Source organism: Corynebacterium minutissimum (genome assembly GCF_000805675.1).
GTDB classification, from domain to species: Bacteria; Actinomycetota; Actinomycetes; order Mycobacteriales; family Mycobacteriaceae; genus Corynebacterium; species Corynebacterium minutissimum.
Window position 1 is genome coordinate 1 of record NZ_JSEF01000002.1, and the last position, 115,343, is coordinate 115,343.

Consider the following 115,343-nt stretch of genomic DNA (forward strand, 5'->3'; position numbering starts at 1 on the left):
ATCTTGCGGTGCCTAATCCACTCCGGACAACTACAGGACAAAATCAACGCACTCTAAAACCGGAAGGGCCGTTAAAACACTGCCTCGGGGTAGGCGGGGTTAGCTAACTGCCCCCGTGGTGGCCTCTACCAAAGCCACCACTTATACTGTCCGCACATTCCATGCAACGCATCACATGGACTTCGCCGCCGTGGCCCCACTTACATGCCCCGTTCATCACTGAGAAAAGGGAATCGGACTCTTGATTTTTGCCGTGCTCCGCACCCGCCGCGAGGGCGACCGCCCGCCGGTCAGCCTGGCTTTTACGCCCACCACCCCTACTACTTAAGGAAACTCAATGACGAACGCTAACCACCCAGTACCCGAGTCCACTGACATCAACGCCGCGCTTATCGACGCCTCCGCGGCCCAAGCCCACTCCTGGCTCGCCTCCACCGCCGATGAGCAGGACCCCGCCACGGAACAGCTTGCGGACCTCCTCCGCAACCCCGATGGCGTGGCCTTCACCATGGACTTCGTGGATCGCGTCATGCGGCCGGAAGATGACAAGGTAGCCGCCCACGCCCTGAAATCTGTGACCGCCAGCTATGATGCCTCCTTCCTCGGCCTCATCAACGGCTCTTTGGTCGGCCTCGGCGGCTTCTTCGGCCCCATCCTTCCTAACCTCGTGATGCCGCTGGCCCGCATACGTATGCGCCAGATGGTGGGCCACCTGGTGCTCGATGCCGAGGGCGAAGCCCTCAACAAGACCCTGGACAAGGCCGCAGAATCCGGCGAGCAGCTCAACCTCAACCTGCTTGGTGAGGCCGTGCTCGGCGATAAGGAAGCGCGCTCCCGCGCTGACCGCACCTTGAAGCTCATCCAGAACCCGCGCGTGACCTACGTGTCCGTCAAGGCCTCCTCCATGGTGGCCCAGCTCAACCCGTGGGATATCGAAGGTTCTCTCGTCCGCCTCAAGGAGCGTCTGCGCCCGCTGTATGAAGCCGCGGTCAAGCGCCCGGACAAGGTCTTCATCAACCTGGATATGGAGGAGTACCACGACCTCCACCTCACCGTGCGCCTGTTTACCGAGCTGCTCAGCGAGCCGGAGTTCACCAACCTTGAGGCCGGCATCGTGCTGCAGGCTTACCTGCCCGATACTTTCGACGCCTTGGCCCACCTCGCGGAGTTCGCCAAGAATCGTGTGGCTGAAGGCGGTGCGCACATCAAGATTCGCATCGTCAAGGGCGCCAACCTTTCCATGGAGCACGTGCAGGGAGAAATCCACGGCTGGCCGTCCGCTCCCTACGCCACCAAGGAAGAGGTGGACGCCAACTACTACCGCCTACTCGACTACATTCTGCGCCCGGAATTCGCCGAGTCCGTGCGCATCGGTGTGGCTACCCACAACCTCTACACCGCCGCTTTTGCCCACGAACTGGGCAAGAAGCGCGGCGTGCTGTCCATGATGGATTCCGAGATGCTCCAGGGCATGTCCCCGGCCCAGCAGGCAGCCGTGCGCAAGGCCTTTGACGGCCGCCAGATCCTCTACACCCCGGTGGTGCATATGGAGGACTTCGACGTCGCCGTGTCCTACCTCGTGCGCCGCTTGGAGGAAAACGCTGCCCCGCAGAACTTCCTCTACGCCCTCTTTGCCCCAGAGGAGCAGGCGCTCAAGGACCAGGAGGCAGTCTTCCGCCAGGCCGTCGAGCAGCGCTGGGACACCTTTGCTGGCCCACGTCGCACGCAAAACCGCCTGCAGGAGGCCGAACACGCAGCCGGACGCCAAGCGCCGCGCACCGGCCGCTTCGCCAACGAGCCGGACACTGACCCGGCCCTGGAAGCCAACCGCGAGTGGGCCATCCAGGCTCTCAACACCGACCCCGGCGCCCATGGGGTAGATGAGGTGACGGATACCGGGGTCGTCGACAAGCACGTGCTCCGCGCCGCCGAACTGGGTGCCGAATGGGGTGCCCGCCCCGCTGAGGACCGCGCCCGCGCGCTGGAGGCTGTGGCTGATGTGCTGGCCAACCGCCGCGGCGAGTTCATCTCCGTCGCTGCTTATGAGGCCAACAAGACCGTCACGCAGACCGACCCGGAGATTTCCGAGGCCATCGACTTCTGCACCTACTACGCCCAGTCCGCCCGCCTGCTGGAGAACTACGCCGCCGAGTTCACCCCGCACCGCGTGACCGTGGTGACCCCGCCGTGGAACTTCCCGGTAGCCATCCCCACCGGTGGTATCGCGGCGGCCCTGGCGGCGGGTTCCGCCGTCATCATCAAGCCCGCGCCGCAGGTGGTGCACTGTGCGAAGCTCGTCGTCGACGCCTTCCGCACCGCACTGGAAGCCCAGGGCCTGGACCCGGACCTGGTCCAGCTCGTCTTTACCGATGAGGGCGAAGCCGGCCGCGCGCTCATTTCCCACGCCGACGTCGACGCCGTCATCCTCACGGGTGCGTCCGATACCGGCCAGCTCTTCCGCTCCTGGAAGCCGGAGATGAACATCATGGCGGAGACCTCCGGTAAGAACGCTCTCATCATTACCCCATCTGCCGACCCAGACCTGGCCATTCAGGATCTCTACCTGTCCGCCTTTGGCCACTCCGGCCAAAAGTGCTCGGCGTCTTCCCTGGTCATCTTCGTCGGCGCAGCGGGCGATTCCCAGCGCCTGCGCTCGCAGCTTGTCGACGCCGTCGAGACCCTCATCCCCGGCCCCGGCCACGAAATCACCACCACGATGAACGGCCTGGCCGAAGCGCCCGGCGAGAAGCTCCTGCGTGGCCTTACCCAGCTGGAGCCGGGCGAGTCGTGGCTGATTAAGCCTCAGAAGCTCAACGAAGAGGGCACGCTGTGGTCGCCGGGTATCCGCGATAACGTGCGCCCGGGCTCCTGGTTCCACGTCAACGAGTGCTTCGGCCCGGTCCTCGGCATTATGTATGCGGAGACTTTGGACAAGGCCATCGAGTGGCAGAACTCCACCGGCTACGGCCTCACCGGCGGTATCCACACCTTGGATAACGACGAGATTGACTACTGGCTCGAGCGCGTCGAGGTGGGCAACGCCTACGTCAACCGCGGCATTACCGGCGCGATTGTCCAGCGCCAGTCCTTCGGCGGCTGGAAGCAGTCCGTCATGGGCCCGGGTGCCAAGGCCGGTGGCCCGAACTACGTCGCACAGTTCGGTACCTGGGCCGATGGCGCGCTGCGCCCCTTCGACGTCGACATCACCCAGCCGGTGGTGTCCCAGCTGCGTGCCTTCGCTGGCCTGTCCCTTTCTGATGAGGACACCGCCTGGCTGTGGCGCGCTGCCGAGCTCGACGAGCTGGCCTGGCAGCAGGAGTTCGGTCGCGACCATGACCGCGCTGGCCTGGTCTGCGAGGCCAACGTCTTCCGCTACCGCCCGCTGCTAAGCCCCCTCCAGGTGCGCATTTCTGAGGACGCCCAGCTTCGCGACGTCGCCCGCCTCACCCTCGCCGCTACCCGCACCAACTCCCCGGTCCGCTTCAGCGCCGCCCCGGAGAAGGCTGCGGAGCTGCGTGAACTCGGCTTTGGCGTCGATGGCGTAGCACTCGAGGCTTTTATCCGCGAGGTCTCCAGTCTCGAGTCCGGCCGTGTGCGCTCGGTAGGCTCCGTGGAAGAAGGCGTCTTTGAGGCCGCAGTACAGTCCAACTCCGTGGTGCTGGACCAGCCTGTGCTTGCCGACGGCCGCCGCGAGCTCCTCCCCTTCCTCCTCGAGCAGGCCGTATCGGTGACCATGCACCGCTTCGGCATCATCCGCGAGGTGGGCAGCATCCGCGCATAGTTAATTTCCTGCGCTCATATGAGAAGATGTAGCGCATGAGTCAAAACACCGGTGATGCCACCGCTTCGGACGCCCAGCACAATGAGGCCTCCGACGCGGTGGCGAAGCCCATCAATGAAGAAGCCACCCTTCACCCCTCAGAAACCGACGACAAGTCCCGTGTCCTCGGCCGCGATGCCATTTCCCTGGCGAAGATCTGCCTGATCTTCATCATCGTGGTCGCAGGCGTGGGCCTGGCCGGCTACCTGCTGAAATTCATCTGGGTGGGCCTCCTGCCCGTGATCCTTGCCATCCTGGTCTGCACGGTACTTTTCCCGGTGGCCGCCTGGCTGCGGGGCAAGAAATTCCCCCGCGCCCTAGCCGCCATCACCACCCTGCTCGGCTTCCTGGCCATCATCGGCGGTGTCTTCGCCGCGATGGCACCGGTCGTGTCCACGCAAGGCGCGGCGCTGGTCAATCAGGCCGAGGACGGCCTGAACAAGCTCGTCGTCATGGCGAAGGATCTCCCCTTCGAGATTGATGCGGCGAAGGTGCAGGAAGTGCTTGATGACGCCATGGCGTTCATCAAGGGCCAAGCCTCCCAGATCGCTACCGGCGTCATTTCTGGCGTCTCCATGGCCAGCTCCATCGTCATGGCCTTGGCCATCATGCTGTTCGTGTCCTTCTTCATCCTCAAGGACGGCGATAAATTCCTGCCGTGGCTGCGCACCTACACCGGCTACTCCGCCGGCTGGCACGCCACTGAGCTGCTGACCCGCGTGTGGAATACGCTGTCCGGTTTCATCCAGGCCCAGGCTGCCGTGGCGGCTGTCGACGGCCTCCTCATCGGCCTCGGCCTCTGGGCCATGCAGGTCCCGCTGGCCCTGGTTATCGGCGTGGTGACCTTCTTCGCCAGCTTCATCCCCGTCATCGGCGCGGTCACGGCAGGCGCCTTGGCCGTCATCATCGCTCTGGTTTCCGACGGCCTCACCAAGGCCCTGCTCGCCCTGCTGCTCATCATCGTGGTCCAGCAGGTGGAGGGCAACGTCCTCCAGCCGATGCTCCAGTCCAAGGCCATGGGCCTGCATGCTGCAATGGTGTTGCTCTCCGTCACGGTCGGCTCCGCCCTCGCCGGCATCATCGGCGCCTTCCTGGCCGTACCGGTCGCCGCCACCATCGCCGTCGTCTTCCGCTACCACCAGGAGATGGCCAGCCTTCGCGCCGGCGAGATCGCAGCCAAGAACATCAAGATCTCCACCACCGAAGGCCACGACACCGTCATGAAGCTCTTCGAGCACCTTGAGGCCAGCGGCGCCCGCTAGCCACACAACCGGCGCATGGCTCGAGCTTTCTCGGCCGTGCAACTGCCCTAGTTGCCAAACTTCTCCCCCGCCACCCGCGGCGGGAGCAATGGTTTTGGCAACTAGGGCACTTTCCATATGTAGGGCCTAGTCTGCGGTCACCGTGCCGAAGGCCTCCGCTAGTTCTTCCGCCGCGCGGTCAAGCACCGAGGCCCACGTGCCATAGGACTCCTCGTTGGCGGTGTCCGAGACCTGCTTGAGCAACGTGCACGGCACACCAAACTTCCGGCACACCGCCGCGATGGCATAGCCCTCCATGTCGCACAGCTCGGAATCCTGGGCAAGGCGCGTGCGGGTTGGGGTATCGGAGATAAAGGAATCACCCGTCGCCAGCGACGCCGTGGGCAACTTACCGGAGGTCTCGAGCTCGATGACCTCCGGAAGGAGATAGCGGGAAACGTCGCTGAGCACGTCCAAGTGGAAGTCGTGCTTTCTCACGTGGGAGATCTCGAAGACGCCGGAGAGGTCGTCGACAAGCGCGCCCGCAGTACCAATGTTGATGACACGCTCCGGCAGCACCTCAGCCGAGGCCAGCGCGTTCGTCAGCTCAATCGCGGCGGGCAACGTGCCGATCCCCGTGATGAGCAGCGGCGCGCCGTCCGGAACGTGGGAAGCTTCAGCGTCAACGGCGGCAACAAACAAGACATTCTCCATGCCTGCGAGACTACCCGGTGACCCGAGGAATGTTCTCCGCGGCTCTGGTCTGGGGTCCACGGCCACTTGTAGGGTCTGGAACCACACCGAGACCTCAGAAAGGAGAACACCATGTTCACACCACGAGCTTTCGCCGGAGCAGCACTACTCTGCCTCCCCCTTATCGCCTGCAGCAGCCCCGAAGAAGTCCAGGCCAGCCCCGTCGCCGAAGTCTGCGGCGTAGGAAACGCCCAAGCGGCTGTCAACGCCAACATCGCGCAGGTTCCGCAGTGGAATGGCCACAACTGGAAGGTTGTCGATAGCTCCCACTTCGACCCGTGCGCGGAGCTGAGCTGGCAGACCATTTCCATCGAGGGCGGCACTGCCTCCTCGCCGCACCACATCATGCTCTTCCACAAGGGCCAGTACCTCGGCACCGCGACCGCTGGGCCCTATGGCTTCTTCCCCAGCATCGAGCAGGTCAACGGTAACGAGATTTCCGTGACCTACCACTGGCCGCAAGCAGGCGACGCCAATGCGGCGCCGACGGGCAAGACGCATGCCGGCTTCCGCTGGGACGACGCCCAGCAGAAAGTCATCATGAACGGCGATGTTCCCCCGAAGGCCTAGATAAGATAGAGCCAGTCGTGCGCCCCACAGGAGGCGCACAATGCGAGGAAGGAACAATCAATGTTGAGGCGTAGCTGTGCACTTATGGGCGCTGCCCTTCTCTGCCTCCCGCTCGCCTCCTGCTCCGGCGACGCGGCGCAGGATAATTCGCCAGCGTTCGATACCGTCCACAACAGCGCGACGGACAACGCTCCGGATGACTCGGAGAGCACTGATGACCCTGTGTCGGAACCACCGGCCGCGGGCGCCTCGCCAACGCTTCCTGCTGAATCCCCGGCAGAAGAAAAGGACGCGGAATCCTGCGAGACTATCGACGCCCACGCGGCCTATGAGTCAGGAATCGGCACCATTCCTCCGTGGCAGGACAACAACTGGACGCTGGTGGATTTTGCACAGTTCGATCCTTGTGCGGAGCTGAGCTGGCAAATCATCACCATCGAGCGCGGAACGGCCTCTTCGCCGTACCACATTATGCTCTTCCACAAGGGCGACTACCTGGGCACCGCGACCGCCGAGCCCTACGGTTTCTTCCCCACCGTCGAGCAGGTCAGCGGCGCTGAGATTGCCGTGACCTACCACTGGCCGCGCGAGGGCGAAGCCAATGCGGAACACACCGGAACTACGGAGGCCGGCTTCCGCTGGGACGATGCCGAGCAGAAGGTCATCATGAGCGGCGACGTCCCGCCGGGAAGCTAAGCGCGGCGGTTCGGCCGCCGCAACGCAACCTTTAACGCAGCCGCTGGCCCACAAAGCCAGCGGCCAACGTGTTTCCGCTGGAGGCGTCGATGAGCAAGAAGTTGCCCACCGCGCCACGCGCGGCGTAGTCCTCAACCGGCAGCTCCGCCTGAGTTTGGACGGTGATGTAGGCGATGTCGTTCAGGGAGGCCTTTTCCGGCGACTCGTCGTCGGCCACGCCGTCGAGGTCGAGGACGCGATCCACCGACGCGATACGGGCCTTGACCAGGTCCGTGCCGTAGCGCAGCTTGAGCATTTGGCCTGGTGTGAGGTCCTTGTCGGTGAGCACGACCGCAGTCGCGGCAAACTCGCGGACCGCCTCGGGGCGCTGCGAGCCGGCGAGGAGATCACCGCGGGCAAGATCGATGTCATCAGCCAACAACAGCACGACAGAATCCCCTGCCGTGGCCTGCTCGCCCTCCGCGAGCGGGCCATCAGCGGTATCGATACCCGTTACGGTGGTGGAACGCCCGCCTGGCGTCGTCACGGTATCCCCCACCGCGACGTGACCGGCCTTCACGCGGCCGGCATAGCCGCGGTAATCGGAAGCATGCTCACGGATGACATACTGAATCGGGAACCGGAAGTCCAAGTCATCGGCGCGCCCGGTTGCCACGGGGACGGTCTCCAAAACATCCAGGACGGTTGGCCCGGAGTACCAGTCCATATTCGTGGAGCGCTCCACGACGTTGTCGCCCTTAAGCGCGGAAATCGGGATAGCCACCGAATCGCTAAGCCCCAGGCGCGCGGCGATCTCGTGGAATTCCGACTCGATGGCGCGGAAGGTGTCCTCGTCATAGTCCACCAAATCAATCTTGTTCACGCCCAGCACCACGTGGCGCACGCCCAAGAGCGCTGCGACGTTGAGGTGGCGGCGGGTTTGCTCGACGACGCCATGGCGGGCGTCGATAAGCAGCACCACCACCTGGGACGTCGACATGCCGGTGACCGTATTGCGCGTGTACTGCACATGTCCCGGGGTATCGGCGAGGATGAAGGTGCGCTTATCGGTGGCGAAGTAGCGGTAGGCCACATCGATGGTAATACCCTGCTCGCGCTCGGCGCGGAGGCCGTCGACAAGCAGCGAGAGGTCCATACCGTCAAAACCGCGGTCGGCGGAGGAACGCTCCATGGACTCCACCTGGTCCGCGAGCACGGACTTGGTGTCATAGAGCAGGCGGCCGACGAAGGTGGACTTGCCGTCATCGACGGAACCGGCGGTACACAGGCGCAGGGTGTCGCGCTGCTTGAGCGCGCTAACATTGGGCGCGAGAGTCATTAGAAGTAGCCTTCCTTCTTGCGGTCCTCCATGGCGGACTCAGAGAGTTTGTCGTCGGCGCGGGTCGCGCCCCGCTCGGAGAGGGTAGACACAGAAATCTCGGCGAGGATCTCATCCGTCGTGGAAGCCGTGGAATCCACCGCGCCGGTGCAGGACATGTCACCTACGGTGCGGTAGCGCACAGTACGGGTCTCCAGCGGCTCGTCTTCGCGGGGCCCGCCCCACTCTCCCGGAGTCAGCCACATGCCGTTGCGGTTGAAAACTTCGCGCTGGTGGGAATAGTAGATGGACGGCAGCTCCAGGTTACGGGCGCCGATGTATTCCCAAATGTCAGACTCGGTCCAGTTGGAGATGGGAAAGACGCGCACGTTTTCGCCGGCCATTTTGCCGCCGTTGTAGAGGTCCCACAGCTCCGGGCGCTGGCGGCGCGGGTCCCAGCCGCCGAAGGAATCGCGGATGGAGAAGATGCGTTCCTTGGCGCGGGCGCGTTCCTCGTCGCGGCGCGCACCGCCCAGGACGGCGTCGTAGCCGCGCTCGGCAATAGTCTCCACCAGCGGCACGGACTGCAGCGGGTTGCGGGTGCCGTCGGGGCGCTCCTGGAGCTCGCCGCGGTCAATCCAGTCCTGGACCAACGCCACGTGCAGGCGTGCGCCGGATTCCTCGACGAGGCGGTCGCGGAACTCAATGACCTCGGGGAAGTTGTGGCCGGTATCGACGTGGATGAGCTCAAACGGCACGGTTGCGGGAGCAAAGGCGCGGCGAGCAAGCTCAAAGACAACGACGGAGTCTTTGCCGCCGGAAAAGAGCAGGCCTACCTTGTCGAATTGCCCGGCGACTTCGCGCAGGATGTGGAGGGATTCGTTCTCTAAGTCTTTAAGGTGTGGTGAAAGAGTCATTAGTCGTGCAACCCGCATTCTGTCTTGCCGTCAGCGAATACGCGCCCGGAGCGCGCGTCCTCACCCTCGGCCACTGGGAACGTCAGCGGCGCGCAGCCGATGGAACGGTAGCCCTGAAGGGTGAGCGGATGGATGATGAGGTCGTGGTCCTTGATGTACTTGTCGGTCTGGTCAAGATCCCACGTAATGATCGGGGAAATCTTCAGACGGCCGGTGCGGTCCAGACTCAGCGCCGGCGCGGTGGCGCGGTGCTCGGAATCGGCGCGGCGTAGGCCGGTGACCCACCCGACGTACGGGTCCATCGCCATGTTGAGCGGTTCCACCTTGCGCATGCGGTTATACGCCGCCACATCACGCGCATACAGGCGCGGACCGTAAATCTTGTCCTGCTCCTCGGGGCTCAGAATCGGCAGGACCCGCACCAAGGGAAGGTCCGCATAGCGCTTGGCGACGTCCCCCGCCACCCCCAACGTCTCCTCAAAGTGCCACCCAGTATCGATGAAGAGCAGGTCGGCGTCGAGGTGGGCGCGGTGAGCGAGCTCTGCGAGGACGGTGTTTTCCATAGACATCGTCACTGCAAGCCGGCCCGGCGCGTGCTCGGCGGCCCATTCGGTGATGGTCTCGGCGGAGGCGTCGTAAAGCTTGTCGGCCCAGGCGTCGACGAGTTCTTGGTTGCGCTGTGCCACTGAGGGGTCGAGCGGTGCGGTGTCTCGTGTGCCCTCGGGGCTGATGCTGGGGTCGCGGTAGTCGCCGCGGTCCAGCAGGTTGGTCGGTTCGGTCATGGCATCACACTTTAGGGGTGATGGGTGCGGCGCGCAGCCCTACCCGGGGGGCTTAGTGCCGTGAGCTTGGGCACTGGGGAGAATAAAAATTGGCCGTAGTGAACCGAGCGGACTAGATTTACAGACTAGACAGTCTATTTGTTTCGAACTGAAGGGGTTCTCATGCAGCGTGTTGCCATTGTCGGCGATAGCCCGGCGGCGCTCTCCACCGCGGAACGGCTCATTGCGGCCGGTTTGTGTGTGGACCTCTTCTGCGAACGCCCCGCCCCCTTCGGTTTGCTGCGCCGCTTCGCAGGGCTTTCCGGTGCTGAATCCGCTCCTGCTCCGTGCCCGAAGGGAACAACGCCGAGACTGCGACTCATCGGCAACGTCCGCGTGGGCACTGGCCCTGACGCCGATATTAGCCCCACGGACCTCAACCAGCTCTCCGCGTCTGGCGACCGCCACCTCGTTTTGCTAGAGCTCATGGCACGTGGCGTGGCCATCACGACGTGGGAAGGCCTATGCCGCCCCACTGCCGACATCGAGGATTGGGCTACCGTCGCGGCCCGCGCCCAGCGCGCCCCGGTCTGCTTCTAACGCGCGAGCTAGACGCTCGCGCGGGGAAACGGATAAACTTGCGCGGTCAATGCTCTTCAGCGGCCCAGCGCAGAAACCGCGCGGCCGCCCACACGTATGAAACGCTGGCACATGGAACTCGTTCGCATCCTTTTATCCCGCTCCAAGCCCTATACCGGCTACGTCATCGCGGTCCTGCTCCTCCAAGCGCTATCCACCGCGGCGACGCTCTACCTGCCGTCACTCAACGCCCGCATCATCGACGAAGGCGTCGCCAAGGTCGACATCGACTTCATCTGGCGCACCGGCGGCATCATGCTAGGCGTGGCCTTCGTCCAGGTCACCGCCGCCATCGCCGCAATCTGGTTCGGCTCCCGCACCTCGATGGGCCTAGGTCGCGACCTGCGCTCCGACATCTTCCGCCGCGTCACCCGCTACTCCGCAGAAGACATGAGCCACTTCGGCACCGCTACCCTCATCACACGCGGCACCAATGACGTTCAGCAAATCCAGATGGTCTACATGATGATCCTCAACTTCATGGTCACGGCCCCCATCATGTCCATCGGCGGCATCATCATGGCCATCCGCGAAGATGCCGGCATGTCCTGGCTCGTCGTCGTGTCCGTCGTCGTACTGCTCGCCGCCCTCTCAGCGATCATCGTGCGCCTCATGCCGCTCTTCCGCGCCTGGCAGGACAAGCTCGACACCATGAACGGCACCCTGCGCGAGCAAATCGCCGGCATCCGCGTCGTCCGCGCTTTTACCCGCGAGGAGCACGAGTCCGAACGTTTCCGCGAGGCCAACCGCGACCTCACCAACCTCTCGCTCAAGGTGGGCCAGCTGTTCATCCTCATGTTCCCCATCATCACGGTCATCCTCAACGTCGCCACGGGCGCAGTCTTGTGGTTCGGCGGCCACCGCGTCGACGAGGGCCTGGTGGAGGTCGGCTCGCTGACCGCCTTCCTCCAGTACCTGCTCCAAATCCTCGCCGCCGTCATGATGGGCACCTTCATGGCCATGATTTTGCCGCGTTCCATCATCTGCGCGCGCCGCATCACCGACGTCCTCGACCACGCCCCCTCCATCGACGAACCCACCAACCCCGTCACCCCGGCCCGTTCCGAGGGCGTCGTCGAGCTACGCAACGTCACCTTCCAATACGCCGGCGCCGAGGAGCCTGTGCTTCGCGACGTCTCCTTCACCGCCACCCCCGGCACCACCACCGCGCTCATCGGTGCAACCGGCTCCGGCAAAACCACCGCGCTTTCCCTCATCCCGCGCCTCTACCTCCCCACCGAGGGCCACGTGCTTCTCGACGGGACGGATGTCGCCGAGATGAAGCGGGGGGACGTCGTCAAGCGTGTGGGTTTGGTACCGCAGAAACCGTACCTGTTTAGCGGCTCCGTGGCCTCCAACCTGCGCCTCGGCGCCCCGGACGCCAGCGATGAGGATCTGTGGGCCGCGCTGCGCACCGCACAGGCGGACTTTGTCGAGGACCTCGACATGCACATCGCGCAGGGCGGCACCAATGTGTCCGGTGGTCAGCGCCAACGACTGTCCATTGCCCGCATGCTCGTTGCGCGGCCACTGGTGTACCTGTTTGACGATTCTTTCTCCGCCCTCGATGTGGTCACCGACGCCGCCGTGCGCGACGCTATGCGCGAGTACACCGCCGAGGCGACGACGATTATCGTGGCGCAGCGCGTGAGCTCGATTGTGGACGCGGACCAGATTCTGGTCATGGATGCTGGGCGCATCGTCGCGCGCGGCACGAACGAGGAGCTGCTCGAGACCTCCGAGACGTACCGCGAAATCGTAGAATCCCAGAAGACCGCGGAGGTGGCGTAAATGGCTGAACACGACGCACAAACGGCAGAGCTGGAAGAAAAGACAGGCGAGAACGCCCCGCGCAAGGCCAAGAACTTCTGGCCGTCTGCGAAACGGCTTTTTGGCCTGCTTGCACCGTTCAAGGTGCAGCTTTTCGCGATTGCCGCCATGAATATCGTGTGCGTGCTGCTGGCGGTGGCCGCGCCGAAGATCATGGGTATGGCCACCGACGTTATTTTCTCCGGCGTTATTTCGCGCCACATGCCGGCGGGGATCTCGAAGGAGCAGGCCATTGAGGCGCTCCGCGCGGGCGGGCAGGACAAGTTTGCCGACATGGCCTCCGCCATGGACTTAAACCCCGGCTTCGGCATTGATTTCTCCAAGCTCGGCACCATCATCCTCATTGTCATCGCGATGTACGTGGTGTCCTCACTCTTCCAGTGGTGGCAGGGCTTTTTGCTCAACTCCCTGGTGATGAAGGTGGTCTTCGACCTGCGCGGAGATATCGAGTCCAAGCTCAACCGCTTGCCGCTCAATTACTTCGACACGCAATCGCGCGGCGACCTGCTCTCGCGCACAACGAACGACGCCGACAATATCCAGTCCGCCCTCCAACAGGCCATCTCGCAGCTGTTTTATAACCTGCTCATGGTCGTGGGCATTACGGTCATGATGTTCTCCGTGTCCTGGCAGCTGGCCCTCGTGGCGCTGCTCGCGCTGCCGCTGACCGCCGTCGTGATTGCGGTCATTGGTTCTCGCGCGCAGAAGCAGTTCAAGGCCCAGTGGAAAGCGACCGGTGACCTCAACGGCCAGATCGAAGAGGCGTTCTCCGGCCACGACCTCGCCACCGTCTTTGGCCGCATCGATGCCATGACGGAAGACTTTGACAAGCGCAACGAGGAGCTGTTCCGCTCCGCGTCGCTGGCGCAGTTCCTGGCGGGCATGATGATGCCGATCATGCAGTTCATTTCCTACCTGTCCTACGTGGTCATCGCGGTGCTCGGCGCGCTCAAGGTGGCCTCCGGCTCCCTCACGCTGGGCGGGGCGCAGGCCTTTATTCAGTACTCGCGTGAGTTCAACCAGCCGCTGGGCCAGCTCGGTGGCATGATGCAGCAGGTGCAGTCGGGCGTGGCGTCGGCCGAGCGCGTCTTCGAGTTCCTCGACGCCGAGGAGGAGCCCCTCGAAGAGCCCACTTCCCGCCTCGGCGGCCGCGCGAAGGGCCTCGTCGAGTTCGAGGACGTCGATTTCTCCTATGACCCCGATTCCCCGCTCATCCAGGACCTTTCCCTGCGCGTGGAGCCCGGCCAGACGGCGGCCATCGTGGGCCCCACGGGTGCTGGCAAAACCACACTGGTTAACCTCATCATGCGCTTCTACGACATCGATTCGGGCACCATCCGCCTCGATGGCATCGACACCGCGGAGATTTCCCGCCACGAGCTGCGCTCCCAGGTGGGCATGGTGCTCCAAGACGCCATGGTTTTCGAAGGCACGATCATGGACAACATCCGCTACGGCCGCCTCGATGCCACCGACGACGAGGTCATCGCCGCGGCGAAGGCCACCTACGTCGACCGCTTTGTCCATTCCCTCCCCGACGGCTATGACACAAAGATCGACCAGGATGGCGGCGCAATTTCCGCCGGCGAGCGACAGCTCATCACCATCGCGCGCGCCTTCCTGGCCCAGCCGGCGTTGCTCATCCTCGACGAGGCCACCTCGTCTGTCGATACCCGCACCGAGATGCACGTCCAGCAGGCCATGAACGCCCTGCGCCAGGGCCGCACGTCCTTTATCATCGCGCACCGCCTGTCCACGATTCGCGACGCCGACGTCATCATCGTCATGGAAGAAGGCCGCATCGTCGAACAAGGCACCCACGCCGAGCTTCTCGACGCCCACGGCGCCTACTGGCGCCTCCACCAGTCCCAGTTCCGCGAACCCTAACCCCCGCGCGCTAGTCCACGCCCACCGCAATCACCGGCGCGGAGAAACTATCCCCGGTGAGGTTCGCCAGTTCGAGGGTGACGTTGGTGAGGGAGAGGTGGTCCATGAGGGCGTCGGGAAGCGCGGCGTCCGGGACGGGGTGTGGCTGAGGAATGCCGAGCTGGTCGAGGACGTGATTGATATCCCCGGTCAGATCCACGGTGACCGGCACGGTACGCGCGCCTTCAATGGTGGGCGTGGCGGTCAGAGACGTCGCGACGATGCGTACGGACCCCTCCACCGTGGTCTGCGCACCACCGGTGGTGAGTAGTCCATCACCGGCGTTGCCGGGCAGCGTGATGGCGAGATCCCGCGCGTCTAGGCGGTCCCCGGTGAGTTCCAGGACGCGCACCTCGCCGTCGCCGGTCGGTGTCGTGCTGATGGTGGCGCCCACGTTACCCCGCAACGTCACCTCCTTCGCGGTCACCGTGGAGAAATAAGGTTGGTCGGGGGCAACCTGCGCGCTCACGACCTCCACCCCGCCCTTCGCGCTCACCGCGAGGGCCACAACGGCCGCGATCACTGTGCTCCGTGAGCGCGAAGGGCGGTGTTTACGCATCGCTTGGCTCCCAAGCCAAGGTCAGCGCGCCGCCAACAATGCCGAGCAGCGAGCCAACGAGAAAGCCTCCCAAATTAGACGCCGGCAAGGCGATGACCGCCACGATGATGCCCAGCACGCCAAGATACGTCGCGGTGGCAGGTCGACACCACGCGCCGAGGCCAAACATGACGAGAAGCGCGCCGATGAGCAGCGTGGATACGCCCGACACGGTGGAAATCATGACGAGCAGGTCCGAAATCTGGACCGTGAAGTAGGCGGGCATGGCAATGATGATGCCCGAAAGGATGAGCAGCAGCCCCGGGATGAAAGGCCGCTCGGCGCGCCACGCTTTAAACCGCGTCCACGCTGACGGTTTGGGCGCTACGGAGCCGGATTGGTCGGCATCGATTGAATCAGGTTCCACGGCGCTCGTTCCTGGAGCGCCGCTAGCGTCATCAGCAGGCATGGTCACGGCCCCGCTTCACGGATACGCCCACGTTCTTAGCGGACAAGGTCTTCGCGCCGATGGAGGTGGCGCGGACGTCGTCGGCGGTCAGCGAAACCTGCTTAGAGTAGAGGCCCCAGGTGCCGGGGTCGGCGGCGTCGGAAAGCTGGCGGGCGTCGATGCCCACGTTGGCGTCCTGCATGACGAGCGATCCTTCGATGTCGGAGGCACCGACGAGGAGGTCGGTGGCCTCCACGCTGTTATCGCCCTTGGCCTTGAGCGCGAGCGTGGACTCACCGACGGCGGGCAGATCCGTCGTGACGTAGAGGCACAGATCGGAAGCCACGGCGTGCTCCAGCTTGAGGCGCGCAGTGGGGACGTCCTCCTCACCCTTCTTGTCGCTATCGATGAAGAGAGAAAAGCCCTCGCCTTCCAAGTGGCGCATGTTGACGTTAAAGAACGTGCCCGACAGCGCCAGGTTCGCCGTCAGACCGCCCTGCGCCACCGCAAAGCCCGCCACGCCAAACGCCGCGAAGCCCGCTACTAGGCCCGCCGCGGCTTTCGGCACACTGATTCTGCCCACAACGCCTCCTGAAAAGTTGACCCTCAGAATGATAGCTGAATCCCGACTCCCGGAATTGAGCAGTAAGGCTTTAAGGTAGGAAGCAGCATTGAGCCAAGCAATAAAGGAGCGCGCATGTTCGGCTGGGTTGCCATCGCCGCATCGATCCCGGTGTGGCTGTATTTCTTCTACCGAGTCGGTGTGCTCTTCCGTTTCATCCGCTCCGGTGGACCCACGCAGCTCAACCGCACCGACCGCCCCATGTCGCGCCTCGGCCGCGTCCTCGTCGAAGTCTTCGGACATACCCACTTCAAGGGCCGCCCGTTCGTCAACGCCGCGCACTGGCTTGTCATGGTAGGTTTCCTCTTCGGCATTCTGGTGTGGTTTGAGGCCTATATCCAAACCTTCGCGCCCGATAAAGGCTGGCCGTGGCTCAGCGACTGGCCGGTCTATCACTTCATCGAGGAGGTTCTCGGCATCGCAACGGTGCTGGGCATTGGCTTCCTCGCCGCAGTACGCCTCAAGCTCGGCCACACTGAGCGCGGCAGCCGCTTCTACAATTCGCAGGTCTTCCCAGCGCACTTGGTGGAAGCCATCGTGTTTGTCGAGGGCCTCGGCATGCTCCTGGTCAAGGCGTCCTCCATCGCGACGTTTGGCGGTGGGTCGCCGTGGGCTGATTTCTTGACGATTCATGTGGCGGGGATGCTGCCGACGTCGCCAAGCATGGTTCAATTCTTTGCCCTGGTGAAGCTGCTGACGGGTATGGCGTTCATCGCCTGCATCGCCCGCTATTTCCAATGGGGCGTGATGTGGCACCGCTTCATGGCGTTCTTCAACATCTTCTTCCAGCGCAACGCCGACGGCGAGAAGGCGCTGGGCGCTGTTCCCACGCCGGACCTGGAGGACCTCGAGCCGGGGAGCTGGAAAATGCTTCTCGACGCCTCCTCCTGCACCGAATGCGGCCGCTGCCAGGACCTCTGCCCCGCGTGGAATACCGGCAAGCCGCTGAGTCCGAAGAAGGTCATGATGGACCTGCGCCAGGGCGCGCTGGATAATTACAACCCGCATGAGGGGCTCAACGTGCTGGCGATGGCCGGCACGATTGATGATGACGTCCTGTGGTCGTGCACCAACTGTGGCGCCTGCGTGGACCAGTGCCCGGTCGACATCGAGCACATCGACCACATCGCGGACCTGCGCCGCTTCAAGGTTCTGGCGGAGTCTGACTTCCCGTCCGAGCTGACCGGGCTGTTTAAGAACATGGAAACGAAGGGCAACCCGTGGGGCCGCAACGCCTCGGAGCGCCGCGCGTGGATTGATGAAGCGCGCGCCGACGGCATTGAGGTGCCGATTATCGGTGAGGACGCTACGGATTTTTCCGACCTCGAGTACTTGTTCTGGGTCGGCTGCGCCGGTGCCTACGACGACCAAGGCCGCGCCACGACGCGCGCGGTGGTGGACATGTTGCACACCGCCGGCGTGAAGTTCGGCGTGCTGGCCACGGGCGAGACCTGCACGGGTGACCCGGCGCGTCGTGCCGGCAATGAGTTCCTGTTCCAGGTGATGGCGGAGCAGAATGTCGCCACGCTTAACGACGCCTTCCACGGCGTCCCCCAAGGCCAACGCAAGATCATCACCACCTGTCCGCACTGTTTTAATACGATTCGCAACGAATACCCCGACTTCGACGGCCACTTCGACGTGTTGCACCATACGCAGCTGCTCAACCGCTTGGTGCGCGAAAAGCTGCTCGTGCCGGTGCCACGTTCGCCGGAGAATCGCCGCCCCGTCACGTATCACGATCCCTGCTTCCTGGGCCGTCACAACAAGGTTTTCGACCCGCCACGTGAACTCGTGGAAGCGACTGGCGCAACGCTTGCGGAAATGGACCACAACCGTGACGAAGCTTTCTGTTGTGGTGCCGGTGGTGCGCGTATGTTCATGGAAGAAAACCTGGGCCAGCGCGTCAATGAGTTCCGCTCGGAGCAGGCAGTGGCCACCGGTGCTTCTGAGATTGCGACCGGTTGCCCGTTCTGTAACGTCATGCTCACCGGCGGTGTGAAGTCCGTTGCGCCGGAAACCCAGGTCAGCGATGTAGCCCTCATGCTTCGCGACGCCATCGCCCCCACCGGCGACCTCCCCGCCCCGCGCGAGAAGGCTTTCCTCGACACGCCGCGTCGCCTCTCCCCCGCTTCTTCGCGGCCTAACGCCTCGTCGGTGCCGGGCTCCTCCGCACCCGCCGTTGCCGCCGATGAGCCCACCATCCCGGAGCCTCTAGAATCTCCCGCTCCGACGCCTCCAACCCCAGCGGCGACTCCTGCAGCTCCCGCCACCCCGCCGGCTCCAGCTGCGCCACCGGCTCCAGCCACGCCAGCTGCGCCAAGCGCGCCAACAGCTCCGGCTGCCCCAGCCACACCGAGCGCACCTGCTGCACCAGCCACGCCAGCTGCGCCAAGCACACCCGCAGCCCCGAGCGCTCCCACCGCGCCGCCCGTGCCCGCGGCCCCGTCCGCACCGGCTACTCCGAAGCCACCTAGCGCTCCGGCAGCACCAAAGGCACCAACCACACCGTCCGCGCCGGCGGCACCTGCAGCTCCCGCCACGCCGCCGGCTCCAGCCGCCCCAACTGTGCCAAGCGCACCTGCGGTGCCGGAAGCGTCGAAGGTAGCGGAGACGCCGCGTGCACCAGCAGCGCCGACCGCCTCTAGTGCACCGACAGCGCCTAAGGCTCCAGCAACACCCCCTGCGCCAGATGTACCGAGTGCCCCGGCTGCGCCGTCGGTTCCAAGCGCACCCGCAACACCAACAGCGCCGAATGCACCGAAGGTAGAGGAAACACCGCGGGCGCCCGCTATCCCAGTAGCACCTGAAACTCCAAAGGCACCGAACGTGCCGAAGGCGCCGAAGGTGTCCGATGAGCCGGGGGCGTCGGAAAGCGTGGCACAGGCCCCGAAGCCACCGAGCCAGGACTAGGTCTTAAACTAGGCGCGATTGGGACGGCGCAGGTAGTCTCTAGACATGCATTTTGACGTGACGTACGTCCTCGCCGCTGGCGAAAGCAACTACACCGACTCGCTCGTATCCTTCGCGTGGATTATGGCGGTGGCCTTGCTGGCACCGCTGATCTCCCACCTGACGGGCAAAAAGATGCCGGCCGTGGCACTGCTCATCTTCTTCGGCATGATTATCGGGCCCTCGATGCTGGGTTTGGCGCACGAGGATCCGGGTATCGGCATGCTGAAGGAACTGGGCGTCGGCGCGCTGTTCCTGCTGGCAGGTTTCGAGATCGACATTGCCGCGCTGAAATCCAAAGAAGCTGTGACGGGCTTTTCGACGTGGGCCATCTGCATGGTGGCGTGTGGCGTCGGCGCATACTTCCTCATGGACGACATCCCGGGCGCCATCGTGATGGCGATTGCCCTGACATCGACAGCGCTCGGCACGATTACGCCGATGCTGAAGCAGGACAAGCTACTCGGCACGCGCGTGGGCGATTCCGTACTGATTCACGGCGCGATTGGTGAGGTCGCACCGATTACCGCGATGGCGCTGCTTCTGGGCTCGCGATCGACGCTGGCAACGATGCTCATCCTGCTGGCCTTCATTGGTATTGCAGTGGCCGTGGCAATCATGCCGTTTGCCATCACGACGCTTATGCCGTGGTTCAAAGATGCGTTCATCTCAAGCGCGGGCTCGACGAACCAGACCATCATGCGTCTCATCATCCTGATTCTGGCGATTCTCATGGCTGTAACGGCCGTGTTCGAGCTGGACATCGTGCTGGGAGCGTTCGCTGCGGGTATTATCCTCAACCGCATCATCCCGGATGAGTACCACAAAGGCCTTGAAAACCGTCTCGACGTGGTGTTTTATTCCATGCTCATCCCGGTTTTCTTCGTGATCTCCGGCATGGCGATTGACTGGGACGTCATCGTGAGCGAGCCCGTCAAGGTGCTGGGTATCCCGTTGCTTATTTTGGTCACGCGCGGCCTGCCCGTGTTTCTGCGCGAGAACATCCATCAGACCGGCTCCGATGTCGAGACCACCCGCGAGCGCATTCAGGTCGCGCTCTATGCCGCGACGGGTCTGCCGATCATCGTGGCGGTGATGTCGCTGGCGGTGGCGTCGGGAATCGTCGACAACGAAATGGCGTCCATCTTCATCGCCGGTGGCGCGCTGACGGTGGCGATCTTCCCGTTCATCGCCAGCCTGCTGCGCGAAGAGGAGCCGGCTAAGTCGGAGAAATAGCCTGCTAGGATAGGTGCCGTGACTAATCCATTCAGTATGCGGCTTTCCGACGCCGAACGGACCGACGCCGTCAACGACCTCGCCCAGGCCTTGGGTGAAGGCCGTCTGACTATGGATGAGTTTGAAGAGCGTACCGACGCGGTAATGCAAGCCACGACCCGCCGCGAGTTGGCGGATATCTTCATGGATATTCCCACCAAGGCCAGCACGGAGCTCAAGATTTACTCCCGCGGCGAGATGGAGCGCGCGTACCAATCGACGAAGAAGCCGCGTTTGGCCACAGCCATGGTGGGCACGCTGGGGCTATCTTTCGGCGCAATCGTCGCCTTCAACGCACTTCCCGGTGTGGCGGCTGCGATGACGGGAACGGGCCTGCTCTTCCTTATCCCCGCATTATGGATCATGCTCTACGTGGCCAAAGTCGGCCCGGAATCCTGGCACCGCCCCTCACCGCGGCAGATTGAGCGCCAGCGTATGCGAGAGCTCAAGGCGGCGACGGCGGAGGAACGCGCGCAGACGAGGGCGTTGGAGCAGGCGCAGTGGGCGGAGAGGCGTCGGCAAGCAAGTGAAATTACGGGAGATGCGATGAATCTGGCGAAACGTAAGTTAGACGAGTGGAACCAGAAGTAACATATCCCGCATGACTCACAACCGGATTTTTGATCAATCCACCAAACTACAAGACGTTGCCTACGATATTCGCGGCGAGGTTTCCGCGGAGGCTGAGCGCATGGAGCTCGACGGGCACAACATTTTGAAGCTCAACACCGGCAACCCCGCGGTGTTTGGGTTCGATGCGCCGGATGTCATTATGCGCGACATGATTGCGGCGCTGCCGACCTCGCAGGGTTATTCCACGTCGAAGGGTATTATCCCGGCGCGGCGCGCGATTGTGACGCGCTATGAGCTGGAGGACTTCCCACCGTTTGATGTCGATGATGTCTACCTAGGCAATGGTGTTTCAGAGCTCATTTCGATGGTGACGCAGGCGCTGCTTAACGACGGCGACGAGATTCTCATCCCCGCCCCCGACTATCCCCTGTGGACCGCGGCGACATCGCTGGCGGGTGGCACGCCCGTGCACTATCTGTGCGATGAAGAGGATGACTGGAACCCGTCAATTGAGGATATTCGGGCGAAAGTATCTGAAAAGACCAAAGCCATTGTGGTCATTAATCCAAATAACCCGACGGGTGCGGTGTATTCGCGCGAGACGCTGCAGAAGATTGTTGATGTGGCGCGGGAGAATAATCTGCTGATTTTGGCCGATGAGATTTATGACCGGATTCTGTATGACGGCGCGAAGCATATTACGATTGCTTCGCTAGCGCCGGACTTGCTGACGATTACTTTTAATGGTTTGTCCAAGGCGTATCGCGTGGCCGGTTACCGCGCGGGGTGGATGGTGCTGACCGGGCCGAAGTCCCATGCACGTGGGTTTATCGAGGGCATCGACCTTTTGGCGGGCATGCGCCTATGCCCGAACGTGCCAGCGCAGCATGCGATTCAGGTGGCGCTGGGCGGGCGGCAGTCGATTTATGAGCTCACCGCTGAGAATGGTCGTTTGCTCAAGCAACGCAACATTGCGTACGAGAAGCTCAACGAGATTCCTGGTGTGTCCGTGGTGAAGCCGAAGGGGGCGCTGTATTGCTTCCCGCGTCTGGATCCGGAGGTCTACGACATCCACGATGACTCGAAGCTCATGCTCGACATTTTGCGCGCGGAGAAGATCCTCATGGTGCAGGGTACGGGCTTTAACTGGCCTACCCCGGACCATTTCCGCGTGGTGACGCTGCCGTGGGCATCGCAGTTGGAGAATGCGATTGAGCGCCTCGGCAATTTCTTGGTGAGTTACCGCCAGTAGCGCGGACTCGGCTGGCCCTGCGCGACGTGGAGTCTGAGCAGCGCTAGTGGGCGCCGCGGGGCGGGTCTGGTCCAGGCTCGGAGAGGGAAGCTGCGGTGGATTCGGCGGGGCCTGTCGACGAGCGTGGGTAATCACCGCGGCCGGCAGCGGGAGCGGCAGAGCCGGTGCTGTCAGCGACGCCGGCGGAGACCGTGCGGGCGTTGCGGAGGCGCTGGGAGCGAGGCGCGCGGTGCGGATTGACCGGTTCGCGCGGATCGCGAGGCCCTGGCGGCTGCCACTTAATGCGCCCGTTCTCCCGCACAATGCGGCCACGGCCGGGCAGGCCGTTGATGGCGTTGTGGTATTCGCACAGCGGGGTGAGGTTCTCGGGGTTGGTGTCACCGCCGTTGCGCCATTCGGTGATGTGGTGAATCTGGGCGTAGTCCGCACCACATAAGCAATTTTCCCACGCGCAGGTGGGCTGCTCCCCGATGGCCATGGTGCGCTGCTTGTCGGAGGCGAGGCGCTGGGTGCGGTGCAGTTCGACGGGGCCTTTGACGCGGTCGACGAGCATGACGAGGCCCTCCTCGGCGAGCTCACGCTCGATGAGTTCCGCGCCGGTGACTTTCGCACCATTGGACAGCTGGACGACGATGTCCCCAAGATCCGGCGCAGGACCAGGTTGCACCGCGGTGGTTGACGGGTGTGGGGTGACGGTGGAGCCGGGAGATGGCGGGGCAGGGTGAGAGTCAGGGCGCGGGGTGGCGGGGTCCCCGAGGCGGCCGAGGATCCGGGCGTACTCGGGGAGCTCCATAACAGCGAAGGTCTGGGCGACGGGGCGGGCAAGGCGACCCTCGCGAAACGCGGCGATGAAGGAACCCACAGGATCGTCCTCGTCGATGTTGTAGCGCAGGTCCTCAATGACAGAAGGCGGGGCCGTCACCGTGAGCTTCGACATCTCCTTGCCACGGCGGATATTCACGCCCGGCTTCGGCGCGGGCGGAGGGGCGAGCTCGCGGATTCGGGTGCGGGCATGCCGGGCGACGACTTTTTCATCACCACCAATACTGCACAGCTCAATGCGCAAATCCCACGCCTCGCGCTGTTTCAGGCGGCGGGTAAAGCGCTCGATAAGCATGAGCGTAGGCAGGTCGTGGCCATTGGCGCGGGCAGCATCGGCGGCGCGGGCTTGTTTGCGGGAGAAGGTGGTGGGGGAAAAGTAGACGTCGTAAAGCGCGAGCAAGGACTGCGCCACCGACTCCGGACCCCACGCCCGGAGATGGTCAAGGCTGAGGCCCGCCACAGCGGCGACGAGCTCGATGCCCGCCGCCTGGCTGCGAAGATGCGCTTCAACAAGGTTCATGACAACGACGCTATTGGGCGCCTACAATGTGCACAAGGGCTCAAGAAAAAGCCTGTGGATAACTTGTTGACCGCGTCAGCATAAGTTTTCATTCTTATGACAATCGTTCACAATAGTAGGCATGACTAACCTAAGCCCTTGGCGGACGGGACTTCTCGGATTCTTGGCAGTGGCAGCGCTCGCAACGGTAGCTGGCCTGCTCATTCTCCGCCCCACCAGTGCCTTGACCGAGCACACCAGCCCCGACTTCGCGTCGACGTATGCACTCAACCAGCCGCAGGTTGACGGCACGGTCACGACTGTGGATAACCATTTGTGCAGCGACCCCCACACGGGCAAAGCCTTCGACGAGGCGCCACTCATCCCCGCCTCGGGCGATGACACGTCCTGCACGCGCGTTCTCCTTGACCTCACGTCCGGCGACGACCAAGGCCGCTTAACGCAGCTCGTGTTTTATGGGGTGGCGGGCGACCCGACACTGAACCCCGGCGATGAGGTCATGCTGTCGCGCTCAGCAGACGGAACATACGCCTTCGCCGACTATCGACGCGGCGGAAACCTCACCTTGTGGGCCATCATCGCGGCGGTCATCATCGTTGGTTTTGCCGCGTGGCATGGCCTGCGCGCACTGGTGGGTTTGGGGATTAGCTTGGCTATCGTCCTGCTTTATCTCGTGCCCTCGCTAGTGGAAGGGCACGCGCCACTGCCGCTGGCTATGGTGGCTTGCGCGGCGATCATCTTCCTCGTCGTACCACTCGTCCACGGCGTGAACTGGAAGTCCGCCTCGGCGCTGGGAGGCGCACTGGTGGCGTTGGGGGTTGCGGGGGCGTTGGGGTGGGCGTCGATAAGCAGCACGGCGTTGACCGGCGCGAGCTCGGAAGACAACCTCAAGTTACTGCTCTACATGCCCGGGGTGCCCGTCGTGGGCGTGCTGTTGTGCGGGTTCATTGTGGGTGCGCTGGGCAGCCTTAACGACATCGCGGTGGCGCAGGCCTCAACCGTGCGGGAGCTGCACGCCGCCGACCCGACGGCGGGTCCAGGAAAGCTGTTTGCGTCCGCAATGAAGGTGGGGCGCGACCACATCGCGTCCATGGTGTACACCATCGTGCTGACCTACACCGGTGCCGCGCTGCCGCTACTCATTCTGATTGCGGCCGCGCAGCGCCCAGTGGGTCAGATTCTCTCCAGTGACCTCGTGGCTACGGAGGTCATGCGATCGCTGTTGGGCGCCATGGCCTTGACCCTCGCGGTGCCACTAACCACGGCAATTGCGGCGTTTACGATGCCGGAAGGACGCGGCCCAGGGCGTCGACAGTCCAGCCGGCGGCACGCCAAGCATCGACGTTGAGCACGTTGCGGCCGTCGATGATGTGGCGGCGGGCAACCAGCTCGCCGGCGACGGCCGGGTCGAGGTCGCGGAATTCCTGCCACTCGGTGGCGAGGATGACGAGTTCGGAGTCCTTGAGGGCGACGTCGGCAGTCGGCGCGTAGTTGAGGGTCGGGAACACCTTCTTGGCATTCTCCATGCCCTGCGGGTCGAATACCGTCACAGCAGCGCCAGCGAGGGACAGCGAACCCGCCACAGACAGCGCCGGCGAATCGCGGACGTCGTCGGAGTTCGGCTTGAAGGCAGCGCCCAGGACGGTGACGCGGTGGCCTAGGAGGGAGCCGTCGAAAGCCTGCTTAGCTAGGTCCACGACGCGATCGCGGCGGCGCATGTTGATGGCGTCGACCTCGCGCAGGAAGGTCAGGGCCTGGTCCGCACCCAGCTCACCGGCGCGCGCCATGAACGCGCGGATGTCCTTGGGCAGGCAGCCGCCGCCGAAGCCTAGGCCAGCGCCGAGGAATTTGCGGCCGATGCGCTCGTCGTGTCCGATGGCGTCGGCAAGCTTGACGACGTCCGCCCCCGCAATCTCGCAGATTTCCGACACCGCGTTGATGAAAGAAATCTTGGTGGCCAAAAAGGCGTTGGCAGAGACTTTGACCAGCTCGGCGGTCTGCAGGTCTGTGACGATGAACGGGGTATCCTGCGCCAGCGGCTGGGCATAAACCTCGCGGGCGATTTCTTCGGCACGACTCTCACCGCCGGCGAGCCCTGCCTCGCCGACGCCGAGAACGATGCGGTCTGGGGTGATGGTGTCCTTGACGGCGTAGCCCTCGCGGAGGAACTCCGGGTTCCAGGCGATTTCCACGCTGGTGCCCTCCGAGGCAAGCTCATTGGCCATCTGCTGGAGATCCGCCGCGGTGCCCACCGGGACGGTGGACTTGCCAAAGATGATGTGCTCGCCCTTCAAGCGCGGCACGAGCTCCGTGATAACGGATTTCACGTAGGTCAGGTCCGCGGCATAGGAACCGTGGGCCTGCGGCGTGCCGACGCCGAGGAAGTGCACGTTCGCGAACTCGGCGGCGTCGTCATAGCTGGTGGAAAAATCCAAGCGGCCGGCCTCGATGTTGCGCTCGAGGACCTCCGGCAGGCCCGGCTCGTAGAACGGCACGCGGCTGTTCTTGAGAGCCTCAATCTTGTTTTCATCAACATCTACGCCGAGTACCTCGTGGCCGAGCTCCGCCATACAGGCGGCGTGTGTCGCACCTAGGTAGCCGGTACCAATAACAGTCATACGCATAACCGGCTATTTTAGGCGCTGTAATGCCGGCTCGCCCGGCGAGATGCGGATTGTTTAACGGAAGTTCAGATAGGACTTCGACGGTGTTGGCCCGCGCTGGCCCTGGTACTTCGAGCCGAGCACGCCGGAACCGTACGGTGCCTCCGCCGGCGAGGACATCTTAAAGATGGCCAGCTGGCCCACCTTCATCCCCGGCCACAGGGTAATGGGCAGGTTCGCAGTGTTGGACAGCTCCAGGGTGATGTGGCCGGAAAAACCCGGGTCAATAAAGCCCGCCGTGGAGTGTGTGAGCAGACCCAGACGGCCCAGGGAGGACTTGCCCTCCAAGCGGCCTGCCAGGTTGGCCGGCAGGGTGAACTTTTCCAACGTGGCGCCCAGCACGAACTCACCTGGGTGCAGCACGAAGGCATCGCCGTCCGCGACCTCCACCTCGCTGGTGAGATCCGGCATCTCCTGCTTGGGGTCGATATGCGTGTAGCGCGAGTTATTAAACACGCGGAAGAACTTGTCGAGGCGCACGTCGATGGAGGACGGCTGGACCATCTCGGCGTCGTAAGGCTCGATGCTCAAAGCATCAGGACCTTCGGAGGCGATGGCGGCACGAATGTCACGATCAGAAAGAAGCACGGCTATCAGTCTACGCGGCCACGACCCCACTCCCCTCCTACAGGGCCATTTGCGGGCGCGCGCCGTGGCGGTGCTAAGCTTTCATGAGTGCATAACTTGCATTGTGCCGACGTAGTTTAATGGTAGAACTGCAGCTTCCCAAGCTGCTGGCGCGGGTTCGATTCCCGTCGTCGGCTCCACTTATTTTCCCAGTTCATGGACTAATTTCATACCTACAGGATGGACCATGACAGCCCCTATCTTCACGCCCAAAACCACAGCGGATCTTCGCGCTGAGTGTGAGCATCTACTCCAAGAGCTTGCGCCCCCGCACAATCGATGAATTCCGCGAACTGCGCGCGATTGATCAAATCTTAACCATCGATGAGGCCACTCTGAATCGGTGTGAAGCCTTGTGCTTCGTTATCGGTGGCTAGACACAGATACGATTTCTTTTAGATCTGCTTCTTCCCTAGTCTGAGGTTCTAAGAATCTCTTAAAACGCCCCACGTCAACTCAGGGGCGTGCGGCAACAGACCCCACACAGGCAGGACACAATGGGCAAGCACGAACCAGCGGGAATCACCGACGCAGCCAAGAAAAAAGGCACCAACCACAACGCCATCATCGCGTTGATCCTGATTCTCGTCGGACTTGGCGTCCTGCTCTACCCCGTCGTTGCCACGCAATGGAATAACTACAACCAGTCCCGCGCCGCGGAGGAGTACGCGAAGCTCGAAAAGCAAGCCCCGCCTGAGGTTCTGCACACAGCGTGGGACGAGGCGCAGTCCTACAACGCACAGCTGGGCCAAATCAGCGTAGGCGACGCATGGACCACCACCGATGACGAAGACTCCCCCGAGTACCAGCGCTACCGCCAATACCTGTCTGTGTTGTCCGAGACCGATGCGATGGGCCGCATCGTTATCCCTTCGATCGATTCCGATCTGCCCATTTATCACGGCACTTCAGAAAAGGTGCTCTCCCGCGGCGCTGGCCACCTCTACGGCACGGACCTACCTGTCGGCGGCGTAGGTGAGGGCGAGGGTCGGCACGCAGCACTTTCCGCCCACACAGGCCTACAAAATGCCACGCTGTGGGACAACCTCACCAAGGTCAAGAAGGGGGATGCCTTCTACATCGCCGCCGGCGGCGAGAAGCTCAAGTACGAGGTGCACGATATTCGAGTCGTCGAGCCTGCGGACACCAGCTCGCTCCACCGCGTACCTGGCCAGGACATCGTTACGCTCATTACCTGTACCCCCTACGGTGTTAACACCCACCGCTTGCTCGTCACCGGCCACCGAGTGCCGATGGATCCGAAAGACGAAGCCGCATTCAACAGCTCGGGTGTGCACTGGCAGTGGTGGATGTGGGCCATTCTGGCTGCCGCAGCCATCATCGTGCTTCTACTCATCTACTGGTGGCGCAAATATGTCAGCAACGCTAAGGACGCTGTGCTTGACGACGACCCGCAGGACTCCTAACCGACAATGAATATGCAATAAGACCCGCCCTTCCCTGGTTGTTGGAAAAGCGGGCCTTTTCTAAAAGTAGCTGCAAGCGCTGGTTCTATGCCGGGCGACGTCGCAAAGCAAGGCACCCTGCCGCGATAATCGCGGCCCCAGCGAGAGCCCACAGGCCCACGCCCTCACCACCGGTCTTGGGCAGCGTGCCCTTGGTGATATCAGCGACCTGAAGGACGCCAATCTTCTTCACACAATTGTCAGCGGTGTCGGACTCAGCGCACCTATTACTGGTGATCGCGGTTCCTCCGGAGAGCACCTTGATGACTGCATTGCCATTCTGATCCCACTCCGTCGAGAACTTGATCGGCGCGGGCAGCAGGTTATAGCCGTTCGGCGCCTTGGTCTCGATGAGGTAATAAACGCCAGGGGCGTCCAAACCTTCGAGCTTCACACGGCCCTTGGTGGTGGTCGTGGACTGCTTCACCACGGGGTTCGCATCAGTGTTGACGGTGCCATCCGCGTTGAGCTTCAAGTTCCCGTCAGCGTCACCGCGGTGGACTGTGAACTGCGCGCCATCGAGCAACCCCTCAGTTTGGATCTTGTCCGGGTTATCCGGGTTATAGCTCGCCTTTTCGAGCAGGACGTCCATCGTTTCCTTGGTCTCCAGTGGGATACAGTCAGTATCCTTCCAGCCACCCATTTCTGCCTCATTCATGAGGCCAAATTTAGGCTCGTGCAGGCCACCCTTGGTGTAGCAGCGGGTGTTTCCTGAAGGTTGGCTCGGGTAACCGGCTGGGACGGAGGTGCTGTCCAGTTTTGAACGATCCAGCTTGAAGCGCACCGTTACCTCGTAGACGTGCTGCCCAGTGCTTCCGTCAACACCCTTGGGTTTAATGATCTTCGGAGTGTCATTCTTGTTGAGCTCAAAGGGGCCGGCACCTTGGTACGCACGCGGCTGGCTGGTCTTGTTGAACTCGTCCTTGAATACCACGGAGGCGCCAGTAACTGTAGCAGCACCAACGAACTTCGGGGTGTCCGTAAGCTTGCCGTAGATCACTTCGTTGGTGTCGAAGCCAGGCGCGTCCGGTGCCTCAACTACGACGTTGTACTTCGCGGTGTATTCGTTCGCCGCACCCGGAACGGGCTGCGGTTTGCTGTCGACAGCAACCTTATTGAAACAGGCTTCAGTAGCGACGTTGTCATCTTCAGCCGGACTCGATTCCCCGTCCGTGGCCTGGAAGGCCACCTTGTTGGGACTACACACCGTCTTGAGGTTGCCGTTCTCATCTTTTCGCACCGGCGCAGAGACGACGTACTCTACCTTCGCGTGTCCGGGAAGAGTACCCACGTAACCCTTCATGTACCCCACCTCACCACTTGTGGCTGACGGCACGTCCATCCCGGCGTAAATGCCGCTCTCAGGTTTGATCTCATTGGACCCCGGACCACGGCCGTTGACCACGGTAGATCCCGGACCAAAGCCCTCAAACTTTGCCTTGGGGTCGGTAGCGTTCACACCATAGTGAGTATCCGTTGGTAGGTACTCCCAGAATGTGCCGCCCGAACTGGTGTTATCCGTGGTGTTTTCCAGGGAGATGGTCCAGAAAGTACGCACTTCACCGTTTACTATCTTGGTCTCGGAGCGTTGCTTCTTCACCGCAATGTTTGATTGCAGCGCTGGCGGCGGCGGAACTAGGTCGGAGGCCGCGTCCGTGTTAAATGAAGCAGGCAGGTTGTTCATTATGTTGACCAACTCGAACGTCGGACTACCGGAATCCGGATTACTGATTTTCAACTCAAAGCCCAGCTGATTCGCATTCGCACTACCCGAGCCAAAACCCAGGTTTCCATTGGAGTAGGTCCACGCCTTGCCCCAAGAAGCAGAGGGGTTCGAGATCTTGCGCCCATCCAAGGTCTTGATTTCGGTGAGATCCCAGGTCGTGATTTTGCCGGTCTGTGTGTCAATGCGTTCGAGGATAAGCTTATCGACTGCCTTTGCCCTACTCTGGAAACCCCACATATACTTCTGGGCTTGCGGGAGCACCGCCCAGTCCTCCGAGTAGGACACCTGGTTTCCTAGCACGCGTTGAGCCGTGACTTTGTCGACGTCGACCTTATAAAGGTGACGGCTACCAGAAGTGGACGTGTTGCCCACAAAGAATCCCTCGCTGGTATAGACACCTGCGTTGAGCAGGTCGCGGTCTCCCTCAGTTTCGAATGGCGTACCGCTGCTTCCAGCTTTGAGGAGCGGACCAAGGTTGTGCACCTCACCAGTAGCCGGATTGATCTGCAGGAGATTTCCTGCCGGGTAGCAGGGATCACCATTTTCGCCGCGAATCTGGCTTACCGCATAAAGCCAGTTATCACTCGAATCAAAGGCTAGAGCATTGTACACCCAGGGAGTGGGCTCTCCCACCTGGCGAAAGTCTCGGCCTTGATTTACTTGCCGGCTCAGGATAGAAGTATCTCGGCGACGATCCTTTGGTTCACTGGTTACGACATAGACTGGGCTACCGTCGGTATACTCCTCGGCAGTCAGCTTACGCGGTGGTTGTCTAGGTTCGACTTTTGTGTCGCCTTTACACTTTTCCGGCTCTGGCACGGTAAAAGAGGCTGTAAACTCCGTATTAGCCGGTCCACGATGAACACCCTTGAACTGAATCTGGGCGTTACCGCCGATAGTGATCTGTGGGAGGGTGACTTGGTATTCCTTAGCACTGATCTTCTTATAGGTTGCCTTGGCCTCGTACCAGCCGCCATTAGCACCGGTGTAATAGATCGTCAGGTCCTCAGGGTTAGTCGATAAATTACTGTTAACGCTGGATTTGAGGGTAACCACCGTGCCTTGCGGAATGGACAGCTGGCCACCAAAAAGCTCACCGGACGGAATCTTAAAGTTCGGGATATAGCGGCTTCCCTTAAGCACGTAACCATCGTTTTGCATCGTGATGGTTCGGTCGCCTGCAGCGTACGGGGTAATGTTCGGTGCTGCCATCAGGCGAGCTGGAGCCTCGTCTACGTCAGCAATTTCCAGCGGCTCAGTCACTTCCGAAGGAGCTTCTGAGGTTTCGCTGGATTCCGTTGAAGATGTGCTGGTAGTCTCCTCGGCTACGCCACGCGCATCGACGGCCATCCCACTCACTTCGGAATCCTCTACGACCGCTGGGATCTTCAATGAGAAAGCTGCTCCCGCTGGCACGTCAGTAGAAAGGCCAGTGATTCGGAAAGTCACTGAAGAGCTGGTCGATTTTACAACGAGGTTGTCTCCTTCGCGGACGGGGATCACTTCGCCGTCGATAGTCAGTGTGTAGGCCGAGCCGTCGAACTCTAGTCCTGCAGTCTCAACAGTGAACTCCAAGTCCTCCACGGTTCCGGCGTCAATAACGTGGCCTTCAAACGTTGCGGAGTCGCCAGCAGTCAGGCTCAGCTGGTCTGCGGAATCGAGCTTGGTGCGCAGGGTTGTGGTTTGTGCTTCAGCGACAGCACCAATGATGCCGGGCAGAGCAGCCGGTGCAGCAACGCTAAAAATGAGGGCCAGCGCCGCAATGAACGCCGCTAAGACGCGCCAGCGGTACACTACCGGCTCGGCCGGGTGAGTATCTGTCCAGGACATTAGCGTCCCTCGCTTTCTGAATTCTTCCTGCGGCTAGAGGCAATCATCACAAATCCAGTGGCAATCAACGCCAACGCTGCGGCCACCACACCGAGTACTTCTGCGCCGGTCATTGCCAATGAGCCGCCATTCCCTTGCGAACGGTTCGGGGAATCTGAAGTTGTGTTTGTACCAGATTCCGGGTTGTTAGGTGGCGTTGTCCCAGGCTCGTGCGGAGTCTCTCCTGGCTTCGTCGGTGGTACCGGGGGAATCAACGGAGGGAACACCGGCGGAAACTTTGGCGTTGTCCGCGGAGTACTCGAGGTTGTCGATGGAGTATTCGGGGTTGTCGGGGCCGTGGGGGTCGTCGGCGTTTCACCCGGTTTGTGGGTCTTGGCCACAATCACTCCTGGTACTGGTTTCGGGTTATCTACCACCGTGTGGAATGGAACCGCCACCACAAACGGGTTTATCTCTCGGTAGGAATCATCCGGCGCTGTAGACGTCACCACATAGAAGCCATGAGCTAGACCATCAAACGTCACCTCGCCATTGGCATTGGTGACCAGATCCACGTGCACATCGGTGCGCCAATCACGAACCTCGTCGAGATTCGCGTTCCGTACGCGGGCTGCGTCGTCAGCGTTGGTCGGGTCCAAGCCGGCAAGCCGGTCCAGATGAATTGTGACACCTTGGATTTTTCCCGAGGGCGCCTGGCCATCGTCGTTGGGATTGCCTTGTGTCAGCCGGATTGTCACTGTATCCGTAGCCGAAGTGCGTTCGGCACCAGTGGACTGCTGCCCGGCAACCTGCACCGCTTCTGCAGCAACCACGCCCGGCCCTGCGAACGAAACCGCACACGCTACTCCGACGGAAACCACTCGGGCCGACCATGCATTTGTCAACCTCTTCATCGCCTTACTCCCGCACGCTACTTTCCTTATTAATAACTTCTTGCACCCCGGTAGCCGCCTTCTGGCGACGCAGCCACCACACCAGCCAACACCCAATGACAATCACCGCAGCCAACAGCGCGTACATCCACCATTGCCAGCCCGGACCATGGGAGTTTTCAAACACCGACTCTTCCCCAGGCTCCATAGGAACCTGATGGCCACGCACCAGCAAGCGATGCGTGTTGATCCCGTACGGAGTGCACGTAATCAGCGTGACGTAGTCCTGATCGGCGACTGGCCGTAGGCCATCAACTTCACTCGGCAGAACCACTTGAATGCTGTCGACGACGTACTTCAATTTGTGGCCAGCAACCTGGATGTAGAACACATCTCCCTCGGTGGCAGAGTCGAGGTGATCAAACATCGTTGAATTCGCCAGGCCCGTATGCCCCGTGATGACGGAATGAGTTCCTGGTCCGCCTACCGGCAAATCAGAGCCATATAAATGTCCTAGTCCACGCTGCAGTGTCTTATCCGCGGTGCCATGAAACACCGGCAGATCAACGTCTACGGCTGGGAAGACAAGGCGAGCCATCGCTTCGGTCTCACCCAACTGTTCCAGGTAAGCCTCATAATCGGGATTATCCACACCGATACGGTTCAGCCACGGATCCAAGATCGGACCCGAAGTCTGCTCCTCGTTGTACGCATGCGCAGCATCCCATACGGAGTCCTGCACCTGCGCCGGTGTCTCTTTGTCCAGTCGCGCATACTCTTGCGCCACCCGTGAGGCATTCCAGTTGTTCCAGGCGGTCGAGACCACTGGGTACAGCATCACCAACAACCCGACGACAACGATTACCGCCGGAAGAGCTAAGCCTCCACGGCGCCTGTGCCGCCGGCCCATTTCCTGGCCTACCACCGAAGTCAACGACCCGCACCACCCAAAACAATGCCCACGCGCTAGCGCAGCGCGACCGGGATTACAACGAAAGAGAAAGATAGGAACCGGAATCTACGCCTAGTCCAGTCCCCTCATTGGGTCGGGCTGCCTACCTTGGCTACCCGACCCGCAGCGCAGACCACCATGGACAGTCTGCGCCACCGGAACTACGCCCGGCTATTAGTTGCGCGCGGTACGGCGAGCGAACCATGCACCAGCTGCGACGATGGCTGCACCAATAGCGGCCAGGATTCCGACACCGGCACCACCAGTCATCGGCAGGTTCGGGGTGTCCTGCTTGATGTTGTCGATCTCAGACACGAGGGTAATCTTGTCGTCACCGTTGAGCTCACCAGTCTTCGCGATATTCTCGCGGGTGAAGTCAATCTCGGTAACGTTCTTCTCCGGCAGTGCATAACCAGCCGGAGCCTTGGTCTCCTTCAGACAGAACTTCTTCATGTCGGTGACCTGTGCGTTGTCCGCGAAGTCGGTGACATGCAAGCCATCGATGGTGATGGTTCCATCCTCACCAGTGGTCCACTTGTTCGCACCGTTTACTGTCAACGGGTTCTCGAGCTTATCCTGCGCGGAGGCACATCGGTAGAGCTCGAACTCCGCACCCTGCAGGACCTTGCCGGCCTCCTTGCCGTCCTTCTTCACGACCTTCAGCTTGCCGTGGTAGGTCACGACCTCGTTGGTCTTGTTCTCGACCTCGTTACCGCTATTCGGGTTGTTGAAGATGACGTCAGCCTGGTTCTTCAGCTCAGTGGTGTCGCCAACCTCCTTGCGCTTGACCTCGAAGGTCAGCGAGAGCTTGTCGCCGGACTTAACCTTCTTCAGGCCCTGGTCAGTCAGCTTGACGATGAGCTTGTTGCTGTTGTCAGCCGGAGTGTTGACCTCGTAGTCACCGGTTTCCAGAACAGTGTCGCCAGCCTTGATCTCGGTAATCTTCTGGAAGTCCAGGCGCTTGTCCAGCTGGTCCTCAAAGCGGAAGGCAGTCAGACTCTTGCCCTCGCCCCAGGTCGGAGCGTCAGCGTTAATGGTGTAGGTGTAACCATCCTGGATGTTCTTATCTGCATCCTTGACGGTCTTCTCGGTCTTGGTCTCCGTGTTCTTCGGGTAAGCAACGACGTTGTAGTTCCACGCGTCGGAGGCCTCGTTAACCATCGGAACGGAAACGATGAACGGAGCACCAGTAACGATGCCGGCCGGAGCGCCCGTTTCCTCTACCAGGTAGATACCCAGATCCAGGTTATCGAAGGCAGCCTTACCATCGTCACCGGTGGTCTGTTCATACGTAGTGCTGGTCTCCTTTCCCTTTGCATCGGCGGCGTTCTTCGGGAAGGTCGACCAGTCACCATTCTGCAGGTCGTAGTTCAGCTTGGTGATCTTGTAGGTCACACCAGCGAGCGGCTCACCCTGTACGCCTTCCATCTCCTGGCCGGTAGCTGCATTACCAGACTCGGCACCCTTCTGCTTGTAGAGGGTGATGGAGCCCTTCTTGTTAAAGTCGATGTTGGCCGGGTTAACGGAGGTGCCCGCGGAAGCCTCAGAAGTGGCGGTATCATCCTGAGCCAGAGCGCCCGGAGCGGAGATTCCCAGGGAGAGGCCTACGACTGCTGCGAAAGTGACCGAACGAGCGGTACGAGAGATCTTATTCACGGAAACAGGTCCTTTACATGAGTTGTGTAATGAGACACCGCGCCTCATCAGCTGTACGCAATCCACTCCCCACGGTTTACACACCATGGCCCGGCCCATCGCTAAGAATCTTTCACCCACATAGAGCGACGTTCCCAAGAAGGTAAGGCACCTACCCGGGCCCCTAGCCTAAGTAACGGTAGCCTGTGGATTACATAGCTAGACCCTATACCTAGAAGAAGAAATGCGATATCGAACAAATGCCCGCTTCCCATAAAACCAGCTAGCCCTCTCAAGTAATCGCCCCCCCCCGCGCAGATAATAATTATATTCGCAGTTAAACTGCGGTATTGGTAGCTGCCATTCCACTTTGAGTGATATCGACCTCACCGCCCCCTTACGGGGGCTCTAGCAGCCTTGCCCAGGCACATTGGTGGCAACTATCTCACTGCGAAACGCTTACCAAGAGCGCCATGCAACCACCAGCACAACCATTAACACTGTCAATATCGCCAGGTAGACGTGAATCTTCATGGGCAACCACTGGGGCGCGGCAAGAAGGTACCTCAGGACAATCCCGAAGCCATATATTTTCTCGGTCTTTAACAAACTCCAGATAGAAAGCTAACATCCCTAGGTTTCTTGGCGGGGCTCTCTAAGAACGATCACCAGTAGTTTTCGCGGCACGAAGGAGCGCCGCATAAGCGCCGTCGCGGGCCAGCAGCTCAGCGTGGGTGCCGCGCTCGGCCACGCGGCCGGCGTCGAGGACGACGATCTGGTCGGCATCGCGGATGGTGGACAGGCGGTGCGCGATGACCAGGCGGGTGGCGTCCGCACCAAGCACTGCTTCCTGGATAGCGCGCTCCGTTTCGTTGTCCAGGGCCGAGGTGGCCTCATCGAGGATGAGGACCTGCGGGCGGCGCAGCAGCGTGCGGGCCAGCGAGATGCGCTGTTGCTCACCACCGGAGAAGCGGTAGCCGCGCGAGCCGACGAGGGTATCGAGGCCGTCGGGAAGCCCCTTAACCACATCGGCCACGCGTGCGGCATGAAGGGCCGTCCACATGTCCTCCTCCGTGGCATCGGGCTGCGCGAAGAGGAGGTTCTCCCGCACGGTGCCGTGGATGAGGTAAGTCTCTTGGGAAACTACGCCGATGACTTCCGCACGTTGCTCAGGTGGAATATCGCGCAGGTCGACACCACCCAAAAGCACGGAACCGGAGGTCGGGTCAGCCAAGCGCGCCATAAGTGCAGCGACGGTGGACTTGCCGGAACCGGTATGCCCCACAAGTGCGGTGGTGGTGTGGGCGGGGATGGAAAGGGAGACGTCGGAAAGCGCGTCGGCGTCGGTGCCGGGGTAGCGGTAGGAGACGTTGTGGAGGGTGAGGGAGGCGTCGGCAAGCTGGGCGGGCTCGGTGGCCTCCTTGAGTTCGGGCTCCAGGTCCAGGTACTCAAAGATGCGGCTGAACAGCGCCATGGACGCCACCCACTGCGCGCCCACGTTGAGCAGGCCAGTAATGGGGCGGAAAATCTGGGTTTGCAGGGTAGAAAAGGCGATGAGCGTGCCAATCGTAATCCCCGGGCGCAGGCCGGCCACGAGATAAATCAGGGCTGGCATAACGCCAAAAATGATTTGAGTCAGCGCCATGCGCCAGCGCCCGGCCAATTGGGACTCAAGCTCCAAGCGGATGAGGGAGCGCGAGGTGGCCGAGAAGTTCGAGTAGACCCGGTCCTGCGCTCCTAACGTGGTTGCCAGGCGCATGCCGGAGACGGACAGGTTCTCCGAAATGGTCTGTTGGAGTTCCGCTTGGGCTTGGCTGTTTTTCTCCATGAGGCTGCGGCGCAGAACGGCGGCGCGGCGCGTGAGCCACACGGCAGGAGGCAACACCAGCAAGGACAGCAACGAGAGGGTCGGCGAGAGGGCCACCATCGCCACCAACGTCGCCACCGTCATGGTGAGGTTGCTGGCCACGGACGTCGCGGTGGTGGTCACCATGCCACGCATCGCTGCGATGTCATTGGTCAGGCGCGATTGGATTTCACCGCCGCGGTTGTTGGTGAAGAACTGCAGGGATTGGCGCTGCAAGTTGGCAAAGACCTGCGTGCGCAGCTCGTGCATGATGGTATGCCCCACCCGCGCGGATAAAAAGGACTGGATAACGCCAATGGCTTGGGAGACCACGGTGATGGCCAACATGCCGCCGACAAGCCACAAAAGCAGCGCAGTGTCGTGCCGTGGAATGGCCTCATCCACGGTGCGGCGCACGAGGAACGGCTGCACCACCGTGAGCCCCGAGGTCGCCACGATGAGCGCGAGCACAAGCAGCAGCGTGCCGCGGTGCGGGGCAAAGAGGCCAGCCACCCGACGGAACTCAACCGGGTGCTGGGACAGCTGATCGACGTCCGCGGGGTCCTTCACCGCGGTATGCATCGGCCGCGTCATAGTTTAACCGCAGGTGACGATGGGCTGCGGGTCATAAACCGTGGTGGTGGTCTCCCGGGAGATTTCCTTGCCGGAGAGGTCCTTGATAACGCGGGTATCGGACGTCGTGAAGCCCGGCGCGCCAGACGACGGCGAGCAGTCCTCGCTCACCGACTTGCGCTGCGGCTCGGTCTTGGCCCAGCGGCCGTTGTTGATGGACTCAACCTCAACAGTCTTCACGCCCTTGAAGCGCACGGTGATGTCGCTGCCGAAGCTGGTTTCGATGCGCACCGGGTGGTTCGAGGTGTTCTTGAACTGCAGGTCAATCGCGCCTTCGTACACGGTGGCCTCGCGGCCGGCCGGGTAGCGCGAAATGTAATAGGAGTGCGGGGTATGCGCCACATCCTCCATGCCGGCGAAGTACGCGGCGTTGTAGAGCGTGGTGGCGAACTGGGAGATGCCACCGCCCACGGCCTTGCCCGCGTGGCCGTCGATGATGATGCCGGATTCCACGTAGCCCTGCGCAGTGCCGCGCGGGCCGGTGTAGCCGTTGAGGGAGAAAGTCTCGCCTGGGTTGACCACGGCACCGTTGACCTGCTGGGCCACCAGCCGGATGTTAGTGCCGGAGGCCCCAGAAAAGCCACCGGTGGAGAACTCGGACACGGTGTCATCGAAGGTGGCCTTCTCCGCCATCTCGGTGGTGAAATCCGCGGGGTCCGGCTTGTAGTCGGCATCCCACTCGCGGTCATCTTCGCTGCTCACGCGGTCTTCGAAACCATCGAGGGTCTTGTCCCAATCGATGATGGAGCCATCCACCGAGGGCGTAATCTGCTTGTCGTTGCCGCTGAAGGAAATCTTGGCGTTGGTGCCGGGCACCTCGGAGCCTTGCATGCGCTCTTGGAAGAGCTCGCGCGCGCGGTCTTTATCTACCTTGAGGCGCAGCTCGCCTTCCTCGGCAGCGATGGAGACGAACTGGGAAATCTCCGGCTTGCGCAGGGTTCCGGCGGTGTTGTTCTCGCCTTTCAGAGTGAGCGGATTATCCAGCGCGCGGGCGGCATCACCGGTGCGCATAGCCTCAATCGCCGCGGCGTTAATTTGTGGTTCCACCACCATGGGCGTGACCTCCACACCGTCGGGGTCGAGCCAGTGCTTCTCGACGTCCCCCCTCAACGCCTCCTTCTCCACCGCCTGGCCGAGTACGGGTTTGGTCTCTTTGAGGGAGCCGTCGACAAGCTCGAGGTTTCCGTCCTCCGGCTCGATCGCGAGCTCTTCGCCTACGCGATCCAGCGCGCCGTCGAGCTGGGCATCGTCGACATCGACGGCGACTGGGATTTCCTCGGTAGGTTTAATGAAGCTGTAGAGGCGGGCAAAGGGATTGAGCGAGGCATCCGGGATGCCGTCGACAGCCTTCTGGTAGTTCAGGCTCAGCCCCGAATCCTGCGGGATGAGCTCGGAGGTTTTCTCGCCTGCGCGCACGATGACGGGCCGGGTGGCCACGTCACCGAGTTCACCTTCCAGTTTCTCTACCGCGGCGGTGCGCTCCATGCGGGAGATGTCAACGCCGCCTACCGACGTCGCACGCGGCACCTTGTGCTGGTTCGCCATGACATCCCAGGCGTAGGCGATGCCGGCGATGAGCACGAGGCCGACGAGCACGCCGAGGGTGACCTTGAGTCCCCGGCGGTTGCGGTCGCGTCGGTATTGGCTGTGTCCGATTGCCTTTTTCACGTGTACGAGATTAACGTCTGCCAGCTAGTTTTTCCTAGTCGGTATCCTGCTGGGCCACTACTTCCGCCGCCGCATCAATCACCGCGTCAATGTCGTCATCGGTGGACCACAGCGGCATGTCAGCACCTGCGGCGAGGGCGGCGGCCACGGCTTCCGACACGCTGAAGTTCTCCGAAATGGAGGCCATTCCTCCCAGGTCATCGGTATAAATAGTGCCGTGAAAGCCCAGCTCTTCGCGAGCCAGCTGGTAGGCGCGCGGGTTCAGGGAAGCAGGTTCTTCACCCAGGCCGGGGACCACGAGGTGGCCCATCATGAGTGCTGCCTCCGGCGCTTGCGGAAGAGCTGTGTGAAAGGGCACGAACTCGTGGCCGGAGAGTTCCTCCAGCGGCGGAGTAACGGCCTCGCCTAAGTGTGTATCCCCGGAGGCGCGCCCATGTCCGGGGAAGTGTTTGAACACGGCCTTGATACCTGCTGCCTGCAGCCCGCGGGCAAAGGCCGCGCCATAGTCGCCGGCGGCCTCTGGGTCGGTAGAGAAGGCGCGGTCGCCGACAACCTCCAGGCCGCCCCCATCCACGTCGAGCACCGGGGCAAAGTCCACCGTGACTCCATGCGCGCGGAGGCTGTGTCCAATCTCGGTGGCCATCTGCTCCACCTCTTCTGGGGTATGACCCTCCGCCATGGCCTGCGGCGAGGGATAGTCACCCAAAATCTCAGAGAAGCGCTGGACGCGGCCGCCCTCGAAATCGATGGACACCTCGAAGTCGCGGCCCACCTCGTCGCGCAGGGCGTTGATTCCCCGCGGACCATCGCTGAGTAGTTCCGGGTCGGCCCAGCTCGGGATGAACAGCCCGCCAACACCCGCGTCCAGCTTCGCCCGGGCATCCTCATAGTTCAGTGCCGGCGGCATGAGCTTTGCTGCCGCACGAGCCCGCACGTCCTCGGGCGCCTCGGCCTCGGTTGTCTCAGCCTCGCTGGTCTCGTCCGCAGCGTTTGAGGCGGCGGACGAAGTTGGGGTGGGCGTTGTAGGGACGTCGGAAAGCACAGGCTCCGAACCGCACGCACTGAGGACGCACGCGGTACTCAACAGGAGGGCGGAAGTTGCTTTTCTCATACCCACCAGTCTGCCTGAAGGCACCGCGCGGACAACACCCGGTTGTTAGGATGGTCACATGAGCAACGGAGAGACCCTGCTAATCGCCTACGACGGCTCCGACCGCGCCGACCGCGCCCTCGAATACGCCGCACACCTGCTGCGCCCAACCGACGTCGAAATCCTCACCGCGTGGGAAACCTCCGCGCGCCAGGCCGCACGCGCCGTCAGCCGCACCGGCCTGCACCAGTCCACGATCTCGCCGGACAGCGTGGAGGAGGACCCTGCTTATGAGGAAGCAGTGGCGATTTGCCGCCGGGGAATCGCCAAGGCGGAATCCCTGGGCCTGCGCGGACATGCCCACCTGGTGGAGTCGGTGACGTCGATTCAGAGCGCGATTGTCGACGCCGCCCAGGAACTCAACGTCGACGTCATCGTCACCGGCACCCGCGCGCTGACCGGCTTCCGCTCGCTGTGGACGAACTCAACTGCGGAGTACATCGTGCGCAATGCGGGCTTGCCAGTCTTTATCGTGCCGCCGGAGAACGACGACGAGGACGAGGACTGCTAGAATCTGGCGCCATGGCATTCGATAGCGACTCCCTCAACAAGCGCACCCTGGGCCCAGCCCTGGGCAGTGCTGTCGTTGGCGTGGCGTTGGGAGTCGTCACCATCCTGGGTATTGCCCAGTTCTCGCAGGCAGACGCCGTGCCGAGCGATAACTCTGTCAAGGCCTCCGACGCCGTGATGGGCGGACCGGAGTACGGCTCGCGCGAGTAAGCGTGCGCGCACGCAGCGGGGGGCTTTTCTTTCTAGCCCTCGTGGTCTTGGTGCAGCCGTGGGGGCTGACTGCTGCCGACACCAAACATGATCTGGTGGCCAACCCGGCGGGCTTCTTGCGCGGTGCGCTGCATGCTTATACCGATACTTTCACGCTGGGCCAGCTGCAGAACCAGGCTTATGGCTACCTCTTCCCGCAGGGCTTGTTCTTCCTGCTGGCGGACCCGCTGCCGGATTGGATAGCGCAGCGAGCGTGGTGGTTTGTGGTCTTGGCCGTGGGCTTTCTGGGTTTCTTCCGCCTAGTCCGCGCAGTACTTCCTGCCGCGCCGGATTATGCCGCGCTGGCGGGCGGAGTGCTCTTTGCGCTCTCGCCGCGCACGCTGACGACGTTAGGCGCGATTTCCTCGGAGACCTGGCCGGTCATGCTGGCACCCTGGGTACTGCTGCCCTTCCTGCGGCCGGGCCGGCTTTGCTGGCGGGATGCAGCACCTTCGGTGGTGGCGGTGGCGTGCATGGGCGCAGTCAACGCCACGGCCACTCTCGCCGCGTGCCTGCCGGCGGGTTTGCTCCTCTTGTGGCGGCGCGCGGGCAAAACCGGTCTTGCCTGGCTGGCCGGCTGCGCCGCGGTGTCCGCGTGGTGGATTATCCCGCTGCTCATCCTGGGCCGCTATGCCCCGCCTTTTACCGAGTTCATCGAGTCCGCTCACGTGACCACGCGCTGGCTCAACCTGGCGGAAATCCTGCGCGGCACCACCAGTTGGGCGCCCTTTGTGGATACCGAGCGCGTCGCCGGCAATGAGCTAGCCACCGAGCCGGTCTTCGTGCTTGTCACCGTGGCGGTTGCCGCCCTGGGTCTTGTGGGGTTGTCCCGCCTGCCGCGCGTGTGGAGTTTCATGCTGCTGGTGGGCGTGGCCGTACTCGGCACGCATGCCGCGTGGTACCTCGATGCGCTCGACGGCCCCTTGGCCGCGCTGCGCAACGTGCATAAATTCGATCCCCTGGTACGCATCCCGCTGGTGCTCGGCGTGGCCTCGCTGGTGGCGCGGGTGGAGTTGCCGCGGACGTTGAGCTTGGGGCGTCGTCAAGCAGCGGGCCTTCTGGTGTGCCTCGTGGTGATGGGTGCGACCGCTCCCGCGTGGGCTGGCCGGCTGCTGCCCAAGGGCGCGTACGAGGAGGTCCCGGCCTATTGGCACAAGGCCGCCTCCTTCATGAATAGTCTGGACACACGCGTGCTCATCTACCCACCAGCCTCCTTCGCCCGCCAGGACTGGGGCTGGACGCGCGATGAGCCGGCGCAGCCGCTTCTCGACGTCCCCTGGGCCGTCCGCGACGCCATCCCCCTCATCCCGCCCGAAGCCATCCGTGGCCTGGATGGTGCGATGGCGCAGATTTCCCGCGATCCCGCGTCCGCGCCTTTAGTGTTGCAGCGCCTCGGCATCGGGGCCGTCGCGGTGCGCCACGACCTCATTTCTGGTTCCTCGGCCCACATCTCGGGCGAGGTCCACACCTTCGGGGAGGTCGACGTCGTGGTTTTCGACGCAGACCTCTCCATGAACTTGGCACCTGCGGATCCGCCGCGCGTGGCGGGCGGCGGGGAATCGCTCGCACTCCTTTCCGGACCGCATGAGCTGGTCTCCTCCAACGCGGACATCGTCACCGATACGCCCACCCTGCGCGACCGCAACTACGGCACGCTCACCGGCCCGGTCTCCGCGCCACTATCCCCTGATGACCCCACCTCCGTGCGCAACCGCCTGCGCGACTATCCCTCCGCCGGCCCGCTGACCCAGGTGGTAGAACACGATGGCCGTGTCACCGCGTCGTCGTCCGCCGCGGATGCCTCTGCCTTCGGCGGGGCGAACCCGGCACGCTCTCTCACCGCGGCCGTCGACAGCGAGAACTCCACCGCCTGGTGGCCAGCGCCCGGTGATTCCGGCTGGCTGGAGCTGCACTCCGATTCCACGTGGACCTCGCCGAAGCTGCGGCTGATGACCACCGGCACGACGGAAGTGACCATCCACAACGGCGACTCCCAGGTGACTGTCACCATGGAGGCCTTCCGCGCCCGCGATATCCGCGTGCCCGGCGCGCAGGCCTCCACTATCCGCATCGAGCCGCAGCGCCGCACCGGAATTGCGGAGGCCTCCATCGTGGACCAACCCTCCCCGCGCCGCCTCGTCACCGTGCCCGATACCTCGCCGGATGCCGAACAGTTCCTCTTCCAACAGGACAACGAACACATCCTCATCCGCTCCTTCACCGCTCCGCGCGCCATGACCGTGCGGGTTGCCGGCACCAAGCCCGTGCTTATCGACGGCTCCCCCCACTCCCCCGGCTCCACCCTCAACCTCTCCGCCGGGCAGCACCTCCTGCGCACCACCGGCGACTGGGCAGCCTTAACCGATACCGCATCCGCCTTGCCCGCTCCCCTACCTGCCTCGTCTCCTGTCATATCCGGCTCCGCCTCCGACTCGGCAGCCCCATCCGGCGCGGACCCGACAGCCACTTCCGGCGCGGACCATGGCTATGCCCCGCTCGCTGCTGGTTCCCCCATCGAGCCGGCCGACCACGACCGCCTCCTTGTCACCGGCCGCGCCTTCAACGAGGGCCTGCGCGGCGAGCTCCGCTCCCCCAACACAGCTGCGGTCTCGACGCCAGGTTCGGCACAAGATTCAGCGCCAGCCTCCAGCTCGGCACCGCTAGCCCTCGAGCCGCGCTCCATCGATGCCGACACTCAGGCCTTCCTCATCCCCGCCGGCGCTAGCGGCACCTTCCACATGTCTTTTGGTGCTGACCGCGCCTACCGCGTGGGCCTCGGCCTCGGCGGCGCGCTCGCCGCGCTGACCACCGCGCTGTGCCTGCTCGTCATGGCCCGCGGCCCTTCCCCTGCCACATCCGCGTCTTACACAGCGCACGACTCGACCAGCCCGGCTGCCCTCCCGGCGAGCTCCACCACCTCCGTGGCTTCCCGTATGCGCTCTCCTGCCCGATCTCTCTCAGCGCGAGTACTTCTGCTCATGACCGCAACCATGGCGCTCGTCGCTGGTCTTCCCGGCCTTGTCGCCGCTGTCACGGCGTGGGCCATCACGCGCTGGACCACGCTGCGCTCGGACTACCTGGCGGGCGCGCTCACCTTGGCCGCTGGCGCGATGCTCGCCCGCGCGCCCTGGCCCACGGAAGGCTACGCCGGTGACTCACTGCTCGTGCAGCTGCTATGCGTCGCGGCTATCACGTGTGCCTGCCTCCCACCCCGCCGCGCATCCTAGGTATATATCCCCGCTACACATGGCTCCCCGCACAAGGCATCAACTAAAAGGCATCTTCAGGGTGAAAAACGCCTTCTGGAAGCTACAAATGGTGTTTTCAGAGAGAAAAACACCTTCTGACTGATGCCCTTTGAAAGATGCCTTCTGCGGAATCGCTATCGCTAGCCGAGCTTGCCACTGGCGGAATGAGCAGCCGAGCTAGCAGGACTATCTGCCTGGCGCGGCAGGGAACGCGGGACGACGATGCGGCCGCGGGCAAGGGAGCGAATGAGGTCGCGGCCGGGGACCTCGACAAGCACGTAGGTCGCGGCAGACAGCACGCAACTGACCACCGCCGTAAAGACCAGCACTACCGCGAAATCCCAGGCAGAACCGGAGAAGGCCGACACGCCTAAAAGCGGAAAAGCGATGGCCAGCACCGCCACGTGCCATAAAAACACGCCATAAGACCCGCGGCCCAATGCGCGCATCCACTCGGAGGAAAGCCAGCTCTCACGGGGCGCCAGCGCTACCGGCACCACAATGCAGGCCCCGCACACGGCGCCCACCGCGATGCGGCGCGCGAACTCGCCAGGCTCCGGGTGGACCAATCCCTGTGGTCCGAACCACTCGCGGCTAGCCAGCCACACACACCCCGCGGCCACCGCCCAGCAGACGGGACGCACGATCCGCCCAGCGCGCACGCGCACGCCGGCCGACTCCGCCTCCGCAGCCACCATGCCTACCGCGAACCACGAGAAATACGCCGGCGGCCAAATCTGTGTATTGACATCGCCGGATTCATACCCAGCTACGAAAGGAAGAAAGCCCCAGAACAGACTCAGCCCGCCAGCACCAGCAATAAGCACCACCCGCGGGCGCGCCGAGAGCTTATCCAACATCCACACCAAAAGCGGCAACACCGCATAGAAGGCGAACTCCACGCTCAGCGACCATAATTGCGTCAGCCCAGGCACCAGCCCATCGGCGATATACAGCTGTGTGCCGGTCAGGTTGGTGAGGAGTTGCGGGAGGGTTAAGGGGGAGGCGTCGGGAAGCAAGGCGAGTACCGCCACCACGCACACCAGATACAGCGGCGCCAAGCGCGCCACGCGGGAGAGCGCATACTGCCGCGCCGTATGCGCGTGCCGCCGGCGCCACAGCAAGAACCCACTGAGCACGAAGAAGACCGCCACGCCGTAGTCCAAGCGTTCGGCCCAGGCCCAGCCGGTAGCCGTCTGGAAGGACACGTGCGTGACCACGACCGCCATTGCTGCCAGCGCACGCACGCCTTCGAGCTCAGGGAGAAAGCGCATGGCCCACTACGATACTATTTTTGCAATACATCCCTCGACCGATCGGAGCTGACGTGTTCCTTCGCTCGCGCCTAGCGCAGGTGACGATTGCCGCCGCGGTCTTCCTCATCCTCGGGTCCATCCTTCCGCCGCTGTACAACAACCAGTCGAGGCCCCTAGCCACGGACCTGGCCTTCGAGGTCCGCGCGGAACAAGACGGCGCCGCGTTGACCCGGCACACCGCAACCGCACCTGTGGACAAGGATGCGGTGGCACGCACGCAGTCCACTATGGACCTCACCGTCGAAGGCGAGACCGTCGTGCACATCACCGAGGATTCCCTGCTCAACCGCGAATCCACCTATCCGGTCGCCGGCCCGAACACGACGCAGCACATCGAGATCCCGGCTTTTGACCTGCAGGTGGACAACGAGATCGAGCGCGATGGCATGAGCTACTTCTTCCCCGCCGGCGCGGAGCAGCGCTCCTATCCCTTCTTCGATCCCCTTACGCAAAGCGCTAAGCCCATCGATTTCCTTCGCGATGAAAAGCTCGACGGCATCCCCACCTACGTCTTCCACCAGGACGTCGCGCCGGTCTCACTTCTCCAGGTCTTTGGCTTTGATGCTCACCGCGCCGGCCCCGCGGGCGATTTCTACTCGCTGGAGTCCCTGGAGCGCTACCACCTGAAGCCGGCTTCGCACGTCATCCTTGAGCCTTACTACGCGGTGAGCCGCTCGGTGTGGGTAGAGCCCACCACCGGCACCATCGTGAAGGAGGAGCAGCACCCCCGCATCTTCTGGGCCACCGACGCCACCCAGGCCCAGGCCATGGTCGACGCCGATGACACTAAGGAGCGTGCGCTTCTCGACGTCCCCCTCACCTGGTCCCCCGATACCCTCACCGAGCACCTCGACTCGGTGCGCCGGGTGATCGACACGGTGAAGGTCTTGGGCATCGTCGGCTGGCTGGGCAAGGCCATCGGCGTGGTGTTGTTGGCGGTAGCGGCCGCGATGTTCATGCGTGGCCGTAGCCAGAGCGCTTAAGGGCGTCTGCCGTGTCCTCCTCGCAGCGATCTGCTCTTCCGGCCTCCAGTTCCCGTGCGGTGAACTGGGCCCTTGGGCTCTGGGGCGGGGTGCTCGTGCTGGCGGTGTGCTGGCCTTTTCTGCTGCCCGGCGAGTTCGAGTGGCGCGATATGGTGCTGCTTGACCGGCCAGCTTTGAGCGCCTCTGCCTTCGGCGCCGGCGACCTGCCTGCGCGCAATGCCCCGCAAGATGGCGTGCTCGCTCTTCTCGGCGGTGCGTGGCTGGCTCGGGTTTTCATCCTTGCTGCTGCGAGTGCCTCGGCGTGGGTAGCGTGCCGGTGGTCACGCGCATCTAGCCCGTGGGCAGCGGCCGCGGCGATGGCGTGTGCCGTGGCCAACCCCTTCGTCATTGAGCGCCTCCTGCAGGGGCAGTGGTCGCTGGCGGTGGCAGCGTGGCTGGCGCCGGTGATCGCATGGGGTTGTCTTCGTGGTCACCCACGCGTGGCGTGGCTGGCGTTGTGGGCTGCGTCCTTGACGCCCACCGGCGGGCTCTTCGGGGGACTCATCGCGGTTCTCTGTGAGCGCGAAGGGCGAAGAAGGTGGCTTTTTGCGGGCGGCTCGGTGTTGTTGTGGCTGCCGTGGTTGGTTCCAAGCCTCGTGGCTGGACATCCAGGCGCCTTTGGGGACCCCGCCGCCCAGGCCGCGGCCTTCGCCCCGCGCGCGGAGGCCTACGTGGGCACGGTCGGTTCGCTCCTCGGCTTCGGAGGCATCTGGAATGCCGCGGCCGTTCCGGCCTCCCGCGAGCACGGCTTCGCCGTGGCGGGACTAGCGGTCGCCGCCCTCGCCGTCTTGGGCGCCACTCGCCTTCCTCGGCGCGAGCTGCGCCCCCTCGCAGTTTTGGCAGTTGCCGGCATGGGCCTAGCCATCCTCGGAGCACTGGCGCCGAGCCTTACCGCCTTCGCCGTCGAGCACATCCCCGGCGCAGGCCTGGTGCGTGATTCCTCCAAGCTCACCCTCCTCGCCCTGCCGCTGGCCGTCGTCGGCATCGGGGCTTTGCGCCAGCTTCCGGCAGCACTCGCCCTGTGTGCCTGCCTGCTCCAGGCCCCCGATGCGCCGCGGGAGCTCTCCGTGTTGAAGCCACGTGAAACAGGCATCGACCGCCAGCTCGTCGAGGAACTCGACGGGCGGCTCACCTTCTTCGCCGACCGCCCAGCCATGGTGCCAGTCGACGGCGGCGTTGCCCTCGACCCCTACTCCAAGGCGGCGAACAAGCTCGATTCCGGCGAGCTCACCGTCGACGGCGTGACCGTGGATGAGCCATCTCCGCGCTACCTGGCCGCTGCCGAGGCCTGGACCACGCGCGAACTCGGCCGGCTGGAGGAGCTCGGCGTGGGCGCAGTCGTCGAGGACGGCCGCATCGTTGCCACCACGAACGCCCAACCGGCACCCGTACCGTGGGCGCTTAGCGCCGCCTGGTGCGCACTTCCGCTTCTAGGAGCTCTTCGAAGCGCGCGCCGGTCTTCTCCCAGGAAAAAGTAGCCGCCAATTCGCGGGCAGCCTGGCCGAGACGGGTGCGGAGAAGGGGGTCGTCGACAAGCATGCGCACCGCCTGCACGAACTCCGCCTCGCGCTGCACCAGCACGCCCGTCTTGCCATCGATAACACTATCTTGCAGGCCAAATGCATAACCCACCGTGGGAACCCCATGTTGGGCTGCCTCCATGACTGCCAACCCCCAGCCCTCTTTGCGAGACGGCATGAGGTGGACGTCGGCACGCGCGAGCAGCGCATGTTTATAGTCCTCGGTGACCTGACCACGGAAGCGCACGCGATCCTCCACACCATGGGCGCGCGCGTACTCGCGCAGGTGAGATTCCCACCAGCCGGAACCGATGACGTCGAGAAGCGCGCCCGGAATCCTAGCCACGGTGTCCATGGCATGCTCAATCTGCTTGTGCGGCACCAGGCGGGACAGCGTCACCAGGTGGATATCGGCCTCGCGCTCCAAGGTGGGCACGTGCTCCGGCAGAGGGTCAAGGCCGTTCTCAATGATGCGCGCACCGTGGATCCCTAGCTTCTCCAAGTCGCGCTTCGAGGCCTCCGAGACCGTCACCCATGTGTTGTGGCGGTAGAGCGCGGGGACTACGCGGGATTCCAGGAACCAGCCCAGCCGCGCCAGGAAGGGGCCGGCCACCGGCCACTGCTCGCGGTGGCAGTGGTGCGTCAGGATGACGACGGGCGCGCGGGTGGCCAGGCGCGCGAAAAAGGGGATGCCGTTGTGGGTATCCACCACGACATCAAAGCCGCGCATACCGGGCGCGCCGAACAACATCGCCAACAACGCACGCGGATACACGCTGAACTTGGCGCCGGCGCGCGAATAGAGCACGCCGTTGCGGCGCTCGCGCTTAGCGGCGTTCATGTGGCGCGCAGTACGGAAGACCACCTCGTGGCCTTGGGCAGCTAGGTACTCGCCGACGCGCTCGAGGTAGCGCTCGGAACCGCCACCTTGCGGGTGGGTAGAATCGCGCCAACACAGTAGAAGGATTTTCATGTCGAGGAACTAGCCTAGTGGGTTATGAAACGCACCCGTAGCTTGGCCACCCTGCGCCGCTCCTGGCGGCTGCTGCGCTCCTTCCGCTTTGAACAGACAGCGCCCGCCATCTTTTATGGCGGTTTGGCTGAGGACACCGCTGCGCTTATCGACGCCCTCTGCCACGACCACTCCCTCTCTCTCACCGGCGCGCGCGTGCTCGACGTCGGGGGCGGGCCCGGCTATTTCGCTTCCGCCTTTGCCCAGCGCGGGGCCAGCTATGTCGGGCTGGAGCCCGACGTGGGCGAGATGTCCGCCGCCGGCATCGAAGTGGCCCAAGCCGTACGCGGCGACGGCACGCGCCTGCCCTTCGCGGATAACACCTTCGACATCACGTACTCCTCCAACGTGGCCGAGCACATCCCCAACCCGTGGGTGATGGGGGAGGAAATGCTGCGCGTAACCAAGCCCGGCGGGCTGGTGGTCTTGAGCTACACGGTGTGGCTGGGGCCTTTTGGCGGACACGAGACCGGCCTGTGGGAGCACTACGTGGGCGGCGCTTTTGCCCGCGACCGCTATACCCGCCGCCACGGCCACCCGCCGAAGAACGTCTTCGGTACCTCGCTCTTTGCGCTTTCCGCACGCGAAGGTCTGGACTGGGCGCGACGTGTGGCGTCGCAAGGCTCGCAGCTCCTCGCAGCTTTCCCGCGCTATCACCCGTGGTGGGGGTGGTGGGTGATTAAGGTGCCGGTGCTGCGCGAGTTCCTCACCTCTAACCTGGTCCTCGTCCTGCGCGCCTAAATTCCTCAGCCACAATGAGCACTCAGATCAAACGTGGAATCACACTGCTGCCGTACTCGGTCATCGTGCGTTACCACAATCACCGCTGCGCCCGCCTGAGCCTGCTCCTGAAGAAGTGCCATGACGCGATCCGCATTCCTGGTGTCAAGGGCGGCAGTGGGTTCATCAGCCAGAATTAAGCGCGGCGAACGCACCAAAATTCGCGCAAAAGAAACGCGCTGCTGCTCACCACCGCTCAAGGAATAAGCCTTCTCTGCTTCTCTACCGGCAAGTCCCACTTTTTCCAGAGCATCCGCAATGATGCTCGCCTTCCGTCCCTCCGGAGTAGCTGGCGGTAATGCAACGGCCACGTTGTCCGCTACGGAGTCGACATCGACTAAGGCAAAGTCTTGGAAGAGATAGCCAATCTCAGTCCGCCGCAGCTTTCGTGCCTGCCGTTCCTTCATGTTCATCACGTCGTGTCCCAGTACTCTCATGCTTCCGCCGCTGAACGAATCCAAGAGCCCTAGGCAATTCAGCAAGGTAGTCTTGCCGCAACCTGACGGGCCAGAAATAGCCACCATCTGCCCTGCAGTAATGTCAGCGTTGACCCCGGACCATAAGGTACGCTGCCCTATCGAATACTGCCCATCCCTGATGTTGATAACTTCTTCGTTCACTTTCCTACCTCTTCACCATCGACCGAGAGACCCACACCATAGTCAGCGCCGATACGACGGCGACCAGAACTGAAAGGCCCACGCCACCGGCTACAGCCTCGGGCGTAACTCTAAGTTGGGCGACAACTTCGGGCATCGTCTTCATCTGCTCGAGCCCACGTGCCTGCTCGCCTTTGAACCACATATATACAGCGGTAATAAAGCAAACGCCTGCGTCAGCGATCCAGAGGCTACGGTACGCACGGAGCATGGGTAAGCCCATAAGACGGTAGACACGCAGCCTCTGTGCACATAGCTTCCGGTACAAGAATCCAGCCATCGCTGCCATGATCAACGCAATTAACGCTGCGGAAACGGCCCCAAGCGCATAAGCAATGGCGTTAGCACGGAGAGAAGCATTCCCCTGGGCCCATCGCTGCGCGGCCGAGTTGGACTTCAAGACAAAGTTGTTGAGCTCTGGGTCTTCACGGAGCTCAGGTGGTATATCTCCCAAGAATCCGGTGCCGTCTTGAGTCATGCTGGCGACGATGGTTCTATCAGACGGCAATTGATCGTCCGGATAGATGGTCAACACCGGCCCCTTTGTGGTTACCTTTTCTCCCCAGCCGGTGTCATCAATCTGCCATGTAGCCACATCAGCGTCATCGCTATCGATAATCTTGACTGGGCACTCGTGCTCGCTGCAGTAGAAATCCGTTGGAATTGAGTTCTCTGCACTATCCACATCACGCGGGATGTACCTCGTTGGCTCCTGCGGTGGATTCTTGCGCAGTTCCTCACGTAAAGGACCTTCCACAGACCGCAATGCAGCTGTGTAATTGAAACTGAGCATATCGCGGCCGATGCCACCGAACTCTTCCGGAGTGTCTCCGGCAAACTGGGCAAATTGGAACTTCCCCGCAGCAGAACGCGCCCTCGCTAGCTCCGCCAATGCGTGAGAGGAATCGACGACTCCATCTTCATCGCGAGAGCCTGAAAGTTCTACTAGCTGCAGATCGTCGGCCTGCTTCCAAAAGTTCCCGACGTCCTTTTGGACTCCAACCTCGTGCACGTGATTGAGCGCAGGAGCAATGAGGCTAGCAGCAACGATGCAAGGAACCAGCTTCACCAAGAAGATAATCGCCGCGGTACTGCGCTGCGGTAGCTTTCCTTTTAGTCGCTCATGTAATGGCAGCCTTTTGCAGGCAAAGGTAGTGAGCACGAAGCTCACCGCAATCGTGACAAGTAGTGGCCCCAAAAACACCGCTGAGTACTTAACGATCCCTAGTGCTACGCGCGGCGAGACTAAGTTTGCACACAGCAGCAGCGCTACCGCCGCCACCGCTAGGGACCCAAGAAAGGGCTTAACATACGAGCGCCGGATTTCTCGGCCAAGGATCGAAAGGGGGGAAAGGCCCATCAACTGCCACACAGCGTAATCCCGAGTTCGCGCAATCGCGCCTGCAGCCACCACCGCGAAACAGGTAGCCAACACCAAGAAATAGATCCCTGCCAGCGCGGTATCTGTAAAGAGAAATGACCATTCGAGGTTCTTAAGATCACGATATTGTGCTCCATGCGAGTCCAAGACCTCGTGCACCGCATCCGTGAAATCTGCGTCACCTGAAAGCTGTAGTAGCTGGCGTGAGTCCTCGTCCGGTAGCTCGGTCAACGGATGAACGTGAACCGGCTTTCCGGGTTCGATCGTGTCATACCAAGAATCACCATGTTCCCCAGCTGCGTATACATCCGTGAAGTCGGGTTGTTCAATCGCTACCGCAATTCGCTCGTTCTCCGTTCCAGCAACTCCCTCGAGGGCCGCAAGAATATCAGCGCCCTGGCCGTTATCCGCTCCAACGCTGACAAAAGAGCCGGTCTCGAAAATCCCCTCGGGTTGAACCATCACCCAAGCCCAATAGCCCAAGAAAAGTGCAGAGAAAACGCCGAACGCCGCGAGAATTCGTTGGGAAAAACCCACTCCATCTTTCACGAAACGTCCCTCTCTGCACGGCCTCGGATTTGTCCGCTACGCACTATGGCATAGCTTGTTGCACCCCTCAGTCTTATTGAGTGCAAGTTTCATTATTTTTCGCTGTGAGAGCGCCCCGCACCTTGAGCCAGACAAAGTTAAACCCCAGCAACACAAAGTGTGTCACTGGGGGTTAACTAGTAAGTCGCGTTAGGAGGCAGCTTCAACGCGCTCCTTGAGCGCCTTGAACTGATCCCACACCTCAGACGGCACGCGGGAGCCCAGGAAGTGCAGGTACTCCTTGTTGTCTTCCATGTCGCCAGCCCAGTCCTCCGGGTTGACGGCAAGGGCCTCGCGGACGTCTTCGATGTCGAAGTCTAGACCGGTGAGGTCGATATCCTCCGGGCGAGCGGTGTGGCCCACGACGGTCTCGACGGCGTCGACATTGCCCTCAATGCGGTCCACAATCCACTTGAGAACACGGGAGTTCTCACCGAAGCCCGGCCACAGGAAGCGGCGGTCCTCGCCGCGGCGGAACCAGTTCACCAGGAAGATGGCCGGCATACGGTCGCCACCCTTTTCGCCCATGTCAATCCAGTGCTGCAGGTAGTCACCAGCGTTGTAGCCCATGAACGGCAGCATGGCCATCGGGTCATGGCGCAGAGCACCGACCTTGCCCTCAGCGGCAGCGGTCTGACCGGAGGAGAGCAGAGCGCCAATCATGGTGCCGTGGTTCCAGTCGAAGGCCTGGGTCACCAGCGGAACGGTATCCGCGCGGCGGCCGCCAAAGAGGATGGCGTCAATCTTGACGCCCTTCCAGTCGTCAAATTCCGGCGCGGCGGACGGGCACTGCGTAATCGGCACGCAGTAGCGGGAGTTCGGGTGCGCAGCCTTGGTGGTGGAATCCGGGGTCCAATCGTTGCCATGCCAGTCAATGAGGTGCTCTGGGGCCTCGCCCATTTCCTCCCACCAGACATCGCCGTCGTCGGTAAGCGCGACGTTCGTAAACAGCGTGTTGCCCGGCTCCATGGACTTCATGGCAATCGGGTTGGACTCGTAGTTGGTACCCGGCGCGACACCGAAGAAGCCGTTCTCCGGGTTCACGGCGTACAGGCCGTCCTCGCGCAGCTTCATCCACGCGATGTCATCGCCCACAACCTCAGCCTTCCAGCCCGGGATGGTCGGGGTAATCATGGCCAGGTTGGTCTTACCACAGGCAGACGGGAAGGCCGCGGCGATGTGGTACTTCTTGCCCTCCGGGTTGGTGAGCTTGAGGATGAGCATGTGCTCAGCCATCCAGCCTTCTTCCTTCGCCATGACAGAAGCGATGCGCAGCGCGTAGCACTTCTTCGCCAGGATGGCGTTTCCGCCGTAACCGGAGCCGTAGGACCAGATTTCCTTGGTCTCCGGGAACTGGGTGATGTACTTGGTGTCATTGCACGGCCAAGCGACGTCCTCCTGGCCCGGCTCCAGCGGGGCACCTACGGAATGCAGGGCGTGGACGAAGTTGCCGTTCTCACCGATCTTGTCCAGCGCCTGCTGGCCCATGCGGGTCATGATGCGCATAGAGAGGACGACGTAGGGCGAGTCCGTAAGCTGAACGCCCAGCTTCGGGTCCGGGTCACTAATAGGGCCCATGCAGAAAGGCACGACATACATGGTGCGGCCCTTCATGGAACCTCGGAAAGCCTCGGTCATCTCTTCCTTCATGGCTGCCGGCGGGGCCCAGTTATTGGTCGGGCCTGCGTCCTCGGCAGTCTCGGTGCAGATGAAGGTACGGGACTCCACGCGGGCGACATCCGACGGGTTCGAGCGAGCCAGGTAGGAGTTCGGGCGCTTCTCCTCGTTGAGCTTGATGAGGGTACCCTTCTCCACGAGCTCGGCAGCGAGGCGATCGGCCTCCTCCTGGGAGCCGTCAACGAACACGACCTCTTCCGGCTGGAAGAGCTCGACGCTCTCACTGATCCACGAAATGAGCTTCTCATTCTTCGTGGGCAAGTCACCTACAAGGCCTGGAATAGTTGCGGTCATTTCATATTCTCCTGTGTTCGGTGGGCCAGGGCACTTCTCAGCGTCGGTGGGGATTTTCTCCGCCATCGACGTCTCGCCTTCCAGAGTACGGACACTGGTGATACCAAGATGTGTAATGAGGGCCACCCTGGTTATATCCACCCAGCTCACGCCGACTATCCCAAGGGTATGGGACTGTGAAATACAGCACGGCGGGGAGAAACTCACCCCTGCACGGGGGTAAAAAATCCCCTATCGGCACGTACCGTACGGCCGTACCCTTACCCCCGACTCGCCCGATCGGGCATGACCGGGACCTCCTGCACGGCGCGGCACGTTGCCTCAAACCCCTGCTTAAGGGAAAGATATAAGCCGATGAATAGCGCAGACTCTTCCCAGAACCCCGCCGCCGAGATGCCCCATGGCCGCGGTCTCCAGACGGACTTCAACGCCGAGTTCAACAACGATCTGGACTACCCACGCCTCGGCAACGTCACCTTCCGCCGCGGCACCCTGACTGACAACCAGAACGCACTGTTTGAGGAACACTGGCCCAAGCTGGGGCAGATGCTTGCCGACGTCCCCCTCGACATCCCCGCCTGGTTCGGCCGCGAGGGTGCGAAGACCATCGTGGAGATCGGTTCCGGAACCGGTACCTCTACTGCTGCCATGGCGCCACTGGAAAAGGACACCAACATCATCGCCGTGGAGCTCTATAAGCCGGGCCTGGCCAAGCTGCTGGGCTCCATCGTGCGCAATGATATTGAGAACATCCGCATGGTGCGCGGCGATGGCATCGAGGTTCTTATGCGCATGTTCGCGCCCGAGTCCTTGGATGGCATCCGCATCTTCTTCCCCGACCCGTGGCCCAAGGCCCGCCACCACAAGCGCCGCATTATCCAGTCCGGCACGCTCAACTTGTTCGCCTCCCGCCTGAAACCCGGCGGCGTGCTCCACGTGGCCACCGACCACGCCGGCTACGCCGAGTGGATCAACGAGCTCGTAGAGGTCGAGCCCTCCCTGGATTACAAGGGCTGGCCCTGGCCGGAGTGCCCCATCCTCACTGACCGCCAGGTCATCACCAAGTTCGAGGGCAAAGGCCTCGATAAGGAACACGTCATTACCGAGTACCTGTGGGAGAAGAAATAATGGCCGGAACTTATCTCCTGGTGTGGGATGCGCCGAACATGGATATGGGGCTCGGTGCCATCTTGGGCGGGCGGCCCACCGCGGCTTACCGCCCGCGCTTTAATGCGATTGGGCGCTGGCTCGTGGAGCTTGCCGACGATAACGACGCGACCCCCGAGGCCGCCGTGTTTACCAACGTCAGCCCCGGCGGCGCCGACGTCATCCGCCCGTGGGTAGAAGCCATCCGCAATGTTGGCTTTGCCGTCTTTGCCAAGCCCAAGCTCTCCGAGGACGATGATGTCGACCCTGACATGATTGAGCACATCAAGGCTAACCGCGAGAACCTCTCCGGGGTCATCGTAGCCTCGGCCGATGGCCAGAACTTCCAGGATCTATTGGAACAGCTTGCGGCCTCCGGCTTGCCCACGTGCGTCCTCGGCTTCCACGAGCATGCTTCCTGGGCCGTGACCCATCCGGAGATTGAGTTCGTCGACCTCGAAGACATCGAGGGTGTCTTCCGTGAGCCGTTGCCGCGCGTTAACTTGGACAACCTGCCTCCAGGCGGCGCCTGGCTGCAGCCTTTCCGCCCGCTCTCTGCGCTGCTTCATCGCTCGCCCGAGCACAGTTAGGAGCCCGCCGTGTTTTATTCCTGGGGACGTTTCTCCTACGCGCATCGCAAGGTCATCCCGCTTATCATCGTCGGGCTCATCCTCGGCCTCTTCTTCGGCTTCGGCACGCGCCTGGAGGAGCGCATGAGTCAGGAGGGCTGGGAGGACCCGGGGGCGGCGTCGACAAGCGCTGCACAAATCGAGTTGGAGACCTTCGGCCGTGACAATTCCGGCGACGTCATCCTGCTGTTCGATGACCCCGACGCCCACGCCGCCGAGGCTAAGGCCTTCCTGGACGAGCTCCAGACCCAGTACCCGGAGCAGATTGATTCCGTCACCAGCTACTTTGATAAACGCAACCCGAACCTCATCACACAGGACCACTCCACGGCTTTCGCTGCCATCGGGTTGAAAGGTGACGGCGAGCAAACGCTCAAGGACTTCCGCGCCATCGAGGATTCCCTGCACTCCAGTGGGCTGCCCGTGCAGGTAGCGGGTGCCACCGCGGTGGCCGACGCGCTGGACGAGGGCATGGCCAAGGACATCTCCCGCGCGGAGAAGGCCGCCCTGCCGCTCGTCGGCCTGCTGCTGCTCATCGTCTTCGGTTCCGTCGTGGCGGCCTTCATGCCGCTCGTGGTGGGCGGGTTGTCCATCCTGGGCTCGCTAGGCATTCTTTCCATCCTGGCTGGCTTCCAGCAGGTCAACGTGTTTGCGCAGGCCGTGGTCACGCTGCTGGGCTTAGGTCTCGCCATCGACTACGGCCTGTTCATGGTTTCGCGCTTCCGCGAGGAGCTGGACAAGGGACGCGATACGAAAGAGGCGGTGGCGATTACCACCGCTACTGCCGGCCAAACCGTGGTTTTCTCCGCCGCCATGGTGGCCGTGTCCCTCTCCGGGCTTTTCCTCTTCCCGCAGGCCTTCCTCAAATCCGTGGCCTACGGCTCCATCTCCGCGGTGGGGCTGGCGGCACTGCTGTCGGTGACGGTGCTGCCCTCGCTCTTTGGCATGCTGGGTCCCAACATCGATAAGTGGACCGTGCGCAAGACCTCGCGCCGCGGGCGCCGCATCGAAGACACGTGGTGGTACCGGATGCCGCGCTGGGCCATGGGCCGTGCGGGGCTCATGACCACCGCCATCTGCGCGCTACTCATCGCGCTGACACTGCCGGTGCTGGGCGTGAAATTCGGCGGCATCAACGAGACCTACCTGCCGCCCAACCAGGACGCGCGCGTGGCGCAGGATCAGTTCAACGAGCAGTTCCCCTCCTTCCGCACCGAGCCGGTCAAGCTCGTGGTGAAGAATGCGACGAATGAGCAGCTTGTCGACGTCGTCATGCAAGCCCGCTCCATCCAGGGCCTCACCGAGCCGATGGGACCGAAGACCGCGACTGTCGACGGCACCACCGTCCTCGGCGCCGGCATCCAGGACCGCGAAGATTACGCACGCATCGTCCACGAACTCGAGAACATCGAGGCACCGGAGGGCGTGGAACTTTATGTCGGCGGCACCCCGGCCATGGAGGTCGAGTCCCTCGATGCGCTCTTCGATACCCTGCCCTGGATGGCCCTCTACGTGGTGCTGGCCACCTTCATCCTCATGGCGCTGGTCTTCGGCTCCTTCATCCTGCCGCTCAAGGCCATCATCATGACGCTGCTCTCCCTGGGTGCCACGCTGGGCATTTTGACGCTCATGTTCGTCGACGGTCTCGGCTCCGGCCTGCTCAACTACACCGCCGGACCGCTCATGAGCCCGATCCTGGTGCTCATCATCGCCATCGTCTTTGGTCTCTCCACGGACTACGAGGTCTTCCTGGTCTCGCGCATGGTAGAAGCCCGCCGCCGGGGCGCTTCCACGGACGAGGCCATCGCTGCTGGCACCGCGCACACCGGCGGCATCATTACGGCAGCCGCGCTCATCATGATTGTGGTGGCGGGGGCCTTTGGCTTCTCCGACATCGTCATGATGAAGTACATCGCCTTCGGCATGATTTTTGCATTGCTTATCGACGCCACCATCGTCCGCATGCTCCTCGTCCCCGCCGTCATGCACCTGCTGCGCGAAGACAACTGGTGGGCCCCGCGCTTCCTCACCCGCCTGACCCACCGCCTCGGCGGCGACAACGCTCCAGCTGCCAATCCGGCCCTGGCCACCGCATCCGCTGCCGCGTCGGCTGAACAGGACGACGCGCCCCACTCCCCCGTGACTCCGGCAGAACAGGTCGAGGAGGCGTCGGCAAGCGATGCTCCTGTACGTGGTGACCGCAGCGCCGACACGGACGAAGAACTCATCCCCTTCACCGAGCTGGTCCGCCGACTGAAATCCACGGATGATCGATGAATAAGAAGTGGCTCACCTGGATAATTTCCCTGATTATCCTGGCCGCGCTGGCGTGGTTCTTCCGCGACCAGCTGGACTTCATCTCCGAGGGTCTGCGCCGCCTGCGCCACGCCGAGCCGCTGCCGGTGGTGCTGGTGGTGTTCTTCGCGCTGCTGTCCATCGCGGGCATGGCGGAGGTAATGAAGCGGCTCATCGGCGCCGGCGGCGTCAAGGTGCCGCTACGCGAAACCTACGCCATCACGCTCGCCTCCAACGCGTGGTCCACCACCCTGCCCGCTGGTCCGGCGTTTTCTGCGGTGCTGACCTTCCAGGTGCAGCGCCGCTGGGGCGCGTCCGTGGCGCTGTGCAGCTACTTCCTGTTCTTGTCTTCGATTATCAGCTCGATGTTCCTCGCGCTCATTGGCCTGGGCGGGGTGTTTTTCCTCAACGCCGACATGGCCCTGGGTTCGCTCATCACCACGGTCGGTCTCATGCTCGCCGCCCTCGGTGGCATCTTCTGGCTGACCTCGCACCCGGTGACCCTTGAGCGCTGGCTGCGCAAACTGCGCCCCGGGTCGGCGCGAGATCGGGCCATTGAGGAGGTCCGCAATCTGGGCGAGGTCCACCTCTCACGAGGACCTTTCGCCATCGTGGCGGGGGCGTCGCTGGTGCACCGACTGGCTGATATGGGTGCACTGTGGGCATCCGTGTGGGCAGTGACCGGGGAAATCCCCTGGCTGCGTGCGGGTGCTGATGACACCACCATTGCTGGCGTAGCCTTAGCCTTCCTCGCCGCGAAGCTGGCCGGTTCCGCGCAAGTCACCCCGGGCGGTGTGGGCACGGTGGAGGCCGCCCTCATCACCCCGCTGGTGGCCACGGGCCTGACCGTGGTGCACGCCACCTCCGCGGCCATCATCTACCGGCTTATTTCCTTTGCGCTCATCACTATCATTGGATGGGTCATCTACTTCGCCCACTACGCCCGCGATGGCTTCTCTTACGCGGCGTTGAATCGGAAGGAATCCTAAATGCGTGTTGCCCCGCTTATCGACGTCCTCGCTCTCGCCCTCTTCGCCATCCTCGCCCGCCTAGCGCATGGCGGTTTGAGCTTCAGCTCCTGGCTTGATGCCTTCTGGCCGTGGACGGTGGGCGCGCTCGTGGGTTGGGTCATCATCATGACCGCGAAGTTAGGCGGCCTGTGGAAGCAGGGCGCTGTGGTGTGGGTTAGCGCCATTGTTGGCGGCATGGCCCTGTGGATGCTGGTCAACGGGCGCCTGCCGCACTGGTCCTTCCTCATCGTGGCCACGGTCATGTCCGCCCTGTTGCTCTTTGGCTGGCGCGCCATCGCTGCTTTTACCTCCCGCTCCCGCGCTTAGTATCCGGCTTCGCCATTTCCTCTAGCCTGTTTTCTTCCCTTCACAAGACGCGCTCACGTGTTAGGGAGGCACCCGCCAGCCAGGCTTGCCACGCTTACAACCAACCATAGCCACCCCCTTTGAGCTGGGAGTTTGCCGTTCCAGTTGCGGGGTAGGTGGAGCGGGTTTAGTGTGTGAGCCATGAAGTTGGGGGACTTACTCGGGGTACTCGCTCGCGGCATGCACGTCGTTTCTTTGTGCGCGGGCCACACGCTCGATGAGATGATCGCACTCGGCGCGACGCCGCGCGTGGCGCGGCAGCTCGAGGGACTCCACCGCGTCTACTTTGGGCAGACTGCTTACACCGCCAAGCAGCGCCGCGCGCGGGAGACTAACCATGCGCTCGATACGCTGCTCACCATCGAGCGCCACGTCGCGCGCGTGAAAGATTCCCGCAAAGCCTGGGACCTGCGGGTGGAATTGTGCGAAACACCAGTGGGAAAGATTGCGGGTGTGGCGAAGCGCCGGCTTGCCGAGCTCACCCCGAAGCCCAGCCCTGGTGTCCGTGTGCGCCGCAGCGCTACCGGTCTGCACAGCATCACGATTACGGACCGTCCACGAGCGATCGCCGACATGGTGGGCACGCTTCGGGCGACGCACGACGACCTGCTCAAAGCCGCCCACGAGGTCTTTGAGGGCGGCGGCGCCCCCGCGCCGGCGCTGCATGCCCATGTCATCGTGCGCCTCGACGAGCTGGACAAAATTGCGCGCGGCGAAGGCGATGACATCGTCCTGCAGGCCACCGACGGCGGCACGATGACCGGCGCGGAGTTCGTACGCACGAAGTTTGCCGAGCGCGGCTTCGTTACCCTCATCCACCCCACCCAGGGCCCGGTGAATCTCTACGACACGAGCCGCTTCGCTAACGACAAGATGCGGCTCATGTTGGGCGCGGAGCATCCGACGTGCGCGTGGTTTGGTTGTAATAAACCCGTCACGGAATGCCAGATGCACCACATACAACGCTGGCAGGATGGCGGGCCTACCAACATCGCCAATCTGGTGCCTTTATGCCAGTATCACAACGCCATTAATGACGACGATCCCACTCGCCCCACCGGCCGGGGTCGGGTCGACCGCATCAACGGCAGAGTCCATTGGTTGCCGCCCGGTGGCGGTCCTCCAGTTCCTAGCCCCAGTCCTGCCTGGCCCTAAAGCACCGATCGAAAAAGCCCCTCCACCAGGAGGGGCTACAGGCGCTGGCTTACTTCGAGCTCAGGGAAGAACCGGAGACGGTAACACCGGCGCGGTTGAGCAGCATGATGACGAGGTTGATGATGTCGCCACCGAGGTCAATAACGCTAGACAGCATGAGAGTTCTCCTTTATTCGATTACCTAGACTTAATGTCTATCGTGCGAGGATGCCCTTGACGTTACGCCTTGCGCGAAAAATCCGGCAATTTTTGGGGAATGACCCTAACCGGCCCCAGCCCACCACCCAGCACCGCGGCAAGCCAGAAGGTTGACCGCCCCAGTTAAGAATTCGGCAGGGCAACCATCCCGCCGGCGCTGGCGATGCGCTAGAGCGGGGAGATGGTGTGCTTCTTGGGCAGGTCCTTCTCCTGCTTATCGGCGAGCTGGCGCAGCGCGCGGCGCAGGGCTAGACGCGACTCAGAGGGCTTAATCATGCCATCGAGGTAGCCTCGCTCCGCGGCGACATAGGGCGCGGTCATGGTCTCGTCGTAAAAGTCCATGAACATCTTCTTCGTCATAGCGCGCTGCTCTGGGGTCTCGGCGGCTTCGAGCTGCTTGCCCGCAATCATGACCACGGCGGCGGCCGAGCCCATCACGGCGATCTGGGCCGTCGGCCACGCCAAGTTGATATCTCCCGTCAGGTTCTTCGAGCCCATCACGGCATACGCGCCGCCATAAGCCTTGCGCACGATGAGCGAGACCTTCGGCACGGTGGCCTCCACCACCGCAAACGCGAACTTTGCGCCGCGGTGAATCAAGCCTGCCTTCTCCTGGTCCACGCCCGGCAGGTAGCCCGGCGTATCCACCACGAAGACCAGCGGGATGTTGTAGGCATCGCAAATGCGGATAAAACGCCCGCCTTTATCGGCGGCATCCGCATCGATACAACCCGCCGAATGCATCGGGTTATTCGCCACAAAGCCCACGGCCTTGCCATCAATGCGGCCAAAGGCGGTGATGACGTTGGGGGCGTAGTTCTCCTGGATTTCGATGAGCTCGTCGTCGTCGCCAAGCTGCGTCAGAAGGTCCATCATGTCGTAGCCGGCATTCGTGTCATCCGGCATGAAGGAATCCAGCTCGGTGTCCTGGGCTACCTCCTCATCAGTAGGCGCATCGAAGACCGGCGCCTCATCGAAGCAGGTCAGCGGCAAATGATCCAGCAAATCGCGCACGAGGTCGAAAGCATCATCCTCCGAGGGCACCACGACGGACACGTTGCCGTTAAGCTCCTGCTGGCGCGCGGAGCCCAGGTCGTGGGAAGAAATCTCCTCGCCCGTGACCTCCTTGATCACGTTCGGGCCCGTCACGTACATCTCCGCCTCACCGTCGACGGCGATGATGAAGTCCGTGGTCACCGGCGCATACACCGCGCCACCGGCGGACTTGCCCATCATGATGGAAATCTGCGGGCTGCGGCCACTAAGCGGCAGCTGGCGGCGGGCAATCTCCGAGTACATGGCCAAAGACGTCACCGCATCCTGGATGCGCGCGCCGCCGGAATCCTGGATACCGATGACCGGGCAGCCGATCTTGATGGCCAAATCCATGATGTCGGTAACCTTCTTACCAAAGGTCACGCCCACGGAACCGCCATAGACCGTCTTATCGTGTGCGTAAATGCACACCGGGCGACCGTTGATGCGGCCGTGGCCGGTCACCACGCCGTCGGAGTAAATCGCGTCCGGGTCACCAGGAGTTTTGCCCAGGGCGCCAGTTTCGACGAAGGAGCCTTCGTCGAGAAGCGCGGCGATACGTTGGCGCGGCGTCGAACGCCCGGCCTCGTCGCGGCGCGCCCGGGAGCGCTCGCTGCCGGGGTCCTGGGCACGCTCGAGGCGCTCGCGCAGGTCCGCTAGCTTGTCAGCGGTGCTAGTCACTTCCGAATCTTCTCCTCGATCCAATCCTCCATGTGCTTGCCCACGATACCGATAGCCGGCTCGTCGGGAACCGCCAGGTGGTCGCCCGGCAGCTGCACAATCTCCAGATCCTTCACGATAACGCCCCAACCGCCGTCCGGGTTAATCTCCGCATACGCCGGCTCGAGCTCAATGGCGCCGTCATGCATGCGCTCGGAGCGGAAGAGGATGACCGGCACGCTTACCGACGCCCACCTTCCCATATCCAGCGAGCCCAAAATCTGGTTGTCCACGAAGGACGCACGCTGGTGCTCGAGTACACCGGCGGACAGGCCGTGTTCGGAGGCGTCGGTGGAGCTGAGGAATTCCGCGAGCATGGCCATGAGCGCATCTTCGCCGACAGTTTCCAGCATTTCGTAGGGCGGCTCGAAGTCGAGACCGTAGGTCTTCTTGGCAAAGGCGGCGTAGCGGCCCCACCGAGCCTTGGTTTCCTCCAGCGTTTTCGGGGCCGGATGCGCCGGCTGGGTGGTATCCAGCAAAGCGATGAAGGCAACCTCGGCAGTATCCTCACCACGGGCTGCACGCTCTTGCAACTGGTAGGCCACCTCGTAGGCCAGCGCGCCGCCGAAGGACCAGCCGCCGAGCACAACCTTGCGGCCGCGCGCGTAATGCAGGATGTCCTCGATATAGGCGGCGGCGCGATCCTCCAGGCTGCCCTCGAGGCGCTCTACGCCGTAGACGGCGACGTCGGCAGGCAGGCGGCGGGTCAGCGGCTGGTAGACCACGGTGGTGCCGCCGGCCGGGTGGAACATGAAGACGGCGGGGCCGTCGGCCTCGCGCAGCACACGGATATTGCCTTCGACCTCGGTCTCGAGGCCCTCGCGGACGAGGTCCGCTAGGTTCTCCAGTGCTTCGGCTTCCTGGACCTGTTGGGCGGTGACCTCGATGCCGGCGCGCTCGGTGAGGCGCTCGGCAATCTTTTCCGCCACTTCATCGCTGACCTGCGGCAGCGCGGAAGTCACGCCGGCTGCGGCCTTGCCCGTGAAGGTGGCCCAGGTGCCGAAGACCATGCGCTCGGAAGCATCACGCGGGGCGACGCCCACGCCTTCGTGCTCCTCGCCGCTATTATCGCCGCGCAGCTCATCCGCGCCGCCCTTAGCGCTCACCGTGGAGGCGTCTGGGGTGGTGTCGTCACTCTCGGTGAGCGCGAAGGGTGCGGTGTGAGCGTCTGCGGTGTGGGCGGCGCCGGTGGCCGGCGCGGCGGGGTCGGTTTGCTCGGCGACGGCCTCCTCGACCATGGTGATGACGTCGGCGAGGGAGGCGTCGCGAAGCGCCTGCACCTGCAGCGGCGGAATCTGGAAGTCGTTCTCCACGCGGTTCTTGATGCGCATGCCCATGAGCGAATCGAGGCCCAGGTCAATGAGCGGCAGCTCGCGCGGGAGGTCAGAGACGTCGTAGCCCATGGACTCAGAGACGATGAGCGCTAGGCGCTCCTCCACGCTCTCCTTCTCCGGGTCCCAGCGCACCGCATCAACGCCCACCTCGGGGTCGGCGAACTGCGGCGCGGTCACGGCCTGCGGCAGGCTCGGCTCCGGGGTGGCGGCGGGGGCCGCGAGGTTCAGGGTAGAGGCGAAACCTTCCGCGATGAGCTTGGTCGTAGCGCCATCCACGTAGTGCACCGCCACGGACAGGCCGCCGAGAGTGCGCCGCACGATGGTGGTGACCTCGCCCTTCGCTGGCAGGTCCGCATGTTCCTCGCTGGCAGCAATCTGCGCGCCCGGGGATACGGCCTCGGCAGCAGCCTCCAGGATGGCCAGGGCACTCGGCGCCTGGTCCGCGTTTGTGGAGAAGGCCACGGCGCCCTCCGGCAGGGTGACGCGCGCTCCCGGCAGACCGGAGATACCAGCGGAAGGGCGGGCGTTGGTCCAGAAACGCTGGCGACGGAAGTGGGTCGAGGGGGCAGCAACAAGCGCGCCGGAGCCAAAGACCTTTGTGTAGTCCACCGGAACACCCGCGGCGTAGAGCTTGGCCAGCAAATCCAGCAGGGACTCGGTGGGGTCCACCTTGCGCTTCAGGCTGTACAGCAGCTGCGCGTCCGCCTTGCCCGCGGCGAAAGCGGTGGACATGAGGCCCATCAGCGCAATCGGGTTCGGGGAAATCTCCACGATTTGGGTATGGCCCGCGTCGAAGGCCGACTCGGTCGCATCCTGCAGGTAGACGGAGTGGCGGGTCATGCGGATCCAGTAGTCTTCGTCGTGAAGCACGGTGCCCGGACGGTAGGCCTTGCCGCGGTCCACGGAGGAAAACAGCGTGGTGTGCAGCGGGCGGGCCTCAATGCCGGCGATTTCCGCATAGAGCTCTCCCAGCAGCGGGTCCACGGCAGAGGTGTGGCCGGCAGCCTTGACGTTGAGCGCGCGGGCGAACTTGCCCTCGCCGTCGAGCTTCTCCACCAGCGCGAGGACCTCCTCGCGCGGGCCGCCCACGGTGGTCATGCCGGGGCCGGTGTAGACGGCGGGCTCAATGTTGCCCGGCAAGGCGTCAATTTCCTCGGCGGAGAGTTCGACGACGGCCATGGCGCCTTGTTGATCGTCGGGAAGCGAGGCCTCACCCTCACCCATGAGGCGCGCGCGGTGGCAGGCGATGAGCATGGCGTCCTCTGCCGAAATGCCGCCGGACGCGTAAGCCGCGCCGATTTCACCCATGGACATGCCGATAACGCCGGCCGGGCGCACGCCGAAGGTGGCGAGCAGGTCCGTCAGCGCAATCTGGATGCCTGTGATGGCTACCTGCGCGGTTTCGGTGTTGTAGGTCTGGGAGTCATCGTGGACGAGCTCCAGAATGGACCAGCCGGATTCGCGCTGCACAAGGGCGTCGAGTTCCACCAGACGTTCTTTAAACAGCAGCGACATCTCAATCATGTCCTTGGCCATCTTGCGGTGCTGGGAGCCGAAGCCGGAGTACATGAAGACCGGGCCATGCACCGACGGGGAATCCGCCGCGGCGATGCCCACGGAGACGGTTCCTTCAGACACCTGGCGGAGACGCTTGATGGCCTCTTCGCTTGACGACGCCATCACTACCGCCCGCGAGCGCCCATGATTGCGGCGGGCGAGGGTACGGGCCAGGGAGAGCAGGTTCGGATTCTCGGCCTCGATGTACTCCGCAAGGTCGGCCGCAGCCGTGGCGCGGCGTGAAGGCAGCAGGCCGGAGACCGGCAGGGCTACCGGCTGGCCTTCGCCAACGGCGACCTGCGGGGCAGCCTGGTGGGTCAGCCCGCGGTAATCAGTAAGGACAACGTGGGCGTTAGTGCCGCCGAAGCCGAAGCCGGAGACACCCGCAATCTTCTGGCCGGAGTATTCGGGCCATTCGCGTGGGTCCTCGACGACTTCCAGGTGCTCGGCGTCGAAATCGATGTAGCGGTTGGGGCCGGCGTAATTGATGTTCGGCGGGATGACGCCATGGCGCATACCTTCGATGACCTTAATGAGGCCAACCACGCCCGCAGCGGATTCAGAGTGGCCGATATTGGTCTTGGCGGAGCCCAGAAGGGTCGGGGTGGCGGCATGGCGGCCTGGGCCGAGCACACGGCCGAGAGCGGTGGCCTCGATGGGATCACCGAGGATGGTGCCGGTGCCGTGGGCCTCGACGTAGTCCACGTCCTGTGGGCGGATACCGGCGTCGGCGTAGGCGCGCTCGAGGACGTCGACCTGCGCGTCCGGGTTCGGAGCGGTCAGGCCGTTGGAGTGGCCGTCGGAGTTAACGGCGGAGCCCTTGATGACGGCAGCGATGGTGTCACCGTCGCGTTCGGCGTCCTCCAGGCGCTTGAGAACGAGGACACCGGCGGCGTCCGCGCGGACGATGCCGTCGGCGTCATCGGAGAACGCATGGATGGCACTGGTGGGCGAGGTGACGCCGAGCTCGCTAAAGCCGATGGAAGCATGCGGCGAGGCCAAGATGTTCACGCCGCCGGCCAAGGCCACATCGGCCGCGCCGACGCGCAGATCCTTGACTGCCTGGTTGACGGCCACGAGAGAGGCGGAGCAGGCAGTATCCACGTTGAGGGACGGGCCGCGCAGATCGAATGCGTAGGACAGGCGGTTGGCGATAATCGCCGAGGAGGTGCCCGTCATCGCGTAGGGGTGCATCTCTGCTGGGTCGGCGGTGATGAGCATGCCGTAGTCGTTGTTCGTAGAGCCCATGTACACGCCAGTAGCGGTGCCGCGCAGCTGGTTGGCGGGTACACCAGCGTCTTCGAGGGCCTCCCACGCCACTTCGAGGAGGATGCGCTGCTGCGGGTCCATGTTGGCGGCCTCAAGCGGAGAGAGACCAAAGAATTCGGCATCGAAGCTGGCGATGTCATCGATGTAGCCGCCGTCGGTGTTCTGCTGCTCTATCTTTTCGCTGGTAATCGGGTCGGAGGAATACTCCGACCAGCGGCCCACGGGCAGCGGGCCGGTACCCGGCCGACCCTCCACAAGCATTTTCCAGAATTCAGCGACGTTCTTCGCGCCCGGGAAGCGGCCGGCGTAGCCGATGACGGCGATGTCGCCGCCCGCGAGAGCGGCAGGGCGAGGTGCCGACACTGCTTCCCCTGGCAGGCTGTGGGTGGCCCCGTTGACCAGACGTTCCGCCAGCTGTGCAATCGTGGGGTACTCATAGGCCACGGTGGGCTCGAGCTTAATGCCGAGGAGGTTTTCTAATTCACCGGAAAGAACCACGGCGTCGCGCGAGGAGAGTCCGAAGTTCTCCAGCGGTTTGGTGTCCGTGATTTCCTCTGCGGAGAGGCCGGTGGTCTGCGCAACCCAGGTGCGCAGCCAGCCACGAAGCTCTTCAACGGTCATAAATCTCTAGCTTTCTAACGCGGACTATGGTCATAAAGGCGGTCGATTTTGCGCAGCACGAAGGCGCGCTCGACGACGCTCCTATTCGAGTTATCGGACGATTATCTCACTTCGTTAACTTGGGTTTCATAACCGACATACCCATTGACTCCCCCACCAGCGAAAACTCGCCGATGATCCACACACTTACGCGCGCACGCGCGCGAGAGGGTAGGCGGCTTGGGCTGCGCGGGCGAGTGTTGTAGGGGCGCGCGCGAGAGAGAGTAGGGGGTTGCTCTCACGTGCCTCGGTGAGCTCGGTAGGCGTTAGCTAACCTCATGCACGACAAACCCACCCAACCATGGTGAGCTGGGTGGGCGGCGCAGGGCGCAGACTAGGAAGCGAGGTACTCCTTCTTCGCCACACGGCGGGCAATCTTGCCCGAGGAGGTGCGCTTAATCTCGTTGGCGTTGAACCACTGAATGGCCGCCGGTGTCACGCCGTGGTGCGAGGAGACGGCGGAGCGAATGGCCTCGGAGGCGGCGTCGTCCTCGGCGGGGCTAGCGCCATCAGCACGTTCGATCAGCAGGACAAGTTCTTCGGTGCTGCCGCCCTCGACGGAGAAGGCCGCGATGGAATCAGCACGCACGTGGGACGAGGCCTCCTGCACGGTACCTTCGATATCCTGCGGGTAGTGGTTGCGACCAGCCACCACGATGAGGTCCTTGAGACGGCCCGTGATGTAGACCTGGTTATCCACAATCGCCGCCAAGTCACCGGTAGCAAGCCAGTTGTTATCCTCCGGAGCATTCGGTACGCGGGACCCTTCAGCCAGGCGCTCTCCCAGCGTGTTGTGGAAGGTGGATGCGGTTTCCTCTTCACGGCCCAAGTAGCCGGCCGCGCGGTTTTCGCCGTGGAGCCAGATTTCGCCCACGAGACCGTCGGCAAGCTCGGCTCGGGTCTCTGGGTCCACGATGGTGAGTTCCTGGGCAATAACGCTCTGACCACAGGAGGCGTAGGCCACGGAGTCCGCAGACTTCTCCACGATGACCGCCTCGCCCTGCGCCAAGCGCTCGCGGTCGAAGTGCGAAATGATGGGGCGCTCTGGGGTCTGCGGCGTGGTGACGATGAGGGATGCCTCCGCCATGCCATACGACGGGCGCAGGGTCTCGCGGCGCAGACCGTACTCTTCCTTGCCAAAGGTCTCCCAGAAGGAGTTCACTGCGCTCTCCGTCACCGGCTCCGAACCAATCACGATGCCATCGACGTTGCTGAAGTCCAGCTCCTCCCCCGCTGCCGGTGCTCCATACCGCGCTGCCAGCTCGAGGGCGAAGTTCGGAACTACGGCGTAGGTGCCCTGCAGGTGGGCGTCGACAGGCTGGCGCTTGAGCTGTTCTACCCAACGCTTGGGCTGTTGGACGAAGTCGCGCGGGGTCATAATCTCCAGGTTAAGCCCCAGAATGGTAACGAAGACGGCAAGAATGATGCCCATATCGTGGTGCATCGGCAGCCACGATACGACGCGCGCGGGCAGCTTAATCTGCACGGCGGTGAAGATCTGCAGCACATTGGTCATGATGTTGCGGTTAGTCAGCAGCACGCCCGCCGGGGTGCGCGTGGAACCGGAAGTGTACTGCAGGAAGGCCGGGTGGTCCACCGGTGCGGTCTGCAGAGCAGCGAGGGCAGCCTTGCCCTCTTCAGTCTCCAACGGGTTCACCCAGCTAGCAGCGAGGGAATCCGGCAGAGAATCAATAGAGATGATGCGCGGACGCTCGGCGGCGGGGCGGTCGGAGAAGTACGCACGGTTGGCGGCCGCCGAAACGTTGTTGGTGAGAACAATCGGCGGGTTGGCATCCCCGAACACCGCACGCAGGTGGTCAGTGTGGCCCGGCTCGTTCGGGTCATAAAGCGGAATCGGAGTCATGCCTGCATACAAGGCACCAAGGAAGCCGAAGATGTACTCCGGGGAATTGCCGGCCAGGATGGCCACGCGGTCACCCATCTTGCCTACCTGCTGCAAACGCGCGGCCACTACCTTGATACGGGTATTGACCTGGGAGCGTGTGAAGTCACGCGGGGTGCCTTCCGGGTTATCAGTGAAGACCCACTGGCGCATGACCGGGCGGTCCGGGATTCCTGCCTGCTGTTCGGCGGCGTAGACGTGTTCCGCCAAGCCTGCCAAGGTGAGATGTGGCGGCAGGGAGATGGCGCCCTTCTCGTCGAAGAACTGGCCGATCAATGCTTTCAGGTCCATGTGGGACTCCTTTGTGGGATAGATAGGTCACGTACTTTTGACACTGAAAATATCAGACGCGGCGTGGCGAATGTTACACGGCGCGCCAATTTTAGTGTGCGTCGATGGTGTCCTTAGCCCACTGCGTGACCCACTGGTTAGCCGTAGTGCCCTCAATAACGTCCGGGTTTGAGGCATACATGGCATGCACACCGTTGGCTTCAATGAGATCCATCGCGCGGTCGAGCCCGTTGCTGACATCCAGCGGCGCATCACAAATGGAGTCGTTGGGCGCGCAAATCTGGAAGGTGCGGTCGGCCAGTTCGCCAAAGCCATTGGGGCGCGCACCGCGCATAGTCGCTCCCGGCACGATGCCCTGAATCAGCGTCGAGACCGGCTGCAGAGCAATCTCCGCACCAACACCGCCCACCTGGGCACCGGGGTTGATACCGACGCCTTCTTGGCGACGCCCATCCGCAATCACCGCCACCCCAGCCACACTATTGGCAGGAATGGGACCATTGCCGCCACCGATGTGGTCAGCGATATCTCCCACAATGACCGCGCCTTGGGAAAAGCCGGACAAGATGAACTTCGTGTCCGGGCAGGTCTCATGCATGTAGGTCAGTTCGCCCTCCAGACGGGAGGTTCCTTCATCGCGCGATTCGTCGTAGCTCATCTCGTGCTGCGCGTTGATGTTTTTGAACTGCGCGGTATAAGGCAGCGTCCATACCTTGACGTCCTCGGGGACGTACGCCTCCTTCAAAGGATTGGTAATGGAGAGCATGAAGGAGTTCGGGTTGGCTCCGGGGTTGATGGGATCATCATCCGCAGCGGATTCCCACGTGCCCGGCGCGGAAACAAACTCGAAGCGCGGGCACCAATCCGGCTGCGCAGGCGGCTCCTCGGCAGGCTGCTCCGGATTGTCGGCAGGTTCGCTGAGAATCCCTGGTTCGCCTTGGTCGTGGGTGTTGAGGAAGTGGACCACTCCGCCGCCGATGACAACGAGGAGGACAACGACGGCGAGGACGGTGATTGTTTTACGCATGAGGAAATTTCTACCTTGGGAAGGTGCGGGATTCCCTGGGGAATCCCTGCCATGGGGCTGGGTGCGCTTGACGACGTCTCCCTAGCCGCCCCGCCACACCTACTCGGCGCAGAGCGCGCCGCCCTTCTCGCTGATGAGCTGGGTCAGCTGCTCGTGACTGAGCTCGCTGCGGCCTTGCTCGATGAGCTGGCCAGCGACGGCGGGCACGGTGACGGTATCGCCTTGGCAGGCAGCCTGGGCGGCACCGACGAGCTGATCTTCTACACCTTCGGTGTTGACGCCGCCGTCGGAAAGCGCGGCCAGGAACTCCTGGTGCGGGCCTTCCGCGGGTGCGGGGGCGGGGATTTCGGAGATTTCGCGCGCACCGCGATCCTCCGTTTCTTCGCCGGAACCGCGGGAGGAGCCGCTGCCGGACGAGGCCTTGTCGCTCGAGCTCGCTGCCGATGAATTCGACGTCGAGGAGGATTCCGCCCCTTCAGACGAGCCGGCAGAGCGCTCGAGCGGCGCCACGGAGGTCTCGGTGGCTTCGCTCTCGTCGACAGTAGCGGAGCCACAGCCAGCCAACAGGGCGCCGGCAGCCAGCAACGCTGCGGCTGTCACCCGGGCCGAGGAGTTTAGTCGTCGCGTGCGCATGGCTTAGTTCTTGTCTGCCTGGATGTTGCCCATGACCTTGCGGATGACTCCATGCTGGAAGGTCTGGGTCAGACCACCAGCCGGGATCTCCTTGTAGTCTTCGGTAGGCCAGCCGAACTCGCCCTGCTCGAAGCCGTGCTTGCCCCACTCATCAAAGATGTCGCCCTTGAGGATGTAGTGCGCACCGGAGTCCATGGACCAGTAGATGTTGCCGTGCTCAAACTCCTGGAAGAAGCCGCCATTGACGGCCTTCTCCTCGCCGACGGGGTAGCCCAGGTCGGACTCAGCGGCCTTGAGCTCCTTGTACTTGGCGCCGATGGCACCATGCACGATGTGGAAGGAACCGTCCGGGTTGTGGGTCAGCACGCCATTTTCGAATTCCTGAACCACGCCGTCGCCGACCTTGCGGACGTCGGAGGTCGGGTACTTGAGGTCGCCCATCTCGAAGCCGTTCTTGCCCCACTCGTCGTAGAGATCCTTCGGGATTGGCCAGGCGCCGTTCTCCGGGGTCCAGTAGATGGAGCCGTGCTCGAAGTGGACGAAGCGGCCGCGGCCGTCGAGGGTCTTGCCTTCGCCGGTCGTCGGGAAGCCCAGCCAGGAAGTCGGGCCGCCCAGCTCAGAGTAGCGGGCGCCGATGCGGCCGAAGACTGCGTAGGCACCGGTCTCCGGGGACCAGTAGGCGGTGCCGGCCTGGAAGTCCTGGGCCTTGCCGCGCTCGGCGACATCATACTCGTTGTTCACGCAGGAACCAATGATGCCGGACTTGGTAGCCTCAGCAATGGCGCCCACCGGGGTGCAGTCAGCGCCGCGGTCGGACTTGTCGAGGCCGAGGGAGTCGGCAATGAACGGCCACGCCTCGGTCATTTCGAACTGCCAGTATTCCCAGCTGTGCACGCCAGTCGGGCGGAACTTGACCACCGGCTCCACCTTGGCGCGCTTGGCGTAATCGACGAAGGTTTGAGTAGACATGCGGGAAATCGCCTCGAGGCCCACGCCTGCCATGTTGGCCTGGCCCTTAGCCACGGAACCGATCTGGCCGTAGTCATCCTTGCCGTTGCCGGCGGAGACGTAGACCTTCATGTCCTTGAGGTTCTCAATGCCCAGCTTCGGGTCGTGGTCAATCCAGTCCTGGGAGTAAAGGTCGCCCCACATGTTGGTGGAGGTGTAGCCGCCGGCATCGGCCTGCGCTGCGGTAATGGCCTCCGGCATACCGGTGGTCGTGGTGTCGAGGTAACCCGAGAAGGAACCGACAAACTTGAAGGCCCACGGGTTGCGCTCCGCCAGGTTCATCGCGGCAGTACCGCCCATGGAGATACCGGTGACGGCACGCTGGCCGTTGGAACGGTAAGCCTTTTCCAAGACTGGGATGAGTTCCTGCATGAGGAAGGTTTCCCACTTGTAGTGCTTCCCGTTATCGGGCTTTTGCCAGTCGGCGTAGAAGGAGGACTCGCCGCCGACCGGCATGATGAGGGTGACGTTACGGTCAGCAAACTGGGACAAAATGTTGGTCTCGATGGTCCAGCCGGACTCGTCGTCACGGGCACGCAGGCCGTCGAGGGCCCAGACCTCCGGGAACTTCTTGTCCGGGTTGGAGTACCAGTCGCGGGCCAGCTGGATCTGCACGACCTGTTCCTTGTCCGGCATAGCGGCGGACTTGATGTAGACCTTGAGGTGGCGGTTGGTCAGGTACTCAACACGGGAGACGGACACGCCGTCCGGCAGGCCCTCGATGTCCGGGTACTCGGTTTCAATCGGGGTACGCTGCGGCGGGTTCGACGGTGCGAAGGAATCGGAGAAGTTGGAGCTTCCCAGAATGTCAGTAATACCCTCTCCGGAGCTGGAGCCGGAGGATTGGGCGTTGGCCATAGGCAGCAGCGCGAAGCCGACGGCCACGGCGGTGGGCAGTGCGGCGATGGTCAGGCCCTTGCGAGCGGCGGACGGGGAACGCAGGCCTGCTGCCTTGGAGGGCTGAGCAGACTTCTGAGAAGGCGCAGTGTTCGGCATTGGTGAATCCTTGCGATGTGTCGAGTGAAGGCACGTTGCATCGAGCGGGCTCCGCAGGTTCCCCTCCTGCGGAACACGCCACTGCAGACGCGGTGAGCGGTCTAACGTGAGCTCAAGTTTAAGTTGAACTTGAGACTTTTGGAAGAGGGACACGCCCACACTTTCCTTATCGAACACGACAAAGCCGGCCCGCCCAGCGCCTCCAGCGAATGATTCCGCTAGAAGGCGACGGACGAGCCGGCGAAAAGTAAGGCGTCTACGCGGTTACCACGCGTTCATCACGTTGAGCACCTGCGGCTTGGAGTGTTCCAACTCGTAGCCGAACTGCTCCCAGTTGTGCAAGCCCTGAGCCGGGTAGTTCGTCTGGAGACGCACGCCCATCGCGCGCGCCTTGAGCTCCCACATGCGGGTCGTAGCATTAGCAAAACCTTCAAGCGCCATACCGGAAGCAATGTGCTCCGGCTTATAGCGCTGCTGATCCAGCGGACCCGGAATACCGGAGGCAGCGGAGACAAACACGTCGGTGCCGTGAGCGGCCAGCTCCGGAATCAGGTTGAACGGGTCGTTGCTAAAGCGCTTCGGGTTGATGACGGAACCGTACATGGCGTTGATGTTGAAGCCGCCGGCGTCGAGAAGCGCGAGGCGCATGAAGGTCTGCGCTCCCGGCAGAGTCGTGGTGAGGTAACCGGAGTAGGACAGAGCCTGGCGGAACTGCTCCGGGTGCTTGCCAGCCAACGTAATGGCTGCGGTAGCACCCATGGACAGGCCAGCAACGGAGTTATTGTTGCGGGCCACACCGAAGTTGCCCTCAAGGTAAGCCGGCAGCTCCTTAGTGAGGAAGGTCTCCCACATGTAGTTCACCGGTTCCACCAAGTCATAGGTGGCCGGTCCGCGCCAGTCCGCGTAGAAGGACGCGGCGCCACCCACCGGCATCACGAGGGTGATGTTGTGGTCGACGTAGGTACGTGCGGCGTTAACGTCATTGATCCAGGCGTTGGTGCGGTCGGTAGCGCGAAGACCATCGAGGAGGTACAGGCCTGCGTTGCCGCCGTTCTTGGCCGGCTGAATCTGCACCGGGATGGTGCGGCCCATAGCCTGGGACCAGACATCACAGCGCTGAACCCAGAAACCTACGCGGTCCCACTCGCAGGCGCCGGTAGCATCGCCACGCAGCCAGTCACGGTTAGCTGCTGAGGCCTCCTGGGTGCCGGCGGTGACGACGAGGCCCAGAGCAATAGCAATGGCGGCCACAACCGCCATGACACGCGTCCGCAGTGCGGAACTTAGTGCACTCATGTTTCTCCTTAACATTCTTACTGCCACTAGTACATCGCCAACACGCCAGCGATGGTTACGGATCAATAACGAGAATCTTTTGTAGCGTAACCTACCCGCCCGCGTTTTGTCTTCCTACGGGGGTGCCTACCCGGCAGGGAGGTAGTCCGCTGGGTCCTCCGACAGCTGCAACGTACGGCCAGTCGTCAGGGAAAAGACCAGGTTCTTACGGAAGCGCTCCCAGGACAGGGGCTCGCTATACGACGCCACCAACTCCTTGAGCTCCGGGGTCTCCAGCGCAGCACGGGCGTGGCGGGTGGTGTCCTTGTCGTACCACGGCGGCAGATAGTCAATATCTGCGGCTGACTGCGCTGCCTGCCACTCCAAGGCGAGGGATTTATCGTGGCCGATGCGCCCGCCTTCCTCGCGCGGCATCCGTGCCGCCAGAGGGGTGGCCAAACCGATGGTGTCCTGGATTCGAACATCAAGCGGCGCGTTCATCGACGTCATACCGAGGTTCACTAGGAACAGCGACGGCGCCTGCTCGCGTCCTTCTTCACGCGGCACGGTGAGCCAGTTGAGGCGGTCGGCATCTTTATCCTCAACGTAGATGACCGCGAGGGCATCACCGTCTTCAAGCTTTCTCATCGCCTCCGGGTAGCCATTCATGAACTTCATCGTGAGATAGTCACGCGCTGAGCGCGGCGGATGGCCGGCCTCACGGTTGGTGGCGTAGGTCCAGAAATCACGCTCATCCACGATGGACAGCGTCTGTTCATAGGAATCCCAGTCCGTGTCGTGCCCCCTGAGCACGATGACGAGTGCCCACACCGCACACGCGCCCGCAGCCAGCCAGGTGACGAGTCCCTTGAGCGGCAGCACGAAAACCGGTAGCAGCGCGGCGAAGAGCGGCAGCAGAAGCATGCGGCCATGCATGAAGTCACCGCCAACGCGCAGGATATAGAGCACATGGATGATCACCGCACTCAGAAGCAGGTAGGTCACCGTCGTCGAACTGCGCAGCTCAGTTGGGCGCAGCTGCGCACGGAAGGCCCAGATGCCGGCGGCCGCCAGCACGATGACGGGCAGGTACAGGGCGTAGGGTCCCACGAAATCCTGCAGATAGTTCAGGCCACTGGCCCATGCGCTTTCCGACGCCGACTTCGCCACCGCCGTGTGCGGCGTCACCAACCCGTAGTACCCCATGCGGAAAATCTGGTACGCGCCCGGGATAGGCAGGGCCGCGCCGAGGATGCCGAGCCACACCTTCCAATTGCGGTGCGTGGCCAGAAGCAGAATGCCGGTCAGCCCGCCATACAGTGCAAGTTCTGGGCGCACGAGCCACGACAGTCCCGCCCAGAAGGCCAGCCAGTAAGCACTCAAGGTGCTGGTGCCCTCGGCCCAGCGCTGCAGCAAAGCCCACAAGGCCGCGAGGTAGAAAATGGAAAGCCCCCACTCCAAGCCGGAGGTGAAGAAGTCCCGAGCAGGCGGGAGCGCCAGGTAGACCAGCGCGCCGGCAGGTGCGACGAGCGGGACGACACTCAGCCCCGTGCCAGCGGCTTCGGGGCGGGAACGATACAGGCCACGCGAGGTCGCCCACACGCCGAGCATCATGGCCGCCACCGAAAGCAGCAGGCCCAGATTCACCGCAATGGAATCCAAAGAGGCATCAGAAACCCAGTGCACCAGCAGAATGAGGTACTGCCATAGCGTGGACGTGTTGGCTTCGACACGTTCGCCCACATTAAAGACCGGCCCATTGCCGGCCTCAAGATTGCGGACGGTGCGCAGGACGATGAGGCCGTCATCAGAAATCCAGCGGCGCGCGAATCCTCCCCAGAACGAGAAAACCCCGATCACCAGGACCGAGGCCAGCGCGCTCAACGCCGCCAAAGTACGTGAATCGGGTTTTCGCATGAGGAGAGAGTCTAGCACCGAGACAGCTGAGAGTACTTATCCGCCGATAACCGGCATGACATAGACCGCCATGGCGATGCAGGCCAGCCACGCCAGCGCCAGGATTTGCAGGACGCGATCCTCCAGTGCAATCTCATCCGGGGCGCCGCCATTGCCGCGGTCGACGTCCGCAGCATAGCGCAGGATGGCGATAGTAAACGGAACCATGGACACCTGGTACCACACGCTTGCCGGGCCAGCGGACTCGTTGGAAAGCTGGAATCCCCACAGCGAGTAGGACATGACCACCGCGGTGGCCGCCAGGGTCCACACAAAGCGCAGGTAGGTCGGCGTATAGCCCTCCAGGGACTTGCGAATTTTCGCGCCCGTGCGCTCTGCTAGGAGAATCTCCGAGTAGCGCTTACCGGAAGCCATAAACAGGGAGCCGAAGGCCGCCACCAGCAGGAACCACTGGGACAGCTCAATGCCCGCAGCCACGCCACCGGCCATGGTGCGCAGCATAAAGCCGGAGGATACCAAGCCGATATCGATCACCGGCAGGTGCTTCCAGCCAAAGCAATAGCCCAGCTGCAGGCCGATGTAGATGGCCATAACGATGGCCAGGTGCGGACCCGCAGTGGCCAAGAAGGACAGACCAATCGAGCCAACGATGAGCACACCAGCCATCGCGTAGGCCAGGCCAATCGGCAGGACGCCTGCCGCAATGGGGCGGAAGCGCTTCGTCGGGTGCTCGCGATCCGCCTCTACGTCGCGGGCATCATTGATCAGATAGATAGAGGATGCGCCCATGCAGAAGACGATGAAGGCGAGGAGGACGTCGAGAAGCACGCGCGTATGAAACAGCGCGTCTGCACCAGCCGCGGCGGGTGCAGCGAGGACGAGGACATTCTTGACCCATTGCTTGGGACGCAGGGCCTTGACCATGCCATCGGCAAGGTTCTTCGGCGGCTTGCGCTTGCGACCGGTATCGATGCCAGACGTGTGGGGCTCCGAGTGGAAGACTTTCTGGTCGCCGTCATCAACGCGTCGGGTGCTCATCGGGTCTTCCTTTCATAGCGGTGACAGGCCTCTGCGGTGGCGGCGCCGAGAAGGGCGCCGAGCGCGGTATCGGAAGGATAATGTACTCCGAGCACCATACGCGAGGCCATCATGACCGGCACGCCCACGAGCGGCGCTGGGGTTCCCATAACGTGGGCAGCGCCGACGAGGAACGCGCTTGTCGACGTCGCGTGGGACGACGGAAACGACAGCTTAGACGGCGTTTTCACTCCGACCTTCACGTAGTCGTAGTCCGGGCGCTTGCGGCGTACAATGCGCTTGATCACAACGCTGGCCGCGTGCGCCATGAAAGCGCCCGCGCCCACCGCAACCCACTGGCGGCGTACCGCCGGTTTCTTGTAGTTCATGCCCGTTCCCATCGCGGACAGAGCCATCCAGCCCAGTGCGTGTTCACCGAAGTGGCTGAGCGCTCGGGCAGTGGGCAGGACGCCGGGAGCGTCGAAAGCCACGTCTTGGATCTTTTCCAGGACGTGGGATTCGGCGACGGAAAGCTTACTGGGCATCGAACACCTTTCGCCAGGATTCACGGGAGGTCAGCTCCGGCAAGGCTGCACGGTACTCGGCCCGCAGGTCGTCGAAGTTATCCTCGATTTCCTTGAGCATCTCACGGGTGGAGGTGACCAGCTCCTTGGCCAGGTCGCGGTCGCGCTTGCGGAAGGCCACTCCGGTGCCACCTGCGGTGGACACGGTGGCCGAGTCCACGCGGGAAAGCGTGAACCACCGCGCCTCCTCCGGGGTGAGGTTGAGCTGCGGGGCCTCGTGGTGCGCGCGGTCTTCCTTGCTCACCAGGTGCTTGGCGGACTGAAGGAGCCACGGGATCTTCTTGAGCTTGCCCAAGCGGCCGCCCACATTTTTGGTGGGTACGCCCGGCGCGCCGGTAGCTGGGGGAAGCTGGTCGGCGGATTCGATGATGACCGCATCGGAATAGCCCTTGCGGATATCCGCAATGCGCGGCAGTGAGGACTCCAGGATGTCGAAGAGACGATCCGGTCCGGCCAGGAAGTCCTTCATGGCTTCCAGTTGGATGGCCATTGTGGAGTATTCCATGCACATGGTGTGCTTGAGGGTGGACTTGAAGATGGACTTGGTAATCCCGCGTGCATCGCCCTCGTGGTAGAGCGCTGCCACGATAAGACGGTTGCGCAGGTGGAAGTAGGCCTGCCAGTCGATGGCATCGTCCTTATCTGCCCAGGCCATGTGCCAGATGGCTGCACCCGGCCACGTCACCGTGGGGAAACCCTTGGATGCTGCACGTAGGGAGTATTCGGTGTCATCCCACTTGATGAACAGCGGCAGCGGCTGACCGGTGGTCTCCGCCACGATGCGCGGGAAGAGGCACATCCACCAGCCGTTGTATTCCACATCGATGCGGCGGTGCAGCGCGCGGGAGTCGTACTTCTTCGGGTCCAAACGGGATTCCTTGGTGCCGATGGCGCGCAGCGGGTACTTGGCAAAGTCGTGGTCGTAGACGGCATGCTCGGCCGCGCCCCACATGAAGTCAGCGCGGTCGACGCGCTCACCGGTGGTGCGCAGCTGGGAGCGCTCCTGCAGGTTGAGCATCTCGCCGCCCACGATGGAAGGCTTGGCCGCATAACGTGCCGCTTGGACTGCACGGAGGATAGAGTCCGGCTCGATCGCGATGTCATCATCCATATAGAGGATGTACGGCGAGTCGGTATTCTCTAGGGCCTCGAACATAATGCGGGAATAACCACCAGAACCGCCCAGGTTGCCCTGGCGGAACTCGCGGAAGCGCTCACCAAAGTGCGCCACGGCTTCGTCGTAGCCCGGCTCATCCGCCGGGTGCTGGTTGCCCTGGTCCGGCATGAGGACGTAGTCGATGATGCCGTCCACGACGGGGTCTTCTGCCAGGGCCTGCAGCGCCGCGACGGCATCCGTCGGGCGGTTAAAGGTCGGGATACCCACGGCCACGCGCTTCTCCTGCGCCGGGTACTCGCTGCCGTCCGGGAGGAGCTGCGGGTTCGGGGCGTGGGGGGCGGCCCAGGAGGCGTCGGCAAGCACGGTGTCTGCCACCGCCGCGACGTCGAACCACAGCAGGCCGCCGTCCTCGAAGTTCTTCAGGGGCAGCTCGAACTCGTGGTGGCCAGTGGTCACCACGTGGTTGGCCACGGAAATGCGCTGGCCGTCCTGCTTGGAGCGGTAGAGGGAAATGTTGGCCTCGCCCTCGACGTCCATCACCAACACGATGGACTTCAGCTGGGACCAGCGGCGCCAGTAGGCGGCCGGGAAAGCGTTGAAGTAGGTCTCGAAGGAGGCTTCCTCGCCCGCCGGGATGGTGACGGAGGTGCGGTCGTTCCAGCTGAGGCGCTCGCGGTTGCGCTCCGATTCGATGAGGTAGAGCATGCGGACGTCGCTCGGCTCGCCGCGCTTCGGCAGCAGGATGCGCTGTACGGGTTCGTACGCAGCTGAATTGTTGGCAGTCACGATATCTTCGGTTCTCCACACAGTTTTCGACAGTATTCAGGAACCAAGATTAGTGGTTTCGCACTCTTCCGCTGAGTTCCCACGCGGCGCTGAGCAAGGTCTGGGAAATGCAGAGGCTACCGATCGCGAAAGCCTCCAGGATCTGTGAGAGATCTCTGGAGGCTGTCATTATGCGCTTTAACTATGCGCTCTATTTATGCGCCCTGGCTTTTGTCAGGGCGTCGAAGGTTTAGGCCGTTACCGGCGCATCCTCCGAAATGGGCTCGATGCCGAGGCGGTTGAGCATGTAGATCACGCGGGCATCGAGGTCATCAGCCAACTCGCGGGTCTCTTCCACCGTTTCGGCGGTAGCAATATCCCAAATCTTGATGTCCTTGCCAGCCTCATCGTGTGGGAGGTCGCGGCCGAGGTACACAATGTAATCCGGGATGGTCAGCAGACGTAGGTCCTCAAGGTAGCGGTCCGGATGCTCAGCCATACCGCGTTCCTGGAGCACGTGGGCCATGTGGGAATCGGACTCGTTCTCCGGGTGAGCCACGGCAGCGTCCACCAGCAGGGCATCGCCTGCGTACTTCTTCGTCAACGCCACAGCTGCCTGGGCCAGTGCATGGTCGGCGCCGGCAGCAAAACGCACGTGGATACGGTGGCCACCAAAGTGCTCGCGCACTTCACGCTCCACCATTACTGGAACGAAGTCCTCGAGAGTAGCGCCTTCCTCGTGGCGCTTAATAGCAGCGTCCAAGACGGAGTTGATCTCGTCGGCGCTGTATTCGTGGCCGTAGTCGGCCTGAAGATCCTGGCGCAGAGTATCGAAACGACGGGAATTCGGGGAGGTCATTTTAAACTCACTTTCTGTTCGCCTATTGTTAACCTTCAGTTAACTTTAGCGAGTTGTTGTCCCGACCTCAAGTTTTACTTTCACACCACTCACGATTGGCGCCGGCGATGGTCTTCGAGGCCCACAAAGGCCAAAGGCCTGCCGGGAGTTCCGGCAGGCCTTCTTTGCTTGCTGCTTTTTCTTATCGGGAATGCGGGTTGCGCGACTGCGTAGCTTGAGATGTTCCTCAAGCCGCTCCGGGGACATCTTCCACATGCTGCGGTCCGCAGCTCCGGGCGCGCGCTTCCTCTTCTTGCGCTGGGCCATGCCGTCACCTCCTTCCATCGAGGTGTTTCAGCATAGCGCGCCGTGCCGCACTATAGGGAGCGGCCGGGGGCAGCACTGCGGCCTAGTGGCCGCGCTCCTGCTCCAGGGCCTTGCCCTCGTTCCAGAACGGAGCCAGCTTGTTATCGAAAAGGCTCAGCGCGGAGGCAATAGCCATGTGCATATCCAGGTACTGGTAGGTACCCAGGCGGCCGCCAAAGAGGACCTGGTTCTCGCGGGCCTCAGCGGCAGCGAGCTTACGGTAGGCCTCCAGTTTGGCGCGGTCCTCCGGAGTGTTGATCGGGTAGTACGGCTCGTCGCCCTTCTCGGCAAAGCGCGAGTACTCCTTCATGATGACCGTCTTATCGGCAGGATATTTATCCTGCCGTTCCGGGTGGAAGTGGCGGAACTCATGGATGCGGGTGTAGTCCACGTCGGCATCGTTGTAATTCATCACCGGCGTGCCTTGGAAGTCACCGGTCTCCAGCACCTCCAGGTCAAAGTCGAGCGTGCGCCAGCCCAGCTCACCCTCGGCGAAATCGAAGTAGCGATCCAGTGGGCCGGTGTAGACCACCGGCGCGCTTGGCGACGCCCCCCGCACCTCCTCGCGCACGCCGAACCAGTCGGTGTTGAGGCGGACGTCGATAAGCTCGTGCTCCGCCATCTTCTCCAACCACGCGGCGTAGCCGTCGACGGGCAGGCCCTCGTAGGTGTCGTTGAAGTAGCGGTTGTTGAAGGTATAGCGCACCGGCAGGCGCGTGATGTTGCCGGCCGGCAGCTCCTTCGGGTCGGTCTGCCACTGCTTGGCGGTGTAGTCGCGGATGAAGGCCTCGTAGAGCGGGCGGCCAATCAGCGCGATCGCCTTCTCCTCCAGGTTCTGCGCCTCATCCACCGCGAACTCGCCAGCCTGCTCCTTAATGAGCTCACGCGCCTCGTCCGGGGAATAGTAGCGGCCAAAGAACTGGTTAATCAGGCCTAGGCCCATGGGGAACTGGTACGCCGTGCCATCGTGCATGGCGAAGACGCGGTGCTGGTAGTCGGTGAAATCCGTGAACTGGTTGCAGTACTCCCACACGCGCTTATTCGAGGTGTGGAAGAGGTGCGCGCCGTACTTGTGGACCTCGATGCCGGTCTCCGGCTCGGCCTCCGAGTAAGCGTTGCCGCCCAAATGCTCGCGGCGCTCGACGATGAGCACCTTCTTGCCCAGCTGGGAGGCTGCGCGCTCGGCGACGGTCAGGCCAAAGAATCCAGATCCAACAACGATGAGGTCATATGCAGTCATGGGCTCCAGCTTAAAACAGCGCTAGCGCTGGTGCCGCGGATGACAAACACGCGCGTGTCACACCTCCAATACCACATGCAACTGTCGTAACATGTGTCCCGTTAGTTAACTTTTTGCGCTCTTTTTTACCTGCAGATATCCCCTAGGGAGTAACAGTGCAACAGAAACGTCGTCTTGTTCCCGCGAAATCTCGGTGGTCAACGCCGATTATCGCCGCGGTCACGTCCATCGCCGTGGTCACCACCGCCGCTCTCGGCGGCCATACCATTCTCCAGACTCAGGAGGCTGGCAACGGACCTATTGAGGTCACGTCTCACAGCGAATCCTTCGGTTCGGGTGAAACGGTCGTGGTCGATGACCCCGCCATCGCCTCCCAGGGCGACGGTTCCGGGCCGCGCGCGGTGAAGCAATTCCACCGTGACGAAACCTTTTCCTCCTTCGCCGTGACGTGGAAGGGCCCGCGCGATGTCGCCGCCTTCGTGCGCGCGAAGCAACCGGACGGGTCCTGGTCCGAGTGGTACGACATGGACGCGATGTCCTACTCCGGCAATGACCCCTCCGCCACGAACGGCACTGAGCTCATCTTCGTGGGCGACACTAACGATGTGCAGGTTTCCATTAACAACGTCGATCTCGTGACGGGGTCCAACCTCGATGAATCCTTCGAGGAGACGGAGGTTGAGGATGACGTCGCGCTTGACGACGCCTCCCCCGCCGACCTCGCCCCTTCCCTCGCCGCCGCCGATGCTGCTGCGGAGCGCTCCGCGAACCCGCTGCCGGCGCCTATTGCGTCCAATGTCGGTGACATTGCGCCAGTAGCGGACGTCGAGAACACCGCCAGCGTGGAGGGCCTCGAGGCCGTGTTTATGGACGGCAACGCTCAGGAGGGCGAGGTTATCGAACCCACCGCCGATACCGACGGCATGCCGCGCGTGGTTTCTCGTGCTCGTTGGGGCGCGGATGAGAGCCTGCGTTGCAAAGACGCAGATTACGATGATGGCGTGAAGGCCATCGCGCTGCACCATACTGCAGGTTCGAATGACTACACCCGCGCTCAGGCGGCCGCGCAGGTCCGCGCGGCATACAAATATCACGCGCAAAACTTGGGCTGGTGCGATATCGGCTACAACGCCTTGGTGGATAAGTACGGCACGATTTACGAAGGCCGCTATGGTGGCCTCGACGAGGCCGTGCAGGGCGCCCACATCGGTGGCTTCAACGAAAACACGTGGGGCATCTCGATGATTGGTAATTACGAGAAGACTCAGCCGACCGCTGCCCTACTGAAGTCCGTCACGGACCTGGCGGGCTGGAAGGCCGCTATCTCTGGTGTCGATCCGGAATCCCGCGTGAACCTTCGCTCTCAGGGCTTCTCCGGTTCGAGGTACCCGGCCGGTGCTTATGCCCCGGTCTACGGCTTCTTCGGCCACAGTGACGTTCACTTCACCGCATGCCCGGGCCGCTACACCATTGCGCTCTGGCCGCAAATTCGTGCAGCAGCGCATAAGAAGTACAAGGCCATCAGGTCCGGAGCATCTGGCTCAATCGATTGGTCTGATGACTTCGAGGATTCCACGGCAACGGACACCGCAACCGACACAGCGACAGACACCGATGAACCAGCACCGCGCCCGAACAATCCGACGCCGCAGGAGCCGATGTCTTCAATTGGTGATTCCGAGATTCCGCTCAGCACCATCACGGCCCTTCTCGGCCTAGCTGCCACGGTCTTCGGCATCATGTACAGCCGCTCCGATCAGCAGATTGATATGGACCAGAAGGTTGGCGGGCTTCCGGTTGAGCAGATTCCGGGCATCGTGACCAAGGTGCTGTCCCTGAGCAAGAACGAGGGCCTCAAGGAGACGTGGACCGCGGTGCTCAACAACTTCGGACCGGTCCTGGGGCTAGCTGTGGGCGGCCCGGATGAGACGGCGGGTATTATTTCGCAGCTCTTCCAGAACGGCGTGGTCCTCTACTCCGAGGAGACTGGCGCCCATGCACTGGTGGGCCAGATTGCCAAGGAGTGGGCAACCGGTGCTAACGCCGCCAAGCTTGGCTTGCCGACGTCCGACGAAATCCTCACCGGCAATGGCAAGGAAGTCCGCGTTCACTTCCAGGGCGGTTCCATCGTCTACAACCCAGATACCGAGCAGATTCAGGTCTTTACGAACTAATCCTCAGCTCGAGCGGGGCTCTGCACAGCGCAGGGCCCCGCTTTGAGGATCGCCGATGCTGCGGAGGCCCGGTGGTGGGCGTCCGCGTGGCGATTTACCCGCCGGGCGGCCCGTTTGGGCGCCTGCGCGACCGGTAATGCGTGTCCGGTAGTGCGTGGCTGGGTTTAGCCGGGTTTGTCTGGTCCTCGTGCGGTAGCTTGCTGGGCTTGTTGATACGCTGCCTGGGCGGTGATTGGTTCTGCCCAGGGTGGGATGTAGGTTACGTCGCCGCGGAGTCGAAAGACGTAGCCGGCTCCGGTGGGTTTATCCGGGTCGTCATCATTAATCCCGTTGTGATAGGCACACAACATTGTCAGATTCGGCGGGTTGGTAGCCCCACCGGCTTTCCACGGCACTAGGTGGTGCACGTGGGCATAATCAGCCGGTTTGTTACATCCCTTCCTGGCACAGGTGGGGTGCTCGGCACTGGCCATCATGCGCTGCTCGAACCCGGCAAGGCGTTTCATGCGATGCAGCCATACCGGCCCAATCGTGGGATGGACCAGGGTGACATAGCCGATCTCAGCAAACTTGTAGTTCAAAAACTGCGTGCCGGTCATACGCCCACCATTAGTCAGCTCCAGAACAATGTCGTCACCGTCGCCGGAGATAATCTTGTCGAGCTTGTCCAAGGTCACCACCACACTGGTGAGAACAGCAGGTTTGGTACCGCCGTGAGATTTATTGAAGAAAACGTGCCGGGAGGCGTCGAGCAGGTTGTCCTTATTGATGGATTCCAACGCGCCGCGCATCTCGGTGACGGTCATGGGATCATCGGTAATCGTCAGCGAGTGCGGACCGTCAGCACGATAGGTCATGCGCACCCCCGGGGTGGGGATACGTTTGGGCTTGAGCTCTTTGAGCCGTTTGGCCGCCACAGCTGGGATGCTCGATGCTGGTGTACCGGCGAGCTTTACACGCAAGTTCCACGCGTGCAGCTGGTTCTTCAGTTTCTTCGTGTAAGACTCAATCAGGCTCAGCGTGGCCAGATCATGGTGTTGTTCGGCGGCTCGGCTACGGGCAGTGCGTTGTTTGCCCGTGAATTTCGTGGCGCCGAAGTAAATGTGGTTTAAACGTGCCAGCTCGGCGGCATCGGCAGGTGCAGCGCCGAGTGCGCGTAAACGTTTCTCGCCTCCTACCGCTTGCTCCACCAACGTGATCCCCGAGTTGCGGTAGGAGAAATAGGTCTCTAAATCCCCCATGGGCCAGAACACTAAAACACCCTCACCAACCCTGCAACCGGAAGATTAAAACCAGTGCTCAAGCACCTTAGCCACCCCGGCCTGGTGATGGGGCAGGGTGGTGGCATCGGAGACGTCGGCAAGCGCGGGGTGTGCGTTTCCCATTGCGACGCCGCAGCCTGCCCACTCCAGCATTTCGAGGTCATTGGGCATATCGCCGAAGGCGATGATGTCTTCGCGTGAAATACCGTGATGTTCCGCCAACCACTGAACCCCGCGGCGCTTGGTCACGTTCGGCGCAGCGACCTCGAGCACGCCCTCCGACATCGAGTACGTGACGTGGGCAAGCTCTGGATCGATGTGGGGAGCGACCAACTCATAGAGCTCCGGGGCCGAATAATCAGTATTGCGGATCAGCAGTTTCACGGCTGGTTTCGACACCAATTCCCCCACGCTGACCAGGCCGAATCCCTCAAACATCGCGTTCTCCGAATAATGCGATTCCACCACGAAGAGTTCGTCCACGGGATCCAGCAGCGAGCCGCCAGCGCGCTCTGCACCGAAACCCGCGCCACCTAGGGGCTGGAGGGCTCTGGAGGCGACGTCGACAGTTTCGGCCAAAGCCTCCGGGGACAACTCGTGGGTAGAAAGGACGCGGTCCTCGGCAGAATCATAAATCACCGCGCCATTCGAGGTCACGCACACCGGACGCACCGTAAGCTGCTCCAGCACCGGCATAATCCAGCGGAAAGGCCGACCCGTGGCCAAGGCAAACTCGGCTCCGGCATTGACAGCCCGGGCGATGACCTCCCGATTGCGCTTAGGCACACGGTGGTTGCGGTCCAACAAGGTTCCGTCGATATCGCTCACGATGAGTCGTGGGGCGTGCTCCGGGAAAGTCATAACCATGAGTCTACGTCAGGGGCTACAGCAAAAAGGCGGCCGCAACACATGTTGTCACGGCCGCCGTGGGGAAGACGTTAGAGATTAAGCGATGACGTCATCATCGTCGACATCTTCCCAGTTGAGGGAACGCTTAATAGCGCGCTTCCAGTCGCGGTAGAGAGCGTCGACCTCCTCCTTTTCGCGCTGCGGCTTCCAGACCTTGAAGTCGCCCTGCTGGGAGCCCAGCACGCTGAGGTCATCCCAGAAGCCGGAGTCAAGGCCGGCGGCGAAAGCCGCACCGGTGGCGGTGGTCTCCACGTTCTTCGGACGGTGGACCTCGACGCCGAGCATGTCAGCCTGGAACTGCATGAGCAGCTCGTTCATGGTCATGCCGCCGTCGACGCGCAGCTCGGTGATCTCCACACCGGAGTCGGCGACCATGGCATCGGCGACGTCGCGAGTCTGGTACGCGGTGGACTCGAGGACCGCGCGGGCCAGGTGCTTGCGGTTGGCGTAGCGGGTCAAGCCCACGATGACACCGCGAGCGTCCGGGCGCCAGTACGGAGCGAAGAGGCCGGAGAAGGCCGGCACGATGTAGACGCCGCCGTTGTCCTTGACCTCGCGGGCCAGGTTCTCGATGGACGCGGAGTTCGGGATGAGTTGCAGGTTATCGCGCAGCCACTGCACCAGGGAACCACCCATGGACACGGAACCCTCGAGCGCGTAGACCGGACGCTCGCCCTCGCGCTGGAAGCACACGGTGGTGAGCAAGCCGTTGTCGGAGAACTTCGGGGTGGTACCGGTATTGAGGAGGAGGAACAAGCCGGTGCCGTAGGTGTTCTTGGCAGAACCCGGGCGGAAGCAGCCCTGGCCGAACATGGCGGCCTGCTGGTCACCAAGGATGGCGCGAATCGGCACGCCAGACAGGGAGCCGCGCTCACGGACCGTGCGGAAGTCACCGAGGGAGGGACGAATCTCCGGAAGCATGGAGGTAGGAATACCCATCTCCTTGCAGAGTTCCTCGTCCCACTCGAGCTTCTCGATGTCCATGAGAAGGGTACGGGAAGCGTTGGTGACGTCGGTGGCGTGGAGGGCCTCCTGGCCATTGTCGCCGTCGGCGCCGCCAGTAAGGTTCCACAGCAGCCAGGTATCGATGGTGCCGAAGAGAAGCTCGCCGGCCTCAGCGCGCTCGCGAGCGCCTTCGACGTTATCGAGGATCCACTTCACCTTCGGGCCAGCCGGATAGGAGTTGATGATCAGACCGGTACGGCGGCGCCACTTGTCCGCGCCTTCCTCGCCAGCCAGTTCCTTACAGATTTCGGTGGTGCGGGTGTCCTGCCACACGATGGCGTTGTAGACCGGCTTGCCAGTCTTCTTGTCCCACACAACGGTGGTCTCACGCTGGTTGGTGATACCCAAAGCAGCGATGTCTTCGACGTTGATGTCGGCGTTGGCCAAGGCTTCACCGACGGCACGACGGGTATTGCTCCAGATTTCTTCCGGGTCGTGCTCAACCCAGCCCTTCTCCGGGAAGATCTGCTCGTGCTCGAACTGGCCGACGGACACCTGCTCGCCGTCGTGGTCAAAGATGATGCAGCGCGTGGACGTGGTGCCCTGGTCAATCGCTGCAACGTAGCTCTTGGTGGACATAACTTTCTCCTTGTCGGGGGTGTTTTAAAGGGCTATGGACAGCAGGCCAACGGCGACGGCCGAGAGAGTCGGCGCGACGACCGGAACCCAGGCATAGCTCCAGTTTCCAGTGCCCTTGTCCTTGATGGGCAGAACGAAGGCGTACATGATGCGGGGACCAAGGTCACGGACCGGGTTGATGGCATATCCGGTGGGGGTACCGAGGGACAGACCGATAGACACGATGACGAAGGCAACGCCGAAGTAGCTCAGCGGGCCTAGTTCGCCGCCGGTCGGACCGAAGGCAATAAACATGAGCAGCACAGTAGTGGCGATAAACTCCGTCACTGCGTTCCAGCCATTATTCGGGTGCGCCGGATTGGTAAAGAAAATGCCGCCGGTGTTCTTGTTGGCTCCGGTGACGTTGCCGGCTTCATCGACATTGTTGGCGTCGAAAAGCTGCTTAAACGTTGCCCACGCCAGGAAGGCACCAACCATGGCGCCCAGGATCTGACCCAGGAGGTAATAAGGCACGAGGCTCCATTCAAGAGAGCCGTTGACAGCGAGCATGATGGTCACCGCCGGGTTGAGGTGACCGCCAGAGGGGTCTGCGATGCTAGCGCCCAAGTAGACGCCGAGGCCCCAGCCCATTGCGATAACGATCCAGTCTGCACCGCGCGCCGCGGAGGTGCGGAGGTTTACAGTGGCGCAGACGCCGTTACCCAACAGGAGCAGCACTGCCGTGCCAAGGAACTCCCACAGGAATGCATCAGTTCCGGCCATAACTTGTCCTTTCTCTTTTGCCTAGGCCAAAGGCCCAGCGAGAGACAGCAAACGTCCTCGCTGGGCCTCGTGACGCTTAGGCTTCTTCCTTAGTGGCTCGTGCGCTGCCGGCGCGCTCGAGAATGTCATTTGCCTCACGGTCGGTGAGGGCAGCCTCGGCGGCAAGCTCCGCCTCGGTGTGCTGCTTGAAGTGGGAAACCTCGCGCTCGATGTCGCTCTGGTCCCAGCCCAGCAGCGGCGCGACGAACTCAGCAATAGGCTGAGCAGCGGCAACGCCTCGGTCGGCGAACTCGATGGCCACGCGCAGGCGGCGAGACACGATGTCGTCGATGTGCAGTGCACCTTCGTGGGTGACGGCGTAGCGAACCTCAGCCCAGATGTAGCTCTCAGCGCCCGGAACCGGCTCAAGGAGGGAGGCGTCCTCGGCGGCAGGAGCCAGAACCTCGCTGATGAGGGAACCGTAGCGGCCGAGCAGATGCTCGATGCGCTCCTCGCTGAGGTTGTAGCGGCGCGCGAGCGCCGGAACCTGGTTGGCCAAGGCGTGGTAGCCGTCCGCGCCCAAGATCGGGGTGCGCTCGGTGACGGATTCTGCCACCTTGAAGCCCAGTTCCTTAGCGGCCAGGTCCACTGCGTCCTTACCGATAACGCGGTAGGTCGTGTACTTACCACCAGCAACGGAGACAAGGCCCGGGGCTACGCGGGCAACGGCGTGGTTGCGGGAGAGGTTGGTGGTGGAGTCGGACTTACCGGACAGCAGCGGGCGCAGACCGGAGTAGACACCAACGATGTCCTCACGGGTAATCTTGTTGCGCACGCGCTGGTTGACCTGGTCCAGGATGTAGTCGATATCTGCCTTGGTTGGGGCCGGGTCCGGCAGGGACAGGCCCTTTTCCCAGTCAGTATCGGTGGTACCGATGATCCAGTACTCGCCCCAAGGAATGACGAAGAGCACGGACTTTTCGGTGACGAAGCACAGAGCGGCGTCAGCGTCGAGGGCGTCCTTCGGGACAACGATGTGCACACCCTTGGAGGCGTGAACGGTGAACTTGCCCTCCGCGCCGGCCATCTCCTGAATCTTGTCGTTCCAGACACCCGTGGCGTTGATGAAGACCTTGCCCTTAACGGTAGTCTCGCGGCCGGTCTCGAGGTCACGGACCTGCGCGGCGGTGATGCGGCCGCGGTTGTCCTTCTCGAAACCGATAACCTCGGTACCGGTACGCACGCTTGCGCCGTATTCAGCAGCGGTGCGCAGGACGGTCATGGTGTGGCGGGCGTCGTCGACAAGCGTGTCGTAGTAGCGCACGCCACCGACGACGGCATCCTCCTTGAGGCCCGGGGTCACCTTGAGCACGCCCTTGCGGGTGAGGTGCTTCTGCATCGGGACGCTCTTGGCACCACCCATGAGATCGTAGAGGGTAAAGCCGCCGAACATCATGACGCGCTCCCAACCGCGGTGGGTCAGGGGGAAGATGAACTTCAGCGGCTTGACCAGGTGCGGGGCCAAGGTCGACATGTTGAGCTCGCGCTCCTTGAGGGATTCCGCAACGAGGCGGAAGTCAAACATGGCGAGGTAGCGCAGTCCACCGTGGAACATCTTGGAAGAACGCGAGGACGTTCCTGCCGCAAAGTCTTGGGATTCCAGCACGGCCGTCTTCAAACCGCGGGTGGCTGCATCCACCGCAGCACCAGCACCTACTGAGCCGCCGCCGATAATGACGACGTCATAGTCTTCAGTGGAGTAGTCGTTCCAGGTCTGTTCAAAATACTCGGGGTTAAAGCTGTGGTTACTCGTCGTGGTCATGGTTGACCGAATCTCCTCTCTCGCTGCTTACCACTGCGCGGAAAAGACTTGTTCACATGACAAAGGCGCAGCTCAAGCAAATGTTGCTCACCCGCCGCGCGAACGACGTTGCCTCGGCGTTGTTCACCACGGACGTTGCCGTGCGGCTGAGATGAAGAAGAAGTTATCTCCCAAACCCCATGCTATAGGTCACGCCTTTTTCGTTCTGGAGACGCTACTCACACGTAAGTTCCGGAGGGGTAAGCAGGACTTTTTCACACTACTCAGTAGGTACACAAAAAGAACACTACCCCCATCAGGGGGCAGCAAAGAGGCATGGGGAATCTCCCAAAAGTGGGAGATGTAGCGACTTATTTCTTCTTCGACTTCTGCAGGCGGGCCATCGCCTCAAGCACTTCCGCCATACCGAAGCGCTCCGCGGAGTAGGTCACGGCCCGAGCCGCCTTGACCACCTCAATGGGAGCGGTCTCAAGGGCCACCATATGCACGGCGACGTCCTCGTCGCCTTCGGCAAACGTCTCGTCACCGGGTTCATTCGCAAAGAAGAGGAGGTCCTTCGGTTCGGCTCCAATCTTCTTCACCACCGCGGCCAGGCCCTCGGCCGGGGAGGAGGCGGTCGCGACGGGGCCACCGGGAGCGTCGTTAAACTGCACCCCTTCAGCACCTTCGGCACAGGCAATACGCCATACGTCCTGCGGGATATCCTCCACGGCAGCGGCATCCAGCACTGTGCCCTGCTGCGAGATAATCACCAGCTCCTCTACCTGCGGGTACACCTGCGCCAACGCCTCCTGGAGACGCTTGGACACTTCGCCGCCCTCCATGCTCAGTGCGCTCTGATCCGCCACGACGATGCGCGGCACAGCGGAGTACTCCGCCTTAACGCGGTGCGGCAGACGGGAAACAATGAGGCGAGACTGCGTAGCCGCCGAGAGCAGGCCCTGCTCCACGACGGACCCCGCGAAGATCTCCTTGCCGCTCGCCGTCATCGACGCCTGCGCCTCGGCGACGTCCGACTTGAGCTGCGCCATAACCTCCGTCACCTTGTCGCGACCTTCTTCCAGGCCACGAGTCGCCTCCTCCACCACGGAGTTGAGGTTCTCCTTGATCCATTCCAGGGTCTCCGGCGCGGTGCGGGGACGTTCCTTAACTTGGTCGGCGGCGGCGCTCTCGGTGGTGTTGTCGGGGGCGGCGTCAGAGGGGACGTCGGCAAGCACTGCGTCTTCTTCCGGCGCGGCAGACTTTTTGAGCATCATGCGGTCGCGCACCAGCTCAATGGTGGCGGCGGAGACATAGCCTTTGAGGTGGGCCAAGTCATCGCGCAAACGACGCACGCGGTAGCGCTCATCCTCCACCACGGCGTCCTGAGCCTCAGCCTCCTCCAAGGTCGGCGCACCACCGCCCTTGCGGGCAGGTACCCAATACTCGCCCGCGGGCATCGGCCCGAACTCGGACTCATACTGCGTCCACAGCTCCTCAAGCGCCTCCTGCATGCGGCGACGTACTTCCGCGATATCGGCATCGGCGTCACCAGTGGTGTAGTAGGGCTCCAGCGCCGTAATGAGGATCGGCGTATTCGTACGGCCCAAGTGCTTCTTCTGCCCCTTGGTCCAGAGGCGCTGGGAGCCAAAAATAATCTGCGGGATAATCGGCACACCTGCAGCGTGGGCAATGCGCGCAGCACCATTGCGCATAGATCGGATTTCGAAACTGCGAGAGATGGTGCCCTCTGCAAAGACGCCAACAAGCTCGCCACTCTTGGCCAACTCGGTGCCCTTCACAATCGACGCCCCACCATCAATGCGATCCACCGGGACATGCCCCATCACTTCGAAGAGTCGGCCCACTACCGGAGCCTTGAACACCGAGGCCTTGGCCAAGTAACGCACGAGGCGCTTCTTCTGATACGCCAGGTACGCACCGAAAAGGAAGTCCATATAGCCCGTGTGATTACACACGATGACCGCGCCGCCCTCATCCGGTATGTTCTCCACGCCCGATAGGCGCATCTTCAAACCTTGGGCCACGGTGACCGCACGGCCCACGTGTGTGATCTGCCGGTAGACAAAATTGGTCACAGCGCTCATGGTGCTCCAAACAGGTAAGAAACCTCGCCGCCTGAAGGAGGCGGCGAGGAGGGACAAGTCAGGGCGATGCGCGCGAAACCCCGCGCGCAGCGATTTACTGGGAGTTTACGGGGTAAAGCACATCCTTGCCCACGAAAGGACGAAGAGCTTCTGGAACCACAACAGAACCGTCCGCCTGCTGGTGGTTTTCCAGGATGGCCACGAGCCAGCGGGTAGTAGCGAGGGTGCCGTTGAGGGTAGCGGCGTACTGCGTCTTGCCGTTCTCATCGCGGTAGCGAGTGGAGAGGCGGCGGGCCTGGAAGGTCGTGCAGTTGGAGGTCGAGGTCAGCTCGCGGTAGGTGCCCTGGGTGGGAACCCATGCCTCGTTGTCGAACTTGCGGGCAGCGGAGGAGCCCAAGTCACCACCGGCGATATCGATGGTGCGGTACGGCAGCTCCATAGCGGCCAGCATGTCCTTTTCCATTGCGAGCAGCTTCTGGTGCATCTCTTCGGCATCTTCCGGCTTGCAGTAGATGAACATCTCGAGCTTGTCGAACTGGTGCACGCGCAGAATGCCGCGGGTGTCCTTGCCGTGCGAACCGGCCTCACGGCGGAAGCAGGAGGACCAGCCAGCGTACTGAATCGGGCCGTTGGACAGGTCGATGATTTCGTCCTTGTGATAACCGGCCAGGGCCACCTCCGAGGTGCCGACGAGGTAAAGGTCATCTTCCTGGAGGTAGTAAACCTCATCCGAGTGCTGGCCCAAGAAACCCGTGCCCTGCATGACGTCCGGGCGCACGAGCACCGGCGGGATCATGAGCTTAAAGCCAGCCTCACGGGCCTTCTGCGCGGCCAACATGAGCATGCCCAACTGCAGGAAGGCGCCGTCACCAGTGAGGTAGTAGAAGCGGGCACCGCCGACCTTGGCACCGCGTTTGACATCGATAAGCCCCAGCGTCTCACCCAACTCCAGGTGATCCTTCGGCTCGAAGTCGAACTCCGGCTTTTCGCCTACTTCCTCAATCAGCACGAAGTCATCTTCGCCACCGGCCGGCGCGCCTTCGACCACGTTGGAGAGCTGATACTGCAGCTCCTCCACCTTGGCCTCAGCGGCAGCCGCTTCCTCGCTCGCTGCCTTCACCTTCTCCTTGAGCTCATTCGAGCCTTCCAGAAGTGCCGGGCGCTCCTCCGGGGAGGCTTGGCCAATCTTCTTGCCAAAGGCGTTCTGCTCAGAGCGCAGTTCGTCCGCCTTCACAATCGCCGCGCGGCGCTGCTCATCGGCGGCAAGCAGCTGGTCCACCAACTGGGGATCCTCCCCACGGTTAACCTGGGAAGCGCGGACTACATCGGGGTTTTCGCGAAGAAACTTGAGATCAATCACGTCTCATAGTCTAGCGCATGCACTACCCTTTGCGGTGGTAATAACCAGCGGCCTATCATAGTGTTATGGCGCCTCACATCATCACCGACGGCCCCGTGCCTAAGCACGCGCAGCTGCGGGATATTCTCTCGGAGCTCTGCCGCACCACGCTCAAGCCTGGCGATATCCTGCCTGGCGAGCGCATTTTAGAAGAAACCTATGGCGTTTCCCGCATCACGGTTCGTCGCGCCATCGGGGATTTGGTTGCGGAAGGCCGCCTGCGCCGCGTGCGTGGCAAAGGCACGTTCGTGGCGCCGAACCCACTGGTGAGCCGCCTGCACCTAGCGTCATTCTCCGATGAGATGGGGATCCAGAAGGTCACGGCGTCCTCCAAGATCCTGCTCGGTGAGCGCAGCACCGCGCCGGACGAGGTGTGCGAATTCTTTAATACCACTCCCACCGTGGCCCATACCCACCTGCGCCGCCTGCGCTTGGGCGATGGCGAGCCCTATTCCATCGATGACGGCTGGTACAACTCCACCTTTGCGCCGACGCTGCTGGAAAATGACATTTACAAGTCCGTCTATGCCATTTTGGGCTCGACGTTCGACGTTCCCATTACAGAGGCCGAACAGACGGTGACGGCGGTAGCGGCGGATGATGAGATCGCCGCGCTTCTCGACGTCTCCCCAGGCACCCCCCTCCTCCACATCACCCGTTTCGCCCGTTCTGGGGACCGGCCGGTGGAATGGTGCTCCTCGGTCTACCGCACCGACCGCTACCGGCTGACCTCCCGCGTCGCCCGCGCTTCTCAGTAAACGTCACGGTAGGTCGCGGGAAGCATCTAGGAGCCGCTCAGCCTGAGGGGGTACTATGAGGAGTTCTATGAGCACTACTTCTGCATGGCGCTCCGCCTCCGCCATCCGCGTCGTCCTCGTTGCCGCCTTGGCCGCGGCCGCCTTCATGGCTGCCTACGGTGTGTTCAGCGGCGATTCCTCCAGCAATGACACGGCCGCGGACGAGTCCACCGCCCCCAGCGTCGACGGTAGCCAAGCCGCCGACCCCTCTGCCCCAGACGCAGCGGCAGCATCCTTCACATCCGCCTCCGCGGGAGCATGCGTGACGTGGGATATTGCGCCGGATGGCACCGCCACCGGATTCGAGCAGACCAGCTGCGATAAGCCACACCGCTTTGAAATCTCCGCGCGCGAGGACTTGAGTGCCTACCCCACCAGTGAGTTCGGCCGCAATGCCGAGCGCCCAGACATTACCCGCCAGAATGCGCTGCGCGATGAGCTCTGCGAGGCACCAACAGTGAGCTACCTCGACGGCAAGTGGGATCCCCAGGGGCGTTACGACATCGCCTCCATCCTGCCGCCAGCAGCCTCGTGGGAGAAGGGTGACCGAACCCTGCTGTGCGGCCTACAGACCACAGACGCCGCGGGTGTCCCGCAAGAGTCCACGGGAAAGGTGGCGGAGGTGGACCAGGCGGTCGTCGCCAAGCCAGGCGAATGCCGCAAGGTCGATGAATCACAGGTGGTCAGCACCGTGCCGTGTACCGAGCCGCACCAGATGGAGACCGTCTCCGTCATTAACCTGGCGGAGCGTTTCCCCGATGGCTACCCCAGCGATGAGGAACTGGACAAGCACCTTTCGGAGACCTGTACCCAGGACGCCATGGATTACCTGGGCGGTGAAGAAAATCTTTACCAGTCCACGCTGCAGCCCTTCTGGGATGCACTGTCCCGCGAATCGTGGGAAGGCGGATCCCGTTCGGTGAATTGCTCCTTGATCCATGTCAACCGTGGTTTCTTCTCCACCGTGACGGGCTCGGCCAAGGACGGGCGTGACGGTCTGATGATTGATGGCGCCCCGCCTACCGAACAGCCCAAGCGCAACCCGTTGCGCGATCCGAATGCCCAGGGCGGTGGCGAGACACCTGCCGCCCCTACCGAAGACCCGGCTGCCGCGCCAGCACAGTAGGCGCCCGAATCACAAAGAGGAACAGCAATGTATGAGGTCAGCGAGGAGCGTTTTGAAGAGCTCGTAGGCGAAGCCTTGGACAAAATTCCGGACAGGTTCGTCGATCAGATGCGCAACGTCGTCATCCTTGTCGAGGACGAGAACCCAGACAACCCCCATCTGCTGGGCCTCTACGAGGGAGTCATGCTGACGGAACGCACCGCCTCACACACCGGCTACCTGCCGGATGCCATTTCCATCTACCGCAAGCCGCTGCAGTCCATCTGCAACTCAGAGGAAGAGCTAGCGCACGAGGTCATGGTGACCGTCTTCCACGAGGTAGGCCACTACTTTGGCTTCGAGGAGGACCGCCTCCACGAGCTGGGCTGGGGGTAGGCGCCCTGCGGCACCTGCCGCACCTATCACCGATTAGACGTCGGTATCGGCCCAGCGCTTCAGGGTCCACTGACCAAAGTGCTGGCCGTGTGGCTCCATGAGGGTAAAGCGGCAGTTGGGCATATAGCCGGTGTAGGCAAAGTCCGGGTCCACGCCGCAGGCATGGGTCGTGACCACACGGATTGCCGCGCCGTGGCTGACGACGATGACATCTTCGTCGCTACCAAGCTCCGCGGCAATGTCCTCCAACACCGGCTGGTAGCGCTCCAGCACGTCGGTGTAACTTTCGCCGCCCGGCATGCGGGCTTCCGGATCACCATCGACCCAGCCGCGCAGGGCCACCATGTATTCGCGGTGGGTATCCTCGCTGCCGCTCATCTCGTGCTCGCCGGCGTAGACCTCGTGCAGACCCACGCGGACCTCGACGGGGACGTTGCGTTCATCGGCAGCCTCGGCATACGCCTTGGATGCCAACATGGCCGTCTGCTGGGCTCGCAGCGCAATGGAGCAGACGAAGCGTACGCGGCGGCCTTCACACAGCTCGGCCAACTCCCGGCCCACGTCCTCTGCCTGACCGCGGCCGCGCTCGGTCAGCTCGGCGCCCGGCGGGCGAGTATCCATGATGCGGTCAATGTTGGAAAAGGTCTGGCCGTGGCGCAGGAGAATGATTCTTCCGGTCATGCTTCACACATTATTGCCCGGTGCGTACCTTCGCTACCCATTCATCCGCCTGGTTCAACCGAGCCAGATCCAGCTGGGCCTTCGGCGTTGCCGCAGCGGAGGGCCACGAGCCTACGAAGACCACCTCTTCTGCGCGCAGCCACAGCGCCCGCAGGGCCTCGGCCACGGGTTGATCATCAATGTGCCCGATGAGATCCGCATGGAAGCGGTAATTGCCAAAGACGGTACGGAGTGGACGGGACTCGATGCGGGTGAGGTCCACGCCGCGGTGCGCAAACTCTTGCAGGGCGCCCACGAGTGAGCCGGGTTCGTTGGGCAGGGTAAAGATGACGGACGTGCGGTCGTGGCCAGTGCGCGCGGTGGGTTGGCCGGCGGGGCCCACCAGGACGAAACGAGTGGTGGCGCCCTCGACGTCGGCGATATTGTCCGCTAGTGCATCCAGCTCAAAGACCTCCCCGGCACGGGCAGGGGCTGCTGCTGCATCCACCTCGCCGCGCGCCACAGCCTGGGCAGCCGCGCCATTCGACGCCGCCGGGACATACTCCACGCCCGGCAGATTCTCCTCCAACCAGCCGCGAACTTGCTGGTAGGCCACCGGATGAGTCGAGAAGGTTGTAATCTCCTGGGCGCTCTTGCCCCGAGTCAGGATGGAGAAGGACACCGGAAGGTCCACTTCGCGGTAAATCTGGACCGGGGAACCATCAGCCAGCGCATCGAACGTGGCCGTAACTGGCCCGTCCACGGAATTTTCAATGGCCACGCAGGCATAATCGGCGTCGCCTGAACGCACCGCGGCTAGCGCTTCCTTCGGCGAACCTACGGGAAGCGGTGTCGTTTCGCCCAGATCTGCGGCGAAACGTTGCATTGCCGCCTCCGTAAACGTCCCGGCCGGTCCCAAGAATGCGATGGTGGTGCTCATGCAGGCAACCTTAGCCCACTAGACTGGGCCGCCATGGACGTTAGCGAGTTCACCCTGGAGAAACTGCGCGAGGATCTTGCGGGGCTAAGCCCCGAGGAGCACGGTTTCACGCACATCGATCTGGAGCGCCGGCCGCAGCGCCACGGGCGCTTGAGCGGGTGGATTCTCTCTGCCAAGGATCTCAATGACGTCGCCGGTATGCCCACTACCCACGGCCACGCTGAGCGCACCTACCTCGCCGAGGAGACAGATCCCTTCCTGCAGGAGCTTATCGACGCCGGCGCGGTCATCATCGGCAAATCCGCCGCCCCCGAACTGGGCTTGCGCGTCGATACGGAACCCGTGGGCCTTCCGCATCCGGATAATCCCCACTACCCAGGCCATACGCCGGGCGGTTCCTCCGGTGGTGCGGCCGTGCAGGTAGCGCGGGGCTTGCTGCGCGCGGCCCATGCCTCCGATGGCGGTGGATCCATTCGGGTTCCGGCTGCCGCGTGCGGCGTCGTGGGCTTCAAACCTGCCGGCGAAGATCTCTCCGTGCCTGGTTTTATTACCCGCTCCGTGGCTGATAGCGCTACCCTCCATGGGCTAACTCCGCGCACACCGCGCGCCCGCGTTGGAGTGCTCACTGATCCTCTTTTCGCTGAGGTAGAGGTGGCTCCGCACATGCTCCGCGCCGTTAGCGAAGCCACTGCCCGGTTGGAGGGCGCCGGTTTCGAGACCGTCGCCATCTCGCCTTACCCGCAGGCAGCCGCAACATTTGAGGCCTTCCAGCACATCTTTACCCACCGGCTGGCGGATCTGGAGTTCGCTGAAGGCTACGCCGAGTGGATTCGAGCCCAGGGCCGCCGTGTCGCGGAGATGGAACTCTTGCTCGCGCGTGGTCACGCCATCGTTCTGCCAGGGGTTCTCCGGAAGTTCTGGCAGGTCGATGCCGTCCTCTCCCCCACGCTGGCCTTCGATCCGCCGCTCCGTGGGTACTTCCTTGCCCGCGACCATCAGGAGAATTTCGACGAACAAACCCGCTGGTCGCCGTGGGGATCACTGTTCAATGTGGCCAAGCTTCCGGCGATCTCCGTGCCGTGGCCGGTGCCCAACCACCCGCCGGTCGGCGTTCACTTAGGTGGCATCACGCTGGATGACGCCTCCCTTCTCGGCCTAGCCCAGGTGCTCCACTCATGACCATGACGCGCTCTCGCCTCCGGGCGGAAATTCTCATCGTTCTCACCATCACGTTTGGTATCTCCGGGGTACGCGCCGTCCTTCGGCTCACGGATTCCCTCCTCAACCCTGCCCCGCTCAACGAGCAATCCGTCACCATCAACTCCTCGCAGTCCACAACGACTCTGCTTGACCTCGCCTTCCAGCTGTGCAGCACCGCCATCTTGATCGCGTGGGGCGCGCTCGTGCTCTATCTCCTGGCGTGGCCGCCGCGGCTGCGCTGGCGCGATGGACTCCATGGCGCGGCATTAGCCGCTGCCATTGGCCTGCCGGGGCTGGTGCTTTACTACGCGGCGCTGCACTGGGGCTGGACCAAAGAGGTCATTCCGGGCGCTTTTGATACCTGGATTGAAATCCCCGTCTTGCTGCTCAAGTCCTTCGCCAACGCCTGGGCGGAGGAGCTCGTCGTGGTCTATTGGCTTATGAGCAGGCTCAAGCAGTGCGGCTGGGCTCTTCCTGCCTCGCTAGCGGCGACGTCCCTCCTTCGTGGCTCCTACCACCTCTATCAAGGAATCTCGGCCGGGTTTGGCAACATCGTCATGGGGCTACTCTATGGCTGGTATTTTCACCGCACTGGACGGGTATGGCCGCTGGTCATCGCGCACTTTCTTATCGACGCTGTCGCGTTCGTCGGTTACGCCGCTCTCTTTGGCGCTTAAAAAGTAGCTGGAAAAGGCTCCGCGCACGCCCTGTGAACTCTGGGGCAGGAGTGATTAGGCGGTACAGTGTTCCCCATGACCTATCAAGGACGCGATCCAGAGCGCGAGGCGCGCCGCGCGGGCAAATCCCCCGGCGATTACCGCCGCGCGGGTTCCGGCAGCTCGGCTCAGTCTGCTGGCGCCCATGCCAGCGATGCCGAGCTGGGCGATTACGTCCTCGGCGCCGATGGCCAGCCCCTGCGTGACCGCTATGGCCGCCCAGTGCGCCGCCGTCCCCAGTCCTCCCAAGCACGCCGTCCCGGCGCGCGGTCCGCTGAGCCCTACCGCGGCCGCCCAGCAGCGTCGCGCCGCGAGGAAACTCGTTTCGACGTCGATGCTTACATGGCCCAGAATCCGCCGCGCCAACCATCTCGCCCCTACGCGGACCGCGCTGCGCAGCAGCAGTACGAACCCCGCACTGACCAGCCGCCACGCAGTTATAACCCAGATGCTCCTAGGCGCGTCTCTCGTCGTCGTGCTGAGGGCCGCCCGCACAGCCGCCGCAAGAAGGTCAACCCCCTCAAGCAGGTTTTTGGCTGCGCGGGCTGGCTCGTTGCCATCGCGCTCGTCTTCACCGTGGTGTTCACCTTGTGGACGGATAGTCGCTTGACCCGCATCGATGCGCTGCCCGAGGAGCAGGTGGCGTCGACCTCCGGCACTAACTGGCTACTCGTGGGCTCCGACTCCCGCCAGGGTCTTACCGAGGAACAGCAGGCAGAGTTGGGCACCGGTGGTGACGTGGGCGCGGGCCGTACGGACACCATCATGCTCCTGCACATCCCGAAGTCCGGCAAAGCCAAGCTGGTCTCCATCCCCCGCGATAGCTACGTGGACGTCCCCGGCTTTGGCATGGACAAGATCAACTCTGCTTTTACCTACGGCGGCCCTCAGCTGCTGGCTCAGACCGTGGAGCAGTCCACCGGCCTGCACATCGACCACTATGCGGAAATTGGCATGGGCGGCCTGGCCAACGTGGTGGATTCCGTTGGCGGCGTCGAGATCTGTGTGCAGGAGCCCATCAACGATCCGCTGGCCGGTATTGACTTGCAGGCCGGCTGTCAGAAGCTCCGCGGGCCGGATGCCTTGGGCTATGTGCGTACCCGCGCTACCGCGATGGGTGACCTTGACCGCGTGCAGCGACAGCGCGAGTTCTTCGCCGCCCTGTTGGAAAAGACCACATCCCCGGCGACCATCGCGAATCCCTTCAAGGCCATCTCCTTGGTCAACCACACCGCGGACTCCTTCATCGTGGGCCGCAAGGACCACGTCTGGCACTTGGCACGCGTGGCGCTATCCATGTCCTCTGGAGTAGAGACGGAAACTGTACCGATTGGCGGTTTCCAGGACACCGTGGTGGGCAACGTCGTCCTTTGGGATGACGCCGGCGCCCAGGCCCTGTGGGATTCGATGCGCTAGGACTTCGACTGGTCGTTTCTAGCGCAGGGTCACCTGACGGGACTTGATGTTCTGCAGCTGCTTGCGCTCGTCAGCGTTGAGGTTGACATCGTTGGAGATTTCTTCCTCCAATGCCTTGTTCACGCGGGAGAGCTCGGCCTCGTAAGAGTCGTGCGCAACGTCCGGATCAAGGTCGAAGACCGGAGCGATAAGGCCGTGGGTACGGAAGACACCGGCGAACTTGGTACCTTCACCCAAGTTGAGTTCACCGCGTGCGGCAACGCGGGACAGGGCGTTAAGAAAGGCATTCTCATCATCGCACGGGCGGACCCAGCGGATGTGAGCCTTGCCGCCACCAGCATTAGCCCAGAAGGCGGTGCCGATGAGGCCCTCAGCGTCCTGGCCCACCTGGTAGGACTCGATGACGGAATCATTGGCGCGCTGCAGAGCCTGTGCCATGTGCGGCGGGACCTGTGCGCCCTCCGGCATCCACCAGGAGAAGTCCTGGTAGACGGTGATGTCGAGCTCAGCAGATTCGTCCAGAAGCTCGGACAGCTCCGGCTGGGATCCGTCGGCAGCAGTAGACTCCAGGGTGGACCCCGGCGCGTTGTTCTTTACCCAGTTGAGCGCAAAGGCCAGGTCGCGGCCCGGGTTGTGGGTATGGGACTGCACCTGCAGACCCACGAAAGCATCTCCGCCAGACTCCTCATCACGGATGAGCGCTGCAGAGGCACCCGGCAGCACGGTCGCAACGTAAACGTCCTTGTCAAAGCCCTTGACGGAGAGCTTCGCCGTTGCGGAAGGAACGAATTCCTGCAGGGCAACGAGGCTAGCCTCAGCGGCGAGACCACCAAACGGGCGGGGATCCTTTTCCAGGGCAGCGCGCTCGGCGGCGCGGGCAGCGAGCTTAGCTTGGCGGCGGGACATGCCCTCCGGCAGCTGTTCGTTCTTCTTTTTCTTCTTTGCCATACCCAACAACTTACCTGTTGCTTACAGCTCAATGGCGTGCAGGGCCACTTCAGGTTCATTCGTCGCGAGAATATCTACCCCGTTGGCCCACGCCCACTTCATGTCTTCCGGCTTATCGATGGTCCACATGTACGTCGGCAAGCCATGCGCACCGATGGCATCAGGCTGGATTTTGCCGCGGAGAATCGACATTCCCAAGCCCGTGGGCTGGGATAACAGGACATCAGGCCGGTTGACGTGACGCTCCCAATCGCGGCGCAAATAAATGCGATCAATCTGGGGAGCAAGCGCGGTCATGCGGCGGATGGCGCGGTGGGAAAAGGAAATCATGTGGATACGGGGGTCGTCGATAAGCCCCGCGTAGCGCAGCCGCAGCACCATCTGCTCCTCAAGGATGTCGCCCTGCCCCGACGGGTGTTTGGTTTCGACGTAGAGGTGGTGGCTCTTGCCGTCGAGCATCTCCAGGAGTTCGTCGAAAAGCAGCATGCGCTGGCCGCCCCCAATGTTGAGGCGGCGCAGGTCCTCCCACGTCTGGCGGGAGACCCGGCCCGAACCGTTCGTGGTGCGGTCCAGCGTGGGATCGTGGTGGACCACCACCTTGCCATCGCTGCTCAGGCGAATATCGCACTCGATGCCATGGATAGGTAGCTCGAGCGCTTTCTCAAAGGCAAGAGGGGATAACTCCGGATATTTCCCGGAGTATCCCCTATGGGCGACAATCTTCACTAGCCGAAGATTTCTTCCTTAATCGTGTTCAGCGTGTTGAAGGAGTGGTCGAAGCGCTCCTGCTCGTGCTCATCCAACTGCAGCTCGATGACACGGTTGACACCGTTGCGGTCAACGATGGCCGGGGTACCGATGAAGACATCTTCCTTACCACCGTATTCGCCTTGTAGGTAGGCAGAGACCGGAAGTGCCACAGCCTGATTCTGAATGACTGCGCGGGTAATGCGTGCCAACGCCATACCGATGCCATAAGAGGTAGAGCCCTTGGCGTCAATGATGTGGTAGGCGGCGTCGCGGGTGTCCTCGAAGATCTTCTCGATGCGCTCGTTGTATCCCGGGTCCTTCTCAGAGCGGCGGGCCAGGGAGACACCAGCGATGTTGGCGGAGGAGACGACGGGCAGCTCGGAGTCGCCGTGCTCACCGATGATGTAGGCGTGGACGGAGGTCGGAGCGACATCGTCCATCTCTGAAAGCATGTAGCGGTAGCGAGCGGAGTCCAGCACGGTACCGGAGCCGATGACGCGCTCGTGCGGGAAGCCCGAGGCCTTCCACACAGCGTAGGTGAGCAGATCCACCGGGTTGGAGGCGACGAGGAAGATGCCGTCAAAGCCGTTCTTCATAACGTCGCCCACAATGGAGTTCATGATCTTGACGTTCTTGTCCACGAGCTGGAGGCGGGTCTCACCCGGCTTCTGCGCAGCGCCTGCGCAGATGACGACCATGGCGGCGTCCTTGCAGTCCTCATAGGTGCCCTTGGTCACGCGGGTGCGGGACGGGGCCCAGACGACACCATGGTTGAGGTCCATGACGTTGCCTTCGAGCTTCTTCTCGTCGATGTCGATGATGGCCAGGTGATCAACAGTGCCCTGGTTCACCAGAGCGTAAGCGTAAGCGACTCCAACATCGCCTGCGCCGATGAGTACTACTTTGTTTCCAACATGATTTCCCATGACTCCTATTCTGCCCCCAATGTCCGAATTTTGCTCGTTATGCGCCCGACTTCACAGGTTCCATGGTCTGATCTCACATTTCCCTGCCCGATCGGGCATCCCTTGACGGCCATCTGCACGGCAGCGTTAAAGCTGGTTCAATGGCGACCATGCGCACAGTCCTTCGCCGCATCGCTCTCAAGACCACCCAAAATGTTCTTCACGCTGCAATTTTTGGCTTGGAGTTGGTCAGCGATCTTACCCCGGGCGTGCGCATGACGGGGAGGAGACGTCTGCCACAAAACATGTGGCCCGGCCTCTTCGGCGCTGAGGTTGCCACGTGGGCAGCCGTCTCCCCATCGCTTCTTCCGCGCCCGTGGTGGGTCACGGCGGCCAATGTGGCCATCGGCCAAGGCGCAGGGCACCTCGCTGCGACGACCGCAGCCTTCGCTACGAAACAAGCACTCCGCCTAGTAGGACGCCGACCCCAAGACCATGTCGGCCCTACCACTCGCCGCTATTCCTACTACGTCCTCGGACTGGGCACCTTCGTGGCAGGGATTCGATCGCTGCGCAACCAGACGGAGCAGGCCCGTTTGGTAAGTAAGCTCAATGACCGCAGCCCCCAAACCGCGGCACTCGGCATGATTGTGGGTACCGCCGGGTATGGCGCGCTCTTGATTCTTGGCGAAGCTGCCCAGCTCACCGTCACGCAGCTCTCCTATCAGGTCCAGCGTTGGCTTCCCCGGTGGATTGCCTGGCCACTGGCGGGCGGCGTGGTGGGTTTTGCTGCTGCCGTCCTCAGTGACCGCATGGTGTGGCGCCGCATGCTCCACTCGGCTGCCATCAACGCTCTTGAGCTCAACCGGCTGGTCTACCCCGGCTCCTCCATGCCCTGGGAACCGGAGCGCTCCGGAAGCCCGTGGTCCCATGAGCCATGGACGGCCGTCGGCTCCCAGGGTAGAGCTTTCCTCGACCGTGGCCCGCGTGCCGAGGACATCAGGAAGGTCATGCACTATGACCGGGCACGCGAGCCGATCCGTGTCTACATTGGCCTCATTCGCGGCCGCGGCCCGCAGGCCGCCGCCCGCCAAGCGGTGGCGGAGATGGATCGCACGGGTGCTTTCCACCGCAACACCATTGTGGTGCAGCTGCCCTCCGGCTCGGGATGGATTAACAACTATTCCGTGAGCGCCTATGAATTCCTCACCCGCGGCAACTGCGCCACTGTAGCTGTGCAGTTTGATTACTTGCCCTCAATGTTTTCCTACCTGGTGGACAAGGATCTCTCGCGCACATTTGCCCGCGAGCTTATTACTGCAGTGCAGGAGCGCCTGGAGCTCCTGCCCGAGGATAACCGGCCCAAGTTCTATCTCAGCGGCGAATCCTTGGGCTGCTACGCCATCGTGGAAAACTACGAGACCGTCGACGACCTCCTCGCCGACTGCGATGGCGCCGTCTTCACCGGACCGCCGCGCATGACGAGCTTCATGCGCCGCCTTCACCGTGAGCGCGGCTCCTTGGAGCGCCTGCCGCTTATCGACGGCGGCCGCCACCTCCGCTTCGCCGCCTCCCCTGAGCACATGACCCACGATGCCTTTGGCGAACCCTATGGCCCGTGGGAACGGCCCCGCGTGGCGGTGGGCCAACACGCCTCCGATCCCATCGTGTGGTGGGATAGCAAACTCATCTACGCGCGGCCCAACTGGATTCACGAGCCCACACCGAAGGCCCTGCATGCAGACACTTTTGAGAAGCTACACTGGTACCCCTTCATTACCTTTTGGCAGGTAGCGCTGGACCAGATCAACTCGCTCAACGTTCCCGGCGGCCACGGCCACAACTACTTCGAGGAAACCTTCTGGTACTGGGATTCCGTTCTCGGCTCGCAGACCCGCGCCCAGCTCACCCCCGAGCTCGCGGAGCGCATGCGGGAATTCGTCGCACGCGACCAGCTCAACAAACCGAGCGACTTCCGCACGCAGGTGCGCAAACAGTTCTAGCCGCACGCATGTGCGGCCTGCGGCCCTACCCGCACTTCACGCCGGTGCTGTGATGCGGGCAGTAGCCGTTGGGCACCTTGTGGAGATATTGCTGGTGCTCATCCTCGGCCAAGTAGTACTCGCCTGCGTCCGTCTCACTGAGCAGGGTGACGTCGGTAGTGGTGGCGCCGAAGCCAGCGGCGGCAAGCTTGGCGGCGTAAGAATCCACCAGCTGCTGGATCTCCGCGCGCTCCTCCTCCGTCTCTGGATAGAAGGCAGAGCGGTACTGGGTTCCCACATCGTTGCCCTGGCGGAAACCCTGAGTCGGATCGTGGGCCTCCAAGGCCTTCACTACGAGGTCGCGCAAGCTTACGCGCTCTGGGTCGTAGGTAATGTGGACGGCTTCTGCGTGGTTAGTCAGCCCGCGGCAGACCTCGTAATAGGTGGGGTTCGGGGTGATTCCACCGGCGTAGCCCACGGAGGTGGACTCCACGCCTTCGGTCTCCCAGTACATCTTTTCCGCACCCCAGAAACATCCGATAGCGATGATGAGGGACTTCTGTCCCTCCTTCCACGGGCCACTGATAGGTGTGCCCAGCACGGCGTGGGGCTGCGGGTTGTCCAGGATGGGCTCCGCCCGGCCGGGGAGGGCTTGGTCCTTGGAAACGAGCTTCGGTTCGGGCTTGTAGAGGAACATGCAGGATTCTCCTTTACGTGTTGTTGCACCACTTATACTCCCCCACGCTGTGCGCGAGCCAGGTTTTTGTTCACCGCCTCGGACCGGCGACAAAAAGTATTGTGGCCAAATTCTCAATCTGCCCCTACCATGGGGCCACGAACCCCAAAGAAAGGATTTCAACAATGGCTGTTTACGAACTTCCGGAACTCGACTACGCATACGACGCACTGGAGCCGCACATCTCCGCTGAGATCATGGAGCTGCACCACTCCAAGCACCACGCTGGCTACGTTGCTGGCGCTAACGCTGCGCTTGAGGCTCTGGAGGAGCAGCGCAACGGCGAGGCTAACGCTGATGCCATCCGCGCGCTGTCCAAGAACCTGGCCTTCAACCTGGGTGGCCACACCAACCACTCCATCTTCTGGAAGAACCTTTCCCCGAACGGTGGCGGCGAGCCGACCGGTGACCTGGCTGAGGCTATTAACCGCGACTTCGGTTCCTTCGAGAAGTTCAAGGCTCACTTCTCCGCTGTTGCTACCGGCCTGCAGGGCTCCGGTTGGGCAGTTCTGGGCTACGACCACATTGCTGGCCGTCTGGTTATTGAGCAGCTCACCGATCAGCAGGGCAACATCTCCGTGAACTTCACCCCGCTGCTCATGCTGGATATGTGGGAGCACGCTTTCTACCTCCAGTACAAGAACGTGAAGGCTGATTACGTCAAGGCAGTCTGGAACGTCTTCAACTGGGAGGACGTTGCTGAGCGTTACGCTGCTGCCACCAAGTAAGCAGCTCACCGGCCTTAGGGCCAGCTAGCGCTACACCGCGCCGATGCCCCTCGGATTTTCTGAGGGCTCGGCGCGGTTTCGCCGTTTTTCAGGTGCCTGCGACTGAGCAATATGGGCCCGTGCCTGACCACAAGGGCCCTAACTGACGGAAAATCTCAGCCCGCCGGTTCTTTGGCAAGATACTCGTCTTTTTCTTCTTCGGTGAAGAGATAATTTCCATCATCAATTGGTTTGTTGCCGATGCCGATGACAGGTACGTCGCAAAGGGGCCTATTGCGATTCCAGACGAAAATATCCGGCGCGTCGGCCAGGTATGTGTTGAGGCGGCTCGGGTGGAGATCCATCGGGTTTGAGTCTGGCGTCTCGTAGTGGAATAAGCGCGGGGTGACCTTTTGCTTTGAAAAGCTCACGATGACGCAGAAGACATGAGCTTGGTCACTTGCTTCGTTCGCCCAACGGAAGGTGTCGTGCGCGAAGTCAATGTGGAAGCCCAATTGGGTGATTGGGTACCAAATGTTTGCTACCTGTTCGCCTTGGACAACCGAGTTGGTCGATACGAATGCCGTGCGTACGGTGTGGTCGCCCATGTACTCTGCGGCCTTGATGAACCAACCCGCTACGTAGTCGATGTTGCCGACATTCTTCGTTCCCTTTGGAAAGACTGAAGTGCCCCAGGTTTTGTTCCGTCTGAGCAGATGGGAAATTCTGGGGCACTTCAATTGACTTCCTTCACCCCTTTCACTAGGTGTGAGGAAGTTGAAGGTTGGTTACCGAAGCAATCTTAGATCGCCGAAATTCGGCCTGCGCGATAGCTCGGTAGAAGTTATCGTTATTAGCACCACTGCCAATATCTACGGAAAGCATATTTAACATGCAAAAACAACAACACCGCATCGCCGCCATGGTTGTCGCAGACGTTATTGCTTGGCTGGCCTTATAAAAACATGGACAATATCGAGCATCGCATTTCCCAATTAGAACTTAACCAAGGACGGCTCGCAATCCTACTCAGCTCAGCCCCCGAAGGGCATAAAGCGTGGGATAAAGCGTGCCTATGCCATGACCTCACCTTCGAACAAGAATACAGGACTCGACAAGAAATCCTAGATTTCCTCAACTCAGAAGCGACTGATAGTAACGAACTACTATCAAAAGTAAGCCACATCGTAGGACATCCCGCAGTAGCTCGCGACCTCGTAAGCGCATTTAAACAACGTGGCACGGCAGCTCAACGATGGAAAGAAATAGACTCGGAAAACCTACTCTGACCATTCAGCTCACTGACTGAATGTTTCACAGAAAGAGCATCAAGTGTTGAACTAGTACTCAACGTTTGATGGCTTTTGTCTTTCTGTTTTCCATATGAGGGCGCTCCACTGGTGAGTGCATCGCTGGAGGGCCTGAAACGTGGTATTACGAACCTGATCAGCCCTTCTATTTGGCAGATTCAACAGCAGAATCATGTATTAGGATGGAGATTTCCATTTTGCAGGGTGGAAAGTACGGAATCCGCTTTTACCCTAGCCATTGGCCTCAACAAGATGGTGGTGAAGTGCCCCGGTTGGCCCAGGAGGGCAGGGACGTCCTGCTCGTGTCCACCGATCCGGCCCACAACTTGGGCCACATTTGGAACGCCACGCTTTCCGACGTCCCCACGACCCTCCACCCCCACCTCGCCGCCGTGGAGATTGACCCGGCGCGGGCAACGAAGGAGCACTTGGGGGAGGTGAGCAAGCACATGCGCCGATTCATGCCCGAGCGTCTACACCGCGAGGTTGACCGCCACCTGGAGCTTGCCCGGCATTCGCCAGGCACGCACGAAGCGGCGATGCTGGAGCGCATCGCGGAACTCATGGAGTGCCGTGCGGACTACGATCGCATTATTTTCGATACCGCACCTTCAGGACATACCTCGCGGCTTATGGCGCTCCCTGAGCTGATGGCCGCCTACACCGATGGACTGCTCGCGCGGCGCGAGAAATCCGATAAATTCGGCGCGGCAGTCCGCGGCATGACCTCGGCGGAAAAATCAGTGTCCGCCAGTTCCATCGACCCGGTGGACCGCCGCAACCAGGAGATTCGCTCCACGTTGCTCAAGCGGCGCCGCCGGTTTGAGCACCTGCGCCGCGCACTGACCGATCCTTCCACGACGGCCTTCTACCTCGTCCTCACCGCCGACCGCACCCCGGTGCTGGAGACCGCCGAGTTCTTCGATGACCTTAAGTCCAACGGTGTTCACGTGGGCGGTGTCGTGGTCAACCGCCGCACGCCGGCAAGCCGCGATGCATTCTTGGCGCAGCGCCGCGCCTCCGAGGATGAGGCCTTGGCCCTTCTGGCGCAGAAGCTACCTGGCCAGCAGGTGGTGGAAATTCCCTGGCTGCCGCACGAGGTTTCTACTCCGGAGGCGTTGGGGTCGCTGGCGGATTCCCTACCACGAAATTCTTGAAGCGCTCCACGGGTGGTGCCTCATCGCCGATGCGCCACACGAGGCCGAGCTCACGGTAGGCCGCGGGCTGTAGCGGGATGAGGTTGCTGGTCTGCAGGTACGGATCATCAAGTGGCAACAGCGCCGAGCCGAGCCCAGCCGCGACGAGCCCCGCGACGGTTGTGAGCTCCATCGACTCGAAGACGAGGCGCGGGCTAAAGCCGGCGTGGGCCGCGAGGTCATCGAGAAGCATGCGCGTTCCGTACCCCGGCAACATGCCGATGAAGGGCTCATCAGCAAAATCTTCGAGGCGCACGTTGTCTCGGCCCGCCGCCCAGTGGCCCTCCGGCACCGCTAGGCCAAGGCGCTGCAGTTTGAGCTGGTGCCAGCCCACCGCGGCGTCGGGGTCTGGGCGCGGACCTACCAGGGCCAAGTCCGATTCGCCTGCGCGCACACGGTCCACCAGCACGCGCGCAGCTCCCTGGTGCAGGCGAATATCCACGTGGGGATGCTCAGCGCGATAGGCCTTGAGCAGCTCCGGGACCATCCAGGTTCCTAGGGAATGCATAAAGTCCAACCGCACCGTTCCGCGCTCCGGATCCATGAGGCGGGCCACGGCATCGCGCGCAGCGTTCTCCGCGGTGAGCATCCGCCGCGCCTGCGCGACGAAAGCCCGCCCACACGAGTTGAGCCGCAGGCGCCGCCCACTGCGCTGGAATAGGCTCGCGCCGAGATCCGCCTCTACGCGTTGCACACGGCGGGTCAAGGCGGGTTGGGAGAGCCCGAGGGAATCCGCCGCCGCGCCGACCAGACCATGGTCCGCCACAGCAACTACGCCGCGCACATCCTCCAGATTCATGCACACCTCGCATGTGTTACTTGCTTTCTGTACATTTTACACATAACCGCGGGCAGGCCATGCTTGATTCATGACGAGAACCCGGCGCGCCACCATCGCCATGCTCTTTGTGGGCCTGGCAATTTTTTCCTGCCTCTACCCCACCCAAGCCATGCTCCCCACACTGGTCGCGGACATGGGCATGTCCTCCACCGAGGCTGCCATGACTATTTCCGCCGCCACCGGAGCGCTGGCCGTCTGCGTCATCCCAGTCTCCATCATTTCCGAGCGCATTGGGCGCGGCAAGCTCCTGCTCGTCTCCACCATTGCCGCCACACTCATCGGCATGCTCGTACCACTTGCTCCGAATCCGGAGATCCTCATTGCTACCCGCGCGCTTCAGGGCGCCGTTATTGCCGGCGCGCCCGCCACCGCCATGGCCTGGATTTCGGAGGAACTAGAATCCAACTACGTTGCCCGAGCCATGGGCCTCTACATTGCCGGCACCACCATTGGTGGCCTAACCGGCCGCCTCATCCCCACTGGTTTACTCGAGCTCACCTCCTGGCGCTGGGCGCTGTTCGGCTCCAGCTTGGTCACTCTCATCCTGGCCATCATTGCGGCAATCCTGCTGCCCTACCAGCAGAATTTCACACCGAAGGAAATTCACTTCCGCTCAGAGCTCAGCGCCATCTTCCGCCACGGGCGCGATACCCGCCTCATCCCGCTGTTCATCGTGGCCTTCGTGGCCATGGGCACCTTCGTTTCCCTCTATAACTTCTTAGGATTCAGGCTTATCCACCATTTCCACCTCTCGCACGGCCTAGCTGGACTGGTCTTCCTCTTCTACCTCACGGGCACATGGTCCTCAGCCCGCGCGGGCCGGCTCGTCACGCAGGTAGGCCATGCCAACACGTTGCTGCTGTCCTGCGCGTTGTTTGCCGTGGGCATCGCGCTGTGCGCGGGTTCCCTCATCCCCACCTTGCTTGGAATCGTCCTGCTCACTATTGGTTTCTTCGCCGCACATTCGACGGCTTCGGGCTGGGTAGGTCACATCGCAACGCATGACCGTGCAGAGGCCTCGAGCCTGTATGTCTTCTTCTATTACCTGGGCAGTTCCGTCCTGGGCGCGCTGTCTGGCATGCTTTTCGACGCCCTCCCCTGGCCCGGTTTCATCGCCACCTACGCCTTACTGGCCGTGGGTATTGCGGGCATGAGTTGGGTTGTGAGAAAAACCGGATAAACTCGTGTTTTATGGACAAGTGGTCAACACGTACATGGCATAGGAAAGCCTCCCGCCCAGTCAGCATCTGGATGATGGTCTTCCTCCTCGCCGGTGTCTCCCACATTCTTATCCCTAATTACCGCTGGGTGCTCACCCATCTTTTTACGCTGGGTATTCTCACCAACAGCGTCGTGGTGTGGTCCCAGCACCTCACCGAGAAGTTTGTGCAGCTCAAGCTCCCGGATTCGGCGCGGCCGCAGCAGCTCGCGCGCATCTATTTGCTCAACGTCGGCGTCATCTGCGTGCTGATTGGTCAGTTGCTCATTGAGGCATGGGAGCCTCACTGGATTCTGACGCAGGTGGGCGCTACCTTCGTTGCTGCCGCGGTACTCTGGCACGGCGCGGTGCTCTTCGGCCTATGGCGCCAGGCGGAATCGAAACGCTTCCGGCCGGTCGTTGCCGCCTACGTGGCCTCGGCCGTCTTCCTCGCCGTGGGCGCGGCCCTCGGCGCACTGCTTGCGGTCTTCCCTGCGCATCCGCGTCTGCTTATTGCGCACGTGGCCGCCAATGTGGGTGGCTTCGTGGGCCTTGCCGCGGCAGGTTCGCTCACCATTTTATTCCCCTCCATTTGGCGGACCAAAGGCATCAACCCACGCATGCGCCTCAGCTTCACGCTGCTGGGCCTCGGCGTGCTGGCTACCCTCATCGGTTCCGCGTGGAACGTCCCTGAAGTGGGTCTTATCGTCTACTGCGTGGGCTGGTTGGCGAGCCTACAAGGCTGGCTGGTCAATGTGCTCACCGTGGCCGAGGAACCTCGCGGGCGCATCACCTTCCCTGCACTCTCCGCCCTTTTCTCGGCTTTCTGGCTGGTTGGCGGCCTAACCTACTACACCGCGCAGCACTTCTTGAGCGAAGAGCCAAAGATTCCCATGCTCGCGCTCGTCGTCGGCTTTGCCGCCCAACTGCTCACCGGCGTCATGAGCTACCTCATGCCCACGACCATGGGCGGCGGCCCCTCCGCAGTGCGGGCAGGCCTGCGTGAATACAACCGCTGGGGAATCGGGCGCTCCGTCTTCATCAACGGCGGCCTCGCGCTGTGGCTGGCCACGTCCAGCTCCCTCACCATGGTTGTCGCTTCTCTGCTGAGCCTCGGCTCCATGGCGCTTTTCCCGGTCCTCACCGCCCGCGCAGTCAAGGCCCAGAAGGCAGTGCTCCAAAAGAAGGCCGAGGGCCCGGCCCCGGAGACCATCACGGATTGGAACCAAGCGCTGATCGCCCTTGCTGTCCTCGTCCTTGTGGGCGCCCTCAGCTTCTTTATCTAAACCCCCAGACCTGGAACGAGGCGATGCCGTCGGTTAGGGGTCCAACGGCGGGATGCCCGGCGCGCCAGCGGACATCCATTCGCGGACCACGTGGGTGGCGGTGACATCGCCGGCGTTATAGCGCAGGATCTGCTCGCGGGCAGCAACGTCGCCGGCCAATGCGGCGCGTCGAGCGTTGACGGATTCCTCACCGTCGAAGTCCTCCGGCCACTCAAACCCCGCGACGGGCGCGACGGTCTTGAGGCTCAAGCCCGACGTCCCGGCGAAGCTGCGCTTGACGTGAACGAACATGTCGACCCACTCCTCAGAGGAAATAAACTCCTCCACTTCCTGGAGCGCAGGCTGGTGGAAGCGTTCAGCGGAGCGGCGCATCCAGTGGTTTTCGCCGTGGGCAGAGTAGCAGTAGGCGGCGAAGGTCTTACCCTCCTCGTGCGCCTGGGCACGCAGGTTCATCAGCCACTCCCAGAACTCGGCGAAATTCTCCGCCTCGGCGCGGCCACCCAACGGCTCCCACGTGGCGAAAGGAATGTAGTCGCCATTCAGCCGCGCGCCCCAGAGGTAGGCGCCTTGGTCGAGGTACGCCTCCATATCGACATCCACTTCGACGTCGGCACGGGGAACGCTGACCTGGCTACGGCGCAGCAACGGAATACCTTCGAGCCAGGCGGCGGCGAGGGTGGAGGGGGCGCCGAGGGAGGCGTCGATAAGCGCCTGCACCGTCTCAATCCCCCGCTCCCGGTAGGGGTTCGCGCGGTCGCCCGGGAGGAAGAGGGAGATGTCATCGCGAGCCTCAAGCTGCGGCTCGCACAGATGCCAGAAGCGACACGACGCGCACTCTTTGACGCGGCGCGGGCTGTCCGGGAGAGGCTGGGCAAGTGCAGCATCGATGGGATAACGCGAGGTATCGGTCACAAAAGCCTGGGTTCGATCCTGACCAATCGTTGCCCCACGCCCAGAATTGAGGCCCACCTCTTCCAGGCCGCGCGCGGCGAGGGCAAGGCGGTAGCCGTCGACGGCATGGTGCTTAATTTTATACTTCGCCGGCAAAGGCTCGCTTAGCCCCAGGCGATGCGTGGGCACGACCACGGCACGCGCGTTGTCATTCGGACGGGCGACGCGATGATCGGAGACGATGACCGGGGTGTAGTT

General features: G+C 62.5%; 89 protein-coding genes and 1 tRNA gene (1 of these 90 running past the window's edge). 38 read left to right on the forward strand and 52 right to left on the reverse strand.

Annotated elements, in window-relative coordinates; all coding sequences use genetic code 11:
• Positions 1-337 precede the first annotated feature (337 nt).
• Together NX84_RS00110 and NX84_RS00115 are read left to right on the forward strand one after the other, a co-directional pair.
• The gene (locus NX84_RS00110; RefSeq protein ID WP_039672514.1) at positions 338-3,781 is read left to right on the forward strand and encodes a bifunctional proline dehydrogenase/L-glutamate gamma-semialdehyde dehydrogenase; all 3,444 of its coding nucleotides are present in this window, start codon (positions 338-340) and stop codon (positions 3,779-3,781) included.
• Between the two features lie 35 nt (positions 3,782-3,816).
• A complete protein-coding gene (locus NX84_RS00115; RefSeq protein WP_231913733.1) occupies positions 3,817-5,082 on the forward strand; it encodes an AI-2E family transporter in 1,266 nt (421 codons plus the stop codon).
• 126 nt (positions 5,083-5,208) lie between these two features.
• Here the strand turns inward: NX84_RS00115 and NX84_RS00120 are convergent, their stop codons facing one another.
• Positions 5,209-5,775 (reverse strand): nucleosidase, encoded by a 567-nt coding sequence (locus tag NX84_RS00120; protein WP_039672516.1) that lies wholly within the window; start codon positions 5,773-5,775, stop codon positions 5,209-5,211.
• A gap of 111 nt (positions 5,776-5,886) precedes the next feature.
• Here NX84_RS00120 and NX84_RS00125 point away from each other — a divergent pair, with 111 nt between their 5' ends.
• Together NX84_RS00125 and NX84_RS00130 are read left to right on the forward strand one after the other, a co-directional pair.
• Positions 5,887-6,384 (forward strand): LppP/LprE family lipoprotein, encoded by a 498-nt coding sequence (locus NX84_RS00125; protein WP_039672518.1) that lies wholly within the window; start codon positions 5,887-5,889, stop codon positions 6,382-6,384.
• Between the two features lie 60 nt (positions 6,385-6,444).
• Positions 6,445-7,080, forward strand: a complete 636-nt coding sequence (locus tag NX84_RS00130; protein ID WP_039672520.1) for an LppP/LprE family lipoprotein — start codon at positions 6,445-6,447, stop codon at positions 7,078-7,080.
• Between the two features lie 31 nt (positions 7,081-7,111).
• On the opposite strand, the gene NX84_RS00135 is transcribed toward NX84_RS00130, so the two are convergent.
• The 3 genes from NX84_RS00135 to NX84_RS00145 are packed head-to-tail and all read right to left on the reverse strand — an operon-like array spanning position 7,112 to position 10,076.
• Positions 7,112-8,398 carry a sulfate adenylyltransferase subunit 1 gene (locus NX84_RS00135; protein ID WP_039672522.1) on the reverse strand — a complete coding sequence of 429 codons (1,287 nt, stop codon included), beginning with the start codon at positions 8,396-8,398 and terminating at the stop codon, positions 7,112-7,114.
• Entirely contained in the window at positions 8,398-9,294 is an 897-nt protein-coding gene (gene cysD, locus NX84_RS00140; protein WP_039672524.1) for a sulfate adenylyltransferase subunit CysD, read from the reverse strand. Before cysD ends, NX84_RS00135 begins: the two co-directional genes overlap by 1 nt.
• The gene (locus tag NX84_RS00145; RefSeq protein WP_039672526.1) at positions 9,294-10,076 is read right to left on the reverse strand and encodes a phosphoadenylyl-sulfate reductase; all 783 of its coding nucleotides are present in this window, start codon (positions 10,074-10,076) and stop codon (positions 9,294-9,296) included. The genes cysD and NX84_RS00145 overlap by 1 nt, the downstream gene beginning before the upstream one ends.
• 162 nt (positions 10,077-10,238) lie before the next feature.
• Here NX84_RS00145 and NX84_RS00150 point away from each other — a divergent pair, with 162 nt between their 5' ends.
• The 3 genes from NX84_RS00150 to NX84_RS00160 all read left to right on the forward strand — a co-directional run bounded on the left by NX84_RS00150 (position 10,239) and on the right by NX84_RS00160 (position 14,411).
• Positions 10,239-10,655 carry a hypothetical protein gene (locus NX84_RS00150; RefSeq protein WP_039672528.1) on the forward strand — a complete coding sequence of 139 codons (417 nt, stop codon included), beginning with the start codon at positions 10,239-10,241 and terminating at the stop codon, positions 10,653-10,655.
• A 111-nt stretch (positions 10,656-10,766) separates the two neighbouring features.
• The gene (locus NX84_RS00155) at positions 10,767-12,485 is read left to right on the forward strand and encodes an ABC transporter ATP-binding protein (RefSeq protein ID WP_039672529.1); all 1,719 of its coding nucleotides are present in this window, start codon (positions 10,767-10,769) and stop codon (positions 12,483-12,485) included.
• Entirely contained in the window at positions 12,486-14,411 is a 1,926-nt protein-coding gene (locus NX84_RS00160) for an ABC transporter ATP-binding protein (protein ID WP_039672530.1), read from the forward strand. It begins immediately after the preceding gene.
• 10 nt (positions 14,412-14,421) lie between these two features.
• Here NX84_RS00160 and NX84_RS00165 read toward each other — a convergent pair whose 3' ends face one another.
• Genes NX84_RS00165 through NX84_RS00175 form a run of 3 tightly spaced genes read right to left on the reverse strand, consistent with a single transcriptional unit; the run spans position 14,422 to position 16,019 of the window.
• A complete protein-coding gene (locus tag NX84_RS00165; protein WP_039672531.1) occupies positions 14,422-15,009 on the reverse strand; it encodes a hypothetical protein in 588 nt (195 codons plus the stop codon).
• Complete coding sequence (locus NX84_RS00170; protein WP_039672675.1) at positions 15,002-15,415, reverse strand: DUF6114 domain-containing protein; 414 nt, start codon at positions 15,413-15,415, stop codon at positions 15,002-15,004. Before NX84_RS00170 ends, NX84_RS00165 begins: the two co-directional genes overlap by 8 nt.
• Before the next feature lie 31 nt (positions 15,416-15,446).
• The gene (locus tag NX84_RS00175; RefSeq protein ID WP_039672532.1) at positions 15,447-16,019 is read right to left on the reverse strand and encodes a DUF6230 family protein; all 573 of its coding nucleotides are present in this window, start codon (positions 16,017-16,019) and stop codon (positions 15,447-15,449) included.
• A 114-nt stretch (positions 16,020-16,133) separates the two neighbouring features.
• On the opposite strand from NX84_RS00175, the gene NX84_RS00180 reads away from it, so the two are divergent.
• Genes NX84_RS00180 through NX84_RS00195 form a run of 4 tightly spaced genes read left to right on the forward strand, consistent with a single transcriptional unit; the run spans position 16,134 to position 22,110 of the window.
• On the forward strand, positions 16,134-18,971 hold the full coding sequence (locus tag NX84_RS00180) for a (Fe-S)-binding protein (protein WP_039672533.1): 2,838 nt from the start codon (positions 16,134-16,136) through the stop codon (positions 18,969-18,971).
• 45 nt (positions 18,972-19,016) lie between these two features.
• The gene (locus NX84_RS00185; RefSeq protein ID WP_039672534.1) at positions 19,017-20,246 is read left to right on the forward strand and encodes a cation:proton antiporter; all 1,230 of its coding nucleotides are present in this window, start codon (positions 19,017-19,019) and stop codon (positions 20,244-20,246) included.
• 18 nt (positions 20,247-20,264) lie between these two features.
• On the forward strand, positions 20,265-20,876 hold the full coding sequence (locus tag NX84_RS00190) for a DUF1707 SHOCT-like domain-containing protein (RefSeq protein WP_306302909.1): 612 nt from the start codon (positions 20,265-20,267) through the stop codon (positions 20,874-20,876).
• Between the two features lie 10 nt (positions 20,877-20,886).
• Positions 20,887-22,110 (forward strand): pyridoxal phosphate-dependent aminotransferase, encoded by a 1,224-nt coding sequence (locus NX84_RS00195; RefSeq protein ID WP_039672536.1) that lies wholly within the window; start codon positions 20,887-20,889, stop codon positions 22,108-22,110.
• Positions 22,111-22,153: 43 nt separating this feature from the next.
• Here NX84_RS00195 and NX84_RS00200 read toward each other — a convergent pair whose 3' ends face one another.
• Positions 22,154-23,452, reverse strand: a complete 1,299-nt coding sequence (locus NX84_RS00200) for an HNH endonuclease signature motif containing protein (protein ID WP_039672537.1) — start codon at positions 23,450-23,452, stop codon at positions 22,154-22,156.
• A gap of 121 nt (positions 23,453-23,573) precedes the next feature.
• Here NX84_RS00200 and NX84_RS00205 point away from each other — a divergent pair, with 121 nt between their 5' ends.
• Positions 23,574-24,800: a YibE/F family protein gene (locus NX84_RS00205; RefSeq protein ID WP_039672538.1), complete on the forward strand. Its 1,227-nt coding sequence runs from the start codon at positions 23,574-23,576 to the stop codon at positions 24,798-24,800.
• On the opposite strand, the gene NX84_RS00210 is transcribed toward NX84_RS00205, so the two are convergent.
• Positions 24,730-26,076 carry a UDP-glucose dehydrogenase family protein gene (locus tag NX84_RS00210; protein WP_039672539.1) on the reverse strand — a complete coding sequence of 449 codons (1,347 nt, stop codon included), beginning with the start codon at positions 26,074-26,076 and terminating at the stop codon, positions 24,730-24,732. The genes NX84_RS00205 and NX84_RS00210 overlap by 71 nt on opposite strands.
• A 54-nt stretch (positions 26,077-26,130) precedes the next feature.
• A complete protein-coding gene (gene dcd / locus NX84_RS00215) occupies positions 26,131-26,703 on the reverse strand; it encodes a dCTP deaminase (RefSeq protein ID WP_039672540.1) in 573 nt (190 codons plus the stop codon).
• A 105-nt stretch (positions 26,704-26,808) separates the two neighbouring features.
• Here dcd and NX84_RS00220 point away from each other — a divergent pair.
• Positions 26,809-26,882 (forward strand) — tRNA-Gly (locus NX84_RS00220).
• Between the two features lie 357 nt (positions 26,883-27,239).
• Entirely contained in the window at positions 27,240-28,169 is a 930-nt protein-coding gene (locus tag NX84_RS00225) for a class C sortase (RefSeq protein WP_039672541.1), read from the forward strand.
• A gap of 85 nt (positions 28,170-28,254) precedes the next feature.
• Here NX84_RS00225 and NX84_RS00230 read toward each other — a convergent pair whose 3' ends face one another.
• The 7 genes from NX84_RS00230 to NX84_RS00255 all read right to left on the reverse strand — a co-directional run bounded on the left by NX84_RS00230 (position 28,255) and on the right by NX84_RS00255 (position 40,481).
• Positions 28,255-31,764, reverse strand: coding sequence for a prealbumin-like fold domain-containing protein (locus NX84_RS00230; RefSeq protein ID WP_039672542.1), 3,510 nt, complete (start codon positions 31,762-31,764; stop codon positions 28,255-28,257).
• Complete coding sequence (locus NX84_RS12400; RefSeq protein ID WP_231913732.1) at positions 31,764-32,576, reverse strand: isopeptide-forming domain-containing protein; 813 nt, start codon at positions 32,574-32,576, stop codon at positions 31,764-31,766. Before NX84_RS12400 ends, NX84_RS00230 begins: the two co-directional genes overlap by 1 nt.
• A gap of 85 nt (positions 32,577-32,661) precedes the next feature.
• A complete protein-coding gene (locus NX84_RS00235; protein ID WP_052319593.1) occupies positions 32,662-33,546 on the reverse strand; it encodes a class C sortase in 885 nt (294 codons plus the stop codon).
• A gap of 216 nt (positions 33,547-33,762) precedes the next feature.
• On the reverse strand, positions 33,763-35,244 hold the full coding sequence (locus NX84_RS00240; protein WP_039672544.1) for a SpaH/EbpB family LPXTG-anchored major pilin: 1,482 nt from the start codon (positions 35,242-35,244) through the stop codon (positions 33,763-33,765).
• Between the two features lie 634 nt (positions 35,245-35,878).
• Positions 35,879-37,663: an ABC transporter ATP-binding protein gene (locus tag NX84_RS00245; RefSeq protein ID WP_039672545.1), complete on the reverse strand. Its 1,785-nt coding sequence runs from the start codon at positions 37,661-37,663 to the stop codon at positions 35,879-35,881.
• 3 nt (positions 37,664-37,666) lie between these two features.
• A complete protein-coding gene (locus NX84_RS00250; protein ID WP_370664349.1) occupies positions 37,667-39,370 on the reverse strand; it encodes a VanW family protein in 1,704 nt (567 codons plus the stop codon).
• 34 nt (positions 39,371-39,404) lie between these two features.
• A complete protein-coding gene (locus NX84_RS00255; RefSeq protein ID WP_039672546.1) occupies positions 39,405-40,481 on the reverse strand; it encodes a glycoside hydrolase family 3 N-terminal domain-containing protein in 1,077 nt (358 codons plus the stop codon).
• A 58-nt stretch (positions 40,482-40,539) separates the two neighbouring features.
• Here NX84_RS00255 and NX84_RS00260 point away from each other — a divergent pair, with 58 nt between their 5' ends.
• Genes NX84_RS00260 through NX84_RS00270 form a run of 3 tightly spaced genes read left to right on the forward strand, consistent with a single transcriptional unit; the run spans position 40,540 to position 44,506 of the window.
• Positions 40,540-41,031 (forward strand): universal stress protein, encoded by a 492-nt coding sequence (locus NX84_RS00260; RefSeq protein WP_039672547.1) that lies wholly within the window; start codon positions 40,540-40,542, stop codon positions 41,029-41,031.
• Between the two features lie 11 nt (positions 41,032-41,042).
• Positions 41,043-41,240: a DUF2613 domain-containing protein gene (locus tag NX84_RS00265; protein WP_039672548.1), complete on the forward strand. Its 198-nt coding sequence runs from the start codon at positions 41,043-41,045 to the stop codon at positions 41,238-41,240.
• A gap of 2 nt (positions 41,241-41,242) precedes the next feature.
• Positions 41,243-44,506, forward strand: coding sequence for an alpha-(1->3)-arabinofuranosyltransferase domain-containing protein (locus NX84_RS00270; RefSeq protein ID WP_039672549.1), 3,264 nt, complete (start codon positions 41,243-41,245; stop codon positions 44,504-44,506).
• A 161-nt stretch (positions 44,507-44,667) separates the two neighbouring features.
• Here NX84_RS00270 and NX84_RS00275 read toward each other — a convergent pair whose 3' ends face one another.
• A complete protein-coding gene (locus NX84_RS00275; RefSeq protein ID WP_111689373.1) occupies positions 44,668-45,801 on the reverse strand; it encodes an acyltransferase family protein in 1,134 nt (377 codons plus the stop codon).
• 53 nt (positions 45,802-45,854) lie between these two features.
• Here NX84_RS00275 and NX84_RS00280 point away from each other — a divergent pair, with 53 nt between their 5' ends.
• Both NX84_RS00280 and NX84_RS00285 read left to right on the forward strand, forming a co-directional pair.
• Positions 45,855-46,826 (forward strand): PorA family protein, encoded by a 972-nt coding sequence (locus NX84_RS00280; protein ID WP_039672551.1) that lies wholly within the window; start codon positions 45,855-45,857, stop codon positions 46,824-46,826.
• Between the two features lie 11 nt (positions 46,827-46,837).
• Positions 46,838-48,343, forward strand: a complete 1,506-nt coding sequence (locus tag NX84_RS00285) for an MmpA family trehalose lipid delivery protein (protein WP_039672553.1) — start codon at positions 46,838-46,840, stop codon at positions 48,341-48,343.
• On the opposite strand, the gene NX84_RS00290 is transcribed toward NX84_RS00285, so the two are convergent.
• Positions 48,267-49,358: a glycosyltransferase family 4 protein gene (locus tag NX84_RS00290; protein WP_039672555.1), complete on the reverse strand. Its 1,092-nt coding sequence runs from the start codon at positions 49,356-49,358 to the stop codon at positions 48,267-48,269. The genes NX84_RS00285 and NX84_RS00290 overlap by 77 nt on opposite strands.
• Positions 49,359-49,382: 24 nt before the next feature.
• Between NX84_RS00290 and NX84_RS00295 the strand changes: the two genes are divergently transcribed.
• On the forward strand, positions 49,383-50,138 hold the full coding sequence (locus tag NX84_RS00295) for a class I SAM-dependent methyltransferase (protein ID WP_039672557.1): 756 nt from the start codon (positions 49,383-49,385) through the stop codon (positions 50,136-50,138).
• Positions 50,139-50,143: 5 nt separating this feature from the next.
• Here the strand turns inward: NX84_RS00295 and NX84_RS00300 are convergent, their stop codons facing one another.
• From NX84_RS00300 to NX84_RS00310, 3 genes are all read right to left on the reverse strand, one after another.
• Positions 50,144-50,797, reverse strand: coding sequence for an ABC transporter ATP-binding protein (locus NX84_RS00300; protein WP_052319594.1), 654 nt, complete (start codon positions 50,795-50,797; stop codon positions 50,144-50,146).
• Between the two features lie 4 nt (positions 50,798-50,801).
• Positions 50,802-52,766 (reverse strand): hypothetical protein, encoded by a 1,965-nt coding sequence (locus NX84_RS00305; protein WP_126297586.1) that lies wholly within the window; start codon positions 52,764-52,766, stop codon positions 50,802-50,804.
• Between the two features lie 189 nt (positions 52,767-52,955).
• Positions 52,956-54,776, reverse strand: a complete 1,821-nt coding sequence (locus NX84_RS00310; protein WP_039672679.1) for a phosphoenolpyruvate carboxykinase (GTP) — start codon at positions 54,774-54,776, stop codon at positions 52,956-52,958.
• A 354-nt stretch (positions 54,777-55,130) separates the two neighbouring features.
• Between NX84_RS00310 and trmB the strand changes: the two genes are divergently transcribed.
• From trmB to NX84_RS00340, 6 genes are all read left to right on the forward strand, one after another.
• Positions 55,131-55,904 carry a tRNA (guanosine(46)-N7)-methyltransferase TrmB gene (gene trmB, locus NX84_RS00315; RefSeq protein ID WP_039672561.1) on the forward strand — a complete coding sequence of 258 codons (774 nt, stop codon included), beginning with the start codon at positions 55,131-55,133 and terminating at the stop codon, positions 55,902-55,904.
• Positions 55,904-56,512 carry an NYN domain-containing protein gene (locus NX84_RS00320; RefSeq protein WP_039672563.1) on the forward strand — a complete coding sequence of 203 codons (609 nt, stop codon included), beginning with the start codon at positions 55,904-55,906 and terminating at the stop codon, positions 56,510-56,512. The genes trmB and NX84_RS00320 overlap by 1 nt, the downstream gene beginning before the upstream one ends.
• Positions 56,513-56,521: 9 nt before the next feature.
• Entirely contained in the window at positions 56,522-58,828 is a 2,307-nt protein-coding gene (locus tag NX84_RS00325) for an MMPL family transporter (RefSeq protein WP_039672564.1), read from the forward strand.
• Positions 58,825-59,835: a lysylphosphatidylglycerol synthase transmembrane domain-containing protein gene (locus NX84_RS00330; protein ID WP_039672565.1), complete on the forward strand. Its 1,011-nt coding sequence runs from the start codon at positions 58,825-58,827 to the stop codon at positions 59,833-59,835. The genes NX84_RS00325 and NX84_RS00330 overlap by 4 nt, the downstream gene beginning before the upstream one ends.
• Positions 59,836-60,183 (forward strand): DUF3054 domain-containing protein, encoded by a 348-nt coding sequence (locus NX84_RS00335; protein ID WP_039672566.1) that lies wholly within the window; start codon positions 59,836-59,838, stop codon positions 60,181-60,183.
• Positions 60,184-60,363: 180 nt separating this feature from the next.
• Positions 60,364-61,377, forward strand: coding sequence for an HNH endonuclease signature motif containing protein (locus NX84_RS00340; RefSeq protein WP_039672568.1), 1,014 nt, complete (start codon positions 60,364-60,366; stop codon positions 61,375-61,377).
• Positions 61,378-61,743: 366 nt separating this feature from the next.
• On the opposite strand, the gene NX84_RS00345 is transcribed toward NX84_RS00340, so the two are convergent.
• The 14 genes from NX84_RS00345 to glf all read right to left on the reverse strand — a co-directional run bounded on the left by NX84_RS00345 (position 61,744) and on the right by glf (position 83,127).
• Positions 61,744-63,291, reverse strand: coding sequence for an acyl-CoA carboxylase subunit beta (locus NX84_RS00345; RefSeq protein ID WP_039672570.1), 1,548 nt, complete (start codon positions 63,289-63,291; stop codon positions 61,744-61,746).
• A complete protein-coding gene (locus NX84_RS00350; protein WP_039672575.1) occupies positions 63,288-68,111 on the reverse strand; it encodes a type I polyketide synthase in 4,824 nt (1,607 codons plus the stop codon). The genes NX84_RS00345 and NX84_RS00350 overlap by 4 nt, the downstream gene beginning before the upstream one ends.
• Positions 68,112-68,484: 373 nt before the next feature.
• Entirely contained in the window at positions 68,485-70,344 is a 1,860-nt protein-coding gene (locus NX84_RS00355; protein ID WP_039672577.1) for a FadD32-like long-chain-fatty-acid--AMP ligase, read from the reverse strand.
• A 91-nt stretch (positions 70,345-70,435) separates the two neighbouring features.
• A complete protein-coding gene (locus tag NX84_RS00360; protein ID WP_039672579.1) occupies positions 70,436-71,371 on the reverse strand; it encodes a cutinase family protein in 936 nt (311 codons plus the stop codon).
• 99 nt (positions 71,372-71,470) lie between these two features.
• Positions 71,471-72,004, reverse strand: a complete 534-nt coding sequence (locus NX84_RS00365; RefSeq protein WP_039672581.1) for a hypothetical protein — start codon at positions 72,002-72,004, stop codon at positions 71,471-71,473.
• 3 nt (positions 72,005-72,007) lie between these two features.
• On the reverse strand, positions 72,008-74,008 hold the full coding sequence (locus NX84_RS00370) for an alpha/beta hydrolase-fold protein (protein WP_039672583.1): 2,001 nt from the start codon (positions 74,006-74,008) through the stop codon (positions 72,008-72,010).
• Between the two features lie 264 nt (positions 74,009-74,272).
• Entirely contained in the window at positions 74,273-75,304 is a 1,032-nt protein-coding gene (locus NX84_RS00375; RefSeq protein WP_111689372.1) for an alpha/beta hydrolase, read from the reverse strand.
• A gap of 126 nt (positions 75,305-75,430) precedes the next feature.
• On the reverse strand, positions 75,431-77,200 hold the full coding sequence (locus NX84_RS00380; protein WP_039672587.1) for an arabinofuranosyltransferase AftB family protein: 1,770 nt from the start codon (positions 77,198-77,200) through the stop codon (positions 75,431-75,433).
• 36 nt (positions 77,201-77,236) lie between these two features.
• Positions 77,237-78,238, reverse strand: coding sequence for a decaprenyl-phosphate phosphoribosyltransferase (locus tag NX84_RS00385; protein WP_039672589.1), 1,002 nt, complete (start codon positions 78,236-78,238; stop codon positions 77,237-77,239).
• Positions 78,235-78,762, reverse strand: a complete 528-nt coding sequence (locus NX84_RS00390; RefSeq protein WP_039672590.1) for a phosphatase PAP2 family protein — start codon at positions 78,760-78,762, stop codon at positions 78,235-78,237. The genes NX84_RS00385 and NX84_RS00390 overlap by 4 nt, the downstream gene beginning before the upstream one ends.
• A complete protein-coding gene (locus tag NX84_RS00395; RefSeq protein WP_039672592.1) occupies positions 78,752-80,704 on the reverse strand; it encodes a glycosyltransferase in 1,953 nt (650 codons plus the stop codon). The genes NX84_RS00390 and NX84_RS00395 overlap by 11 nt, the downstream gene beginning before the upstream one ends.
• A gap of 229 nt (positions 80,705-80,933) precedes the next feature.
• Positions 80,934-81,542: a three-helix bundle dimerization domain-containing protein gene (locus NX84_RS00400; RefSeq protein WP_039672593.1), complete on the reverse strand. Its 609-nt coding sequence runs from the start codon at positions 81,540-81,542 to the stop codon at positions 80,934-80,936.
• Positions 81,543-81,587: 45 nt separating this feature from the next.
• Positions 81,588-81,848 carry a hypothetical protein gene (locus NX84_RS00405; RefSeq protein WP_039672595.1) on the reverse strand — a complete coding sequence of 87 codons (261 nt, stop codon included), beginning with the start codon at positions 81,846-81,848 and terminating at the stop codon, positions 81,588-81,590.
• Positions 81,849-81,930: 82 nt separating this feature from the next.
• Positions 81,931-83,127, reverse strand: coding sequence for a UDP-galactopyranose mutase (gene glf, locus NX84_RS00410; protein WP_039672597.1), 1,197 nt, complete (start codon positions 83,125-83,127; stop codon positions 81,931-81,933).
• Positions 83,128-83,282: 155 nt separating this feature from the next.
• On the opposite strand from glf, the gene NX84_RS00415 reads away from it, so the two are divergent.
• Complete coding sequence (locus NX84_RS00415; protein WP_039672599.1) at positions 83,283-85,301, forward strand: N-acetylmuramoyl-L-alanine amidase; 2,019 nt, start codon at positions 83,283-83,285, stop codon at positions 85,299-85,301.
• Positions 85,302-85,465: 164 nt separating this feature from the next.
• Here NX84_RS00415 and NX84_RS00420 read toward each other — a convergent pair whose 3' ends face one another.
• The 7 genes from NX84_RS00420 to serS form a co-directional block, all read right to left on the reverse strand.
• Positions 85,466-86,542, reverse strand: coding sequence for an HNH endonuclease signature motif containing protein (locus NX84_RS00420; RefSeq protein WP_231913731.1), 1,077 nt, complete (start codon positions 86,540-86,542; stop codon positions 85,466-85,468).
• A 45-nt stretch (positions 86,543-86,587) separates the two neighbouring features.
• Positions 86,588-87,424: a Cof-type HAD-IIB family hydrolase gene (locus NX84_RS00425; RefSeq protein ID WP_039672601.1), complete on the reverse strand. Its 837-nt coding sequence runs from the start codon at positions 87,422-87,424 to the stop codon at positions 86,588-86,590.
• An 84-nt stretch (positions 87,425-87,508) separates the two neighbouring features.
• Positions 87,509-89,056, reverse strand: coding sequence for a glycerol kinase GlpK (gene glpK / locus NX84_RS00430; RefSeq protein ID WP_039672603.1), 1,548 nt, complete (start codon positions 89,054-89,056; stop codon positions 87,509-87,511).
• A gap of 24 nt (positions 89,057-89,080) precedes the next feature.
• On the reverse strand, positions 89,081-89,818 hold the full coding sequence (locus tag NX84_RS00435) for an MIP/aquaporin family protein (protein WP_039672604.1): 738 nt from the start codon (positions 89,816-89,818) through the stop codon (positions 89,081-89,083).
• A gap of 76 nt (positions 89,819-89,894) precedes the next feature.
• Positions 89,895-91,619, reverse strand: a complete 1,725-nt coding sequence (locus NX84_RS00440) for a glycerol-3-phosphate dehydrogenase/oxidase (protein WP_039672606.1) — start codon at positions 91,617-91,619, stop codon at positions 89,895-89,897.
• 350 nt (positions 91,620-91,969) lie between these two features.
• On the reverse strand, positions 91,970-93,706 hold the full coding sequence (locus NX84_RS00445) for a lysophospholipid acyltransferase family protein (protein WP_039672608.1): 1,737 nt from the start codon (positions 93,704-93,706) through the stop codon (positions 91,970-91,972).
• Positions 93,707-93,800: 94 nt separating this feature from the next.
• Complete coding sequence (gene serS / locus NX84_RS00450; RefSeq protein WP_039672610.1) at positions 93,801-95,066, reverse strand: serine--tRNA ligase; 1,266 nt, start codon at positions 95,064-95,066, stop codon at positions 93,801-93,803.
• 65 nt (positions 95,067-95,131) lie between these two features.
• On the opposite strand from serS, the gene NX84_RS00455 reads away from it, so the two are divergent.
• The 3 genes from NX84_RS00455 to NX84_RS00465 all read left to right on the forward strand — a co-directional run bounded on the left by NX84_RS00455 (position 95,132) and on the right by NX84_RS00465 (position 97,403).
• Positions 95,132-95,863: a GntR family transcriptional regulator gene (locus NX84_RS00455; protein ID WP_039672612.1), complete on the forward strand. Its 732-nt coding sequence runs from the start codon at positions 95,132-95,134 to the stop codon at positions 95,861-95,863.
• Positions 95,864-95,930: 67 nt separating this feature from the next.
• Complete coding sequence (locus tag NX84_RS00460) at positions 95,931-97,028, forward strand: septum formation family protein (RefSeq protein ID WP_039672614.1); 1,098 nt, start codon at positions 95,931-95,933, stop codon at positions 97,026-97,028.
• A gap of 27 nt (positions 97,029-97,055) precedes the next feature.
• On the forward strand, positions 97,056-97,403 hold the full coding sequence (locus tag NX84_RS00465; RefSeq protein ID WP_039672616.1) for a metallopeptidase family protein: 348 nt from the start codon (positions 97,056-97,058) through the stop codon (positions 97,401-97,403).
• Between the two features lie 33 nt (positions 97,404-97,436).
• Here the strand turns inward: NX84_RS00465 and NX84_RS00470 are convergent, their stop codons facing one another.
• Positions 97,437-98,084 carry a histidine phosphatase family protein gene (locus NX84_RS00470; protein ID WP_039672618.1) on the reverse strand — a complete coding sequence of 216 codons (648 nt, stop codon included), beginning with the start codon at positions 98,082-98,084 and terminating at the stop codon, positions 97,437-97,439.
• A gap of 10 nt (positions 98,085-98,094) precedes the next feature.
• Entirely contained in the window at positions 98,095-99,003 is a 909-nt protein-coding gene (gene pheA, locus NX84_RS00475; protein ID WP_039672620.1) for a prephenate dehydratase, read from the reverse strand.
• Positions 99,004-99,036: 33 nt separating this feature from the next.
• Here pheA and NX84_RS00480 point away from each other — a divergent pair, with 33 nt between their 5' ends.
• The 3 genes from NX84_RS00480 to NX84_RS00490 all read left to right on the forward strand — a co-directional run bounded on the left by NX84_RS00480 (position 99,037) and on the right by NX84_RS00490 (position 102,335).
• Positions 99,037-100,182 carry an amidase gene (locus NX84_RS00480; protein ID WP_039672621.1) on the forward strand — a complete coding sequence of 382 codons (1,146 nt, stop codon included), beginning with the start codon at positions 99,037-99,039 and terminating at the stop codon, positions 100,180-100,182.
• Positions 100,183-100,184: 2 nt separating this feature from the next.
• Entirely contained in the window at positions 100,185-100,880 is a 696-nt protein-coding gene (locus tag NX84_RS00485; protein WP_039672683.1) for a CPBP family intramembrane glutamic endopeptidase, read from the forward strand.
• Between the two features lie 75 nt (positions 100,881-100,955).
• Entirely contained in the window at positions 100,956-102,335 is a 1,380-nt protein-coding gene (locus tag NX84_RS00490) for an LCP family glycopolymer transferase (RefSeq protein ID WP_082013858.1), read from the forward strand.
• Between the two features lie 18 nt (positions 102,336-102,353).
• Here the strand turns inward: NX84_RS00490 and NX84_RS00495 are convergent, their stop codons facing one another.
• Genes NX84_RS00495 through NX84_RS00505 form a run of 3 tightly spaced genes read right to left on the reverse strand, consistent with a single transcriptional unit; the run spans position 102,354 to position 104,959 of the window.
• Complete coding sequence (locus NX84_RS00495; RefSeq protein ID WP_039672623.1) at positions 102,354-103,283, reverse strand: DUF5926 family protein; 930 nt, start codon at positions 103,281-103,283, stop codon at positions 102,354-102,356.
• 21 nt (positions 103,284-103,304) lie between these two features.
• On the reverse strand, positions 103,305-104,009 hold the full coding sequence (locus NX84_RS00500) for a glycerophosphodiester phosphodiesterase family protein (protein ID WP_039672625.1): 705 nt from the start codon (positions 104,007-104,009) through the stop codon (positions 103,305-103,307).
• Positions 104,009-104,959: an L-lactate dehydrogenase gene (locus tag NX84_RS00505; protein ID WP_039672630.1), complete on the reverse strand. Its 951-nt coding sequence runs from the start codon at positions 104,957-104,959 to the stop codon at positions 104,009-104,011. Before NX84_RS00505 ends, NX84_RS00500 begins: the two co-directional genes overlap by 1 nt.
• A gap of 140 nt (positions 104,960-105,099) precedes the next feature.
• Here NX84_RS00505 and NX84_RS00510 point away from each other — a divergent pair, with 140 nt between their 5' ends.
• The gene (locus tag NX84_RS00510; protein ID WP_082013859.1) at positions 105,100-106,941 is read left to right on the forward strand and encodes an alpha/beta-hydrolase family protein; all 1,842 of its coding nucleotides are present in this window, start codon (positions 105,100-105,102) and stop codon (positions 106,939-106,941) included.
• A gap of 25 nt (positions 106,942-106,966) precedes the next feature.
• On the opposite strand, the gene msrA is transcribed toward NX84_RS00510, so the two are convergent.
• Complete coding sequence (gene msrA, locus NX84_RS00515) at positions 106,967-107,617, reverse strand: peptide-methionine (S)-S-oxide reductase MsrA (protein WP_039672631.1); 651 nt, start codon at positions 107,615-107,617, stop codon at positions 106,967-106,969.
• 164 nt (positions 107,618-107,781) lie between these two features.
• On the opposite strand from msrA, the gene NX84_RS00520 reads away from it, so the two are divergent.
• Positions 107,782-108,384, forward strand: a complete 603-nt coding sequence (locus NX84_RS00520) for a superoxide dismutase (protein ID WP_039672633.1) — start codon at positions 107,782-107,784, stop codon at positions 108,382-108,384.
• A 155-nt stretch (positions 108,385-108,539) separates the two neighbouring features.
• Here NX84_RS00520 and NX84_RS00525 read toward each other — a convergent pair whose 3' ends face one another.
• A complete protein-coding gene (locus NX84_RS00525; protein WP_039672634.1) occupies positions 108,540-109,103 on the reverse strand; it encodes a DNA methyltransferase in 564 nt (187 codons plus the stop codon).
• An 833-nt stretch (positions 109,104-109,936) separates the two neighbouring features.
• Between NX84_RS00525 and NX84_RS00530 the strand changes: the two genes are divergently transcribed.
• A complete protein-coding gene (locus NX84_RS00530; protein ID WP_231913730.1) occupies positions 109,937-110,830 on the forward strand; it encodes an ArsA family ATPase in 894 nt (297 codons plus the stop codon).
• On the opposite strand, the gene NX84_RS00535 is transcribed toward NX84_RS00530, so the two are convergent.
• A complete protein-coding gene (locus tag NX84_RS00535; protein ID WP_039672636.1) occupies positions 110,778-111,668 on the reverse strand; it encodes a LysR family transcriptional regulator in 891 nt (296 codons plus the stop codon). The two genes, NX84_RS00530 and NX84_RS00535, sit on opposite strands and share 53 nt — an antisense overlap.
• A gap of 70 nt (positions 111,669-111,738) precedes the next feature.
• Between NX84_RS00535 and NX84_RS00540 the strand changes: the two genes are divergently transcribed.
• Together NX84_RS00540 and NX84_RS00545 are read left to right on the forward strand one after the other, a co-directional pair.
• Entirely contained in the window at positions 111,739-112,890 is a 1,152-nt protein-coding gene (locus NX84_RS00540) for an MFS transporter (RefSeq protein WP_039672638.1), read from the forward strand.
• A gap of 11 nt (positions 112,891-112,901) precedes the next feature.
• Entirely contained in the window at positions 112,902-114,194 is a 1,293-nt protein-coding gene (locus NX84_RS00545) for a hypothetical protein (protein WP_052319596.1), read from the forward strand.
• Between the two features lie 33 nt (positions 114,195-114,227).
• On the opposite strand, the gene NX84_RS00550 is transcribed toward NX84_RS00545, so the two are convergent.
• Positions 114,228-115,343 carry the 3' portion of a TM0106 family RecB-like putative nuclease gene (locus tag NX84_RS00550; RefSeq protein WP_082013862.1) on the reverse strand. The gene runs 321 nt beyond the window's last position, so only the last 1,116 of its 1,437 coding nucleotides appear in the window; the start codon falls outside the window, past its right edge; the stop codon is at positions 114,228-114,230.

Bases quoted from the DNA above. Each gene is read 5' to 3' on its own strand.
- NX84_RS00505 (WP_039672630.1), bottom strand. From the start codon at position 104,959: ATGGGAAATCATGTTGGAAACAAAGTAGTACTCATCGGCGCAGGCGAT.
- NX84_RS00150 (WP_039672528.1), top strand. From the start codon at position 10,239: ATGCAGCGTGTTGCCATTGTCGGCGATAGCCCGGCGGCGCTCTCCACC.
- NX84_RS00265 (WP_039672548.1), top strand. From the start codon at position 41,043: ATGGCATTCGATAGCGACTCCCTCAACAAGCGCACCCTGGGCCCAGCC.
- NX84_RS00130 (WP_039672520.1), top strand. From the start codon at position 6,445: ATGTTGAGGCGTAGCTGTGCACTTATGGGCGCTGCCCTTCTCTGCCTC.
- pheA (WP_039672620.1), bottom strand. From the start codon at position 99,003: ATGAGCACCACCATCGCATTCTTGGGACCGGCCGGGACGTTTACGGAG.
- NX84_RS00180 (WP_039672533.1), top strand. From the start codon at position 16,134: ATGTTCGGCTGGGTTGCCATCGCCGCATCGATCCCGGTGTGGCTGTAT.
- msrA (WP_039672631.1), bottom strand. From the start codon at position 107,617: ATGTTCCTCTACAAGCCCGAACCGAAGCTCGTTTCCAAGGACCAAGCC.
- NX84_RS00165 (WP_039672531.1), bottom strand. From the start codon at position 15,009: ATGCGTAAACACCGCCCTTCGCGCTCACGGAGCACAGTGATCGCGGCC.
- NX84_RS00200 (WP_039672537.1), bottom strand. From the start codon at position 23,452: ATGAACCTTGTTGAAGCGCATCTTCGCAGCCAGGCGGCGGGCATCGAG.
- NX84_RS00135 (WP_039672522.1), bottom strand. From the start codon at position 8,398: ATGACTCTCGCGCCCAATGTTAGCGCGCTCAAGCAGCGCGACACCCTG.
- NX84_RS00160 (WP_039672530.1), top strand. From the start codon at position 12,486: ATGGCTGAACACGACGCACAAACGGCAGAGCTGGAAGAAAAGACAGGC.
- NX84_RS00445 (WP_039672608.1), bottom strand. From the start codon at position 93,706: ATGAGCGCTGTGACCAATTTTGTCTACCGGCAGATCACACACGTGGGC.
- NX84_RS00255 (WP_039672546.1), bottom strand. From the start codon at position 40,481: ATGAGAAAAGCAACTTCCGCCCTCCTGTTGAGTACCGCGTGCGTCCTC.
- NX84_RS00510 (WP_082013859.1), top strand. From the start codon at position 105,100: ATGGCGACCATGCGCACAGTCCTTCGCCGCATCGCTCTCAAGACCACC.
- cysD (WP_039672524.1), bottom strand. From the start codon at position 9,294: ATGACTCTTTCACCACACCTTAAAGACTTAGAGAACGAATCCCTCCAC.
- NX84_RS00380 (WP_039672587.1), bottom strand. From the start codon at position 77,200: ATGCGAAAACCCGATTCACGTACTTTGGCGGCGTTGAGCGCGCTGGCC.
- NX84_RS00375 (WP_111689372.1), bottom strand. From the start codon at position 75,304: ATGAGTGCACTAAGTTCCGCACTGCGGACGCGTGTCATGGCGGTTGTG.
- NX84_RS00275 (WP_111689373.1), bottom strand. From the start codon at position 45,801: ATGCGCTTTCTCCCTGAGCTCGAAGGCGTGCGTGCGCTGGCAGCAATG.
- NX84_RS00210 (WP_039672539.1), bottom strand. From the start codon at position 26,076: ATGCGTATGACTGTTATTGGTACCGGCTACCTAGGTGCGACACACGCC.
- NX84_RS00295 (WP_039672557.1), top strand. From the start codon at position 49,383: ATGAAACGCACCCGTAGCTTGGCCACCCTGCGCCGCTCCTGGCGGCTG.
- NX84_RS00545 (WP_052319596.1), top strand. From the start codon at position 112,902: ATGGACAAGTGGTCAACACGTACATGGCATAGGAAAGCCTCCCGCCCA.
- NX84_RS00465 (WP_039672616.1), top strand. From the start codon at position 97,056: ATGTATGAGGTCAGCGAGGAGCGTTTTGAAGAGCTCGTAGGCGAAGCC.
- NX84_RS00185 (WP_039672534.1), top strand. From the start codon at position 19,017: ATGCATTTTGACGTGACGTACGTCCTCGCCGCTGGCGAAAGCAACTAC.
- NX84_RS00310 (WP_039672679.1), bottom strand. From the start codon at position 54,776: ATGACCGCAACTATTCCAGGCCTTGTAGGTGACTTGCCCACGAAGAAT.
- NX84_RS00420 (WP_231913731.1), bottom strand. From the start codon at position 86,542: ATGGGGGATTTAGAGACCTATTTCTCCTACCGCAACTCGGGGATCACG.
- NX84_RS00335 (WP_039672566.1), top strand. From the start codon at position 59,836: ATGCGTGTTGCCCCGCTTATCGACGTCCTCGCTCTCGCCCTCTTCGCC.
- trmB (WP_039672561.1), top strand. From the start codon at position 55,131: ATGAATAGCGCAGACTCTTCCCAGAACCCCGCCGCCGAGATGCCCCAT.
- NX84_RS00320 (WP_039672563.1), top strand. From the start codon at position 55,904: ATGGCCGGAACTTATCTCCTGGTGTGGGATGCGCCGAACATGGATATG.
- NX84_RS00145 (WP_039672526.1), bottom strand. From the start codon at position 10,076: ATGACCGAACCGACCAACCTGCTGGACCGCGGCGACTACCGCGACCCC.
- NX84_RS00540 (WP_039672638.1), top strand. From the start codon at position 111,739: ATGACGAGAACCCGGCGCGCCACCATCGCCATGCTCTTTGTGGGCCTG.
- NX84_RS00330 (WP_039672565.1), top strand. From the start codon at position 58,825: ATGAATAAGAAGTGGCTCACCTGGATAATTTCCCTGATTATCCTGGCC.
- NX84_RS00455 (WP_039672612.1), top strand. From the start codon at position 95,132: ATGGCGCCTCACATCATCACCGACGGCCCCGTGCCTAAGCACGCGCAG.
- NX84_RS00470 (WP_039672618.1), bottom strand. From the start codon at position 98,084: ATGACCGGAAGAATCATTCTCCTGCGCCACGGCCAGACCTTTTCCAAC.
- NX84_RS00490 (WP_082013858.1), top strand. From the start codon at position 100,956: ATGACCTATCAAGGACGCGATCCAGAGCGCGAGGCGCGCCGCGCGGGC.
- NX84_RS00435 (WP_039672604.1), bottom strand. From the start codon at position 89,818: ATGGCCGGAACTGATGCATTCCTGTGGGAGTTCCTTGGCACGGCAGTG.
- NX84_RS00195 (WP_039672536.1), top strand. From the start codon at position 20,887: ATGACTCACAACCGGATTTTTGATCAATCCACCAAACTACAAGACGTT.
- NX84_RS00230 (WP_039672542.1), bottom strand. From the start codon at position 31,764: ATGTCCTGGACAGATACTCACCCGGCCGAGCCGGTAGTGTACCGCTGG.
- glf (WP_039672597.1), bottom strand. From the start codon at position 83,127: ATGACTGCATATGACCTCATCGTTGTTGGATCTGGATTCTTTGGCCTG.
- NX84_RS00365 (WP_039672581.1), bottom strand. From the start codon at position 72,004: ATGCGCACGCGACGACTAAACTCCTCGGCCCGGGTGACAGCCGCAGCG.
- NX84_RS00340 (WP_039672568.1), top strand. From the start codon at position 60,364: ATGAAGTTGGGGGACTTACTCGGGGTACTCGCTCGCGGCATGCACGTC.
- glpK (WP_039672603.1), bottom strand. From the start codon at position 89,056: ATGTCCACCAAGAGCTACGTTGCAGCGATTGACCAGGGCACCACGTCC.
- NX84_RS00205 (WP_039672538.1), top strand. From the start codon at position 23,574: ATGACTAACCTAAGCCCTTGGCGGACGGGACTTCTCGGATTCTTGGCA.
- NX84_RS00495 (WP_039672623.1), bottom strand. From the start codon at position 103,283: ATGGCAAAGAAGAAAAAGAAGAACGAACAGCTGCCGGAGGGCATGTCC.
- NX84_RS00460 (WP_039672614.1), top strand. From the start codon at position 95,931: ATGAGCACTACTTCTGCATGGCGCTCCGCCTCCGCCATCCGCGTCGTC.
- NX84_RS00360 (WP_039672579.1), bottom strand. From the start codon at position 71,371: ATGCGTAAAACAATCACCGTCCTCGCCGTCGTTGTCCTCCTCGTTGTC.
- NX84_RS00260 (WP_039672547.1), top strand. From the start codon at position 40,540: ATGAGCAACGGAGAGACCCTGCTAATCGCCTACGACGGCTCCGACCGC.
- NX84_RS00440 (WP_039672606.1), bottom strand. From the start codon at position 91,619: ATGACCACGACGAGTAACCACAGCTTTAACCCCGAGTATTTTGAACAG.
- NX84_RS00110 (WP_039672514.1), top strand. From the start codon at position 338: ATGACGAACGCTAACCACCCAGTACCCGAGTCCACTGACATCAACGCC.
- NX84_RS00425 (WP_039672601.1), bottom strand. From the start codon at position 87,424: ATGACTTTCCCGGAGCACGCCCCACGACTCATCGTGAGCGATATCGAC.
- NX84_RS00480 (WP_039672621.1), top strand. From the start codon at position 99,037: ATGGACGTTAGCGAGTTCACCCTGGAGAAACTGCGCGAGGATCTTGCG.
- NX84_RS00400 (WP_039672593.1), bottom strand. From the start codon at position 81,542: ATGACCTCCCCGAATTCCCGTCGTTTCGATACTCTGCGCCAGGATCTT.
- NX84_RS00235 (WP_052319593.1), bottom strand. From the start codon at position 33,546: ATGGGCCGGCGGCACAGGCGCCGTGGAGGCTTAGCTCTTCCGGCGGTA.
- NX84_RS00225 (WP_039672541.1), top strand. From the start codon at position 27,240: ATGGGCAAGCACGAACCAGCGGGAATCACCGACGCAGCCAAGAAAAAA.
- NX84_RS00120 (WP_039672516.1), bottom strand. From the start codon at position 5,775: ATGGAGAATGTCTTGTTTGTTGCCGCCGTTGACGCTGAAGCTTCCCAC.
- NX84_RS00485 (WP_039672683.1), top strand. From the start codon at position 100,185: ATGACGCGCTCTCGCCTCCGGGCGGAAATTCTCATCGTTCTCACCATC.
- NX84_RS00355 (WP_039672577.1), bottom strand. From the start codon at position 70,344: ATGGACCTGAAAGCATTGATCGGCCAGTTCTTCGACGAGAAGGGCGCC.
- NX84_RS00155 (WP_039672529.1), top strand. From the start codon at position 10,767: ATGGAACTCGTTCGCATCCTTTTATCCCGCTCCAAGCCCTATACCGGC.
- NX84_RS00290 (WP_039672555.1), bottom strand. From the start codon at position 49,358: ATGAAAATCCTTCTACTGTGTTGGCGCGATTCTACCCACCCGCAAGGT.
- NX84_RS00370 (WP_039672583.1), bottom strand. From the start codon at position 74,008: ATGCCGAACACTGCGCCTTCTCAGAAGTCTGCTCAGCCCTCCAAGGCA.
- NX84_RS00115 (WP_231913733.1), top strand. From the start codon at position 3,817: ATGAGTCAAAACACCGGTGATGCCACCGCTTCGGACGCCCAGCACAAT.
- NX84_RS00390 (WP_039672590.1), bottom strand. From the start codon at position 78,762: ATGCCCAGTAAGCTTTCCGTCGCCGAATCCCACGTCCTGGAAAAGATC.
- NX84_RS00520 (WP_039672633.1), top strand. From the start codon at position 107,782: ATGGCTGTTTACGAACTTCCGGAACTCGACTACGCATACGACGCACTG.
- NX84_RS00535 (WP_039672636.1), bottom strand. From the start codon at position 111,668: ATGAATCTGGAGGATGTGCGCGGCGTAGTTGCTGTGGCGGACCATGGT.
- NX84_RS00125 (WP_039672518.1), top strand. From the start codon at position 5,887: ATGTTCACACCACGAGCTTTCGCCGGAGCAGCACTACTCTGCCTCCCC.
- NX84_RS00385 (WP_039672589.1), bottom strand. From the start codon at position 78,238: ATGAGCACCCGACGCGTTGATGACGGCGACCAGAAAGTCTTCCACTCG.
- NX84_RS00350 (WP_039672575.1), bottom strand. From the start codon at position 68,111: ATGACCGTTGAAGAGCTTCGTGGCTGGCTGCGCACCTGGGTTGCGCAG.
- NX84_RS00245 (WP_039672545.1), bottom strand. From the start codon at position 37,663: ATGACGCGGCCGATGCATACCGCGGTGAAGGACCCCGCGGACGTCGAT.
- NX84_RS00405 (WP_039672595.1), bottom strand. From the start codon at position 81,848: ATGGCCCAGCGCAAGAAGAGGAAGCGCGCGCCCGGAGCTGCGGACCGC.